98 protein-coding genes and 1 tRNA gene (2 of these 99 running past the window's edge) are annotated in these 115,343 nt (G+C 65.1%); 33 read left to right on the forward strand and 66 right to left on the reverse strand.

From position 1 onward, the window contains the following. Positions 1-248: the 5' end (the start) of a nucleoid-associated protein YejK gene (gene yejK, locus G7007_RS03810; protein ID WP_181099096.1), read on the reverse strand. The gene continues 760 nt to the left of window position 1, outside the view; 248 of the gene's 1,008 nt are visible here — the first part of the coding sequence; its start codon is at positions 246-248; its stop codon lies beyond the left edge, outside the window. Between the two features lie 379 nt (positions 249-627). On the opposite strand from yejK, the gene G7007_RS03815 reads away from it, so the two are divergent. Further along, on the forward strand, positions 628-909 hold the full coding sequence (locus tag G7007_RS03815) for an HU family DNA-binding protein (RefSeq protein ID WP_060394826.1): 282 nt from the start codon (positions 628-630) through the stop codon (positions 907-909). Positions 910-960: 51 nt separating this feature from the next. Here G7007_RS03815 and rlmF read toward each other — a convergent pair whose 3' ends face one another. The 5 genes from rlmF to G7007_RS03840 form a co-directional block, all read right to left on the reverse strand. Further along, positions 961-1,917 carry a 23S rRNA (adenine(1618)-N(6))-methyltransferase RlmF gene (gene rlmF / locus G7007_RS03820; RefSeq protein WP_181099097.1) on the reverse strand — a complete coding sequence of 319 codons (957 nt, stop codon included), beginning with the start codon at positions 1,915-1,917 and terminating at the stop codon, positions 961-963. Positions 1,918-2,018: 101 nt separating this feature from the next. Continuing rightward, on the reverse strand, positions 2,019-4,865 hold the full coding sequence (locus G7007_RS03825) for a valine--tRNA ligase (RefSeq protein WP_181099098.1): 2,847 nt from the start codon (positions 4,863-4,865) through the stop codon (positions 2,019-2,021). Between the two features lie 289 nt (positions 4,866-5,154). After that, the gene (locus G7007_RS03830; RefSeq protein WP_181099099.1) at positions 5,155-5,526 is read right to left on the reverse strand and encodes a DNA polymerase III subunit chi; all 372 of its coding nucleotides are present in this window, start codon (positions 5,524-5,526) and stop codon (positions 5,155-5,157) included. Between the two features lie 5 nt (positions 5,527-5,531). Beyond that, positions 5,532-5,960 (reverse strand): DNA polymerase III subunit chi, encoded by a 429-nt coding sequence (locus G7007_RS03835; protein WP_181099100.1) that lies wholly within the window; start codon positions 5,958-5,960, stop codon positions 5,532-5,534. Between the two features lie 46 nt (positions 5,961-6,006). Continuing rightward, positions 6,007-7,500 (reverse strand): leucyl aminopeptidase, encoded by a 1,494-nt coding sequence (locus G7007_RS03840; protein ID WP_181099101.1) that lies wholly within the window; start codon positions 7,498-7,500, stop codon positions 6,007-6,009. Positions 7,501-7,786: 286 nt separating this feature from the next. On the opposite strand from G7007_RS03840, the gene lptF reads away from it, so the two are divergent. Further along, positions 7,787-8,899: an LPS export ABC transporter permease LptF gene (lptF, locus tag G7007_RS03845; protein WP_181099102.1), complete on the forward strand. Its 1,113-nt coding sequence runs from the start codon at positions 7,787-7,789 to the stop codon at positions 8,897-8,899. Then, positions 8,896-9,957: an LPS export ABC transporter permease LptG gene (lptG, locus tag G7007_RS03850; RefSeq protein ID WP_181099103.1), complete on the forward strand. Its 1,062-nt coding sequence runs from the start codon at positions 8,896-8,898 to the stop codon at positions 9,955-9,957. The genes lptF and lptG overlap by 4 nt, the downstream gene beginning before the upstream one ends. Positions 9,958-10,232: 275 nt before the next feature. On the opposite strand, the gene G7007_RS03855 is transcribed toward lptG, so the two are convergent. The 14 genes from G7007_RS03855 to G7007_RS03920 form a co-directional block, all read right to left on the reverse strand. After that, positions 10,233-10,721, reverse strand: coding sequence for an RDD family protein (locus G7007_RS03855; RefSeq protein WP_181099104.1), 489 nt, complete (start codon positions 10,719-10,721; stop codon positions 10,233-10,235). Positions 10,722-10,803: 82 nt separating this feature from the next. Then, entirely contained in the window at positions 10,804-11,016 is a 213-nt protein-coding gene (locus G7007_RS03860) for a cold-shock protein (RefSeq protein ID WP_145185302.1), read from the reverse strand. Positions 11,017-11,340: 324 nt separating this feature from the next. Further along, positions 11,341-12,465, reverse strand: a complete 1,125-nt coding sequence (gene gcvT, locus G7007_RS03865) for a glycine cleavage system aminomethyltransferase GcvT (RefSeq protein WP_181099105.1) — start codon at positions 12,463-12,465, stop codon at positions 11,341-11,343. A gap of 9 nt (positions 12,466-12,474) precedes the next feature. Further along, positions 12,475-15,330 carry an aminomethyl-transferring glycine dehydrogenase gene (gcvP, locus tag G7007_RS03870; protein ID WP_181099106.1) on the reverse strand — a complete coding sequence of 952 codons (2,856 nt, stop codon included), beginning with the start codon at positions 15,328-15,330 and terminating at the stop codon, positions 12,475-12,477. Between the two features lie 401 nt (positions 15,331-15,731). Further along, on the reverse strand, positions 15,732-17,240 hold the full coding sequence (locus tag G7007_RS03875; RefSeq protein WP_181099107.1) for a sigma-54-dependent transcriptional regulator: 1,509 nt from the start codon (positions 17,238-17,240) through the stop codon (positions 15,732-15,734). A 211-nt stretch (positions 17,241-17,451) separates the two neighbouring features. Then, positions 17,452-17,811, reverse strand: a complete 360-nt coding sequence (locus G7007_RS03880; protein WP_181099108.1) for a DUF5064 family protein — start codon at positions 17,809-17,811, stop codon at positions 17,452-17,454. 75 nt (positions 17,812-17,886) lie between these two features. After that, positions 17,887-18,324, reverse strand: coding sequence for a YbaN family protein (locus G7007_RS03885; protein ID WP_181099313.1), 438 nt, complete (start codon positions 18,322-18,324; stop codon positions 17,887-17,889). 50 nt (positions 18,325-18,374) lie between these two features. Beyond that, positions 18,375-18,983, reverse strand: a complete 609-nt coding sequence (locus tag G7007_RS03890; protein WP_181099109.1) for a biliverdin-producing heme oxygenase — start codon at positions 18,981-18,983, stop codon at positions 18,375-18,377. 97 nt (positions 18,984-19,080) lie between these two features. Further along, positions 19,081-21,681, reverse strand: a complete 2,601-nt coding sequence (locus G7007_RS03895) for a TonB-dependent receptor (protein WP_181099110.1) — start codon at positions 21,679-21,681, stop codon at positions 19,081-19,083. Positions 21,682-21,922: 241 nt separating this feature from the next. Continuing rightward, positions 21,923-22,432, reverse strand: a complete 510-nt coding sequence (locus G7007_RS03900) for an RNA polymerase sigma factor (protein ID WP_181099111.1) — start codon at positions 22,430-22,432, stop codon at positions 21,923-21,925. Between the two features lie 386 nt (positions 22,433-22,818). After that, positions 22,819-22,892: transfer RNA gene (locus tag G7007_RS03905), tRNA-Gly, on the reverse strand. 133 nt (positions 22,893-23,025) lie between these two features. After that, the gene (locus G7007_RS03910; RefSeq protein WP_181099112.1) at positions 23,026-23,718 is read right to left on the reverse strand and encodes a pseudouridine synthase; all 693 of its coding nucleotides are present in this window, start codon (positions 23,716-23,718) and stop codon (positions 23,026-23,028) included. Positions 23,719-23,747: 29 nt separating this feature from the next. Beyond that, a complete protein-coding gene (locus tag G7007_RS03915) occupies positions 23,748-23,963 on the reverse strand; it encodes a cysteine-rich CWC family protein (protein ID WP_181099113.1) in 216 nt (71 codons plus the stop codon). A 7-nt stretch (positions 23,964-23,970) separates the two neighbouring features. Next, a complete protein-coding gene (locus G7007_RS03920; protein ID WP_181099114.1) occupies positions 23,971-25,452 on the reverse strand; it encodes a sensor domain-containing diguanylate cyclase in 1,482 nt (493 codons plus the stop codon). A gap of 210 nt (positions 25,453-25,662) precedes the next feature. Between G7007_RS03920 and G7007_RS03925 the strand changes: the two genes are divergently transcribed. Beyond that, positions 25,663-26,091, forward strand: a complete 429-nt coding sequence (locus G7007_RS03925) for a hypothetical protein (RefSeq protein ID WP_181099115.1) — start codon at positions 25,663-25,665, stop codon at positions 26,089-26,091. Here the strand turns inward: G7007_RS03925 and G7007_RS03930 are convergent, their stop codons facing one another. Next, the gene (locus G7007_RS03930; RefSeq protein ID WP_181099116.1) at positions 26,092-27,198 is read right to left on the reverse strand and encodes an enoyl-CoA hydratase/isomerase family protein; all 1,107 of its coding nucleotides are present in this window, start codon (positions 27,196-27,198) and stop codon (positions 26,092-26,094) included. A gap of 127 nt (positions 27,199-27,325) precedes the next feature. Here G7007_RS03930 and ung point away from each other — a divergent pair, with 127 nt between their 5' ends. Together ung and G7007_RS03940 are read left to right on the forward strand one after the other, a co-directional pair. Continuing rightward, entirely contained in the window at positions 27,326-28,024 is a 699-nt protein-coding gene (ung, locus tag G7007_RS03935) for a uracil-DNA glycosylase (RefSeq protein ID WP_181099117.1), read from the forward strand. Between the two features lie 462 nt (positions 28,025-28,486). Next, complete coding sequence (locus tag G7007_RS03940) at positions 28,487-29,818, forward strand: IS110 family transposase (RefSeq protein ID WP_181099118.1); 1,332 nt, start codon at positions 28,487-28,489, stop codon at positions 29,816-29,818. A gap of 244 nt (positions 29,819-30,062) precedes the next feature. Here the strand turns inward: G7007_RS03940 and G7007_RS03945 are convergent, their stop codons facing one another. The 5 genes from G7007_RS03945 to G7007_RS03965 all read right to left on the reverse strand — a co-directional run bounded on the left by G7007_RS03945 (position 30,063) and on the right by G7007_RS03965 (position 35,462). After that, positions 30,063-31,097 carry an AbrB family transcriptional regulator gene (locus tag G7007_RS03945; protein ID WP_181099119.1) on the reverse strand — a complete coding sequence of 345 codons (1,035 nt, stop codon included), beginning with the start codon at positions 31,095-31,097 and terminating at the stop codon, positions 30,063-30,065. Beyond that, the gene (locus G7007_RS03950; RefSeq protein WP_181099120.1) at positions 31,090-32,604 is read right to left on the reverse strand and encodes a tripartite tricarboxylate transporter permease; all 1,515 of its coding nucleotides are present in this window, start codon (positions 32,602-32,604) and stop codon (positions 31,090-31,092) included. Before G7007_RS03950 ends, G7007_RS03945 begins: the two co-directional genes overlap by 8 nt. 3 nt (positions 32,605-32,607) lie before the next feature. After that, positions 32,608-33,066: a tripartite tricarboxylate transporter TctB family protein gene (locus G7007_RS03955; RefSeq protein ID WP_181099121.1), complete on the reverse strand. Its 459-nt coding sequence runs from the start codon at positions 33,064-33,066 to the stop codon at positions 32,608-32,610. Between the two features lie 93 nt (positions 33,067-33,159). Then, positions 33,160-34,140, reverse strand: a complete 981-nt coding sequence (locus tag G7007_RS03960) for a Bug family tripartite tricarboxylate transporter substrate binding protein (protein ID WP_181099122.1) — start codon at positions 34,138-34,140, stop codon at positions 33,160-33,162. Positions 34,141-34,172: 32 nt separating this feature from the next. Next, positions 34,173-35,462, reverse strand: a complete 1,290-nt coding sequence (locus tag G7007_RS03965; protein ID WP_181099123.1) for an OprD family porin — start codon at positions 35,460-35,462, stop codon at positions 34,173-34,175. 198 nt (positions 35,463-35,660) lie between these two features. Between G7007_RS03965 and G7007_RS03970 the strand changes: the two genes are divergently transcribed. Both G7007_RS03970 and G7007_RS03975 read left to right on the forward strand, forming a co-directional pair. Beyond that, positions 35,661-36,332: a response regulator gene (locus G7007_RS03970; protein WP_181099124.1), complete on the forward strand. Its 672-nt coding sequence runs from the start codon at positions 35,661-35,663 to the stop codon at positions 36,330-36,332. After that, the gene (locus G7007_RS03975; protein WP_181099125.1) at positions 36,325-37,704 is read left to right on the forward strand and encodes a sensor histidine kinase; all 1,380 of its coding nucleotides are present in this window, start codon (positions 36,325-36,327) and stop codon (positions 37,702-37,704) included. The genes G7007_RS03970 and G7007_RS03975 overlap by 8 nt, the downstream gene beginning before the upstream one ends. A gap of 3 nt (positions 37,705-37,707) precedes the next feature. Here the strand turns inward: G7007_RS03975 and G7007_RS03980 are convergent, their stop codons facing one another. Next, a complete protein-coding gene (locus G7007_RS03980) occupies positions 37,708-38,514 on the reverse strand; it encodes an HDOD domain-containing protein (protein ID WP_181099126.1) in 807 nt (268 codons plus the stop codon). Positions 38,515-38,566: 52 nt separating this feature from the next. Continuing rightward, entirely contained in the window at positions 38,567-39,511 is a 945-nt protein-coding gene (gene ygfZ, locus G7007_RS03985) for a CAF17-like 4Fe-4S cluster assembly/insertion protein YgfZ (protein ID WP_181099127.1), read from the reverse strand. Positions 39,512-39,689: 178 nt separating this feature from the next. Between ygfZ and G7007_RS03990 the strand changes: the two genes are divergently transcribed. Further along, on the forward strand, positions 39,690-39,944 hold the full coding sequence (locus G7007_RS03990) for an FAD assembly factor SdhE (RefSeq protein ID WP_181092585.1): 255 nt from the start codon (positions 39,690-39,692) through the stop codon (positions 39,942-39,944). After that, positions 39,928-40,380, forward strand: coding sequence for a protein YgfX (locus tag G7007_RS03995; RefSeq protein ID WP_181099128.1), 453 nt, complete (start codon positions 39,928-39,930; stop codon positions 40,378-40,380). The genes G7007_RS03990 and G7007_RS03995 overlap by 17 nt, the downstream gene beginning before the upstream one ends. Here the strand turns inward: G7007_RS03995 and nadB are convergent. Then, positions 40,349-41,965 carry an L-aspartate oxidase gene (gene nadB, locus G7007_RS04000; protein ID WP_181099129.1) on the reverse strand — a complete coding sequence of 539 codons (1,617 nt, stop codon included), beginning with the start codon at positions 41,963-41,965 and terminating at the stop codon, positions 40,349-40,351. The genes G7007_RS03995 and nadB overlap by 32 nt on opposite strands. 428 nt (positions 41,966-42,393) lie before the next feature. Here nadB and rpoE point away from each other — a divergent pair, with 428 nt between their 5' ends. From rpoE to pdxJ, 10 genes are all read left to right on the forward strand, one after another. Beyond that, positions 42,394-42,975 carry an RNA polymerase sigma factor RpoE gene (rpoE, locus tag G7007_RS04005; protein WP_060394795.1) on the forward strand — a complete coding sequence of 194 codons (582 nt, stop codon included), beginning with the start codon at positions 42,394-42,396 and terminating at the stop codon, positions 42,973-42,975. Positions 42,976-43,006: 31 nt separating this feature from the next. After that, on the forward strand, positions 43,007-43,597 hold the full coding sequence (locus G7007_RS04010; protein WP_181099130.1) for a sigma-E factor negative regulatory protein: 591 nt from the start codon (positions 43,007-43,009) through the stop codon (positions 43,595-43,597). 12 nt (positions 43,598-43,609) lie between these two features. Then, entirely contained in the window at positions 43,610-44,572 is a 963-nt protein-coding gene (locus tag G7007_RS04015) for a MucB/RseB C-terminal domain-containing protein (protein ID WP_181099131.1), read from the forward strand. A gap of 187 nt (positions 44,573-44,759) precedes the next feature. Continuing rightward, complete coding sequence (locus G7007_RS04020; protein ID WP_258198449.1) at positions 44,760-46,160, forward strand: DegQ family serine endoprotease; 1,401 nt, start codon at positions 44,760-44,762, stop codon at positions 46,158-46,160. 308 nt (positions 46,161-46,468) lie between these two features. After that, positions 46,469-48,268 carry a translation elongation factor 4 gene (gene lepA, locus G7007_RS04025; protein ID WP_181099133.1) on the forward strand — a complete coding sequence of 600 codons (1,800 nt, stop codon included), beginning with the start codon at positions 46,469-46,471 and terminating at the stop codon, positions 48,266-48,268. Between the two features lie 5 nt (positions 48,269-48,273). Further along, on the forward strand, positions 48,274-49,128 hold the full coding sequence (gene lepB / locus G7007_RS04030) for a signal peptidase I (RefSeq protein ID WP_181099134.1): 855 nt from the start codon (positions 48,274-48,276) through the stop codon (positions 49,126-49,128). 207 nt (positions 49,129-49,335) lie between these two features. Continuing rightward, on the forward strand, positions 49,336-50,025 hold the full coding sequence (gene rnc, locus G7007_RS04035) for a ribonuclease III (RefSeq protein ID WP_181099135.1): 690 nt from the start codon (positions 49,336-49,338) through the stop codon (positions 50,023-50,025). Continuing rightward, entirely contained in the window at positions 50,018-50,920 is a 903-nt protein-coding gene (era, locus tag G7007_RS04040; protein ID WP_181099136.1) for a GTPase Era, read from the forward strand. Before rnc ends, era begins: the two co-directional genes overlap by 8 nt. A gap of 51 nt (positions 50,921-50,971) precedes the next feature. Next, positions 50,972-51,655: a DNA repair protein RecO gene (recO, locus tag G7007_RS04045; RefSeq protein ID WP_181099137.1), complete on the forward strand. Its 684-nt coding sequence runs from the start codon at positions 50,972-50,974 to the stop codon at positions 51,653-51,655. A 43-nt stretch (positions 51,656-51,698) separates the two neighbouring features. Further along, positions 51,699-52,439, forward strand: coding sequence for a pyridoxine 5'-phosphate synthase (pdxJ, locus tag G7007_RS04050; protein ID WP_181099138.1), 741 nt, complete (start codon positions 51,699-51,701; stop codon positions 52,437-52,439). 16 nt (positions 52,440-52,455) lie between these two features. On the opposite strand, the gene cmoB is transcribed toward pdxJ, so the two are convergent. The 5 genes from cmoB to G7007_RS04075 form a co-directional block, all read right to left on the reverse strand. Next, positions 52,456-53,412: a tRNA 5-methoxyuridine(34)/uridine 5-oxyacetic acid(34) synthase CmoB gene (gene cmoB / locus G7007_RS04055; RefSeq protein WP_181099139.1), complete on the reverse strand. Its 957-nt coding sequence runs from the start codon at positions 53,410-53,412 to the stop codon at positions 52,456-52,458. Beyond that, positions 53,409-54,152 carry a carboxy-S-adenosyl-L-methionine synthase CmoA gene (gene cmoA / locus G7007_RS04060; RefSeq protein ID WP_181099140.1) on the reverse strand — a complete coding sequence of 248 codons (744 nt, stop codon included), beginning with the start codon at positions 54,150-54,152 and terminating at the stop codon, positions 53,409-53,411. The genes cmoB and cmoA overlap by 4 nt, the downstream gene beginning before the upstream one ends. 158 nt (positions 54,153-54,310) lie before the next feature. After that, positions 54,311-56,731 carry an endopeptidase La gene (gene lon / locus G7007_RS04065; RefSeq protein ID WP_181099141.1) on the reverse strand — a complete coding sequence of 807 codons (2,421 nt, stop codon included), beginning with the start codon at positions 56,729-56,731 and terminating at the stop codon, positions 54,311-54,313. A 356-nt stretch (positions 56,732-57,087) separates the two neighbouring features. Further along, positions 57,088-59,493 (reverse strand): glucose/quinate/shikimate family membrane-bound PQQ-dependent dehydrogenase, encoded by a 2,406-nt coding sequence (locus G7007_RS04070; protein WP_181099142.1) that lies wholly within the window; start codon positions 59,491-59,493, stop codon positions 57,088-57,090. 210 nt (positions 59,494-59,703) lie between these two features. Next, the gene (locus tag G7007_RS04075; RefSeq protein WP_181099144.1) at positions 59,704-61,710 is read right to left on the reverse strand and encodes a TonB-dependent receptor; all 2,007 of its coding nucleotides are present in this window, start codon (positions 61,708-61,710) and stop codon (positions 59,704-59,706) included. A gap of 184 nt (positions 61,711-61,894) precedes the next feature. Here G7007_RS04075 and G7007_RS04080 point away from each other — a divergent pair, with 184 nt between their 5' ends. Next, positions 61,895-62,116, forward strand: a complete 222-nt coding sequence (locus G7007_RS04080) for a VF530 family protein (protein WP_181099146.1) — start codon at positions 61,895-61,897, stop codon at positions 62,114-62,116. Then, positions 62,116-62,766, forward strand: coding sequence for a Pr6Pr family membrane protein (locus G7007_RS04085; protein WP_181099148.1), 651 nt, complete (start codon positions 62,116-62,118; stop codon positions 62,764-62,766). Before G7007_RS04080 ends, G7007_RS04085 begins: the two co-directional genes overlap by 1 nt. Before the next feature lie 12 nt (positions 62,767-62,778). On the opposite strand, the gene G7007_RS04090 is transcribed toward G7007_RS04085, so the two are convergent. After that, on the reverse strand, positions 62,779-65,901 hold the full coding sequence (locus G7007_RS04090) for a transglycosylase domain-containing protein (RefSeq protein WP_181099149.1): 3,123 nt from the start codon (positions 65,899-65,901) through the stop codon (positions 62,779-62,781). Between the two features lie 250 nt (positions 65,902-66,151). Between G7007_RS04090 and G7007_RS04095 the strand changes: the two genes are divergently transcribed. Further along, entirely contained in the window at positions 66,152-66,421 is a 270-nt protein-coding gene (locus G7007_RS04095; RefSeq protein ID WP_181099156.1) for a type B 50S ribosomal protein L31, read from the forward strand. A 57-nt stretch (positions 66,422-66,478) separates the two neighbouring features. Here the strand turns inward: G7007_RS04095 and G7007_RS04100 are convergent, their stop codons facing one another. Then, positions 66,479-70,771: a DEAD/DEAH box helicase gene (locus G7007_RS04100; RefSeq protein WP_181099157.1), complete on the reverse strand. Its 4,293-nt coding sequence runs from the start codon at positions 70,769-70,771 to the stop codon at positions 66,479-66,481. A 154-nt stretch (positions 70,772-70,925) separates the two neighbouring features. On the opposite strand from G7007_RS04100, the gene G7007_RS04105 reads away from it, so the two are divergent. Next, a complete protein-coding gene (locus G7007_RS04105; protein ID WP_181099158.1) occupies positions 70,926-71,351 on the forward strand; it encodes an NUDIX hydrolase in 426 nt (141 codons plus the stop codon). Here the strand turns inward: G7007_RS04105 and metR are convergent. The 13 genes from metR to G7007_RS04170 form a co-directional block, all read right to left on the reverse strand. Next, a complete protein-coding gene (metR, locus tag G7007_RS04110; RefSeq protein ID WP_181099159.1) occupies positions 71,335-72,252 on the reverse strand; it encodes a transcriptional regulator MetR in 918 nt (305 codons plus the stop codon). The two genes, G7007_RS04105 and metR, sit on opposite strands and share 17 nt — an antisense overlap. Before the next feature lie 122 nt (positions 72,253-72,374). Next, positions 72,375-77,756, reverse strand: a complete 5,382-nt coding sequence (locus tag G7007_RS04115; protein WP_181099160.1) for a hypothetical protein — start codon at positions 77,754-77,756, stop codon at positions 72,375-72,377. Between the two features lie 129 nt (positions 77,757-77,885). Then, the gene (locus G7007_RS04120) at positions 77,886-78,212 is read right to left on the reverse strand and encodes a GlpM family protein (RefSeq protein ID WP_181099315.1); all 327 of its coding nucleotides are present in this window, start codon (positions 78,210-78,212) and stop codon (positions 77,886-77,888) included. A 35-nt stretch (positions 78,213-78,247) separates the two neighbouring features. Beyond that, on the reverse strand, positions 78,248-79,573 hold the full coding sequence (locus G7007_RS04125) for a sigma-54-dependent transcriptional regulator (RefSeq protein WP_181099162.1): 1,326 nt from the start codon (positions 79,571-79,573) through the stop codon (positions 78,248-78,250). Beyond that, the gene (locus tag G7007_RS04130; protein ID WP_181099164.1) at positions 79,570-81,483 is read right to left on the reverse strand and encodes a sensor histidine kinase; all 1,914 of its coding nucleotides are present in this window, start codon (positions 81,481-81,483) and stop codon (positions 79,570-79,572) included. Before G7007_RS04130 ends, G7007_RS04125 begins: the two co-directional genes overlap by 4 nt. Positions 81,484-81,547: 64 nt before the next feature. After that, the gene (locus G7007_RS04135) at positions 81,548-82,282 is read right to left on the reverse strand and encodes an amino acid ABC transporter ATP-binding protein (protein ID WP_181092559.1); all 735 of its coding nucleotides are present in this window, start codon (positions 82,280-82,282) and stop codon (positions 81,548-81,550) included. Next, positions 82,279-82,950 carry an amino acid ABC transporter permease gene (locus tag G7007_RS04140; protein WP_181099166.1) on the reverse strand — a complete coding sequence of 224 codons (672 nt, stop codon included), beginning with the start codon at positions 82,948-82,950 and terminating at the stop codon, positions 82,279-82,281. Before G7007_RS04140 ends, G7007_RS04135 begins: the two co-directional genes overlap by 4 nt. After that, on the reverse strand, positions 82,951-83,697 hold the full coding sequence (locus G7007_RS04145) for an amino acid ABC transporter permease (protein WP_181099168.1): 747 nt from the start codon (positions 83,695-83,697) through the stop codon (positions 82,951-82,953). It lies immediately after the preceding gene. 142 nt (positions 83,698-83,839) lie between these two features. Beyond that, positions 83,840-84,760: a glutamate/aspartate ABC transporter substrate-binding protein gene (locus tag G7007_RS04150; protein WP_181099170.1), complete on the reverse strand. Its 921-nt coding sequence runs from the start codon at positions 84,758-84,760 to the stop codon at positions 83,840-83,842. A gap of 334 nt (positions 84,761-85,094) precedes the next feature. After that, positions 85,095-86,621 (reverse strand): glycerol-3-phosphate dehydrogenase, encoded by a 1,527-nt coding sequence (glpD, locus tag G7007_RS04155; protein WP_181099172.1) that lies wholly within the window; start codon positions 86,619-86,621, stop codon positions 85,095-85,097. Between the two features lie 633 nt (positions 86,622-87,254). Beyond that, complete coding sequence (locus tag G7007_RS04160; protein WP_181099174.1) at positions 87,255-88,010, reverse strand: DeoR family transcriptional regulator; 756 nt, start codon at positions 88,008-88,010, stop codon at positions 87,255-87,257. Positions 88,011-88,301: 291 nt separating this feature from the next. Beyond that, the gene (gene glpK / locus G7007_RS04165; protein ID WP_181099176.1) at positions 88,302-89,792 is read right to left on the reverse strand and encodes a glycerol kinase GlpK; all 1,491 of its coding nucleotides are present in this window, start codon (positions 89,790-89,792) and stop codon (positions 88,302-88,304) included. A gap of 60 nt (positions 89,793-89,852) precedes the next feature. Next, the gene (locus tag G7007_RS04170; protein ID WP_181099178.1) at positions 89,853-90,695 is read right to left on the reverse strand and encodes an MIP/aquaporin family protein; all 843 of its coding nucleotides are present in this window, start codon (positions 90,693-90,695) and stop codon (positions 89,853-89,855) included. Between the two features lie 303 nt (positions 90,696-90,998). On the opposite strand from G7007_RS04170, the gene ybaK reads away from it, so the two are divergent. After that, complete coding sequence (gene ybaK / locus G7007_RS04175) at positions 90,999-91,469, forward strand: Cys-tRNA(Pro) deacylase (protein WP_181099188.1); 471 nt, start codon at positions 90,999-91,001, stop codon at positions 91,467-91,469. Positions 91,470-91,505: 36 nt separating this feature from the next. On the opposite strand, the gene G7007_RS04180 is transcribed toward ybaK, so the two are convergent. Continuing rightward, entirely contained in the window at positions 91,506-92,609 is a 1,104-nt protein-coding gene (locus G7007_RS04180) for an ABC transporter ATP-binding protein (protein ID WP_181099190.1), read from the reverse strand. Then, on the reverse strand, positions 92,606-93,526 hold the full coding sequence (gene argF, locus G7007_RS04185) for an ornithine carbamoyltransferase (RefSeq protein ID WP_181099192.1): 921 nt from the start codon (positions 93,524-93,526) through the stop codon (positions 92,606-92,608). Before argF ends, G7007_RS04180 begins: the two co-directional genes overlap by 4 nt. A 408-nt stretch (positions 93,527-93,934) precedes the next feature. On the opposite strand from argF, the gene grxD reads away from it, so the two are divergent. Continuing rightward, on the forward strand, positions 93,935-94,270 hold the full coding sequence (gene grxD, locus G7007_RS04190) for a Grx4 family monothiol glutaredoxin (protein ID WP_181092548.1): 336 nt from the start codon (positions 93,935-93,937) through the stop codon (positions 94,268-94,270). Positions 94,271-94,330: 60 nt separating this feature from the next. On the opposite strand, the gene bfr is transcribed toward grxD, so the two are convergent. Together bfr and G7007_RS04200 are read right to left on the reverse strand one after the other, a co-directional pair. Beyond that, positions 94,331-94,804 (reverse strand): bacterioferritin, encoded by a 474-nt coding sequence (gene bfr / locus G7007_RS04195; protein ID WP_181099194.1) that lies wholly within the window; start codon positions 94,802-94,804, stop codon positions 94,331-94,333. A 197-nt stretch (positions 94,805-95,001) separates the two neighbouring features. Next, positions 95,002-95,223: a bacterioferritin-associated ferredoxin gene (locus tag G7007_RS04200; protein WP_181099196.1), complete on the reverse strand. Its 222-nt coding sequence runs from the start codon at positions 95,221-95,223 to the stop codon at positions 95,002-95,004. Between the two features lie 209 nt (positions 95,224-95,432). On the opposite strand from G7007_RS04200, the gene G7007_RS04205 reads away from it, so the two are divergent. After that, positions 95,433-96,035, forward strand: coding sequence for a peroxiredoxin (locus tag G7007_RS04205; protein ID WP_181099198.1), 603 nt, complete (start codon positions 95,433-95,435; stop codon positions 96,033-96,035). Positions 96,036-96,144: 109 nt separating this feature from the next. On the opposite strand, the gene rnt is transcribed toward G7007_RS04205, so the two are convergent. Together rnt and pyrC are read right to left on the reverse strand one after the other, a co-directional pair. Continuing rightward, a complete protein-coding gene (gene rnt, locus G7007_RS04210; RefSeq protein WP_181099200.1) occupies positions 96,145-96,816 on the reverse strand; it encodes a ribonuclease T in 672 nt (223 codons plus the stop codon). Then, complete coding sequence (gene pyrC / locus G7007_RS04215; protein ID WP_181099202.1) at positions 96,813-97,859, reverse strand: dihydroorotase; 1,047 nt, start codon at positions 97,857-97,859, stop codon at positions 96,813-96,815. Before pyrC ends, rnt begins: the two co-directional genes overlap by 4 nt. Before the next feature lie 130 nt (positions 97,860-97,989). On the opposite strand from pyrC, the gene G7007_RS04220 reads away from it, so the two are divergent. Together G7007_RS04220 and G7007_RS04225 are read left to right on the forward strand one after the other, a co-directional pair. Next, on the forward strand, positions 97,990-98,991 hold the full coding sequence (locus G7007_RS04220; protein WP_181099204.1) for a flagellar protein MotY: 1,002 nt from the start codon (positions 97,990-97,992) through the stop codon (positions 98,989-98,991). A gap of 129 nt (positions 98,992-99,120) precedes the next feature. Beyond that, a complete protein-coding gene (locus G7007_RS04225; protein ID WP_181099206.1) occupies positions 99,121-100,338 on the forward strand; it encodes an argininosuccinate synthase in 1,218 nt (405 codons plus the stop codon). A 114-nt stretch (positions 100,339-100,452) separates the two neighbouring features. Here the strand turns inward: G7007_RS04225 and G7007_RS04230 are convergent, their stop codons facing one another. Beyond that, positions 100,453-100,917: a hypothetical protein gene (locus G7007_RS04230; RefSeq protein ID WP_258198445.1), complete on the reverse strand. Its 465-nt coding sequence runs from the start codon at positions 100,915-100,917 to the stop codon at positions 100,453-100,455. A gap of 386 nt (positions 100,918-101,303) precedes the next feature. Here G7007_RS04230 and G7007_RS04235 point away from each other — a divergent pair, with 386 nt between their 5' ends. Then, a complete protein-coding gene (locus G7007_RS04235; RefSeq protein ID WP_181099208.1) occupies positions 101,304-101,930 on the forward strand; it encodes a response regulator transcription factor in 627 nt (208 codons plus the stop codon). Positions 101,931-101,960: 30 nt separating this feature from the next. On the opposite strand, the gene G7007_RS04240 is transcribed toward G7007_RS04235, so the two are convergent. The 3 genes from G7007_RS04240 to metG form a co-directional block, all read right to left on the reverse strand. Beyond that, positions 101,961-102,140: a PA3496 family putative envelope integrity protein gene (locus G7007_RS04240; protein ID WP_181099210.1), complete on the reverse strand. Its 180-nt coding sequence runs from the start codon at positions 102,138-102,140 to the stop codon at positions 101,961-101,963. Between the two features lie 101 nt (positions 102,141-102,241). After that, a complete protein-coding gene (nth, locus tag G7007_RS04245) occupies positions 102,242-102,880 on the reverse strand; it encodes an endonuclease III (RefSeq protein WP_181099212.1) in 639 nt (212 codons plus the stop codon). 127 nt (positions 102,881-103,007) lie between these two features. Then, positions 103,008-105,056 carry a methionine--tRNA ligase gene (metG, locus tag G7007_RS04250; RefSeq protein ID WP_181099222.1) on the reverse strand — a complete coding sequence of 683 codons (2,049 nt, stop codon included), beginning with the start codon at positions 105,054-105,056 and terminating at the stop codon, positions 103,008-103,010. 158 nt (positions 105,057-105,214) lie between these two features. Between metG and apbC the strand changes: the two genes are divergently transcribed. Beyond that, positions 105,215-106,309, forward strand: a complete 1,095-nt coding sequence (apbC, locus tag G7007_RS04255) for an iron-sulfur cluster carrier protein ApbC (protein ID WP_181099224.1) — start codon at positions 105,215-105,217, stop codon at positions 106,307-106,309. 103 nt (positions 106,310-106,412) lie between these two features. Here the strand turns inward: apbC and G7007_RS04260 are convergent, their stop codons facing one another. After that, positions 106,413-106,622: a cold-shock protein gene (locus G7007_RS04260; RefSeq protein ID WP_016488765.1), complete on the reverse strand. Its 210-nt coding sequence runs from the start codon at positions 106,620-106,622 to the stop codon at positions 106,413-106,415. 324 nt (positions 106,623-106,946) lie between these two features. Between G7007_RS04260 and dcd the strand changes: the two genes are divergently transcribed. Both dcd and G7007_RS04270 read left to right on the forward strand, forming a co-directional pair. Then, positions 106,947-107,513 carry a dCTP deaminase gene (dcd, locus tag G7007_RS04265; protein ID WP_060394744.1) on the forward strand — a complete coding sequence of 189 codons (567 nt, stop codon included), beginning with the start codon at positions 106,947-106,949 and terminating at the stop codon, positions 107,511-107,513. Between the two features lie 99 nt (positions 107,514-107,612). Further along, entirely contained in the window at positions 107,613-107,834 is a 222-nt protein-coding gene (locus G7007_RS04270; RefSeq protein WP_181099226.1) for a hypothetical protein, read from the forward strand. 1 nt (position 107,835) lies between these two features. On the opposite strand, the gene pdeM is transcribed toward G7007_RS04270, so the two are convergent. The 6 genes from pdeM to G7007_RS04300 form a co-directional block, all read right to left on the reverse strand. Beyond that, positions 107,836-108,492 (reverse strand): ligase-associated DNA damage response endonuclease PdeM, encoded by a 657-nt coding sequence (pdeM, locus tag G7007_RS04275; RefSeq protein ID WP_181099228.1) that lies wholly within the window; start codon positions 108,490-108,492, stop codon positions 107,836-107,838. Next, entirely contained in the window at positions 108,489-110,942 is a 2,454-nt protein-coding gene (locus G7007_RS04280; protein ID WP_181099230.1) for a ligase-associated DNA damage response DEXH box helicase, read from the reverse strand. The genes pdeM and G7007_RS04280 overlap by 4 nt, the downstream gene beginning before the upstream one ends. A gap of 64 nt (positions 110,943-111,006) precedes the next feature. Continuing rightward, the gene (locus G7007_RS04285) at positions 111,007-112,122 is read right to left on the reverse strand and encodes a M14 family metallopeptidase (RefSeq protein ID WP_181099232.1); all 1,116 of its coding nucleotides are present in this window, start codon (positions 112,120-112,122) and stop codon (positions 111,007-111,009) included. A 93-nt stretch (positions 112,123-112,215) separates the two neighbouring features. Next, positions 112,216-113,874 carry an ATP-dependent DNA ligase gene (locus G7007_RS04290; RefSeq protein WP_181099234.1) on the reverse strand — a complete coding sequence of 553 codons (1,659 nt, stop codon included), beginning with the start codon at positions 113,872-113,874 and terminating at the stop codon, positions 112,216-112,218. Further along, the gene (locus G7007_RS04295; protein ID WP_181099236.1) at positions 113,871-114,890 is read right to left on the reverse strand and encodes a ligase-associated DNA damage response exonuclease; all 1,020 of its coding nucleotides are present in this window, start codon (positions 114,888-114,890) and stop codon (positions 113,871-113,873) included. The genes G7007_RS04290 and G7007_RS04295 overlap by 4 nt, the downstream gene beginning before the upstream one ends. A 148-nt stretch (positions 114,891-115,038) precedes the next feature. Next, a protein-coding gene (locus G7007_RS04300) for a penicillin acylase family protein (protein ID WP_181099238.1) crosses the window boundary here: on the reverse strand, positions 115,039-115,343 show its 3' end. The gene runs 2,137 nt beyond the window's last position; the window shows 305 of its 2,442 coding nt (coding positions 2,138-2,442); the start codon falls outside the window, past its right edge; its stop codon occupies positions 115,039-115,041.

Raw genomic sequence — 115,343 nt, forward strand, 5'->3', positions numbered from 1 at the left:
AAGGCGGTGAAGTCCTGCTGCCCCTCCAGGTACTGTTTTAGCCAGCCGCTGAAGGGGTAGGCACCGGACTCGCCATGAAACAGCCCCCACGCCTTGCCTTGCTTGGCGTTGTAGCTGTCGTTCAGGTCGGCCAGCAGGTGTTCGATGGCGTCGGACTCGGTCAGCTCCGAATCGCGTGCATGCAGCACGGCCGGACTGCCGTCGGGCTTCTTGTCGATCAGGTGGACGATGCAGTGACGAATGGGCATGGAAATCTCGACTGGGTTGAGCGCGGCAAAGGGCCCAGTTTACCGCACCCTGCGCCGGTCTCGGCAGGGCGATGGTCGGGCACTGGGGAGTTGCTCGTTTTTTGTACGAATGGCTGGTTTTTTCCCCGCAAACCCCCGAAAAACCTGCACAAAAGCGCGGCGCCTGCGGATATTTATGCGCTGCTGTGGTAGCTTTGCCCGGTCTTGCGTCCTTCGGGTAGCGCATTGCTGGCAGCGTGCTCGCATGAGGTCGAACCAAACGCGGGTTTGCGTATCTACATACGCGAACGACGCGGTACGCCGGGGCCTGAGGGGCCTGGCTCGATGACCCATGTAGAACGTTGCATAACCTCTGAATTGATAGGGAAGGAACACCACCATGGCATTGACCAAAGACCAACTGATTGCCGACATCGCCGAAGCGATCGATGCGCCGAAGAACACCGCGCGCAACGCTCTGGAGCAACTGGGCCAGATCGTCGCTGATCAGCTGGAAAACGGCGCCGAGATCACCCTGCCTGGCATCGGCAAGCTGAAAGTTTCCGAGCGTCCTGCCCGTACCGGCCGCAACCCTTCGACTGGCGCTGCCATCGAAATCGCTGCCAAGAAAGTCGTCAAGTTCGTGCCGGCCAAAGGCCTGACCGACGCCGTCAACAAGTAATTGTCGAGGCGTGACTGAAAGCCGCGTCGGGTGAACCCCGGCGCGGCTTTTTCATGCCTGGGATTTGCCGGTGCGGCCCGCCTGCCAGGCGCGGCGTCCAGCCTCGTCCTGGAAGCTCCAGGCCACCACGCGACTCTGCTTCTGCCCCTGCCCCATCTCGATGACCCGCCGTGCCGCCACGCCGGCCTTGTTCAGCGCTGCCTCGAGGCCGGGCAGGTTGCTGGCCTTGGACACCAGGCTGGAGAACCACAGCACCTGCTGGCCCACCGACACGCTTTCGCCGATCAGCTGGGTGACGAAACGTATCTCGCCTCCCTCGCACCACAGCTCGTTGTTCTGCCCGCCGAAATTCAGGACCGGCAGGACGCGCTTGGGGTCCTGTTTGCCGAGGTTCTTCCACTTGCGCTGGCTGCCACGCGTCGCTTCTTCCCGTGACGCATGGAAGGGCGGATTGCACAGGGTCAGGTCCAGGCGCTCCTCGGGCTTGAGCAGCCCCTGCAGGATGTGGCGGCGTTCGGTCTGCTGGCGCAGCTCGATGAACCTGCCCAGCCCGTTGGCCTGGACGATGGTTCCGGCGGCAGCCAGCGCGACCGGGTCGATGTCCGAACCGATGAAGCGCCAGCGGTAGTCGGCGTTGCCGAGCAGGGGGTAGATGCAGTTGGCGCCGACCCCGACGTCCAGGACGCGAACCTGCGCGCCACGCGGGATGTCACCGCCGTTGTCCTCGGCGAGCAGGTCGGCCAGCACATGCACGTAGTCGGCGCGACCGGGAATCGGCGGGCAAAGGTAGTCGGCCGGAATGTCCCAGTGCTCGATGCCGTACTGGGCCTTGAGCAGCGCACGGTTGAAGACCCGCACCGCCTCGGGGTTGGCGAAGTCGATGCTCGGGTTGCCGTACGGGTTGACCAGGGTGAAGCGGGACAGGTCCGGGTGCGCGGCGATGAGGCGGGGGAAGTCGTATCGGCCGGTGTGGCGGTTGCGCGGGTGAAGGGTCGGTTTCTGAGTCAAGGGAGGATCCTGAGGAAGCGTGGCCTGCCGGAGGCGGAGCGGAGACGACGAAGGGGCTGCCAGGCAGCCCCTCCAGTCAGACCAGGTCGCGTGTCGTCACCTTACAAGGCCGCGATCCGGGCGTGCTGTTCGGTGAAGTTCGCCAGCGCCTGCTCGGCTTCTGCCAGCTTGGCGCGCTCCTTGTCGATCACCGCCGGTGGCGCCTTGTCGACGAAGGCCGCGTTGGACAGCTTGCCGCCGACGCGCTGCACTTCGCCTTGCAGGCGCTGGATTTCCTTGTTCAGGCGCGCCAGTTCGGCGTCCTTGTCGATCAGCCCGGCCATCGGTACCAGCACCTGCAGGTCGCCGACCAGGGCCGTGGCCGACAGCGGCGCCTCGTCCTGTTCGCCCAGCACCGTGAAGGATTCGACCTTGGCCAGCTTCTTGAGCAGGGCTTCGTTCTCTTGCAGGCGACGCTGGTCGTCGGCACTGGCGTTCTTGAGGAACAGCGGCAGCGGCTTGCCGGGGCCGATGTTCATCTCGGCGCGGATGTTGCGCAGGCCGACCATCAGTTCCTTGAGCCACTCGATGTCGCCTTCGGCGGCGCTGTCGATGCGGCGCTCGTTGGCCACCGGCCACGGTTGCAGCATCAGGGTCTTGCCCTGCACGCCGGCCAGCGGCGCGATACGCTGCCAGATCTCTTCGGTGATGAACGGCATGAACGGGTGCGCCAGGCGCAATGCCACTTCCAGGACTCGCACCAGGGTGCGACGCGTGCCTCGGGCACGTTCGACCGGGGCGTGCTCGTCCCACAGCACAGGCTTGGACAGCTCCAGATACCAGTCGCAGTATTGGTTCCAGATGAACTCGTAGAGCGCCTGACTGGCCAGGTCGAAGCGGAACTGCTCGAGCTGGCGCGTGACTTCGGCTTCGGTGCGCTGCAGCTGCGAGATGATCCAGCGATCGGCCAGCGACAGCTCGACCGGCTCGCCGTTCTGGCCGCAGTCCTCGCCCTTGTCCAGCACGTAGCGAGCGGCGTTCCAGATCTTGTTGCAGAAGTTGCGGTAGCCTTCGACGCGGCCCATGTCGAACTTGATGTCACGACCGGTCGAGGCCAGCGAGCAGAAGGTGAAGCGCAGGGCGTCGGTGCCGTAGCTGGCGATGCCCTCGGGGAACTCGGCCTTGGTCTGCTTGGCGATCTTGTCGGCCAGCTTGGGCTGCATCAGGCCGCTGGTGCGCTTCTCGAGCAGCGCGTCGAGGGTGATGCCGTCGACGATGTCCAGCGGGTCCAGGACGTTGCCCTTGGACTTGGACATCTTCTGGCCCTGACCGTCGCGCACCAGGCCGTGGACGTACACGGTCTTGAACGGTACCTGCGGGGTGCCGTCCTCGTTCTTCACCAGGTGCAGGGTCAGCATGATCATGCGCGCGACCCAGAAGAAGATGATGTCGAAGCCGGTCACCAGCACGTCGGTGGAGTGGAATTTCTTCAGGAACTCGGTCTGCTCGGGCCAGCCGAGCGTGGAGAAGGTCCACAGCCCGGAGCTGAACCAGGTGTCGAGCACGTCGTCGTCCTGACGCAGCGCGACATCATCGCCCAGGCCGTGACGCGTGCGGACGTCCTGCTCGCTGCGGCCGACATAGACCTGGCCGGCCTCGTCGTACCAGGCCGGGATGCGATGACCCCACCACAGCTGGCGGCTGATGCACCAGTCCTGGATGTCGCGCATCCAGGAGAAGTACATGTTCTCGTACTGCTTGGGCACGAACTGGATCTGCCCGTTCTCGACGGCGGCGATGGCCGGCTCGGCCAGGGGCTTGGTCGACACGTACCACTGGTCGGTCAGCCACGGCTCGATGACGGTGCCGGAACGGTCGCCCTTGGGCACCTTCAGGGCATGGTCGTCGATGCTGACCAACAGGCCGGCGGCGTCGAGGTCGGCGACGATCTGCTTGCGCGCGGCGAAGCGGTCCAGACCGGCGTACTGGGCCGGCAGGGTGGTGTCGAAGGCCTCGTTGAGCGAGCCGTCGAGGTTGAACGCCTGGGCATTGGCCAGCACCCTGGCGTTCTTGTCGAAGATGTTCAGCAGCGGCAGGGCGTGGCGCTTGCCGACTTCGTAGTCGTTGAAGTCGTGGGCCGGGGTGATCTTGACGCAGCCGGTCCCGAACTCAGGGTCGCAGTAGTCGTCGGCGATGATCGGAATGCGGCGACCGACCAGCGGCAGTTCGACGAACTGGCCGATCAGGGCCTTGTAGCGCTCGTCGTTGGGGTTGACCGCGACGGCGGCATCGCCCAGCAGGGTTTCCGGACGCGTGGTGGCGACCACCAGGTGATCCTGGCCCTCGGCCGTGGTGGCGCCGTCGGCCAACGGGTAGCGCAGGTTCCACAGGTGGCCCTTCTCGTCGTGGTTTTCCACTTCGAGGTCGGAGATGGCGGTGTGCAGCTTGGTGTCCCAGTTGACCAGACGCTTGCCGCGGTAGATCAGGCCGTCCTCGTGCAGGCGCACGAAGGCTTCCTTGACCGCTTCGGACAGGCCGTCGTCCATGGTGAAGCGCTCACGGCTCCAGTCCACCGAGGAGCCCAGGCGGCGGATCTGCCGGCTGATGTTGCCACCGGATTCGGCTTTCCACTCCCAGATCTTGTCCAGGAACTGCTCGCGCCCCAGGTCATGACGGTTCTGGCCCTTGGCCTCGAGCTGGCGCTCGACCAGCATCTGGGTCGCGATCCCGGCGTGGTCGGTGCCCGGCTGCCACAGCGTGTCGCGGCCCTGCATGCGGCGGAAACGGATCAGGGCGTCCATGATCGCGTTGTTGAAGCCGTGACCCATGTGCAGGCTGCCGGTGACGTTCGGCGGCGGGATCATGATGGTGTACGGCTCACCTGCACCTTGTGGGGCGAAGTAGTTTTCCGACTCCCAGGTGTTGTACCAGGAAGTTTCGATGGCGTGCGGCTGGTAGGTCTTATCCATGCGCGGCGGGACCCTATGGCATTTGTCCGGGAAAAGCCGGGCAGTATAGCGGAGGGGGGTGGGGCAGGCCACAGGCGGTGGGGGCGAGCTGCAAGCGACAAGCTACAAGCTACAAGCGACAAGCTACAAGCGACAAGCGACAAGCGACAAGCGACAAGCTACAAGCTGACGGTAGTGCGGTATGTCAGGTGTTGACCGGACGTGAAGGCGGTGCTGATGCTCTGGCTTGCGGCTTGCGGCTTGCGGCTTGCGGCTTGCGGCTTGCGGCTTGCGGCTTGCGGCTCACGGCTCACTCCGACCGTTTGAGCAGGCGCTCCAGGCGCGCATCGAGACGGCGCTTGATTTCGGTTTCGATGTGCGGGGTGAAGTCGTTGATCACGTCCTGCATGATCTGCCGGGCCGCGGCACGCAGGTCGGCGTCCAGGTGCAGCAGGATGTCCTGACGACGGGCCTGGGCCGTGTCGGCGGCAGGCGGGGCGCTGACCGGGACGAGGTCGGTGACGGCGGATTCATCGACCACGGCAAGGGGCGCAGGCACGGCGTGCTCGACGGTCTCGGTCAGCAGCGGCGGCTGGAGGTCATGGTCGCCGAGCAACTGGCGAATCGATTCCAGGTCGTCCAGCAGGTGCGTGGAGCGGGGCAGGTGCGCAGGCTTGTCCATCGGCGTCAGAGTCGTTGTAGGCGGTGGTTGTGCAGAGCATAGCCCTGTTCACGGTAGAAACGGAACCGTTCTCGCGCCGCCTGGCGACTGCCCGGCTCTTCGACGACGATCTCGGCGATGCGCTCGAACTGGCCGACGAAGGCCGGGACCTCGGCGCCCAGGTTGATCAGCAGACCACCGCGCGGCCCGACCTCGGCACCGAGGCCCAGCACCACCGGACCGTCGGCGTTCTCCTCGGCCTGGTCGTGGGGCACGAACGCCTCGCCCTTGAACTGCCAGAGCTGCTCATCCAGGGCATCACGCTGCTCGGCGTCCTGGCAGTGCAGGTACACCGGGTGGCCGAGCCGCCAGGCTTTCTCGCAGAGCTTGCAGGCGAACGCCAGCCGCGCCGACAAGGCGGAGGTGGGCAGCACGTAGAAATCGACTTGGCTCATGGGAACAGGGCAGGCCGACACCGGGTGAGGGTGTCGGCGTTCGGCCTCAGGCCTCGATGCGGTCGAGCAGGTACTGGGTCAGCAGGGGCACGGGACGGCCGCTGGCGCCCTTGTCCTTGCCACCACTGATCCAGGCGGTCCCGGCGATGTCCAGGTGCGCCCAGGCGTAGGTCTTGGCAAAGCGCGACAGGAAGCAGCCCGCGGTGATGGAGCCGGCCTTGGGGCCGCCGATGTTGGCGATGTCGGCGAACGGGCTGTCCAGCTGCTCCTGGTACTCGTCGAACAGCGGCAGTTGCCAGGCGCGGTCGTCGGCGCGCTTGCCGGCGGACAGCAACTGCTCGACCAGCGCATCGTCGTTGCCCATCAGGCCCGATACATGGCTGCCCAGCGCCACGATGCAGGCACCCGTCAGCGTGGCGATGTCGATTACCGCACGAGGCTTGAAGCGCTCGGCGTAGGTCAGGGTGTCGCACAGCACCAGGCGGCCTTCGGCGTCGGTGTTGAGGATTTCGACGGTCTGGCCGCTCATGGTGGTGACGATGTCGCCCGGGCGGGTGGCGCCGCCGCTGGGCATGTTTTCGGCGCAGGCCAGCAGGCACACCAGGTTGATCGGCAGCTCCAGCTCCAGGACCGCACGCAGGGTACCGAAGACGCTGGCAGCACCGCCCATGTCGTACTTCATCTCGTCCATGCCGGCGCCTGGCTTGAGGCTGATGCCGCCGGTGTCGAAGGTGATGCCCTTGCCCACCAGCACGAACGGCTGCTCGGACTTCTTCGCGCCCTGGTAGTTGAGCACGATCAGGCGTGGTGGCTGGTCGCTGCCCTGGCCGACGGCGTAGAAGGCGCCCATGCCCAGGTCCTTGATCTTCTTCTCGTCGAGGATCTCGACCTTGAGCTTCTTGTGGGCCTTGCCCAGGTCCTTGGCCTGTTCGGCGAGGAAGCTGGGGTGGCAGATGTTCGGCGGCAGGTTGCCCAGGTCGCGGGTGTACGCCATGCCACCGGCGATGGCGCGAGCGTGACGCACGGCACGCTCGGCCTCGGCCACGGCCACCTCGTCGACCAGCAGGGCGAGCTTCTTCAGGGCGCGTGGCTCGGCCTTGGTGAGCTTGAAGCGGTCGAACACGTACTCGCTGTCGAGCAGGGTCTCGGCCAGCAGGCGGTATTTGCCGTAGTGACCTTCGCGGCCCTCGACACGCAGGTCGTCGAAGGCCAGGGTCGCGTCGCTGCCGGCCAGGTGCTTCAGGGCACCGGCCACGGCCGTGACCAGCTTGCGCCAGGCGCGATCGCCGAGCGCCTCTTCCTTGCCATGCCCGACCAGCAGCACGCGCTCGGCCTTGACCCCGGACAGGCCTTGCAGCAGCAGGGTCTGGCCCGGCTTGCCGGCCAGGTCGCCACGGGCCAGCACGCGGCCGAGCTCGCCACCACTGGCCACGTCGATGGCCTGGGCGCTACGGCCCAGGACCTGGCCTTCGCCGATCGCCAGGACCAGGGTGGCGGTTTTCACCGATGCAGCCGCTGCGCTCTTTACAACCAGTTCCATGTCAGGATCCCCGAATGTTCGATCTGTGGGCGGCGTGTTCGCGCCTGCCCGGCGGAGCTGGCCGCGCGAACGCAGGCCAGTCGAAAAGCTGCCAGTTTGAGCCTGCGGCGGGCGCGCTGACAACCCCGGCATGACAGGTCGCGCGTCGTGCAGTGACAGGCGCGGTCAATCACAGGATAATGCGCGCACTTCACGAGGCGGCCCGCCGCTGGCGAACCGGCCTTGGTAGCCGCTGTCTGTACCCATTGTCCGGCTGTTCGTCCCTGACAACCCAGGAGTGTCTGGTTTGATCGTCTTCCGTTATCTCTCCCGCGAGGTCCTGGTGACCTTGAGCGCCGTCAGCGCCGTGCTGCTGGTGATCATCATGAGCGGGCGCTTCATCAAGTACTTGGCCCAGGCGGCCCAGGGCGCGCTCGATCCTGGCGTGCTGTTCCTGATCATGGGCTTCCGTCTGCCCGGCTTCCTGCAACTGATCCTGCCGCTGGGGCTGTTTCTCGGCATCCTGCTGGCTTATGGGCGGTTGTACCTGGAAAGCGAGATGACTGTGCTCTCGGCCACCGGCATGAGTCAGCAGCGCCTGCTGGCACTGACCCTGGCGCCGGCGGCGCTGATCGCCGTGCTGGTGGCCTGGCTGAGCCTGAGCCTGGCGCCGGTCGGCGTGGCGCAGGTGCAGAAGATCATCAGTCAGCAGGACGCGCTGACCGAGTTCGACACCCTGGTGCCGGGCCGCTTCCAGACCTTGCGCGACGGCACGCGGGTGACCTACACCGAGGAGCTGTCCGATGACCGCGCAAACCTCGGTGGCGTGTTCATTTCCGAAAAACGCCTGAATCAGGACAAGACCAAGGAGCGGGGCCCGTCGGTGCTGGTCGCCGAGCGGGGTCACCAGGAAGTGCGTCCCGACGGCAATCGCTACCTGATCCTGGAGAACGGCTACCGGTACGACGGTAACCCGGGCGAGGCCGACTACCGCGCCATCCAGTACGACACCTATGGCGTGCTGCTGCCCAAGCCGGAAGTCAGCGAGGAAGTCACCGAGCGCGAAGCGATCCCGACGATGCAACTGCTCGGTCAGGACGGGCTGCGCGAGCGGGCCGAGCTGCAGTGGCGCCTGTCGTTGCCGATCCTGGTATTCATCGTGACCCTGATGGCCGTGCCGCTGTCGCGGGTCAATCCACGTCAAGGCCGCTTCCTCAAGCTGCTGCCGGCGATTCTTCTGTACATGGCCTACCTGACGATGTTGATTTCCGTGCGTGGCGCCCTGGAGAAGGGCAAGCTGCCCATCGGCCTGGGCATGTGGTGGGTCCATGGCATATTCCTGCTGATCGGCCTGGCGCTGCTGTACTGGGAGCCGCTCAAGCTCAAGCGTGCCGCCCGCCGTGCGGGGGTGGCCCAATGACCAAGCTGGATCGCTACATCGGCTCCAGCGTGCTGCTGGCCATCCTGGCGGTGCTGGGCATCATCCTTGGCCTGGCCTCGCTGTTCGCCTTCATCGACGAGATGGGCGACCTGAGCGACACCTACACGCTGTGGGAGGCCGGCTGGTACGTGCTGCTGACCGCGCCACGGCGGTTGTACGACATGCTGCCGATGGCCGCGCTGATCGGCTGCCTGATCGGCCTGGGCACGCTGGCCAGCAGCAGCGAACTGACCATCATGCGCGCCGCGGGCGTGTCGATCGGGCGGATCGTCTGGGCGGTCATGAAGCCGATGCTGGTGCTGATGCTGGCCGGTCTGCTGATCGGCGAGTACGTGGCGCCAGCCACCGAGAACGCCGCACAGGCCCGGCGCTCGCTGGCCCAGGGCGCGGGCGAATCGCAAAGCTCCAAGCACGGCATGTGGCACCGTCAGGGTGAGGAGTTCGTGCACATCAACTCGGTCCAGCCCAACGGGCTGTTGCTGGGCGTGACGCGTTACCGCTTCGATGACCAGCGCAAGATTCTCAGCGCCAGTTTCGCGCGCCGTGCCACCTACGCGACCGATCACTGGAGGCTCAACGAGGTCAGCACGACCTGGTTCCGCGGCGATCACACCGAAGTGGTCAAAGCCGACGAAGAGCGCTGGGACGTGTCGGTCACGCCCGAGCTGCTCAACACCGTGATCCTGGCGCCGGAGTCGCTGTCCATCACCGGGCTGTGGGACTACATCCACTACCTCGGCGACCAGGGCTTGAACAACGCACGCTACTGGCTGGCGTTCTGGACCAAGATCCTGCAGCCGGCGGTGACGGCAGCCCTAGTACTGATGGCGATCTCGTTCATCTTCGGGCCGCTGCGCTCGGTGACGCTGGGGCAGCGGGTGTTCACCGGCGTGCTGGTGGGCTTCGTGTTCCGCATCGCCCAGGACCTGCTCGGCCCGTCGAGCCAGGTGTTCGGCTTCCCACCCTTGCTGGCCGTGCTGTTGCCGGCCGGTATCTGCGCCCTGGCCGGGGTGTGGCTGTTGCGTCGGGCGGGCTAAGCGGCGGCATCCGGCAAGCAGCCTCTACGGCCGCTTGCCGGGCCGTGCAGCCCTGCACGACCTATCGCGGGCAAGCCCGCTCCCACAGGTACGGGGTTTCAGGGCAGTTCTGCCTGATGTTCGGGATCGCAAGGTCTACAAGCACCGCATTGCGCGGGGACGTTGCCCCAGGCAAGCGCAGCCCTCCTGTGGGAGCGGGCTTGCCCGCGATAGGGCCCTCGAAGGTAACCTGAACCCTCGATGTCCAGCAGGCAAATCGATTCTCCCGATGAGCTTCACGCCTGGCGCTTGGGCAACCGCACCAGTCGGCTGCCAGAACACAGGTCGTGCCAGCCGCGCCGCTGTCCATCGCGCAGTGCCCAGACGAACCCAAGCCCAAGACACCCCCACGAAAAGATCGCGACCACAAAGCGTACCGCAGCCTGGCCCAGGCTGAGCGCACCGCCTCCCTGGTTCTCCACCCGCACCCGCCATACCTGCATGCCCAAGGTCTGTCCTTCTCGCGTCCAGAACAGCGCGAAGAACCCGAACAGCACGCCCAGCAACACGAGCCTCAGCCACGGATCGCCATCCAGGGCTCCGCTTTCGCTCAGCACCCGCAAACGCGCGTCCCCTATGATCGCCAGGCGCGCCAGCGTATAGAGGCCTGTGGTCACCATCAGCAGGGCGAGGCACAACAGGCTGTCGTAAAGCAGGGCCGCCAGGCGTACGCCGAGCCCCGCAGGCGGGAAATCGCCGGAAGGTCGCAGGGGCGGGCAGGCCATGGCGGATACTCTCGTGGGGGAAGGATTCGTGAAGACGAAAAAAACCCCCGCCCAGGGCGAGGGTTCTTTCGACGCGTCGCGATTACTCGGCGACTTGGACTTTGTCGGCCTGCATGCCTTTCTGGCCCTGCACGGCTTCGAAGGTGACCTTCTGGCCTTCTTTCAGGCTCTTGAAGCCGTTACCTTCGATGGCACGGAAGTGCACGAACAGGTCTGCACCGGATTCTGGGGTGATGAAGCCGTAACCTTTCTCGTCGTTGAACCACTTGACGGTACCGTTCTGACGGTTAGCCATTGTCTTATTTCCTATGAAACTTGAATGAGATGACAGTTGCTTTCATGCAGGGATGAAAGTGCACTGGGCCGGGTTGCGGAAAGTAGGACGACGAACGGGTTGTAGCAGGCTATGGCTACTGGCCCAGGTCACGAACTGTTGCGACCCACGCAAACACAGTGATTCGACTCTACGCCAACTTCGGCGGCAAATACAAGCCCTCTCCAACCCCCTTTCGCCGACCTCTCGACAGGAGCCCAACGCCGCGTGGCGTCTGGGCTGAAGACCTGCCGAGCAGACAGGCGGCAGGTTCGAAAACGAACATGCCGCATTGCCCTGTCGGCTTTATCGGCCTCGGTAGTAACGCGTCTCCACGAAGGGCAGGGCGCTCGGTATCACCGGTATGTGCTTACCACGCACGACGGCGAACAAGCGCCGCGTGTCGAGTGGCGCCTGTGTGTCGAGATAGGCCATGGCCACCGGCGCACTGCGCGTCGGGCCATACCCACCACTGCACACCGTGCCGACCACGTGCCCCTGGCCGTCGACGATCTCGGCACCTTCGCGCACGGGGGTGCGCTCCTGGACCAACAGCCCCGTCCGTTTGCGTTCGACGCCTTGCGTACACTGCGCAAGCACGCGCTCGGCCCCAGGAAAGCCACCGGCGCGCGCGCCACCCGTACGACGGGCCTTGGAAATCGCCCAGCCCAGCCCCGCCTCCAGAGGCGTGGTGCCGACACTCATGTCATGCCCGTACAGGCACAGGCCGGCCTCCAGACGCAACGAGTCGCGCGCACCCAGGCCGATGGCCTCGACCTGCGGATAGGTCAGCAGGCGCCGAGCGAGCGCTTCGGCCACGGGAGTGGGGACCGAGATCTCGAAGCCGTCCTCACCGGTGTAGCCCGAACGGCTGACGATGCAGTTCTCCCCCAGCAGGCGCACTTCACGGACCTGCATGAAGGTCATCGAGGCCACCTCGGGTGCCAGGTCTTGCAGGACCTGCACGGCGGCCGGCCCTTGCAGGGCCAGCAGCGCGCGCTCTTCGAACAGCGCATGGATGTCGCACTGCCCCTCCAGGTGGCGGCGCAGGTGCGCCAGGTCCTGATCCTTGCAGGCGGCGTTGACCACCAGCAGCAACCGGTCCGGGCTCAGCCTGGCCACCATCAGGTCGTCGAGGATGCCACCGTTCGAATCGGTGAACAGCGCGTAGCGTTGCATCCCCTCCGGCAGGTCGATGAGGTCCACCGGCACCAGGGCCTCCAGCGCCGCGGCGGCCTGCTCGCCCACCAGCAGGATCTGCCCCATGTGCGAAACGTCGAACAGCCCGGCCTGCGCCCGGGTATGCAGGTGCTCCTTGAGCACGCCCAGCGGATACTGCACCGGCATCTCGTAGCCGGCGAACGGCACCAGGCGTGCGCCCAGCTCGAGGTGCAAGGCGTGCAGCGGGGTCTTGCGTAATGTGTCGCTCATGCGGATTCCTCAGGCGTCCTGATAGTGTTCGACCGACGGGCAGGCGCACACCAGGTTGCGATCGCCGAAGACGTTGTCGACCCGGCCCACCGGCGGCCAGTACTTGTCCTGCACCAGGCTCGGCACGGGGTACACGGCCTGCTCGCGTCCGTAGCCATGCGGCCAGTCACCCACCAGTTCGGCGGCCGTGTGCGGGGCGTTTTTCAAAGGGTTGTCCTCACGGTCCGCCTGACCGGTCTCGATGGCGCGGATTTCCTCGCGGATGCGGATCATCGCTTCGCAGAAGCGCTCCAGCTCGTGCAGCGATTCGCTTTCGGTGGGCTCGATCATCAGGGTGCCCGCCACCGGGAACGACATGGTCGGGGCATGGAAGCCGAAGTCGATCAGGCGCTTGGCCACATCGTCCACCGTGATGCCGCTGGTCTCTTTCAGAGGTCGCAGGTCGAGGATGCACTCGTGCGCCACCAGCCCATTGCTGCCAGCGTACAGCACCGGGTAATGCGCCTCCAGGCGGCGGGCGATGTAGTTGGCGTTGAGGATGGCGACCTGCGACGCACGCTTCAGGCCGCTGCCGCCCATCATGCGGATGTACATCCAGGTGATCGGCAGGATGCTGGCACTGCCGAACGGTGCGGCGCAGACCACGCCGTCGGCATTGCCCAGGCGCGCATGCCCGGGCAGGAACGGCGCCAGGTGCGCCTTGACGCCGATCGGCCCGACACCTGGCCCACCGCCCCCGTGGGGAATGCAGAAGGTCTTGTGCAGGTTGAGGTGGGAGACGTCGCCGCCGAACTGGCCTGGTGCGCATAGCCCGACCATCGCGTTCATGTTGGCGCCGTCGATGTACACCTGGCCGCCCTGGGCATGGATGATGGCGCAGATGTCCTTGATCGCCTCCTCGAACACGCCGTGGGTGGACGGGTAGGTGATCATCAGCGCGGCCAGGTTCGCGCCATGCTGTTCGGCCTTGGCCCGCAAGTCGGCCAGGTCGACGTTGCCCCGCGCATCGCAGGCGGTCACCACCACGCGCATGCCGGCCATGTGCGCGGTGGCCGGGTTGGTGCCGTGGGCCGAGGACGGGATCAGGCAGACGTCGCGGTGCGCCTCGCCCCGGCTGCGGTGGTAGGCGCGAATCGCCAGCAGGCCGGCATATTCGCCTTGCGAGCCGGCGTTGGGCTGCAACGAGACGGCGTCGTAGCCGGTCGCGGCGCAGAGCATGGCCTCGAGTTCGTCGGTGAGCTGACGGTACCCCTGGCTCTGCTCGGCGGGCACGAACGGGTGCACGTTGGCGAACGCCGGCCAGGTGACCGGGATCATCTCGCTGGCGGCATTGAGCTTCATGGTGCAGGAGCCCAGCGGGATCATGCTGCGGTCCAGGGCCAGGTCCTTGTCGGCCAGGCGCCGCAGGTAGCGCATCAGTTCGGTTTCGCTGTGGTGACGGTTGAACACCGGGTGCCGCAGGAAGGCCGATTGGCGCAGCAGGGACGTCGGCAGCGGGGAGAGGGTCGCCTCGGCCAGGGCCTCGAAATCCGGACACGGTTGTTGCTCGGCGAACAAGGCCCAGAGCGCCTCGACGTCGGCGGGCGTGGTGGTTTCATCCAGCGACAGGCCCAGGTGCTGCGCATCGATCGCGCGCAGGTTGATCCGCTGCGACCGGGCGCGCTCGTGCACCTGCATCGTGGCGCCGCCGGTGGCCAGGGTCAGGGTGTCGAACCACGCTTGGGTCACGACCTTCACGCCCAGCTGGCGCAGCCCGGCCGCCAGGATGCTGGTCAGCGTGTGCGTGCGCTGGGCGATGCGCGTCAGGCCGACCGGACCGTGGTACACCGCGTACATGCTGGCGATGTTGGCCAGCAGGACCTGCGCCGTGCAGATGTTGCTGGTGGCCTTCTCACGCCGGATGTGCTGCTCGCGGGTCTGCATGGCCAGGCGCAGCGCCGGTGCGCCGAAGCGGTCGACCGACACGCCGACCAGGCGCCCGGGCATGTCGCGCTTGAACGCGTCGCGGGTGGCGAAATAGGCCGCATGGGGGCCGCCGAACCCCAGGGGCACGCCGAAGCGCTGTGCCGTGCCGATGGCCACGTCGGCACCGAATTCGCCCGGTGGCGTCAGCAGGGTCAGGGCCAGCAGGTCGGCGGCGATCACCACCAAGGTGTTGGCCTGGTGCAGACGCTCTACCAGGGCGCGATGATCGACCACATCGCCCTGGCTGGCCGGGTATTGCAGCAAGGCGCCGAAGAACGTGGTGTCGGTCGGCCAGGCCTGCTCGTCGCCCACCACGATCTCGATGCCCAGCGGTGCGGCACGGGTGCGCAGCACGTCCATGGTCTGCGGGTGGCAATGGCAGGAGACGAAGAACGCATCGCTGGCCTTGTTCTTCGACAGACGCTTGCAGAAGGTCATGGCCTCGGCCGCCGCCGTGGCTTCGTCGAGCAGCGAGGCGTTGGCGATGGGCAGACCGGTGAGGTCGCTGATCAGCGTCTGGAAGTTGAGCAATGCCTCCAGACGGCCTTGGGAAATCTCGGGCTGATAGGGTGTGTAGGCGGTGTACCAGGCCGGGTTTTCCAGCAGATTGCGCAGGATCGGCGCAGGCGTATGGCAGTTGTGGTAACCCTGGCCGATGAAACTCCTGAACAGTTGGTTGCGCTCGGCGATGGCCTTGAGTGCGGCCAGGGCATGGGCTTCGCTTTGCCCATCGCCTGCGGGCAGCACGCTGCTGCCCTTGATGCTCGCCGGAATGACGGCGTCGGTCAGTGCGTCGAGCGAGTCGAAGCCCAGGGTCTGGAGCATGACCTGCTCGTCGTCGTGGTCAGGGCCGATGTGACGGCTGACGAATTCGTTGGCGGTGCCAAGTGTATGGGACATGGTGCAGTTAACCTCGACCTGTGGTGATCGTTCGGTGAAGCGCACGGCGCCCGAAGGAGCCCACGGGTCAGGAGGGCGGTGCGTCGTGCTGCTTTGACGAGCTCGACGCTCTGCGTAGCAATAACGCGGCCAACCTGTGGAGACCCTTCAGTACATCGAGCCATAACCCGGTATCGACCTGAAAGAATGGGTGTGTTTTCTCCTTCCTCACGGTGCAGGCGCGATAGAAGGCTTGGACCAAGCGCTTGAGTACGGGTACACCTGCGTTGTCTGTAGCGAAATCGTTCCAGTCTCACGGAGGTGCGTCTTGGCTATCCTGGGTACCATCTGGATCTAAGGCTGGAATGCTTGCTTCTATGCGTATGTAACGATATCGCTACGTCGTATCGATATCGTTCCGATCAGCTCAGGTTGCGGATGCCGTACTTGCGCAGACGATGGGCAATTGCCGTGTGCGATGTCTCCAGGCGAGTCGCCAACAGACGTGTTGAAGGGAAGCTGACATAGAGTTTTTGCAGCAGGTCGCGCTCGAAGGCCTCCACGGCCTGCTCGAGGCTGACTATTTCGCTGTCCTGTCTGCCGCCCACCGAGGTGCCGGCGATATCGAGATCGTCGATCCCTACCCAGGGACCCTCACAGATGGCGGCGGCACGAAAGATCACGTTCTGCAACTGGCGCACGTTGCCCGGCCAGGGATTGGCCGCCAGTGCCGCATGGGTGGCCGTGGCCAGGCGACAGGCCGGGCGCTGGATCTGGGCGCAAGCCTGCTGCATGAACATGTGCGCCAGCAGCAGGATGTCCTGGCCGCGCTCGCGCAGGGGCGGTACCTGAAGGTTCAGCACGTTCAAGCGATAGAACAGGTCTTCGCGAAAGCTGCCTTGGGCGACCATGGCTTCCAGGTCACGGTGGGTCGCACTGATGATGCGCACATCGACCTTGATCTCGCGGTCACCCCCCACCCGGCGAAACGTGCCGTCGCTGAGAAAGCGCAGCAGCTTGGCCTGCAGGTAGGGCGACATCTCGCCGATTTCATCGAGAAACACCGTGCCGTGGTTGGCCAGCTCCATCAACCCCGGCTTGCCGCCGCGCTGGGCGCCGGTGAAGGCGCCGGGTGCGTAGCCGAACAGCTCGCTTTCGGCGAGGCTTTCCGGCAGCGCCGCGCAGTTGAGTGCCAGGAAAGGCCCGTTGCGTCGACTGCTGGCGGCATGGCAACCACGGGCCACCAGCTCTTTGCCGGTCCCCGTCTCGCCTTGCACCAGCAAGGGCGCCTCCAGCCCGGCCACCCGCAGTGCCCGTGCCTTGAGGGTCCGGATGGCGGGCGATTCGCCCAGCAAGGCGTCGAACCCCTCGGCATGACCATGGTGCAGGGCCGACAGCCGCTCGCCCATGCGCTGCGGCGGATACAGCGTCAGCAGACCGCCGGCGTCGGTGATCGGCGTAGCGTCGAGCAGCAGGCTCTGGCCATCGAGCTGCACCTCGCGCATCGGCAGGCGAAAGTTGTTGTCCAGCAGCGCTTGGTGCAAGGCCGGGTCGCCGAACAGCTCGCCGATCGAGCGCCCGGCCGATTCGCGTCCGCACAGCGCGATGAACGCCGGGTTGGCGAGCAGCACCTGGCCGGCGCGATCGACTGCCAGCACCGGGTCGCTCATGGCCGCCAACAAGGCATCGAGCTGCAGATGGCGGCGTTGTCCTGGCAGGATGTCGACCACTTCCACGGCCTGCACGCCGTTCACCTCGAACAGGGCGTCGTGCAACTCTTCGAGTACCGACGGGCTCAGGGTCGGGGCGTCGATGTAGACGTTGGGCGGAACCATCTCCACGGCATCGAGGTTGAGGTGGCGTGCACCGAGCAAGGCCAGGACTTCCTGGGTGATGCCGACGCGGTCGATGAAGCTGACATGGATGCGCATGGAGGAGGGCCGCAGGGTAGAAGCGCGCAGTATGCCTGGGGACTGGCGACGGTGCGAAAGAATCGGCGGGTGGCAGGCAAAGGCGACAGATCCGCTGGCGATTCACGCTGGCGAACGGCCAGGTTGCCGAACGCATGGGGGTTGGCAGGCCTCGTCGAGGTCGGCCCGGTGGCTGCCGTGGAAGGGCCGTGCCACCTCTCCGGTCTTCGCGCTACACCAGATGCTCCGGCTTGACCGGGTCGCCCGAATGCACGTCCAGCTGGGCACGCACGTCTTCGAACATCGCATCGTAGCAAGCGTGTGCCGAAACGATGCCGGCATCGCTGGGCAGCCCATGACGGTGCGCGATGCGGGTGGCGTGGCGGGCGAAGTCGAACGCCTGGTCCTTGGGCAGGAAGAACGTCTCGTCCAGGGCCGTGCCCTGGACCGTGCCGTGCAAGCGGAACTGCATGCCCTGACCCTCCCGTGGATCCTGGGCGACCTCGTAGTCCAGGCTCAGCTCGTAGCTGTGATCGTCCTTGTTCAACGCATGACGCTCGATGTGCAGGTGACCAGGTACGAAACGGGCCATGTCGATCTCCTCAGGGCTGGGGTGGCGAAGGGTGTGCCCTTCTGGCAGGCAGTGCATGACAGCTTGCCGCACAGGTCAACCCCCTTGCGACTTGCGGTCCTCCGAAGGGCTCGCCGGGGACGGCGACAGGACGACCCGTTCAGGCCGCGACCAGATCCACAGGTTGCCCAGCGCCATGCCGCCGATGGCCAGGAACACCGGCCAGCGATGCTCGAGCCAGACCAGCATCACGACCGCGCAGACGAGCATGCTCACGGTGGCGCTGACCTTGGCCCGACGCTGGATGACCTTGCCGTTGCGCCAGTTGTGCAGGATCGGCCCGAACACCCGGTGCGTTTCCAACCAGGCGCTGAGCCTGGGCGAGCTGCGCGTCGCTGCCCAGGCCGCGAGCAGGATGAACTCGGTGGTCGGCAGCCCGGGGATGACGATCGCGATCAGGCCGATCCCCAGGCTGGTGTAGGCCAGGAGCGCGTAGAGCAGGCGGGACAGCTTGGATCGGGCGGGCTGGGTCATGGTCTCGCGCAACGGTGGTTCGACCGCCAGCAGCGGCGGTCGAGTACGGGTCAGGCGCATGCCGTCTCGTTCGCGTAGGCATGCTGGAGCAGAACGGTGAAGCGTTCGAAGGCTGCGACCGCGCCGTGGTCGGCAGCGACGTCCTGTTCGGCGCTCAAGGTTACCGCATCGAGCGCCCGAACGAAGCGTTTCCAGCCATCGGCGCGGCCGCCTTCGGGTTCGCTCAGGTGGCGTGCCCCGAAGTGCGCCGACAAGCCCAGGGCTTCGGCGCGCTTGATCAGGAACGCAGCGCCCAGTTTGGAGCCTTCCGAGACGAAGATCCAGCCCAGTGCGCTACCCAGGTCGAGCGCGGTCGGCGCACCTGCGACGGCCGCCGGAAGGGGCAGACCCAGATCGACCAGATCCAGGCGCGCCTCCTCGGCGCGGCAGCGTTGCGGCAAGTCGGGAAACAACGCCACCAGACGTGGATCGCCATACAGCGGTCGCAGCTCTGACTGGAACAGGTACTGAGCGGCGACGAAGCGAGCGAAACGCGCTCGGTCGTCGAACGGCGCGTGGCTTTTGACCAACGCGTCCAGAACGCTGTGCGGGGCGTGGGTGACGTGGTTCAGGCGCTGCGAGCGCAGGAGGGGGCGTTCAACGGATGAGGTTTGGGTCATGGCAGCCTCTCGAGGCGAAGTGAAGAGCACTCAATAAAGACGAACCAGAGCGTTCGCATACGTAACGATCGCTCTGGTCCACGGTCATGTCGCTTGGTCAGATGTCCCACACCAGGTTGATGGCGACGTTACGCCCTGGTGCCGTCAGGCGATCCAGATTGGCGGGTTGGGTCACGGCCGCTTCGCTCTGGCCATTGCTGCCCACCGAGGCGTACTTGCGCACGTCTTCCCATTGGCGATACTGCTTGTCCGTCAGGTTGTACAAGCCTGCATTGAGCGTCAGGTCGTCGGTGAGCTTGTAGAAGCCCGTGAGGTCGAGTACGCCATAACCTGCGGTCCTGAAGCCGGTGCTACTGCCATCGGGCGCGTAGAACTGCGTGTCGTCCACACGGCTCTTGCGTTTCACCAGGGTCCAGCTCAACTGCGCGCCATGCCTGGCCCGTTCATAGCCCAGACCCAGAACACCGGTCAGCGGCGCGACGCTGTTCAGCGGCTGACCGGTATCGTCGTTGCGGCCATGCTGGTAGGCCACCGACGCCAGCGAGTAGAGCCCGTCGAAGCCACCGAAGCGGTCGAGGTTCAGGCGGCCTTTGAGCTCGGCCCCCTGGATGGTGGCACGCTTGATGTTGTTGGCCTGGAAGGTGGTCTCCAGGTTGGCCGACTGCACGCCGTTCTCGTCGATGAAGTCGCGGTACCGGTTATAGAAGGCCGCCACGGAGAACTCCCCGGTGTCGTAGTGGCCACGCACGCCTGTCTCCAGGCCTTTGCTGGTTTCTGGTCTCAGGCCAGGGTTTGGCTGGACCACGTAACCATCGCCGATGTTTTCGAAACGCCCGTACAGCGATTTGGCCATGGGCGTGCGGAAACCCTCGGCATACTGGGCATACCAGGTGTTCTGCTCATCGAGTGCATAGGTCAGGCCCAGCTTGGGCGACAGGCGGTGCCAGGTCTTGGACGAGTCGTCGACACGGCTCGGCATCCCGTTGCTGCCTTGCAGCGAGCGCAGGTAGGCGTCGGTCATCTTCGGTTCGAGGTGCGTGTAGTCGTAGCGCAGCCCAGGCAGGAAGGTCCAGTCGTTCCAGCGAATCTCGTCCTGCACGAACAGGCTGTAGGTGTCGTAAGTCGGGTCCGGGAAGTCGCTGACCTGCGGCTGCGCGCTGTCCGGCCGGTCGGCGCCTACACGGGGGCGCTTCGACCCGACGGCCAGGCAGGTCGCCGTGCCGCTGCGCGAACCGGTAATCCGCTCGTGACGCCAGGTTGCGCCATAGGTCACCTGGTGCTGCGTCGCGGCCAGGTCGAAGGCCTTGTCCAGCTGCATGTCATAGACCCACTGACGATTCTTGTACGTGGTGTGCCGCGTACGCAGTACCCGATAGCTGAACGGGAAGTAGTCTTCTTCGGTGGACTGGTCGGTCTTGGCCAGCTGGTAATTCAGGCTCCATTTGACCTGGTCGGCCATGGGTGTATCGAGGCCGAACTGGTTGTCGATGCCGACGCGCTCACGGGTGATGGTGTCGTTGCCGAGCCGACTACGGTACAGGCCCAACGGACGGCCATCGTTGAACGGGCCACCTACGGCGCTGAGCTGGTTCTGGTCGCGATCGTCCTTGTAGCGCTCGTAGGTCAGCCCCAGACGCGCATCCTCGTCCAGGTGCCAGCCCAGCTTGGCGAGCACGTTGGTGGTACGCACGTCCTGGGGGTTGGCCTGCGTGCGTGCCACGCCGGTTCCACCATGCCGCCCATAGGACTCGGTCTCGTGGCCGTTGCGCTGGCTCAGGTGCAGCAGGCCTTCGACATCGCCCTGACGGCCGGCCACGGTGGCCGAGGTCAGCCAGCTGTCATCGGCCGAGCTGTAGCCGGTCTTGAGGCGCGCGCCGACGTCTTGGCCTGGCTTGATGATGTCGTCGGGATCGAGGGTGAAATAGCTGACCGCGCCGCCGATTGCGTTGCTGCCATAGAGCACCGAAGCCGGCCCGCGCAGGATCTCGACACGCTTGATGATCTCCGGGTCGACGTAGTTGCGTTGGGTTTGCGCGTAAGGCCCGTAGAAGAAACCGTCGGGAACCGTCACGCCATCGATTTGCGTGAGGATCCGCTCACCGTCGATGCCACGGATGTTGTAGCCGTTCAGACCGCTGCGCTGGCCGACACCGCCGACGATGACGCCTGGCTCATGGCGCACCAGTTGCTTGATGTCGTTGACGTTCTGCCGGTCCAGCTGCTCGCGGGTCTGCACGCTGACCGTGCTCGGTACCGAGGCGACGTCCTGTGGCGTGCGCGTGGCGCTGACGGTCAGCTGTTGCAAAGCGATGACGGAGTCGGCCTGTTCGCGCTCGAGCACCACATGGCCGTGGCTGAGCGGCCGGAAGCGCAGCCCGGTGCCTTGCAGCAGGCGCTGCAACGTCTGCTCGGCCGGCAAGGTGCCGTGTACGCCTGGCGACGACACGTCGGCCACCAGTGCCGTCGGATAATCGACCTGCCAGCCTGTGACCTGCATGAAAGCCTCGAGCGCCGAGACCAGAGGGCGTTGATCGAGGGTGAACGCAGTCGGGTCGGCGGAGGACGGGCTTGCCTGGGCGCGCGGCTCGGCCATGACGGCGGGGCCGTAGAGACCACTGGTCAGCATCGCCAGTGTCAACAAGGACAGCTGGCTCAGGCGGCGTGGAGTCGTGGAGGGGTGAAGTGGACCTGTGAACATCGAGGCGCTCCCTGTCGCGCGAATCGTTAGAGGCAGTGACCGATCCCGTGAATGAATGGAAATCAGTTGCATTGGCTATAACAAGACGCATGAGCCTGTGGAATCGCGTAAAAAAACCGTCGAAGCCCCGACCCATGCGTATCGCGGTCGGCAAGGTGTGCCAACAGGATGAAGCGATCACCCGCAGGGCGCCTGCTCGGATCGGTGGGGGCGGCCTCGCCATGGCCACTGTCTCCAACACCTACCGCCAGCGCCCGGCGACCTCCTGGCAGAGGCCTTTGATCAGCTTCAGCTCCTTCTGCACGGTGCTGGGCGAGACCTGCAAGCGCGCAGCGATCTCCAGGTAGCTGGCGCCTTGGAGGCGGCTGAGTGTGAAGATGCGCCGCTGACGCGGGGTCAGCGTCAGGCGCGTGCCCAGGCGTCGCAGCAGCTGCTCGGCATGGGCGGCCTCCTCACAGGTGCCGATCGGTGCGGGCACGTTGTGCAACACCCGTTCGGGCACGTCGTCGAGCAGCGTACGCCTCTGCAGCCTGCGCGCCCGCAGATGATCCAGCGCCAGGTTGCGTGCCACCTGGAACACGAAGGGTTCCAGGTGCTCGACAGGGCGTTCGCGCAGGGCCCGGGCCACGCGCAGGTAGGTCTCCTGAAGCAGGTCCTCGGCGGTGCTGGGGCTGTCGACCAGGCGCTGCAGGGTGCGCAGCAGGGGCGTGCGGTGGGTGAGGAAGAAGGCATTGAAGCGGGACTGAATCACGGGGGATGACCTGGACCGATGATCAGTTAATGATAATTATTGTCATCAAAACGTCGGTCAAGCGATGCGCCAAGGGCATCGTGTATCCATATGTGATGCAAAGATGACCGCTGCACGGTTCATGCACCTTGCGCCGGTCATGAAGCGGACGCGTAAAGAATTGCGTCAGTGCGATGTCGGGCTGTGCAGCAAGGCTCTTGAAAACGGCCTACGTGATGAAATCCTTTAACGAGGACTCAAAAACGCTAAGAATCAGGCAGCTGTGTTCTAAAACGCTAACGATGTCGCCAAAGGCCGATGGAATCGAATCAGGTGAAACCGTTCGTCTTCGCCGGCTTGGGAAGCTCGACGGACGTTTTCGGTGTTTTTCGGAGGGAGGGGAGATATGGAGCGGGTAGAGGGAATCGAACCCTCAACTAAAGCTTGGGAAGCTTTCGTTTTGCCACTAAACTATACCCGCGTGTCGAGCGATCCGCCGCGTCTTGCCTTATGCCGCCTGGTTATGACCAGCACCCGCTTCGGAGCTGAACGTTTTACCAGAACCTGTGCTTGATGAGAAGCCTGGGACTCAAAAAAACTGAAATCACCGCGTTTCAGACCAGCGCGATCTCCGCTGCAGTCAAGGCCCGGTACTCCCCCGGCGCCAGCCGTTCATCCAGCACGATACCCCCCATCCGCTCCCGGTGCAGCCCGATCACCTTGTTGTCGAAGTAGCCGAACATCCGTTTCACCTGATGATAACGCCCCTCGACGATGCTCAGCCGGGCCAGGCGCGGGCCCAGCACGACCAGCTCGGCGGGGAGGGTGGTGAGGTCCTCGAAGGCGAAGTAGATGCCTTGGCGGAACTGCGCTGCATACTGTGCGGTGATCTCGTCCTGCGTCTCGACCCGGTACACCTTCGGCAGCTTGGTGACCGGTTGGGTCAGGCGGCGTGACCACTGCCCGTCGTTGGTCAGGATCATCAGCCCGGTGGTGTTGTAGTCGAGCCGACCGGCGATGTGCAGGCCATGGCCCACGTCGGCTGGCAGCAGGTCGATCACGGTACGGTGATCCGGGTCGGTGGTGGCGCTGACGCAGCCTGCCGGCTTGTGCAGCATCCAGTACCGCGCCGGCTCGCCGGCCTGTACCACGCGCGCATCGACTTCGATCCGGTCGAAGACGCTGACGTCATGGCGGGGATCGTCGACCGCGTGGCCGTTGACGCGCACGCGACGCTGGGCCAGCGACAGGCGCACCTGCTGGCGGTTGAAGCACGGCAGGTTGCCGAGGAAACGGTCCAGGCGCATGGATCAGTCCGATCGCGGAAAAGAAAGGGTCAAGCCGCTGGCGCGTCGTCCACCACCGGATCGAGGCCTTGTGCACAGCGTGGACACAGGCAGGCACGGTCGCGCAGGTCGGCGGCGATGGCCTGAAGCGCAGCCGGGTCGATCTTCACGTTGAAGCACCAACAGGCCTGCGTGGCGTTGGCCGGGTTGGCCAGGGCGCAATCGTTGAGGCTTGCGCAGGCAGGGCAGCGTCGGGTGTCGGTCATGGTCGGGTCAGGGGTCGCTCGGTTCGGCGCAGACCCGGTTGCGTCCGCGCTGCTTGGCATGATAGAGCGCGTCGTCGGCGCGGCTGATCAGGCTGTGCAGGGTATCGTCGGGCCGCCGGTAACTCAAGCCGATGCTGGTGGTCAGGCGCAACGGATGGTCGGTGAAGGCGAAGGCCAGCTGTTCGGTGCGACGGCGGATCTTCTCGGCCACCTCGTACGCCCGCGCCGGCTCGACGTCGCGCAGCAGCACGATGAACTCCTCACCGCCCCAGCGGCACAGGATGTCCGTCTGCCGCAGACTGCTGCGCAGCACCAGGGCGAACTCGCGCAGCACTTCATCACCGGCCAGGTGGCCATGGGTGTCGTTGAGCGCCTTGAAGTGGTCCAGGTCGATCAGCAGGGCGACCAGGGGCTCGTGCTCGCGCTGGGCATCGTCCAGGGCCTGACCTGCCGTGCGGTCGAAGCTGCGACGGTTCGGCAGGCCGGTGAGGCTGTCCAGGCCGGCCAGCGCTTCGGTGTCGTGCTGGTGGCGCTTGAGCATGGCATGCAGCAGCGAAAGCACTACCAGGGTGATCATGGCGCAGATCGCCAGGTTGAGGTACAGCGACTGGCGAATGCGGTCCAGGGCTCCGTTCTCGCGCTTGTCGACCATCAGGTACCAGTCCAGCTCAGGGATCAGGCGCACGTTCACGAAGTGGCGCTGGCCGGCCGCATCGCGGTATTCGTGGCTGCCTTCATCGGGAATGGGCCGGTCGGCCAGCAGCGTTTTCCAGGGCGGTTGCCTGTCCAGCGCCTGGCCGGCGCGCAGGCCATGGGGGCCGCCCTCGGAACCGGTCAACAGCACGCGCCCTTGCGCATCGGTGAAGAACACCGAATGTTGATAGCGTTGCTGGTACTCATCGATCAGCTCGACCACTGCGTCGACGCTCAGGCCGACACCGGCGGCACCGATGAAGCGCTGCTGGTAATCGAGCACGCGGTAGTTGACGAACACCGTGAGCGCATCCCCGTTGGCCATGTCCAGGTCGACGTTGATCTCGTAGGGCGTCTTGGCGTTCTTGAGCCTGAAATACCAGGCATCGCGCCAGGCCGTGGGCGAGACCTGCTTGAGCACACCCTTGGCCTGGTAGTAGCGCTGGCTGCGGTCGGAGACGAAAAAGGCCGTGCAGGTCGCCTGTTCGCTGACGATCTCTTCCAGGTAACGGGTGATGCTCTGCGGCTCCTGTTCGCCCTCGAGAATCCAGTCGCGCAGAAAGGTATCGCGCGCCATCATCTTGGCGACCAGGATGGGATGCACCAGGTCCTTCTGGATCTCGGCGTATACCCGCTCCGAGGTCAGCGGCAGCTCGGTGTTCAGCAGGTTGTCGCGCAGCGCACTGCGTGAGGCGAAATAGCTCAGGAAGGAGGTCGCGAGAAAGCCACAGGCCAGCAAGAGCAAGAGCGTGAAGATCAGCGAGCGTTGCGAAAGCAGAACGGAACGTGACGGCATGATCTTCCTGTGATGTGTGCCTGTGGCGCCAGTTTAGAGCGATCGTGGCGAAATGAGTCGAATATGTGAGTGGTGTAAAGCTTTGTTTCAATTCATTGCAGAAAGGGCACTGCACGCCTGTTCATCAGTCTGATTCAGGGTCGATCCCCGTGTGGCGATCGCGCCTGCCAGCGTCGCTGGCCGGAATCCTCAGCGGTCCGGGAGGCCGCCATGTACAGACGACTGCTGCTGATTGCCTGGTTGGGGCTGTTGACCACGGCATGTACACCCTACGTCGGTTCCTATACTACCCAGTACTACAGCACCGACCGCCCTGTCTATCCGACCTATTATCAGGTGGAACGCTATCAGGTGGTGACGCCCTCTGGGTATTACGCGGTGCCACCCAGGCCGTACCACCGGCATGCCGGCCCACCGCGCTTTGTGCCCTACCCGCCGCCCGGCCTGAACCCGCACTGGCGAGACCGCGACGTGCAGGACCGGCGGTTCATCGGGCAGCGACACCGGCACGACTACGGTCGTGACCGGGATCGTCGCCTGTACGACCGCCGCTACCAGGAGCAGCGGCGTGCGTTCGATCAGCGTGGCGTGCCGGGCGCGCATTCCCCAGGGTGGGGGCCACGCGGCTGGCAGCGCTGATCAGACCAGATCTTCCAGCGGGTGAGGGGCCTGTCGGTCCTCCTGGAAATGCGCCGCCACCACGGCGTCCGGCACACGGGCGATGTCGGGCCAGTGCCAGCGCGGGGCGTTGTCCTTCTCCAGCAAGCGTGCACGAACGCCTTCGCTGAATTCGGGGTAGCGGCAACAGTTCAGGCTCAAGGTGTATTCCATGCGCAACGCCTGGGCGAGCGATTGATGACGTGCGCGCCTGAGCTGCTCCCAGACCAGGCGCGCCGTCAGCGGACAGCCTTCGTGCAGCCGCTGACCAGCAGCCGCCAGCAGGGGGTCGGCGTCGTGGCGCAATGCCGACACGGCCTGCCAGGCCGCGACGGGGTCGGCGACGTCCAGCAGCGCATCGATCCGCGCCCGGCGCGGTAGCCACTGGGCCTCGGGCAGCGCATCGACCGCGCACCGCTGCTCGGCCTTGAGCAGGCTGTTGAGCTGCAGGTCGACGTGCTCGTCCCAGTCGAGCTGCAGTAGCTCGTCGATCAGCGCGTCCTGCTGCGCGTCGTTGAGGAAGCGATCGGCCAGGCCCAGGTCCAGGGCATCGCGGGCGTTGATCGGTGCGCCCGTCAGGCCGAGGAACAGGCCCAGACGGCCGGGCAGACGGCTCAGGTACCAGCTGGCACCGACGTCCGGATAAAGGCCGATGCTGATCTCGGGCATCGCCAGCTGGCTGCTGGGCGTGACGATCCGGATGGACGCCCCTTGCAGCAGGCCCATGCCACCGCCGAGCACGTGCCCGTGACCCCAGCAGAGCACGGGCTTGGGATAGGTGTGCAGGCGGTGGTCGAGCCGGTACTCGGTGGCGAAGAACCGTGCAGCCAACGGTGGCGCGCTGCCGGGCTGCTCACGGCAGGCCTGGACCAGGCTGCGCACGTCGCCCCCGGCGCAGAACGCCTTCGGGCCATTGCCGCGCAGCAGCACGCAGGCCACCTTCGGATCCTCGGCCCAGGCCCGCAGATGCTCGTCGAGCGTTTCGATCATCGGCAGGTTCAAGGCATTGAGCGACCTGGGCGCGTCGAGCGTCGCAATACCAATGCGGGCGCCATAGGCGCCGGTATGCACTTCACACTGAATGGACATGGTGTTCCCTCTTCAAGACCGCCTCCAGTATGGCTGGTCGGAGCGAACGCGCCTGGCCGTGGTCGGACTGATTGACAAGGCACGATGGCTTTCCTACCGTCGCGCCACCTTGCCAACGGATGAACCTATGACCGACGACGATCGCATCAAGCTCGAACCCAGCTGGAAAGCCGCGCTGCGTGCCGAGTTCGACCAGCCCTACATGCATCAGTTGCGTGAGTTCCTGCGCCACGAGTATGCCGCAGGCAAGCAGATCTACCCACCGGGGCCGCTGATCTTCAACGCGCTCAACTCCACGCCGCTGGACCAGGTCAAGGTGGTCATTCTCGGGCAGGACCCTTACCACGGCCCCAACCAGGCGCATGGGCTGTGCTTCTCGGTCCAGCCAGGCGTGCCGACGCCGCCGTCGCTGGTCAACATCTTCAAGGAACTGCACCGCGACCTGAACCTGCCGATCCCGAACCACGGCTACCTGCAGAGCTGGGCGGACCAGGGCGTGTTGCTGCTCAACACCACCATGACGGTCGAGCGCGGCAACGCGGCGTCCCATGCCAAGAAAGGCTGGGAGTACTTCACCGACCGGATCATCCAGGTGGTCAGCGAGCAGTGCGAGCACGTGGTGTTCCTGCTGTGGGGCGCGCATGCGCAGAGCAAGCAGAAGCTGATCGACGGCACCAAGCACCTGATCCTCAAGTCGGTGCACCCCTCGCCGCTGTCGGCCTACCGCGGGTTCATCGGCTGTGGGCATTTCAGCCGGACCAACGCCTTCCTCGAGCAGCGGGGCATGAAGCCGATCGATTGGTCGTTGCCGGAAACGGTGGGTTAAGAAGGCAGGGCCTGCGCTGATGGGTCGGCAGGCGGTTTCTCTACAGTCAGGAGGTGCCGCCGCCAATCGCGGGCAAGCCCGCTCCCACAAGCTGCTTGCGCAGCCATGCCTACACCGGCGGCTGGAGAGGTCTGGGTGGGAGTCCGCCCGCCGCCAAGCGCCGCGCTGTCGCGCAGCAAACTGGGCCATGCATGGTTGATCTTCCGCGGTGATAAGCAGGGCGAAAAGCAAAAGGCGGCTGACCCGTAGGGGCAGCCGCCTTTTGCTTTGCTACGATCTTGAGTGCGCGGGACAGAGGCCGTAGACCGCATTGGTGTGTCAGCACCCGCGTGGGAGAGTGGCCCGCACGGCATCGGCGTGGAGTCCCTGTCGGCACCACCGCAAGGTGGTGACCACGTATGAGAGAGTGAACCCCTTTCGCCGCCGTGTGCCCCGCGCCCCTCTATCCTGCGAGGAATTCCTATGGCGCGCAAGCAAGCCAAGCAACGTTTTGAGCTCGTTCATCCGCACTGTGCAGGCATCGACATCGGTAGCCGTGAGCACTGGGTTGCCGCCAGTGTCGATCACGCGCCCTGTGTTCGCAGTTTTGCAACGTTCACGCATGACCTCCATCAGCTTGCAGACTGGCTCGCTGAGCTGAAAATCGAAGTCGTTGCCATGGAGGCAACCGGCGTTTACTGGATCCCGCTTTTCGAGTTGCTCGACGCGCGTGGCTTCAAGGTTTACCTGGTCAACTCGCGAGCAACGCGACAGATCTCTGGGCGCAAGTCGGATGTGCTCGACTGTCAGTGGATCTGGCAGCTGATGAGCCACGGTCTGTTGCGGGGAGCCTTCCGCCCCTCGGATGCGATTTGTTCCATCCGGGCGCTGGTTCGTCAGCGAGCGAACAAAGTTCGCGACCAAGCTCAGACATTGAACCGAATCCAGAAAGCGCTTGTTCAGATGAACATCCAGTTGGCCAACGTCATCAGTGACATTTCAGGCGTCACGGGGATGCGGATCCTGCGAGCTATCATCGCCGGCGAGCGCGATCCACAAAAGCTGGCCGGAATGATTGATCGTCGAATAAAAGCCCCTCAGGAAACCGTTGCGCGCAGCCTGCACGGCAACTGGCGTCTGGAGCATCTTCATATGCTTGAGCAGGAAGTGGAAGCTTACGATTTTCTGGAGCAGCAGATTGCTGGAAATGACAAGGCCATTGCATGTGCCTTGGAGCAACTGCCGGTGCGAGAAGATGCGCCCAAGCCCTCACGCAAGGCACTGCGTAGCCCACACCGCTCCACGGCCGATCAAGCTGCCTTGCATCAGGCACTGTGGAGGATGATGGGCGTAGATCTGACGGCTATCCCCACCATCGGTGTCGATACAGCCTTGGTGCTTGCCAGCGAAATCGGGCCGGATCTGGGCCGGTTTGCAAGTTCACAGCACTTTTGCTCCTGGCTAGGCCTGGCACCCCCTACTCGAATCTCCGGAGGCCGGCAGTTGTCGGGAGTCGGCCCGAAAGTACTCAACCGCGCGGCACAAGCACTGAAGCAGGCCGCATCCAATGCCCGAAATGACAAGAGCTTCATCGGTGCCAGCCACCGTGCTCGTCTATCACGGATGGATACCAGTTGCGCCATCAAGGCAACGGCCCACCAGCTTGCGCGGCTGATCTACGCAATGTTGACCAAGGGTCAGCCGTATGTTGAGCAGAGGATCGAGGCATTTGAAGAGCGAAGTAGGGACAGGCAGCTTCGAGCCTTGCTGCGCAAGGCCCGGAAGCTGGGGCTGGAACTGAGCAAAGTCGCTTGATTTTTTTGCTTATGAAACAAGGGTTTATTTTATGTTTGATGAGAGCTGGCTTGCCAGCGATAGGGCCCTGTCAGGCGCCGCCTGCGTCGCGGGTAAGCCCACACATCAGTCCATGCGGTCAGGCATGTGCCAAGTAGAAGAAGACAGTTGCTCCCACAACCCCTAGCCGCGATGCTGCAGGCTGTTGGTCCCCTGTGGGAGCGGGCTTGCCCGCGATACGGTCGTCCAGACGCCGTAGGAGGGCTCAGGCACCCCCACGTCTGGCCCAGCGCCGAAACAACGGCTCGGCCAGAAACAGCACGAACAGCAGCCGCATCACCTGCATCGCCGTCACCAGGGGCACGGACAGCTGCAGGGTCTCGGCCGTCAGGCTCATCTCGGCGATCCCGCCTGGCATCATGCCCAGCGTGAGCGAACGAACGTCCAGGTGCGTCAGGTAGCTGAGCGCCCAGGCGGCCGCACCGGCGATCGACATGCTCAATGCGGTGGCCAGCAGGGTGCGCCCGAGAAACGCCGGGGCCCGACGGAAGAACGCGCGGTTGAAGTGACAGGCCAGGCCGCTGCCGATCAACCACTGGCCGATCTGGCTGCCACCGTCCGGCAGGCCGATGCGCAGGTCGGCGGCCAGGCTGACGCTGGCGGCCACCAGCAGCGGCCCGAACAGCCAGGGGTTGGGTTGACGCAGGCGTTGCCAGAGCCAGGCCGCCAGCAAGCCAAGGGGGCCGACTAGCGCCAGCCAGCCCCAGCTTACCTGACCGGCATGGGCCACGGGCACGCCGTCACCCAGCAGAAACTTGAACAGCGCAGGCACGCACAGCACCACCGCCAGCACCCGCAGACTCTGCGCCGCGGCCACCTGGCCGAGCGCAGCGCCATTGCGGGCACCGAGGTTGACCATCTCGCCCGAGCCGCCCGGCATGCTGGCGAAGAACGCCGTGGCCGGGTCTTCGCCGCCGCGCCTGAGCAGCCAGACGCCGACCACGCTCGAGACCGTGACCAGCAGCGCGCCGAACAGAATCAGGAGGAAGTGGCTGGCGACCTGCTCGATCACCTCGGGGGTGAAGTGCAGGCCGATGCCGATGCCGATGAGCCACTGGCCGCACTTGCGGCCGTTGGGGATCTCCGGCAACTGCCAGGGGGTCAGGCAGCGCACCAGGATGATCGCCAGCAACGAGCCGACCATCCAGGGCAGTGGCCAGCCGATCTGGCTGGCGAGCAGGCCACCGGCCAGACCGACCAGACCGGTGGCCCAGTACAGCGGGAGGGTGCGATCAGGCACCGGCCGCCGCCTGGCGCTGACGGGCACGGCGACGCCAGATGCGCAGCAGGGGCAAGGCCAGCATGCACAGGGTCAGCACCCACACCCCCAGGCTGATCGGGCTCGACCACAGGATGCCCAGCTCGCCGTTGGAGATCGACAGCGCGCGACGCAGGTTCTGCTCCATCAGCCCACCCAGGATGAAGCCGAGCAGGATCGGCGACAGCGGGAAGTCCAGCTTGCGCAGGATGTAGCCCATGATGCCGATGCCGACCATCAGGAACAGGTCGAAGGTGGTGGCGTGCACGGCGTATACGCCGATCCCGGTGATGATCGCGATCACCGGCACCAGGGCCCAGTTCGGCACGGCGAGGATGCGGGTGAAGATGCGGATCATCGGGATGTTCAGGATCACCAGCATGATGTTGGCGATGAACAGCGAGGCGATCAGGCCCCAGACGATGTCCGGCTGCTGCTCGAACAGCATCGGGCCTGGGGTGATGTTGTACAGCGTCAGGGCGCCGATCATTACGGCGGTGGTCCCCGAACCCGGTACGCCGAGCGTCAGCATCGGCACTAGGGCGCCACAGCACGAGGCACCGATGGCGGTTTCCGGCGCGGCCAGGCCACGGGCGTCGCCCTTGCCGAACGTGCCGCTCTCACCGGCCATGCGCTTCTCGGTCATGTAGGCCACGGCACTGGCCAGCGTCGCGCCAGCGCCCGGCAGCACGCCCATGACGAAACCGAGCAGGCCGCAGCGGATGTTGACCGCGAACACCGAGGCCGCTTCCTTGACGTTGAACAGCATGCGCCCGGTGGCCTGGACCGCCTGGTGGCCGTGGTGGGTCTTCTCCAGCAGCAACAGGATCTCGCTGATCGAGAACAGGCCCAGCACCATCACGACGAACTGGATGCCGTCGGCCAGGTGCACGCTGTCACCGGTGAAGCGGTAGACGCCGCTATTGGCATCGATGCCGACGGCCGACAGGAACAGGCCGATCAGGGCCGCAATGAAGGTCTTCAGCGGCTTGTCGCCCGCCATGCCGCCCAGCGCGACGATGGCGAACACCATCAGCACGAAGTACTCGGCCGGTCCGAAGGCGATCGCCCACTTGGCCAGCAACGGCGCGAACAGCACCATGCCGCAGGTGGCGATGAAGGCGCCGATGAACGAACTCCAGGCCGACAGCGACAGGGCCACACCCGCCAGGCCTTTGCGGGCCATGGGGTAGCCGTCCAGGGTGGTCATCACCGTCGAGGCTTCGCCGGGGATGTTGAGCAGGATCGAGCTGATGCGTCCGCCGTACTCGCAGCCCAGGTATACCGCCGCCAGCAGGATCAGCGCCGATTCCGGCGGCAGGCCCAGGGCAAAGGCGATCGGGATCAGCAGGGCGACGCCGTTGATCGGCCCCAGGCCCGGCAGCAGGCCGACGACCGTGCCGATGAGGGTGCCGGACAGGGCAGTGACCAGGTTGTACGGGGTCAGCGCGACGCCGAAGCCCTGGCCGAGATAACTCAAGGTATCCATGTGTCAGTTCTCCAGCACGTCGAGCAGGCCCAGGGGCAGCGGTACATCCATCACGCGGTCGAACAGCCAGTACAGGAACAGGCTCATGCCGATCACCACCACGGCGCTGTGCAACCAGCGCCCTCCGTAGAGGCGCGCCATGGGCAGGCCGGTGAGAATGGCGCTGAGGATGAAGCCCAGCGGTTCGAAGGTCGCGGCGAAGATGAGCAGCAGGCCCACGCAGCAGGCGATCTTGATCAGGGTTTCACGGTCCAGCGGCGGCTCGTCGTCCTTGTGGACGATCGGCGTCGGACGAATGGCCAGGTACAACAGGCCCAGGCCCATCAGCCCGAGCATGAGCAGCGGGTAGGCGCGGGGCCCGACGGGCTCGTAGGAAAAGGCGGCCTGGTAGGGCCAGGCCATCACCGCCAGCGCGGCGCACACCGCCAGCAGCACCAGCGCGAAGAGGCGTTGCAGGATCATGGGAAAATCCTCGAAAAGGATGAGGCTGACGGCGTGCCCCGCGCGCCTGCGTTCGCACGCGAACCGAGGCAGGGCCACGCCGCTCCGGGGCGGTTACTGGATCAGGCCGAATTCCCGGGCCAATGCCTTGTAGTCGGCGACCTGCTTCTTCACGTAGCCATCGAGTTCTTCGCCGGTCATGGCGAAGGGGAACAGCTCGCGCTGGTCACGCAGCTTGGCGAAGTCTTCCGAAGCCAGCAGCGTGTCGAACGAGGCCTTCCACCAGGCGTAGTCCTCGTCGCTGACCTTCGGCCCGAGGTAGAAGCCGCGCACCACCGGCCAGACGATGTCGTAGCCCTGCTCCTTGGCGGTGGGGATGTCCTTCATCTCGGGCTCGTCCAGGCGATTTTCCGAGAACACGGCCAGGATGCGCATGTTGCCGCTCTGGATGTGCGGCATGGAGTCGGAGATGTCGGTCGAGCCGACCTGGATGTGCCCGCCCAGCAGCGCGGTGGCGATTTCACCGCCGCCTTCGAGCGCCACGTAGCGCAGGTCGCGCGGGTTGATCCCGGCGGCCTTGGCGATCAGCGCGGTCTGCATCCAGTCCTGGCTGCCCACGGTGCCGCCCGAGCCGATCACCACCTTGCTCGGGTCCTTCTTCAGGGCCGCGACCAGGTCGTCCAAAGTCTTGTAGGGCGAGTCGTTCTTGACCGCGATGGCGCCGTAGCTGGTGCCGACGGCGGCCAGCCACTTCACCGCGTTCTCGTCGAAACGGCCGAACTTGCCCTGGGCCAGGTTCAGCAGCGAGCCGCTGGACCAGGCCACCAGGGTGCCGGCATCGCCCGGCCGCTGGGCGACCACCGCGTTGTAGGCCACCGCCCCGACGCCGCCGGGCATGTAGGTCACGCGCATGGGCTTGCTGAGGATCTTCTCGTTGACCAGCGCGCTCTGCACCAGCTTGCAGGTCAGATCGAAACCACCGCCCGGCGAGGCCGGGGCGATGCATTCGGGGCGCTTGGGTTCGGCGGCCAGCGCCTGGCCGGCCAGCAGCAGGCAGCCGGTGGCGAGGACGAGACGGCGTAGGGTTGGGGTCATGGTCGGTCTCCGTGAGCGTTGTTGTTGTCGGATTACCACAGGGCCACGCTGTAACTCACCAGCACGCGCATCTCATCGGCGTCACGGGCGAAGTTCGAGCGGAAGCTGGCATTGCGCAGGCGCACGGCGACGTTCTTCAACGGCCCGTTCTGCACCACGTACTTGAGTTCGGTGTCACGTTCCCACTCGCGGCCTTCGCCACCGGCGGCGCGGCTGACGTTGTCACCGCTCAGGTAGCGGGTCATGAAGGTCAGGCCGGGAATGCCGAGCTTGCCCAGGTCATAGTCGTAGCGCAGCTGCCAGGAGCGCTCGTCGGCGTTGGCGAAGTCGTTGATCTGGACGAAGTTGACCAGGTAGGGGTCGGCGCCGTCGAGGTAGGGGAAGGCGCTGTCGCCGGACAGCTGCTGGTAGGCGCCGCTGAACTTGTGGCCGTTCAGGCCATAGCTGACCAGACCGTTGAAGGTGGTGTTGTCGATGCGCCCGGCACGGGCCTGGCCCTGCTCGTCGCTGGTCGACAGGCGCAGGTCGGCACCCAGGATGCCCGACCCCAGCGGCTGGTTGATCACCAGGCCGAGGAAATGCTGGCGGTAGACCTCGTCCAGCTGGGCGAAGTGGTAGCTGCCGCTGATGCGGTCGGTGAACGCATAGTCGAAGCCGGCCAGGTCGAAATGTTCGCCGGCCACGGTCGCGCCGAAACGGTTGTTCTTGTTGTTGATCGCGATGTCTTCACGGTTGGTGTTGTCGCGGTCCTTGGCTTTCTCCAGGCGGCCGCCGATGAGCGTGAAGCGTTCCAGGTCCTCGGAACTGACCAGGGCGCCTTCGAACGTCTGCGGCAGGATGCGCCCGTCGTTGGGCTGCACGGTCGGCAGGTCCGGGATCAGCGTACCGACCTTGAGCTCGGTTTTGGAGATGCGCACCTTGCCGGTCAGGCCCAGCTTGGAGTACTCGTCCGCGGCACGTCCGTCGTCATGGGTCGGCAACAGGCCGGTACCGGTGCGGTCCGGGCTGGAGTCGAGCTTGACCCCCAGCATGCCGAGCGCGTCCACGCCGAAGCCGACCGTGCCGTCGGTGTAGCCGGACTGGACGTTGAGCATGAACCCCTGGGCCCATTCGTCGCGCTTGGACTGCTGACGGCTGGTGCCATCGCGAAAGTCACGATTGAAGTACATGTTGCGGGTTTCGAGGGTCGCCTTGCTGTCCTCGAAAAAGGCAGCCTGACTCACGGGCGCTACGCTGGCGAACGCCAGGGCACAGGTGATGGCCGAGGGACGGGCGGAACAGGATCGGTGTGGCGCACGCGCCGAGGGCTGCGGTGGCAGCATATCGATGACTCCATTTCTTGTTCTTATTGGACGCACAGTCGAGGTGCAGAACCGGCATCTTTGCTGTGCCGTGGTGCGATGCTAGGAAATGAACCTTTCACCAAGCTTTCAATTTGAAAGGATTGTTACAAGGGGCTTCACGACCGCGCCGGCAGGGTACACTCCGCGCCATCCACCGATTGGCGAGGGGAGACAACGATGCGTGTGCTGCTGGTCGAAGACCACCTGCAACTGGCTGAAAGCGTGGCCCAGGCCCTCAAGAGCACGGGACTGACGGTCGATGTGCTGCACGACGGCGTTGCCGCGGACCTGGCCCTGGCCAGCGAGGATTATGCGGTGGCGGTATTGGACGTCGGCCTGCCGCGCATGGACGGTTTCGAGGTGCTGGCGCGCCTGCGTGGGCGGGGACGCAACCTGCCGGTGCTGATGCTCACCGCGCGTAGCGACGTCAAGGATCGGGTCCATGGGCTCAACCTGGGCGCCGATGACTACCTGGCCAAGCCCTTCGAGCTGAGCGAGCTGGAGGCGCGGGTCAAGGCGCTGCTGCGGCGCAGCGTACTCGGCGGCGAGCGTCAGCAGCGCTGCGGCCCCCTGGTCTACGACCTCGATACCCGCCGTTTCAGTCTGGGCGAGGAGACCCTGGCCCTGACCTCGCGCGAGCAGAGCGTGCTCGAAGCGCTGATCGCCCGGCCAGGTCGGGTGATGAGCAAGGAGCAGCTGGCCGCCCAGGTCTTCGGCCTGGACCAGGAGGCCAGCCCCGACGCCATCGAGATCTACGTCCACCGCCTGCGCAAGAAGCTCGACGGCCAGCCGGTGGCCATCGTCACCTTCCGCGGCCTGGGTTATCTGCTCGAGCACCGCGATGCGTGACACCGGCAGCCTGCGTGGGCGCTTGCTGTGGAACCTGGCGCTGCTGCTGGTGGTGCTGATGACCGCCAGCGGCCTGAGTGCCTACTGGAACGGGCGCGAGGCGGCCGATACCGCCTATGACCGGACCCTGCTGGCCTCGGCGCGGACCATCGCCGCCGGCCTGTCCCAGCGTGACGGCACGCTCAGCGCCGACGTGCCCTACGTGGCCCTGGACACCTTCGCCTACGACAGCGCCGGGCGGATCTACTACCAGGTGCTGGACATCCACCAGCGGCTGATCTCGGGTTACGAGCACCTGCCCGCGCCGCCCGCCGATACCCCGCGCACCGACGACTACCCCGCCCTGGCACGGTTCTACAACGCCCGGTACCTGGGCGAGAACGTCCGTGTGGTCAGCCTGCTCAAGGCTGTCAGCGAGCCGAACATGAATGGCATGGCGGAGATCCGCGTGGCCGAGACCGAGGAGGCGCGCGTCAGCATGGCCCGCAGCCTGATGGCCGATACGTTGCTGCGCCTGGGGATGCTGGCGTTGGGCGCGCTGCTGATGGTCTGGTTCGCGGTGAGCGCGGCCTTGCGCCCGCTGGAACGTCTGCGCACGGCGGTCGAGGAGCGCCAGCCGGACGACCTGCGGGCCCTGCCGGTGGTGCAGGTGCAGCGCGAACTGGAGCCGCTCGTGCGTGCGCTGGATCACTTCACCGAACGGCTGCGGGGCCAGTTCCAGCGCCAGGCGCAGTTCATCGCCGAGGCGGCCCATGAACTGCGCACGCCCCTGGCGGTGCTCAAGGCACGGGTCGAGCTGGGCCTGCGCGCCGAGGACCCGGAGATCTGGCGGCAGACGCTGGAATCGGCCGTGCAGGGCACCGATCGCCTGACCCACCTGGCCAACCAGCTGCTCTCGCTGGCGCGGGTGGAGAACGGTGCCCGGGCGATCGCCGAGGGCGGTGCCCAGCGCCTGGATCTCAGTCAGCTGACCCGTGAACTGGGCATGGCCATGGCACCGCTGGCCCACGCCCGTGGTATCTCCTTGGCCCTGGAGGCGCAGGCCCCGGTCTGGCTCAAGGGCGAACCGACCCTGCTCAACGAGTTGCTCAGCAACCTGGTGGACAACGCCCTGGCCCACACGCCTTCCGGCGGCGACGTGGTGCTTCGGGTGCTGGCGCCAGCGGTGCTCGAGGTCGAGGACGATGGACCGGGTATCCCGGAAAGCGAACGCGAACGCGTTTTCGAGCGTTTCTACCGGCGCGGCCCGCAGGGCACCGGGCTGGGCCTGGCGATCGTGGGCGAGATCTGCCGCGCGCACCTGGCGCAGATCACCCTGCACGACGGCGAGAACGGCGGGCTGAAGGTGCGCGTCAGCTTCATCGCCGACTGACCTTCAGCGCAGCAGGCCGCGTGCGTGCAGCAGCTCGGCCGCCTCCAGCCGGGTGCCGGCCGGCAGGCTCAGGTGACGGTAGGCGGGCAGGGTGTCGAGCGCGCGTCCCGGCTCGCCCTGGCTCACGTGCCGGGCCAGTTGCACGATGTCGATGTAGTCGATGCGTGCGGTGTGGCGATCCAGGTCCTGGATCTGTCCCGGCAATCGCACCAGCTGCTCGGGAAACTCCCAGGCACTGAGGATCTTGTCGCCCAGCGCCGGCTGGATCTGTTCGATGACATGATCCAGGCAGACCGGGTCGGAGAGCAGTTCGTTGTGTTCCTGGGCATGGATCAGGATCGGCAGGGCGCCGATCTGGTGTACCAGCCCGCCCAGCGCGGCCTGATCCGGCGTGAGCCGGGTGTAGCGGCGGCACAGCTCGTAGCTGATACCGGCCACTTCCAGGCTGCTGGTCCAGATCGCCCGCAGCTTCTGTTCCACCGCCGGCTCGCGGGCATGGAAGATCTGTTCGATGACCAGGCCGATCGCCAGGTTGCAGCTGTAGTTGACGCCCAGGCGCGTGATGGCCGTGTGCAGGTCGGTGACCTCCACGGTCGCCCGCAGCAGCGGGCTGTTGACCACCTTGATCAGGCGCGCCGCCAGCGCAGCGTCGCGCCCGATGACCTTGCTCAGCGCCGCGACGCTGATCTCGCTGTCCTCGGCGGCTTCACGGATGCTCAGCGCCACTTCGGGCAGGGTCGGCAGCACCAGGTCGTCATTCTCGATGGCGACCACCAGTTGCGCCTTGACCGTCTCAGCCAATGTATTCATCAAAAGCTACCGCAAAAGAAGGCTGCCCCGCTCGACACACGGGGCAGGCAGGTCAACGCTGGATCTCTCGGTCGCGATCCAGTTCGTACGGCAGGCTCGCCAGGGTCAGGCGCGGCCCTTCGGGGCTGCCCAGGTGCAGTTGCCCGGACTCGATGGCGTCCGCGGCCACCACCGCCAGCAGCTCGCAGCCGCCCTCGCCCGTGGGCGCGGCCAGCACTACCTCGCCGACCGAGGATCCATGCACCGGGGAGAACACGCCGGTGCCCGGCGCAGGCGCCTGACCGTCGTCCAGCAGCAGACGATACTGGCGACGCTTGAGCTTGCCCAGGTACTGCATGCGCGCGACGATCTCCTGGCCGGTGTAGCAGCCCTTCTTGAAGCTCACGCCACCGACGGCCTGCAGGTTGATCATCTGCGGGATGAACAGTTCGCGGGTCTGGGCCATGACCTGGCCCAGGCCGGCACGGACCTGACCGAGCAGCCAGCGATCCAGCGGCGCTTCGGGCAGGGCTTCACGCAGCCGCGCCAGCACGGCGTCGTGCTGCTCGGCCGGCACCCACAGCTCGGCGCGCTGCGGCGAGACGTTGATGGCGATCAAGCCCTCGTGCGTGCAGAGCCCGCCCGCGTCCTCCGGTAGCACCAGGCCCAATGCCGCGAGCAGTGACTCGCCCTGCTGCAGGCCGTAACGCACCCAGTGGGCGCTGGCATCGCTCAGGGTGGCCTTGGAAAACACGGCGTATTTCTTCAGGTCCGCCAGTTGCGGCGCCAGCAGTTCCTGGGTCATGGCCAACAGGAAGCCCGTGTCGTATGGCACGATGCGGAAGCTCGACTGCATGCGGCCCTTGGGCGTGCAGCGGGCACCGAGGCTGGAGTGCGCAGGGTCGAGGTACGTGAGGTTGCAGGTCAGTTGTCCCTGAAGGAACTTGCCGGCATCGGAGCCGAGGACGGCAAGAATGCCTTCGTGGCTGAGGGGGCAGTAGAACGCGGAGTCGGCCATGGGTCATCGCAGTTGGTAAAGTCTGCAGTCATGATAGAGGGCCACGGGCAAAATAGGTAGGTGCTCGGCCTGGCCGGACGGCAAGGGTGCCGAAGCGCCTGACAGGCGCGTGCGACCAATGCCGCGTGTCGCGGGTCGGACGGGCCTGTATACTGGCCGGCCATTCGAGGAGGGTCCCATGGTCGAACAAACTGAACTCAACCGCCTGTTCTGGCACAGCCGCCGTGGCATGCTCGAGCTGGACGTGCTGCTGGTGCCCTTTACCCAGGAGGTCTATGCCACCCTGAGCGAAGAGGACCGTGCCCTGTACCGTCGTCTGTTGAGCTGCGAGGACCAGGACATGTTCGGCTGGTTCATGGAACGCAACGAGTCCGAAGACCCGGAGCTGCAGCGCATGGTCCGCATCATCCTGGACCGTGTCCAGCCCAAGTGAACGCTTCGAGTGCCACTGGCAAGGCTCACGCCTGCTGCTGGTGGCCTACCTGCTCGGTCAGGTCCTGGCCCTGGGGACGCTCACCCTGACCGCCCTGCCGGGCTGGCTGGTCGTGGTGGCGCTGCTCGCCTGCCTGGGGCATGCGCTCTGGGCCTTGCCACGACGGATCCTGCTCACCCATCCCCACGCCGTCACCGGCGTGCGCCACGACCCCAGCGGCTGGCGCTTGTACACGCGCGCACGCGGTTGGCAGCCGGTGCGCCTGTGCCGTGACAGCGTGGCGCTGCCACGTCTGGTGGTGCTGCGCTACGTGCCCCAGGGCGCACGCCTGGGGCGCAGCCAGTGCATCCCCTTCGATGCGCTGCCCCCGGACGCGCACCGTCGCCTGCGGGTGCGGCTGACCTTCAGTCGACGGCGTTGGGCGGCTGCAGAATAGTGTCGAACGCTTCGGGTAGCAGGGTCGGGTAGTCGAGCGTGTAGTGCAGCCCCCGAGACTCGCGCCGCGCCATGGCCGAGCGGATCATCAGCTCGGCCACTTGCGCCAGGTTGCGCAGCTCGATGAGGTCGCGGCTGACCTTGTAGTTGCTGTAGAACTCGTCGATCTCGTCGAGCAGCAGGCGCACCCGGTGCTCGGCGCGCTGCAGGCGCTTGCTGGTGCGCACGATCCCCACGTAGTCCCACATGAACCGCCGCAGCTCGTCCCAGTTGTGCGCGATGATCACGTCCTCGTCCGAATCGGTCACCTGACTGGCGTCCCAGCAGGGCAGGGCGCGAGGGTGTTCGACCTGGTCCAGGCGAGTCTGGATGTCCAGCGCGGCCGAGCGACCATAGACGAAACACTCCAGCAGCGAGTTGCTGGCCATGCGGTTGGCGCCGTGCAGGCCGGTGCAGCTGGTCTCGCCGATCGCGTACAGGTTCGGCACGTCGGTCAGGCCGTGTTCATCCACCAGCACGCCGCCACAGGTGTAGTGGGCCGCCGGCACCACGGGGATGGGCTGGCGGGTGATGTCGATGCCGAAGGCCAGGCAGCGTTCGTAGACCGTGGGGAAGTGGCGCTTGATGAACGCGGCGGACTTGTGGGTGATGTCCAGGTATACGCAGTCTATCCCTAAGCGTTTCATCTCATGGTCGATGGCGCGGGCGACGATGTCGCGGGGGGCGAGCTCTTCACGGGCATCGAAACGCGGCATGAACCGCTCACCGTCGGGCAGGCGCAGCAGCGCACCCTCGCCGCGCAACGCTTCGGTGATCAGGAAGCTCTTGGCCTGGGGGTGATACAGGCAGGTGGGGTGGAACTGGTTGAATTCCAGGTTCGCCACCCGGCAGCCGGCCCGCCAGGCCATGGCGATGCCATCGCCACAGGCGCCGTCGGGGTTGCTGGTGTAGAGGTAGACCTTGGCCGCGCCGCCGGTGGCGAGCACGGTGAAGCGCGCGGCGAAGGTGTCGACTTCGCCCGTCGCGCGGTCGAGCACATAGGCGCCCAGGCAGCGCTCGCCATCCAGACCCAGGCGCTGCTCGGTGATCAGGTCGACCGCGACCCGCTGTTCGAGCAACTCGATGTTCGGCCGCTGACGAGCCTGTTCCAGCAGGGTGGCGAAGATCGCCGCGCCGGTGGCGTCGGCGGCATGGATGATGCGCCGATGACTGTGTCCGCCCTCGCGGGTGAGGTGGAACTGGAAGCCGCGGTCGGCGCGTTCGGTGTCGGCGTCCCGGGTGAAGGGCACCCCTTGCTCGATCAGCCATTCGATGGCCTCGCGGCTGTGCTCGACCGTGAAGCGCACGGCGGCCTCGTTGCACAGGCCGCCGCCGGCATCGAGGGTGTCCTCGACATGGGACTGGACCGTGTCGGCGTCATCCAGCACGGCCGCGACGCCGCCCTGGGCCCAGAACGTGGAGCCATTGGCCAGGTCGCCCTTGCTCAGCACCGCGATGCGCAGGTGCGGGGGAAGGTTCAGGGCCAGACTAAGGCCGGCGGCACCGCTGCCGATAACCAGAACATCGTGTTGAAGGTGTTGGCTCATGTCAGGGCACTAGTATTCTTTGGGAGGGGCGCGGCACAATAGTCACGCGCAGGTGGCATTGTGAAACCATCGTGAATCCAGACCGGCTGTCTTTATAGCAGCCACGCCCGCCCGATTTCCATGGGCGCCGTCGGGAAGGCCAATCTTTCCGGGAACTTTCTGCACGGGAAGCCTCTCCATAGAAGGCTGCCCACACGTCATGATTGCCGCGGCGACACAAGCGAAGCGTCCAACCCGGGCAGCTTGTGTATCGAAACCAGACTATCGACGTGGCAGGCCGTGAGCGCGCTGCGTCTTCCATGCGAGCCGTCAGAGGTCGCAGGAAACTTGCTTGAAGGGGGAGAACTTTTGCGCGAAGCCCGAGTCTATGGTTGCAAGCCTGAGCGATGGCCGTTGCAACGCTCCTTCAAGATCACTGAGGAGTGTTCATGCTAACCCAGGAAGAGGATCAGCAGCTTGTCGAGCGCGTACAGCGGGGCGACAGGCGAGCATTTGATCTGTTGGTGCTCAAGTATCAGCACAAGATTCTCGGGTTGATCGTGCGGTTCGTGCACGATACCCACGAAGCCCAGGACGTGGCTCAGGAAGCCTTCATCAAGGCGTACCGAGCGCTTGGCAACTTCCGCGGCGACAGCGCGTTCTACACGTGGCTGTACCGCATCGCCATCAACACGGCGAAGAACTACCTGGTGTCCCGCGGTCGGCGGCCACCAGACAGCGATGTCAACTCCGAGGATGCGGAGTTCTACGACGGCGATCATGGTCTCAAGGATCTTGAGTCCCCTGAGCGTTCGTTGTTGCGGGATGAGATCGAAGGCACCGTCCATCGGACCATCCAGCAATTGCCCGAAGATTTGCGCACGGCCCTGACGCTGCGCGAGTTCGACGGTCTGAGTTACGAGGACATTGCCAGCGTCATGCAATGTCCGGTGGGTACCGTGCGTTCCAGGATTTTCCGCGCTCGGGAGGCCATCGATAAAGCCTTGCAACCCTTGTTGCATGAAACCTGAGACAGCGGCTACAGCCGAGAGAGGAACCGCCATGAGTCGTGAAGCTTTGCAGGAATCGCTGTCCGCGGTGATGGACAACGAAGCGGACGAACTGGAACTGCGTCGTGTGCTCAACGCCACGAACGACGCCGAAGCCCGTGCCACGTGGGTACGCTACCAGGTCGCACGTGCAGCGATGCACAAAGAACTGCTGCTGCCAAAGCTGGACATCGCCTCGGCGGTCTCCGCAGCCTTGGCCGAAGAAGAGGCGCCTGCGCCTGCCAAGCGCGGTGCATGGCGTGGTCTGGGCCGTCTGGCCGTGGCAGCGTCGGTCACCTTCGCCGTGCTGGCCGGTGTGCGCCTGTACAACCAGGATGACATCGCAGGCAACCAGCTGGCTGCGCAGCAGCCTGTCCAGCAGGGCGTGGTTGCACCACAGGCCCAGGGTCCGGCCGTTCTGGCAGGCTACACCGAAGGTGCCGAGCAGACCGCAGCGCCGGTTACCAATGGCGTCATGCAGAATCCAGGCAATTGGGACAAGCGCCTGCCAGGCTATCTGCGCCAGCATGCCCAGGACTCTGCCCTGAAAGGCAATGACGGCGCACTGCCTTATGCCCGTGCCGCCAGCATGGACAACCACTGATCAAGGACGTTCATGCGCGCGCTACCACTGTGGCCGCTGGTCTTCAGCGGCTTGATGGCGGCGCCTGCACTGGCAGCCAGTTCTTCGCCGGAGGCGAATGACTGGCTGAGCAGGCTGGCCCACGCCGAGCAAGGACAGAGTTACCAAGGTTCCTTCGTTTACGAGCGCAACGGCAGCTTCTCTTCCCACGAGATCTGGCGTCGGGTCCAGGCGGGGAAGGTCAGCGAACGTCTGTCGCAGCTCGATGACGCTCCCCAGGAAATCGTTCGTGTCAACGGCAAGGTCCAATGCGTCAGTGGCGCGCTGGGCAACGATGCCCTGACACCGGCCAGCCAGACCGCGCCCATCCTCGACCCCCTCAAGCTGATGAGCTGGTACGACCTCACGGTCACCGGACGCTCGCGCGTGGCCGGTCGTGACGCCGTGGTGATCAGTCTGGCACCCCGCGATACCCATCGTTACGGCTTCGAGTATCATCTCGATCGCAAGACCGGGTTGCTGCTGCGTTCGCTGATGACCAACGACAAGGGGCAATTGCTGGAACGCTTCCAGATGAACCGCCTGGACACGACACCGCCGACCGACGCCCAGTTGCGTCCAGGTGCAGACTGCCGCGCCGTCAAGCCTGTCCCGGCGGCGGGCGTCGATGAGGCCCCTGCCTGGCGTGCCGACTGGTTGCCGCCTGGATTCGAATTGACCGACAGCAGCGTACGTCGTGACCCTCGACGCAACAGCCAGGTTGAAAGCCTGTTGTACGACGATGGCCTGGCGCGCTTCTCCGTGTTCCTCGAGAAGGTCGACGACACGCAGGTCAAGGACATGCGCCTGGCCGTAGGGCCGACCGTGGCCGTTTCCAGGCAGCTGAACACGGCCGAAGGCGCGTTCATGATCACGGTGGTCGGCGAGGTGCCGCTGGGCACGGCCGAGCGCGTGGCGCTGTCCATGCGGCCGCAGGTACGCGCCGAGCGCCCGTGAGCCGGGGCCTTCGGGTCACGGCTTGAAACGAAATTAACGTTTTGTCATTTGCAAAAAGCGCGCGGATTTCTTATAGGTCAGGCTCTTCGACGCCTGACCTCTCCTGCGTTGCAGAGGCCTCATTGCCAACTACGCTCGTTTTGACGGGAGCCGTATGTCACTACCTCGTTTCAAATCCTACCTCTCGATGTTCGCCGCCGTGTTCATGCTCGGCCAACTGGCGGTCGCCCAGGCGCAGGAAGCCTTGCCTGACTTCACCACCTTGGTCGAGCAGGCCTCGCCTGCCGTGGTGAACATCAGTACCAAGCAGAAGCTGCCCGCCAGGCGCATTGCCCAAGGGCAGATGCCCGACCTGGAAGGGTTGCCGCCGATGTTCCGCGAATTCTTCGAGCGCGGCCTGCCCCAGCAGCCACGTTCGCCCCGCGGTGACCGCCAGCGCGAGGCCCAGTCGCTGGGCTCGGGCTTTATCATTTCCAGCGACGGCTACGTGCTGACCAACAACCACGTGATCGCCGACGCCGACGAGATCATCGTGCGCCTGTCCGACCGTAGCGAGCTGCAGGCCAAGCTGGTCGGTACCGACCCGCGCACCGACGTGGCCTTGCTGAAGGTCGAGGGCAAGAACCTGCCGACCGTCAAGCTGGGCGACTCCGAGAAACTCAAGGTGGGTGAGTGGGTGCTGGCCATCGGTTCGCCGTTCGGCTTCGATCACTCGGTGACCAAGGGCATCGTCAGCGCCAAGGGACGTACCCTGCCGAACGACACCTATGTGCCGTTCATCCAGACCGACGTGGCCATCAACCCTGGCAACTCCGGTGGTCCGCTGTTCAACATGAATGGTGAGGTGGTCGGCATCAACTCGCAGATCTTCACCCGTTCCGGCGGCTTCATGGGCCTGTCCTTCGCCATCCCGATCGACGTCGCGCTGGATGTGTCCAACCAGCTGAAGAAGGACGGCAAGGTCAGCCGCGGCTGGCTGGGCGTGGTCATCCAGGAGGTCAACAAGGACCTGGCCGAATCCTTCGGCCTCGAGCGTCCGGCAGGCGCCCTGGTGGCCCAGGTGCTCGAAGACGGCCCGGCGGCCAAGAGCGGCCTGCAGGTCGGCGACGTGATCCTCAGCATGAACGGCCAGCCGATCGTCATGTCTGCCGATCTGCCACACCTGGTCGGTAGCCTGAAGGACGGCGCCACCGCCAAGTTGGAGATCATCCGCAACGGCAAGCGCCAGAACCTCGACGTGACCGTCGGCGCGCTGCCTGAAGACGATGCCGATATCGGTACCGGCGGTCAGGCGGGCGCCGAGCGCAGCAGCAATCGCCTGGGCGTGTCCGTGGCCGAGTTGAGCGCCGAACAGAAGAAGTCGCTGGAGCTCAAGGGCGGCGTGGTCATCAAGGACGTGCAGGACGGCCCGGCTGCCTTGATCGGTCTGCGTCCGGGTGACGTCATCAGTCATCTGAACAACCAGGCGATCACCTCGACCAAGCAGTTCACCGAAATCGCCAAGGACCTGCCGAAGAACCGCTCCGTGTCGATGCGCGTGCTGCGTCAGGGCCGCGCCAGCTTCATCACCTTCAAGCTGGCGGAGTAACAGCAGCGGCAAGACGTGAGCTGCAAGCGGCAAGTCACAGCAGGGCCAGTGTGGGGATTCGTTCCGCACACTGGCCTTGTGTTTAGCGGGGCCGAAGCTTTCCAGGGGCAGCTATCACGATGTCTGCACCTTTAGGGGGCTTCCCAGCTCCACCGTGCAGCTTGCAGCTTGCAGCTTGCAGCTTGCAGCTTGCAGCTTGCCGCTCGCCCCTTGCCACTCACCCAGGTAGCCGACCCCCCCTCTTTCCAGTACAATTCCCGGCTATTTTCCGCGGGCGTCCGGCTCGCAGCCTTATCGAGTGTTGACCCGTGAGTGATTTGAGTCATATCCGCAATTTCTCCATCATCGCCCACATCGACCATGGCAAGTCGACGCTGGCCGACCGGTTCATCCAACTGTGCGGCGGCCTGACGGCGCGCGAGATGGAAGCCCAGGTACTTGATTCGATGGACCTGGAGCGCGAGCGCGGGATCACCATCAAGGCCCACAGCGTGACGCTGCATTACAAGGCGCGCGACGGCAAGACCTACCAGCTGAACTTCATCGACACCCCAGGCCACGTCGACTTCACCTACGAGGTCAGCCGTTCGCTGGCGGCTTGTGAAGGCGCCTTGCTGGTGGTCGATGCGGGGCAAGGTGTCGAGGCCCAGTCCGTGGCCAACTGCTACACCGCCATCGAGCAGGGCCTGGAAGTCATGCCCGTGCTGAACAAGATGGACCTGCCCCAGGCCGATCCGGACCGCGTCAAGGACGAGATCGAGAAGATCATCGGCATCGACGCCACTGACGCGGTCGCCTGCAGCGCCAAGAGCGGCATGGGCGTGGACGAGGTGCTCGAGCGCCTGGTGCAGACCATCCCGGCGCCGGAAGGCGAGATCGAAGCGCCTCTGCAAGCGCTGATCATCGACTCCTGGTTCGACAACTACCTGGGCGTGGTCTCGCTGGTGCGCGTGCGCCAGGGCCGGGTCAAGAAGGGCGACAAGATCCTGGTCAAGTCCACCGGCAAGGTGCACCTGGTCGACAGCGTCGGCGTCTTCAACCCCAAGCACACCCAGATGCCTGACCTGAAGGCCGGTGAAGTCGGCTTCATCATCGCCAGCATCAAGGACATCCATGGCGCACCGGTGGGCGATACCCTGACCCTGTCCTCGACGCCGGAAGTCGAAGTGCTCTCGGGCTTCAAGAAGATCCAGCCCCAGGTCTACGCCGGCCTGTTCCCGGTCAGCTCCGACGACTTCGAGGACTTCCGCGACGCCCTGCAGAAGCTGACCCTGAACGACTCGTCGCTGCAGTACCTGCCGGAAAGCTCCGATGCCCTGGGCTTCGGCTTCCGTTGTGGCTTCCTCGGCATGCTGCACATGGAGATCATCCAGGAGCGCCTGGAGCGCGAGTACGACCTGGACCTGATCACCACGGCGCCAAGCGTGATCTTCGAGGTCAAGCTCAAGACCGGTGAAACCCTCTACGTCGACAACCCGTCCAAGCTTCCGGACGTATCCTCGGTCGAAGATTTCCGTGAGCCGATCGTCTCGGCCACCATCCTTGTGCCTCAGGAGCACCTGGGCAACGTCATTACCCTGTGCATCGAGAAGCGTGGCGTCCAGCGCGACATGCAGTTCCTGGGCGCACAGGTGCAGGTACGCTACGACCTGCCGATGAACGAGGTGGTGCTGGACTTCTTCGATCGCCTGAAGTCCACCAGCCGTGGCTATGCATCGCTGGACTACCATTTCGACCGCTACCAGTCGGCCAATCTGGTCAAGCTGGACGTGCTGATCAACGGTGACAAGGTCGATGCCCTGGCACTGATCGTGCACCGGGACAATGCGCACTACAAAGGGCGTGCCCTGACCGAGAAGATGAAAGAGCTGATTCCTCGGCAGATGTTCGACGTCGCGATCCAGGCTGCCATCGGTGGTCAGATCGTGGCCCGGACGACCGTCAAGGCCCTCAGGAAAAACGTTCTGGCCAAATGCTACGGTGGCGACGTGAGCCGTAAGCGTAAGCTGCTCGAGAAGCAGAAGGCCGGTAAGAAACGCATGAAGCAGGTGGGCAACGTGGAGATTCCACAAGAAGCCTTCCTCGCCGTGCTCAAGTTGGATAGCTAGGTCCTATGTCGCTAAATTTTCCGCTGTTGCTCGTCATCGCCGTTGCCGTCTGTGGTGCGTTGGCCCTGATCGACCTGGTGCTGCTCGCACCGCGTCGGCGGGCAGCCATCGCCAACTACCAGAACAGTGTCAGCCAGCCAGACATGGCCGTGGTCGAGCGACTGGACAAGGAGCCGTTGCTGGTCGAGTACGGCAAGTCGTTCTTCCCGGTGCTGTTCATCGTGCTGGTGCTGCGTTCGTTCCTGGTCGAGCCGTTCCAGATCCCGTCAGGGTCGATGAAGCCGACCCTGGAAGTGGGCGATTTCATTCTGGTGAACAAGTTCTCCTATGGCATTCGCCTGCCGGTGCTCGACAAGAAGATCATCGAAGTGGGCAACCCCCAGCGCGGTGACGTGATGGTCTTCCGTTACCCGAGCGACCCGAACGTCAACTACATCAAGCGTGTGGTGGGCGTGCCCGGCGACACGGTGCGTTACACCGCCGACAAGCGCCTGTACGTCAATGACCAGCCGATCGCCGAGCAATTGATCGGTGCCGAGCCTGGCACCCTGGGCAGCGCCCAGCGGTACAAGGAGCAACTGGGCGCTGCGGAGCACCTGATCCGCAAGGAAATGCGACGTAGCCGTGTCATGCCGGACCAGCAATGGACCGTGCCGGCCGGCCACTACTTCATGATGGGCGACAACCGCGACAACTCCAACGACAGCCGCTTCTGGGACGATCCCAACATCCCGCAGCCGCTGCACGGCATGGTGCCCGACCGCAACATCGTCGGCAAAGCATTCGCCGTGTGGATGAGCTGGCCCGAGCCCAAGCTCAGCCACTTGCCCACGCTGTCACGGGTCGGCCTGATCCGGTAATACCCAATCGGCGCTGTCGCAAGACGGCGCCGAATGCATTTATGGCATAGGCTGTGTCCAAGACGGTCGAATGCACCGGCCACGCCCGAACGGGCGCACAGCCAAACAGTCTTTCCAGGATGTTGATTTGAACACTGTGTTGAACATGACGGCGCTCCTTCGTGAGACGCCGAACAAAAAGAGCGGCCTCGTCCGTCAGGTGGCGGCATGAGCGCGCCACTGAGTCGTCTCGAGCGCAAGCTGGGTTACACCTTCAAGGACCAGGACCAGATGGTGCTGGCCCTGACCCATCGTAGCTTCGCCGGCCGCAACAACGAGCGCCTGGAGTTCCTGGGCGATGCGATCCTCAACTTCGTGGCCGGCGAGGCGCTGTTCGAGCGCTTCCCGCAGGCGCGCGAAGGCCAGCTGTCGCGGCTGCGCGCACGCCTGGTCAAGGGCGAGACCCTGGCGCGGCTGGCCCGTGGCTTCGACCTGGGCGAGTACCTGCGCCTGGGCTCGGGCGAGCTCAAGAGCGGCGGTTTCCGCCGTGAGTCGATCCTGGCCGATGCCCTGGAAGCGCTGATCGGCGCGATCTACCTGGATGCCGGCATGGACGCGGCGCGCGAGCGCATCCTGGCTTGGCTGGTCGACGAATTCGAGGGCCTGACCCTGGTCGACACCAACAAGGACCCCAAGACCCGCTTGCAGGAATTCCTGCAGTCGCGTGGCTGCGAGCTGCCCCGCTACGAAGTGGTGGACATCCAGGGCGAACCCCACTGCCGCACCTTCCTCGTCGAATGCGAAGTGGTGCTGCTCAACAACAAGAGCCGTGGCCAGGGCGTGAGCCGGCGCATCGCTGAACAGGTCGCCGCGGCGTCCGCACTGATCGCCCTGGGCGTGGAGAATGGCAATGACTGAGAACACTTCGACCCGCTGCGGCTACGTGGCTATCGTGGGCCGCCCGAACGTGGGCAAGTCGACCTTGCTCAACCACATTCTCGGGCAGAAGCTGGCGATCACCTCGCGCAAGCCGCAGACCACCCGGCACAACATGCTCGGGATCAAGACCGAAGGCGACGTGCAGGCCATCTACGTCGACACCCCTGGCATGCATAAGGCCAACGACAAGGCCCTGAACCGCTACATGAACCGCAACGCCTCGGCGGCCCTGAAGGACGTCGACGTGGTGATCTTCGTGGTCGACCGCGCACGCTGGACCGACGAGGACCAGCTGGTGCTCGAGCGCGTCCAGTACGTCGAGGGGCCGGTGATCCTTGCGGTCAACAAGACCGACCGCCTGGACGAGAAGGCCGAGCTGATTCCGCACCTGCAATGGTTGCAGACCCAGCTGCCGTCGGCCGAGATCGTGCCGATCTCCGCCCAGCAGGGCCACAACCTCGAGGCGCTCGAGGGGCTGATCGCCAAGCACCTGCCGGAGAACGAGCACTTCTTCCCGGAAGACCAGATCACCGACCGCAGCAGCCGCTTCCTGGCTGCCGAACTGGTGCGCGAGAAGATCATGCGCCAGCTCGGGGCCGAGCTGCCGTACCAGATCACCGTCGAGATCGAAGAATTCAAGCAGCAGGGCCATGTTCTGCACATCCATGCGCTGATCCTGGTCGAGCGTGACGGGCAGAAGAAGATCATCATCGGCGACAAGGGCGAGCGCATCAAGCGCATCGGCTCCGATGCCCGCAAGGACATGGAAACCCTGTTCGACGCCAAGGTCATGCTCAACCTCTGGGTCAAGGTCAAGGGCGGCTGGTCCGACGACGAGCGTGCCCTGCGCTCGCTCGGCTACGGCGATCTGTAACACCCCCTGGCCTGCCTTCCGGCAGGCCGCTCCCTCCAGGAACGATGCCTGATGCAGCAAGCTGTCGGACAACCGGCCTACGTGCTGCACAGCCGGGCCTATCGTGAAGCCAGTGCCCTGGTGGACTTCTTCACGCCGCAAGGTTGCGTACGCGGCGTGCTGCGCCGCGCGCGAGGCAAGAGCGGCAGCGTCATGCGGCCTTTCGCGCTGCTCGAGGTCGAGCTGCGCGGGCGTGGCGAACTCAAGACCGTCGGGCGGCTGGAGGGTGTCGGCAACGCGCCCTGGCTGCACGGTGATGCCCTGTTCAGCGGGCTTTACCTCAACGAACTGCTGGTACGCCTGCTGGCGCCCGAGGTGCCGCACCCGGTGCTGTTCGAGCACTACGGGCTGACCTTGCAGGCGCTGGCCCAGGGGCGAGCGCTGGAACCGTTGCTGCGGGCCTTCGAATGGCGTCTGCTGGACGAGTTGGGCTATGCCTTCTCGTTGAGCCAGGATGTCCAGGGCGAGGTGATCGAGCCCGGTGCGCTGTATCGGCTGCAGGTCGATGCCGGCCTCGAGCGGGTGGAGCTGGCCCAGCCCGGTCTGTTCGCCGGTGCCGATCTGCTGGCCCTGGCCGACGCCGATTGGGAGGCGCCTGGCAGTCTGCTGGCCGCCAAGCGCCTGATGCGCCAGGCCCTGGCCGTGCATCTGGGCGCCAAGCCGCTGGTCAGCCGCGAACTGTTTCGCAAGCGCTGAGCACGTCGTATGCTGTGGGGCTCAACTTTCAGGAGCGCCCTTCGTGACTCACAGCAACCGCATCCTTCTTGGCGTCAACATCGACCACGTCGCGACCCTGCGTCAGGCGCGGGGCACGCGCTACCCCGACCCGGTCAAGGCCGCGCTGGACGCCGAAGAGGCGGGCGCCGACGGCATCACCGTGCACCTGCGTGAAGACCGTCGGCACATCCAGGATCGCGACGTGCTGCTGCTCAAGGACGTCCTGCAGACGCGCATGAACTTCGAGATGGGGGTCACCGAGGAGATGATCGCCTTCGCCGAGCGCATTCGCCCGGCGCATGTCTGCCTGGTCCCCGAAACCCGTCAGGAACTGACCACCGAGGGTGGGCTGGATGTGGCTGGCCAGGAAGCGCGTATCCAGGCTGCCGTCGAGCGTCTGGCGCGAACCGGCGCCGAGGTCTCGTTGTTCATCGACGCCGATGCCCGGCAGATCGAAGCGGCCCGTCGCGTGGGCGCGCCGGCGATCGAGTTGCACACCGGGCGGTATGCCGACGCACAGACCCCGACCGAGGTGGCGGCCGAACTCGAGCGCATCGCCCAGGGTGTGGCCAAGGGCGTGGAGCAGGGCTTGATCGTCAATGCCGGGCACGGCCTGCATTACCACAACGTCGAGGCCGTGGCGGCGATCCGTGGCATCAACGAGCTGAACATCGGGCATGCCCTGGTGGCCCATGCTCTGTTCGTCGGCTTCAAGGCGGCCGTGGCCGAGATGAAGGCCCTGATCGTCGCGGCGGCACGTTAACGGCGCCGGGCGCGCGTCACTTGCGCGCCACCATCACCGCACGGCGTGGCGCTGGCAGGCCTTCGACCGTGCGGGTCGGGTCGTTCGGGTCGAGGAAGTCGCTGAGCGACTGGTAACGCATCCAGGGCGTGCTGCGCTGCTCCTCGACCGGGGTGACGCTGACGTCCACGCAGCGCACGTCACTGAACCCGGCCCGGCGCATCAGGCGTGCCAGCGCCGGCACCGACGGTAGGAACCAGACGTTGCGCATCTGCGCGTAGCGGTCTTCCGGCACCAGCATCTGCTGTTCGTCGCCTTCGATGACCAGAGTTTCCAGCACCAGCTCACCGCCTTTGACCAGGCAGTCCCTCAGCGCCAGCAGATGCTCGATGGGCGAGCGGCGGTGATAGAACACGCCCATGGAGAACACGGTGTCGAAGCCTTCCAGTTGCGCGGGCAGTTCTTCGAGCGCGAAGGGCAGGTGCCAGGCAGGATGGTGCGGCAGGTAGCGCTGGACGGCCTGGAACTGGCAGAAGAACAGCCAGTTGGGGTCGATGCCGACGACCAGGTCGGCGCCTGCGCCGAGCATGCGCCACTGGTAGTAGCCGTTACCACAACCGACGTCCAGTACGCGTTTGCCGACCAGGTCCAGGTGTGGCGCCACGCGCGACCATTTCCAGTCCGAGCGCCACTCGGTGTCCACGTGCACCCCGAACAGGTCGAACGGCCCCTTGCGCCAGGGCGACAGGCCCATCAATGCAGCCTGCACCTGCTGGCGGGTGGCCTCGTCGCAGGCAGCGTCCAGGCGCACGCCGTCGATCAGGTCGACGGCGCTCGGGTGCAGGTCGGGGAGGGCATCGACAGCGGCCTGCCAGCGCGCCAGGTCACCGTGACCTTTCTGCAGTTTGGCCTCTAGCTGGGCGGGCAGGGTGGTAGCCCAGTGGGCCAGGGGTGTCGAAGCGAGGCGTTGGATCAGCGGCGAGAGATCGATCATGGCAAGGCAATCAGGGAGGCGAAGTTGAGGCACTGGAACCAGGGCACGACGTGGGAGAAGCCCGCCGCCAGCAGGCGCTCGCGGTGGATCTCGAGGCTGTCCGGTTTCATCACGTGTTCGATGGCGCTGCGCTTCTGGGCGATTTCCAGATCGCTGTAGCCATTGGCGCGCTTGAAGTCCAGGTGCAGGTCGCCGAGCAGCGCCTGGGTCTGGGCGTCTTCGAAGCGCAGCTTCTCGGACAGGATCAGCGCCCCGCCGGGCAGCAGGGCCTGACGGATGCGGCTCAGCAGGGCCAGACGCTCGTCGGGGGCGATGAACTGCAAGGTGAAGTTCATCGCTACCACCGACGCCGGCTCCAGCGGCAGGGCCAGGATGTCGGCCTCCAGCACCTGGACCGGCAGCAGCTCCTGGAACATCGAGTCCTGCGCTGTCAGGTACTGGCGGCAGCGTTCGACCATGGCGGCCGAATTGTCCACGGCCACCACCCGGCAACCCTCGACACGGACGTGCCGGCGCAATGCCTGGGTGACCGCGCCGAGGGATGCACCCAGGTCGTACAGCGCCGTGCCCGGCTGGGCGAAACGCGCGGCGACCACGCCGAGGTTTTCCACGATGGTCGGGTAGCCAGGCACGGAGCGCTTGATCATGTCCGGGAACACCCGCACCACGTCCTCGTTGAACACGAAGTCGGGCACTTGCTCCAAGGGTTGGGCAAAGAGGCGATCGGGGTCTTGGCTCACGGCGGTTCCAGAGTGAATCGGGAAAAGGGCGGCATTCTAGCCGAAGCGCCCTTGCCGTGCATCGGTTGGGGGGAGCTTGGAGCCACAAGCTTCAAGCCTCAAGCTGAACGGTGTCGGCTTGTAGCTTGTAGCTTGTAGCTTGTAGCTCGCAGCTTCACTCAGGCAAACAACACTTTGGCCACATCACCGTAGCGCTTGGCGAAATGCACGGTCAGGCCTTCGCGCAGGTAATCCGGCAGCTCTTCGAAATCCCCGCGGTTGGCGTCCGGCAGGATCAGCTCGAAGAGCTTCTGCCGACGGGCCGCGATGACCTTCTCGCGCACGCCGCCGATCGGCAGTACCTGCCCGGTCAGGGTCAGTTCGCCGGTCATGGCCACGCCGCGCTTGGGCGCCTGGTCACGGGCCAGCGACAACAGCGCGCTGGCCATGGTGATGCCCGCGCTCGGGCCGTCCTTGGGCGTCGCGCCTTCCGGTACGTGCAGGTGAATGAACGCCTCGTCGAAGAACGCCGGATCGCCGCCGAACTGCGTGAGGTTCGAGCTGACATAGCTGTAGGCGATTTCGGCCGACTCCTTCATCACGTCGCCGAGCTTGCCGGTCAACTTGAAGCCGCGGTTGAGGGTGTGCACCCGGTTGGCTTCGATCGGCAGGGTAGCCCCGCCCATGCTGGTCCAGGCCAGGCCGGTGATCACGCCCTTGCCTTCCAGCACCTGCTCGCTGCGGAACACCGGGATGCCGAGCGCGGCTTCCAGGTCCTTCGGACCGATCTTCAGCTTGGCCTTGGGGTCTTCCAGCAGTTTGAGCACGGCCTTGCGCACCAGCTTGCCCAGCTGCTTCTCGAGCTGGCGCACGCCGGCCTCGCGGGCATAGCCGTCGATCACCAGGCGCAAGGCACTGTCGCTGATGCTCAGGCTGGACTTGGCGACGCCGGCCTTGGCCAGTTGCTTGGGCCACAGGTGACGCTTGGCGATGGCCAGCTTCTCTTCGGTGATGTAGCCGGACAGGCGTATCACTTCCATGCGGTCGAGCAGCGGACCGGGGATCGAGTCGAGGGTGTTGGCCGTGCAGACGAACAGCACCTTGGACAGGTCCAGGCGCAGGTCCAGGTAATGGTCGAGAAAGTCGACGTTCTGCTCCGGATCGAGGGTCTCGAGCAGGGCCGAGGCTGGGTCGCCCTGGTAGCTCTGGCCCATCTTGTCGATCTCGTCGAGCATGATGACCGGGTTCATCACTTCGACGTCCTTCAGCGCCTGCACCAGCTTGCCCGGCTGGGCACCGATGTAGGTACGCCGGTGCCCCTTGATCTCGGCCTCGTCGCGCATGCCGCCGACGCTGAACCGGTAGAACGGTCGGCCCAGGGACTCGGCGATGGACTTGCCGATGCTGGTCTTGCCCACGCCCGGCGGGCCGACCAGTAGCACGATGGAGCCGCTGATCTCGCCTTTCCAGGCGCCGACGGCGAGGAACTCGAGGATGCGGTCCTTGATGTCGTTCAGCCCGGCATGGTGCTGGTCGAGCACCTTGCGCGCGTGCTTGAGGTCCAGCTTGTCCTTGCCGTACACCCCCCACGGCAACGCGGTGGCCCAGTCCAGGTAGTTGCGGGTGACGGCGTACTCCGGCGAGCCGGTCTCGAGAATGGCGAGCTTGCCCATCTCTTCGTCGATGCGCTTCTGCGCGGCCGGCGGCAGGGTCTTGCCTTCCAGGCGCTGCTCGAACTGCTCGAGGTCGGCGCTGCGGTCGTCCTTGGTCAGGCCCAGCTCCTGCTGGATGACCTTGAGCTGCTCCTTGAGGAAGAACTGGCGCTGGTGCTCGCCGATCTGCCGGTTGACCTCGGCGGAGATCTCGTTCTGCAGGTGCGCGACCTCGACCTCCTTGCGCAGCATCGGCAGGACTTTCTCCATGCGCTTGAGCATCGGCACGCAGTCGAGCACTTCCTGCAGTTGCAGGCCGGTGGCCGAGGTCAGGGCGGCGGCGAAGTCGGTCAGCGGGGAAGGGTCGTTGGGGCTGAAGCGGTTGAGGTAGTTCTTCAGCTCTTCGCTGTAGAGCGGGTTGAGCGGCAGCAGCTCCTTGATCGCGTTGATCAGGGCCATGCCGTAGGCCTTGATCTCGTCGGTCGGCTCGGACAACTGGCGTGGGTATTCGACCTCCACCAGATAGGGCGGACGGTGGTGCTTGAGCCAGGTGCGGATGCGCACGCGGGTCAGGCCCTGGGCGACGAACTGCAGCTTGCCGTTCTCGCGGCTGGCGTGGTGCACCTTGACCAGGGTGCCGTACTCGGGGAGCGCGGAGGTGTCGAAGTGGCGATGATCTTCCGGCGGCGTGTCCATGAAGAACAATGCCAGCGAGTGGTGCGGCGTCTTGGCGACCAGGTCGAGCGTTTCGGCCCAGGGCTCTTCGTTGACGATGACCGGCAGCACTTGCGCGGGGAAGAACGGACGATTGTGGATCGGAATCACATAGACCTTGTCCGGCAACTGCTGGCCGGGCAGGGCCAGGTGCTGCCCCGAGACGTCCTGGGCATCAATGTGTTCGACTTCGTGTTCTTCGGGATGATCCGGGTAGTCCTGCTGGTCGCTCATGGGGCACCTGCGTGAATGGCTATGGTGCTTAGATGGGGGGATCGGGGGTGGGTTTCAAGTTTCGCCACGTCGGGAGGTGAATGACCGTCAGCCTGTGGTCTGCACTTTTCCTCGGCGTCGGCGCAGGCCTCATCGCTGGCAAGCCAGCTCCCACAGGCAGGGCCGACAATGCACGCTCGGAACGCGAATCGGCTTGGGGTTAGGGCGTTTTCAGAAGAAGACTTGGCCCGGGGTGGGAGCTGGCTTGCCAGCGATGGAGGTCATCCAGTCGACGAGGCGGGTGCAAGCGTGCACCCGACTCCCGAACGGCGCGCGATCGTGCGAAGAGCGAGCCGTGCGGCCCGCCCTCGAAGGTTTCAGCGCAGCTTGTAGGCGATGATATAGTCGCCCATGCGCGTACCCAGCGATCCGTGGCCGCCGGCGGTGATCAGCACGTACTGCGCGCCGTCCTTGCCGGTGTAGGTCATCGGGGTGGCCTGGCCGCCTGCTGGCAGACGGCCTTTCCACAGCTCTTTGCCGTTGTTCACGTCATAGGCGCGCAGGTACTGGTCCAGCGTGCCGCTGAGGAACGCCACGCCACCGGCGGTGACGATCGAGCCGCCCATGCTCGGCACGCCGACCGGCAGTCCGATCGGCACCGGGGTGCTGTCACGGGTGGTGCCGTTCTTGTGCTTCCAGACCACTTTGTGGGTGAACAGGTCGATGGCGGCCACATAGCCCCAGGCCGGTGCCTGGCAGGGCAGGCCGAACGGCGACAGGAACGGGTGCATGATCACCGCATACGGTGCGCCGGTGTTGGGCTGCACGCCGCTGGTCTCGCTTTCGCGATGGCTACCGGCTTCGACCTTGTCACGTGGCACCATCTTGGAGACGAAGGCCATGTAGTTCGGCGAGGTGAACAGCAGCTGGCGCACCGGATCGACCGACACACCGCCCCAGTTGAACACCCCAACGTTGCCTGGGTAGACCAGCGAGCCCTGCTCGGACGGCGGGGTGTACTGGCCTTCGTAGCGCAGCTGGCGGAACTGGATCCGGCACAACATCTGGTCGAACGGGGTGGCACCCCACATCGCGCGTTCGTTCAGCTCAGGGCCCAGCAGGTTCAGGTCTGAACGGGCCTGGGTCGGTGCGGTGTGATCACCCTCGACAGCGCCTTGCGGCACGGGGATCTCGCGAATCGGCACGATCGGCGTACCGTCGCGGCGGTCGAGCACATACAGGCTGCCCTGCTTGGTCGGTGCGATGATCGCCGGCTTGATGCCGTCGTCGGTCTTCAGGTGCACCAGCGTCGGCTGGCTGCCCACGTCCATGTCCCACAGGTCGTGGTGCGTGAACTGGTAGTTCCAGCGAACTTTGCCGTCGGCCAGGTTCAGCGCGACGATGCCGGCGCTGAAGCGCTCGGCGCCCGGGGTACGGTCGCCGCCCCACTGGTCGGGCATCTGATTGCCCAGGGGCAGGTAGACCATGCCCAGGGTCTCGTCGACGCTGGCCAAGGACCACATGTTCGCCGAGTTGCGGCTGTAGGTCTGGCCGGCGGGCAGCGGGCTGGTGTCGTCCGGGTTGTTGCTGTCCCAGTTCCAGACCAAGTGGCCGTCGTGCACGTCATAGGCACGAATCACGCCCGATGGCTCGTCGGTCGACTCGTTGTCGGTGACGTGGCCGCCGATGATCACCAGGTTACGGGTGATGGCAACCGGCGAGGTGGAGTAGTACCCACCCGGGGTGAACGGACCGATGCCTTGCTTGAGGTCGACCACGCCCTGGTTGGCGAAGCCTTCGCAGACCTTGCCGGTGTCGGCGTTGAGGGCGATCAGACGCGCGTCGGCGGTCGGCAGGTACAGGCGGCGAGGACAGGCACGTGCGACGTCCTGACCTGCGGCAGAGATCTGCGGGGCCGGGCTGCCATCACGGCTGACGTAGTTGTTCTCGTCGTAGTAGGAGACGCCACGGCAGGTCATGTGGGCGAAGCCCTTGAAGCCGACCGGGCTCTTGAGGTGCGGGTCGTAGCGCCAGAGTTCCTTGCCGGTGTCCGGGTCCAGCGCCAGCACCTGGCTATGCGCGGTGCAGGCATACAGCTTGCCGTTGACCTTCAGCGGGGTGTTCTCGTTGGTGATCTCCACCGGATCGTCGTCACGCGGCATGTCGCCGGTGCGGATGCGCCAGGCTTCTTCCAGGCGGGACACGTTCTGCGGCGTGATCTGGCGCAGTGGCGAGTAGCGATCGCCATGTTCGGTCCGGCCATAGGCCTGCCAGTCGCCCTCGGGCATCGACGGCGCGGCGCTGGCCATCTCGCTGGTGTCGCGGCCCAGCTCGCCCTGGATCTCGCCAGGGTGGGTGAACTGGCTACCGATTGCCGATGCACCGGAGGCGATGACCGCCACGCTGAGCACGGCCACGTTGGCCTTGGCCGAGGAGCCGACCAGTGGGCGACGTGCCCACGGCAGCAACAGCAGCACGCCGAACACGAACCAGAGCGACAGGCGCGGCACCAGTTGCCACCAGTCCAGGCCCACTTCCCACAGCGCCCAGACGGTACTGGCCAGCAGGAACACGCCATACAGGCCCAGGCCGAGACGGCGGCGGGCCAACAGCAGGATGCCCGAGAGCGCCAGACCGGCGCCCCCCAGCAGGTAATACAGCGACCCGTCCAGCTGGACGAGGGTCAGGCCGCCCGCCACCAGGGCCAGGCCCATCAGTAGCAGCAGCACGCCTAGCAGGCGCGGTAGCCATAGGGTTTCAGGTTTGGCACTCGCAGTGCTCATCGTCGATTGTCTCCATCGGCCCGGGGGTGGGCATGACGTTGAAAGGAATGGGTGAAACGAAAGGTGGGCAAGCCTACAGCCTGTTTCGTTTCTGGCAACCAATTTAAACAAATTGTTCCTTGTCATGACGCTAGCAGCGGATGTAAGGAAGGGCCAGTCGAGGGGAGAAGGACGCCGGAATGTCAGGTATTCCGGCGCAGGGGAAAGGCGTCAGAACGAGGTGCGCAGACCGACCTCGACGCTGCGGCCGGGGGCCGGCGCGATGTCACGCAGGATCGAGCTGGCGTAGCGTACGGTCTGGTCGGTGAGGTTCTCACCCCGCACGAAGGCCAGCCACTGACTCTGGCCGACCTCGAACCGGTACCCGAGGCTGGCGCCGAGCGTGGTGTAGCCGTCGGTCGAGGTGTCGTTGGCCGGCGTGCGATGCTGGGCGGCGGCATGCTGCACGTCGACCCGCGCCTGCCAGCGGTCCAGCGACCAGAGCAGGCCGCTGTTCACGCGAAGCGGCGCGATGCGTGGCAGCGGCTCGTCGGTGTCGAGGTTCTGCGCGCGCGTATAGTCGCCGGAGAGTTCCAGGGCGAAGCGGCCGTAGCGGTTTTCCAGCAACTGCCAGCGATCCTGCGCCTCGACACCATAGAAGCGCGCACGCACGCCTTCATACGCATATTCAGGCAGGTCTTCATCGTCCTCCCCCTCGCGCAGGTTGCCCGTGCCGATCAGCCCGATGTAGTTGCCAAAGTGGCTGTAGAAAACGCCCACACTGCCCACATGGGTGCCATTGTCGAAGCGCAGCGCCAGGTCGGCCGAGACGGCGCGCTCCTTGCCCAGGTCGGCATCGCCGAGTTCATAGGCGCCGGTGGCCACGTGCGCACCGTTGGCGTACAGCTCGTAGAAGGTCGGTGCGCGCTCGGTGTAGGCCAGGTTGGCGGCCAGCGACCAGACCGGGTCGAGCTGATAGACCGCGCCCGAGGACAGGCTGCCCGTGGTGAAGCGGCTGGCCGTGTCGAGCGCGGCGAAGGTGTCGTTGCCTTGGGCGTCCGGGTCGACCCGTGTGTGTTCCAGGCGCGCGCCGAGGCTCAGGTCCAGGCGTTCGGTCGCTTTCCACTGTTCGAGCAGAAAGAGCGCGGCGGTGTCGGTGTCGGTATGCGGCACGAAGGCTTCTTCGCCCAGCGCGGAGAACTCGCTGCGTGCGACCTGCGCGCCGATCACGCCTTCCACCGGACCGAACGGTCGGTGCCGTGCCTCGACACGGGCCTCGTAGCCCTTGTTCTTGAAGGTGGTGTTGACCTCACCGTCTTCGATCTCGCGGTGCTGGTAGTCGGTGTAGCCGGCATCGAACTTGACCGAGCTGAACACGCCTTCGAGGTCGCGGAGTTCCGAGGCGAAGGCGTAGTGGTCCTGTTCCATGTCCAGGCGCACACCGGGCTCGGCTACCGAGCCGTAGTTGCCGTCGTAGCGACTGTAGGACAGCCCGGCGTAGCCATGGTCCCAGTGGTAGGCCCCGCCGACGGCCCCGCCGTCCTGCCGCCCATCGCTGTTGTCCAGCCGGTGCCGACTGCCGGGGACTTCGTCGGTGCGCACGTGGGCGCTGCGGGCATGGCCGGGAATGCGCAGGTCATCGAACTGACGGCTGTTGGCATCGATGTGCAACGCGAAGGTGCCATCCCCAGCTTCCAGTTTGCCCGCGCGGCTGCGGGTCGTGCCGGCGCCGCCGTAGCGCAGTTCGCCCGAGCCCTGGATGCCCTCGATGGGGGCGTCGGGAATGCGATTGTCGAAGGTGTTGATCACGCCGCCGATGGCGCTGCCGCCATACAGCAAGGCCGCCGGCCCGCGTACCACCTCGATGCGCTCGACCGTGTTCGGGTCCAGCGGCACGGCATGGTCGTAGGACAGCGACGAGGCGTCCAGGGCGCCCACGCCGTTGCGCAAGAGGCGAATGCGGTCGCCGTCGAGGCCGCGAATGACCGGACGACTGGCGCCAGGCCCGAACCAGGTGGAGGCAATGCCGGGCTGGCGGTTGAGCGTTTCGCCGAGGCTGCCATGCTGCTGTCGGGTCAAGTCCTCACCGTCGAGCACGGTACTGGGGCTTGCCAGTGGGTGATTGCCCAAGGGGTTGGCCGTGATGACCTGAGGAGCGAGTTCGATCGCCTGGGCGGACAACGACATCATGCACAGTGCAGCGGCAAGGGGCGACAGGCGCAAAGGGGAAGCGGACATGGAAGGGAGCAATCCTGGAAAAGTGAACGTTCCGTTACACTATAACATCCTATTTGTAAGAATTAGTTACATTGTTACAGGCCCGCGTTCTCGAACGTGCTTTCTCCGACGTGTCCATGCCGCACTGCCTCACGTGTGCATCGACTGGTGTATCGTGGCGTGCTTTGACTCATTGGAGACACGCATGGGCACCGCTCAGCACGCTGCACTGCACGGCAAGACCCTGGCACAGATCCTGACCACGCTGGTCGAGCACTACCAGTGGGAGGGCCTGGCTCAACGCATCGATGTTCGGTGCTTCAAGAGCGACCCCAGCCTGAAGTCGAGCCTGACGTTCCTGCGCAAGACGCCGTGGGCACGGGAAAAGGTCGAGCAGTTGTACGTCGACCTGTGCACGGCACGCTGATGCCCCGACACCCCTGGCTGACACTCGGCGCCTGGCTGGGCTGGTTCGGCCTGGTGGTGCAGGTGTACCTGGTGTTGCTGGCGCGCTGGGAGCAGCAGGCCAGCCTGGTGGGTGGGCTGATCAGCGTGTTCAGCTATTTCACCGTGCTCACCAACACCCTCGTCGCCACGACGTTGAGCCATGCCGCGTTCGGTCGCCCAGGCCCTGCGCGTCGCTTCTTCCTGTCACCGGGCGTCAGCACCTGCATCGCGGCGAGCATCGTGCTGGTGGCGCTGACCTACAGCCTGCTGCTGCGCCAGCTCTGGACGCCCACGGGATGGCAGTGGGTGGCTGACGAACTGCTGCACGACATCCTGCCGGTGCTGTTCGTCCTGTACTGGTGGCGCGTCGTGCCCAAGGGGACGTTGCGGCCCTGGCACCTGGTCGCAGGGTGCCTGTATCCGGCGATCTACTTTCTGTTCGTGCTGTGGCGCGGGCACGAAATCGGCGTCTATCCCTACCCGTTCGTCGACGTCGCGACACTCGGCTACCCCCGGGTGATGCTCAACGCCAGCGCCGTGCTCGCCAGTTTTCTGGGCATCGGCACGCTCCTGCTGTGGCTCGATCGTCGGCTGGGCGCGCGTCGTTCGGCAGCACCCGGCCTCGACTAGAAGCGCGCCCGTCTAGCGCGCCGCCACGGCCGGCGCAGCGCACTGGGTCGCCTCGCCTGGCTCCAGGTACGGCATCAGGATCGGCGCCATGCCCTTGAGGACCTGTACCGGCAAGGCCGAGGTGAAGGTGAAGGTCTCCGCTGCACGGCCCGGCACGAAGGCGGTCAGGGTGCCGAAGTGGTGATCGCCGAGGAAGAACACGAACGTGGCGGTCCGGTTCAGCGAGCGTGAGCCGATCAGCCGGCCACCGGCACCGAAGCTCTCGATGCGGTTGTCGCCGGTGCCGGTCTTGCCGCCCATCACCAGCGCCGAGCCGTCCTGCAGCTTGAAGCTGCCCGAGACCCGGCGTGCGGTCCCGGCATCCACCACCTGAGACAGCGCGTCGCGCAAGGCATGCGCCACTTCAACCGGCAGGATGCGGCGACCACGGTCCGGGTCGCTGACCAGCTGCGTCTCGTAGGGCGTGTTGGCAGCGAAGTGCAGGGTGTCGATGCGCAGGGTCGGTAGGCGCACGCCCTCGTTCTGGATGATCCCGATCAGCTCCGACAGTGCAGCGGGGCGGTCACCCGAACTGCCGATGGCGGTGGCCAGCGACGGCACCAGGTGGTCGAAGGGATAGCCGACCCGCTTCCAGCGCTGGTGGATGTCGAGGAAGGCTTCGATCTCGACCATGGTACGGATGCGGCTGTCCCGAGCGCCCTGGTGACGGCTCTTGAACAGCCAGCCATAGACCTCCTGACGCTCGAAGCGACTGGCGTTGATCGCCTCGCGTTGCGACGCGCCCGGGTTCTTCAGCAGGTAGCCCAGCAGCCACAGGTCCAGTGGGTGCACCTTGGCGATGTAGCCTTGATCGGGCAGGTCGTACTTGCCGGGTCCATAGTTGTCATAAAGCGTGACCAGGCGGTCGTCGGTCAGCTTGGCCAGGGCGGCGCGATTGTCTTGGCTGTGCGTGCGCACGAAGGCGTCGAACGTCGCCTGGCGCGCCTCGGGGAACAAGTAGCGGTGCACGGCCGCGAGCCGCTGTGGCGTCACGCGCATGCCGTCCAGGAACGTGTCCAGGCGTTGCTGCGAGGTCTTGCGCTGGTACTTCTTCCAGAACCGCATCAGGTAGTGCGTGCCTTCGCGGTCGGCGAAGCGCGCCAGGTACTCCTGGCGGCGCGGGTCGCTGTCGTCTTTGAGCAGCGGCTCGCGGTTGTAGGGCTGTTGATAGGTCACATAACGCACCACATCGCGCATCAGGCGAATGAACGGCAGGTTGATCGACTCGCGCAGGGCCTCCTTGAGCGTCGGGTTGCGGCCGTTGTCCTGGGAACGGAAGTTGTTGAAGCGGTGCAGGCCGCCGCCGGTGAAGAAGGCTTCCCCTGGGCTTGCCGAATACCTGCGTTCCAGGGCGGCGTCGAGCATGGCGGCCAGGTTCTGGTCCTTCTGATTGCGGATCAGCCAGTCGAGCGACCAGCGGCTGAGCGCGTCCAGATCGGCCACCGGGACCTTGCGCAGTTCGGCCACCGGCTTGCCGGCATGGGCATCGTGCAGCTCGGCGATGATTTCCAGGTAGGTGGTCATGACCCGCAGCTTGGCGGTGGAGCCGAGCTCCAGCTTGCTACCTTCGTTGATGTCGAACGGCTGGTCGGTGCTGTCGGTCTGCACCCGTACGCGCGACCCGTCGGCAGTGCGCTCGAACAGCGTGAAGCTGTAGCGCACCTGGTCGGTGGTGCGCGAGGTGAGCAGACGATGCCCGATCAGCCCGACCCGTTCGGCGAAGGCCGGATCGGCCAGGTCGCGCAGGTACTGGCTGACCTGCCATTGCAGGTCGGCCTTCAAGGTGCTGGTGGCCGACAGGTCGAGGCGATCGAGGTCGTACAACGGGCGGTCCAGCATGCCCGCCAGACGGTTGCGCGCCAGGCTGATGCCCTTGTTGGTGACGATCGGCTGGATCGTCGGCTGCGCGACCCAGTCGCGGTACACGGCCTTGCTGGCCAGCGCGGCGTCGGCCAGGGGCCGATCGATGAGGGCGCTGCCGGCCAGCAGGCGGATGTGGGCATCGGCCAGTTCGGCCAGCTCCACGCGTCCTTTGGAGAGGTAGTACGACGGTCGGCGCTGCGCGATCATCAGCGACAGCACCTGGCGCAGCGCAAGGCCTCGTGCCGCCAGGCTGTCGGCATCCTGGGCGGTGGACGACAAGGTCGCGTTGACCTGCTCGAAGTCGGCGCCGTACCAGACCCGCAGCCCTTCAGCCATGCCATGCACCTCGCCATGCCCCGGCACCGCGGACAGGGGGACGCTGTTGAGGTAGTCGCGCACGATGCGCTGGCGTGCTTCGGTGGTGTCCGGGCCGTCCTGGTAGGCGCGTACGCTGGCCGAGAACATCTGCCGGAGTTTTTCCATGCCCGAGGCGGTCAGGCCATCGGGCGAGTGACGGTACTTCTCGAGCTGCGTCGCCAGGGTGCTGCCGCCTGCCGACTGCCCAGGCAGGGCCAGGTACTTGGCCACCTGGGAATAGGCCGCCTTGGCGAAGCGAGGCCAGTCCACGGCCGGGTTGCTGCGCGGATCGCTCGGGTCCAGCAGGTCGCGGTTCTCGATGAACAGCAGGCTCTTGACCATCAGCGGTGGAATGGCCGCGTAATCGGGGTACACGTGCTGGGGGTAGGTGTACTGATACAGCGTGTCGCCGCGGCAGTCGGTGATGGACAGCCCAGCCTGGCTCTTCTCTCGGTAGGGTACGAACAGACCGTGATCGACATAGCGCATCAGCGCCGGCGAAAAACGCACCTGCTGGCTGATCAGGTAGTCGCGCTTGAGCAGCCGCGGCAGGAACTCGCCCAGGGCACTGTAGCCCAGGCGCTTGTCGAACGGCCCCTCTCCGGGATAGACGATGGCCTCGCTGGGGCCCGGTTGCAGCGTGTAGGTCAGGGTCGAAGCCAGGCGGCTGAACGCGCGCGATTGCAGCTTCGAGGTCTGGACCTCGTCATGCACGGCCAGGCCTACGATCACCAGCCCTGCGCCCATCACCAGCACGAACGACCACAGCCATACCCGGCGTCGACGACGCGGCGGTGCCGGAGGCGGGGAGGCCGCGTCAGGACGTGCCTCGCCGGTATCCGCCCTGGTTGGTTCCGATTGCCACAACACACCCATAGTCGTTCGCTCAACCCGTCTTGTTTTCGCCTGCCTGTCTGAAGCGTAGACGGTGGGGGAGTTCGATGAAAATTTTGTGAAAAGCCAGAAGTGTCCCTGGATGCCCATGCTAGAGGCCTCGTTCGGGTACCCGTTTGCTGACAGAACGGCGATGAAGCGCTGAGCGCGTGCGTTGAAAACGAAGAGCGCTGGAACGATAGGGATGCATTGTGTATGTTATATAGTATCAATACTCAGCAAGGTGAGCCCCATGAAACCTGATATCCATCCTGCGTACCGCTCGGTCCTGTTCCACGACACCGCGGCCGACGTGTTCTTCGTCATCGGCTCGACCATGGACACCGACCGGACCCAACAGCACACCGACGGTGTGACGTACCCCTATGTCGCGCTCGACGTCTCCAGCGCCTCGCACCCGGTCTACACCGGCAAGCAGCGTCAGACCCAGGCCGAGGGCCGTGTGGCCGGGTTCAACAAGCGTTTTGCGGGGTTCTCCAGCACGACCTCGACCGCCAGTTGAAGGCGTCTATCGAAGACAGAAGGCGCATGCCAAGGAGGGTGACGTGGGTGACCGGCGTCAGTCGAACCAGGACACCGGCTTGAGCAGACGTTCCTGCCAGCACCGCTGTGTGTCGGGATCGGCGTCCACCAGCGCCCGGTAGCGGTTGTTCACCCGGACTGCCACCGGCAGTCCATCGCGGTACAGCAATCGATTGCTGCCCACGGCCGGCACCTTGGCACCGGGCAACACGCTGCCTATCAGGTTGAGCGGATCGCTGGCGCTCACGACGATCAGACGACCGTCCAGCGCGCGCTGACGCACCTGGCGCAGGGCCGCCAGCGCCTCGGGCAGGGCGAACTGCTCGCCGGCCAGGTCGTCGATGAAGCGTCCGCCGCGAATCTCGCCACGGGCCTCCAGGCGGTGATAGCAGCGCAGCAGCTCGCGCCAGGGTGGCAGTGCCTCGCTCTCGCGCGCCAACAGCCGCCAGCACACCACGCCATAGCGCCGTAACAATGTCCAGGCGATGTGCTCGACCTGGGCTGATGAATGGCGCTCGCTGTCTGTCACGTCCATCAACGTCCAGCGGCCTGCCTGGTCCAGGCTGCTCGACCAGGGCGCCAACCCGCGACCCCGGTGGCGGGACGTGCGCTTGGACGCCGGTATGATCAGGCCGCGCAGGCCGATGAAGCTGTCCGCGTTCGCCAGGCCGCTGCCGACCAGGGCTTGCAGCGCGGTCTCCAGTTCACTAGGCAGCAACCGGGCGTACCGGAGCAGTTCATCGAAACGCAGCGGACCCTGGGCCTGCAACACGCTGTGTACCTTCTGCGCACGTGCGCCCAGCCGATCCAAGGCCGGCGCCTGCCCAAGACGTTGCCAGAGCGTCAGCGCCGGACGTGGCACCAGCAGCAGCGGCGTGCTGGGCACCAGGCTGGCGGCGGTCTGGGTCGCCAGCCGGCACCAGGCCCAGCGGCCCTCCTGACAGGCCTGATCGAGCCTGTGCGTGGCATAGGCGCCGACCCGCATCGGCAACAGCTCCGTTTCCCAGGCCGCTGCGGCACAGGGAAATCCCTCGAGTCGGCCGAGCGCCTGGTCGACGGCCTGTGGCCCGCGCAGTCGCGTGTCGTCGCTCAGATGCTGCCAGTCGAGCAAAAAGCGCAGGTAATCCTGCACGCCGACCGGCTCGATCTCGCGGCGCAGGCGTTTGATCGTGTCGCGATGAATGCGTCCCAGCAGGTGCCGCTCGCACCACTGGCGCGCTGGCGTGCCGGGTGTGAATGTGCCGTGCAGCACATGCCCTTCGGCCTCCAGCTGCGCCAGGGCGTGTTCGGTGGCTGCGACCGACAGCCCCAGCGGCGCGCGCAATTGCTCCAGCGTCACAGGGCCGAGGCCGCCGAGCCGCGCACGTAGCAAGTCGGACACCGCACTGGCATGCGTCGGCGGAGGATCGAAGCCAGGCAGCGGCGAGAGGGGCGGTTGTGTGTCGGCCTGGGGATACACGGCCTGGCCCAGGCGCAGGCGTTCACGGGCGAACCACAGACGCAGACCGTCGGCGTGCAGGCAGACGACGCGCCCAGCCTGGACCAGCGTGTCGAGCAGCGGGCCCCAGTCAGGCGACCCCAGCGCTTCCTGTTCGGTGATCGCGCCCAGCGTCATCAAGGCATCGTGCAACTCGTCGGCCGTGCGCGGGCTGGGCCAGGCCTGTGCACGCACCGCCTGGATGGCTGCGGGATCCAGCAGACCCAGGGTGTCGACCGAAGCAGGTGCTTGCCAGCGACGGCTCGAGAGCGCCTGGGCGCGCCGTTCCGCCACTGGCGCGTTGTCGACCAGCGCATAGGGCCTGGCGTCGAGCCTGGCCAGGGCGAGCGGCGAGGGCGTTGCCAGGTCGAGGTCGATCAGGCGCAGTTCGGCCCGCTCGATGCGCCGTAGCCGGGCCAGCCAGCCCGTGCTGTCCAGGGCCTCGTGCAGGCAGTCGTCCAGCGTCTGCCGGACCAGCGGGTGGTCCGGCAACGGGCGCTCGGCGGAGGGCGCCAGGGGCTCGGCCAGGTCAGGGAACACGGCCTCGACCAGCGCCTGGCTTTTCAGGCGCTGGACCTGAGGCGCGACCTTGCGGCCGGCGATCATCCGCGGCAGCGCCATGGCCACCGCCGCGTTCCAGCGCCAGCGCACGTCGAACAGCGGCGCGTCGAGTACCGCCTGGACCAGGACCGACTCGGCCGTGGCACTGGGCAGGCACTGCCAGAGGTCGGCCAGCGCGAGGTGCGCCGCGGCGGGCAGCGCGAAGACCAGTGCGTCCTCGCCGGCAGCCACGTGCAGGTCGATGTCGAAAAGGCGTCCGAGGCGTGCCCGCAACGCCAGCCCCCACGCCCGGTTGACGCGGCTGCCGAAGGGCGCATGCAGGATCATCTGGGGGTCGCCCACGGCGTCGATAAAGCGTTCCAGCACCAGGGTGTCCTGGGACGGCAGCCCACCCAGGACGGCCCAGGCGCGCCCCAGGTAGTCGAACACCTGCGTGGCGGCGTCCGTTTCGAGTTGATAATGCTCGCGCAGCCAGGCCAAGGCCTGGTCCCGATCACCTGCGCAGTCCGTCAACTGCCGGTCGAGCGCTGCCTGGACCCGTGCCACGGCCGCCGACAGCTCGGTGCTGCGTCCGGGTGTCTCGCCGATCCAGAACGGAATGGTCGGCGGCAGGCCGTGGGCGTCCTCGACCCGCACCCGACCCGGCTCGACCCGCAGGATGCGGTACGACGCATTGCCCAGCTGGACGATGTCGCCCGCGGTGCTCTCCACCGCGAACTCTTCGTTGACGCTGCCGATGTTCAAGGCCTGGGGTTCGAGGACCACGGCATAGTCGGCGCTGTCCGGCAGGGTGCCGCCACTGGTGAGCGCCGCCAATTGGCTGCCACGACGGCCGCGCAACTCGCCGCTGACGGCATCGCGCTGCACGTAGGCACCCCGCACGCCCTGGGGCGAGACGTGGCCTTCGGCGAGCATGCGCAGCACGGCCTGGTAATCCTCCTCTTCGAGTGCGGCATAGGGCTCGGCGCGACGCAGGCAAGCGAGCAGGGCAGGCTCGGTCCAGGCCTGGTTGCTGACCTCGGCGACGATCTGCTGCGCCAGGACGTCCAGCGGCGCCTGGGGGATGTGCAGGACGTCCAGCTCGCCGCGCCGCACGCAGTCGAGCAGGGCCACGCACTCGACCAGGTCGTCCCGTGACGTGACGAACAGCCGCCCCTTCGACGTGCCATCGACCTGGTGCCCGGCACGCCCGACCCGTTGCAGGAAGGCCGCGATCGAGCCGGGCGAGGCGATCTGGCAGACCAGGTCGACGTCGCCGATGTCGATGCCCAGTTCCAGCGAGGCGGTGGCCACCAGCATCTGCAGGTCGCCACGCTTGAGGCGCTGTTCGACCTCCAGCCGGTGGGTCCTGGCCAGGCTGCCGTGGTGCGCCGCGACCTGCGTCACCCCCAGGCGTTCGCCCAGGTGCCGCGCCAGGCGCTCGGCGAGGCGTCGCGTGTTGACGAACACCAGGGTAGTGCTGTGCTGGCGCGCCAGTTCGGCCAGTCGGTCGTAGACCAGCCCCCAGTCTTCACTGGACAGCACTGCCCCCAGCGGCACCGGCGGCAGCTCCAACGCCAGATCGCGTGGCCGTGCATGGCCGATGTCGACGATGGCGCAGGCGCGCGCGTGGCCGACCAGCAGGCGCGCCACCCGCTCGACCGGGCGCTGGGTCGCCGACAGGCCGATCCGCCGCAAGGGCCGGTCGCACAACGCCTCGAGCCGCTCCAGGGTCAACGCCAGATGACACCCCCGCTTGTTACCGGCCACCGCATGGATCTCGTCGACGATCACCGTGTGCACGTCGGCCAGACCGGCGCGGCCGGAGGCAGAGCCCAGCAGCACGTACAAGGATTCCGGCGTGGTCACCAGGATGTGCGGCGCCTTGCGGCGCATGGCCGCTCGCACGTGCTGGGGCGTATCGCCCGTGCGCACGGCGGTGGTGATGCGAGGCGCCGCCAGGCCTTGCGCTTCCAGCACCCGGGCGATGCCTTCCAGTGGGCGTTGCAGGTTCAGCTGGATATCGTTGGACAAGGCCTTGAGCGGCGAGACATAGACCACCTGAGTGCGGTCAGGCAGCCCGTCCTCGGCTGCCAGCCCCTGGCGCACCAGCTCGTCGAGCACCGCGAGGAATGCGCTCAAGGTCTTGCCGGAACCGGTCGGCGCCGCCAGCAGGACGGACTGCCCCTCTTGGATCAGCGGCCAGGTGCGCGCCTGCGCAATCGTGACGCGCCCGAATTGCTGGGTGAACCAGGTCGCGACCGCGGGGTGGAAGCCAGCGAGCGCCGACGGTGCCTGTGTGAAAAGAGTCATCGAGCGGTTATGCGCGACCCTGGCCGCGCTGGCAAGCGGTATTTAGACAGGACCTCTGCGGTCAGTCTGACGACGCGGGCAAGCGTGACACCGGACGGGCGGATGCGCGGCGTTGGCCTTACACTGAGCGGCCCTGATGGAAGGAACCTCCTTGATGATCACCGTTTCACCCCCCCTCATTCGCATTGCAGCAGCCGTGTTGATCGATCCTGACGGACGAACCTTGCTGGTCCGCAAGCGCGGCACCCAGGCGTTCATGCAGCCAGGCGGCAAGATCGATGAAGGCGAGTCGGCACGCATGGCGCTGGTGCGTGAGCTGCACGAAGAGCTGGGCCTGCAGGTACACGCAGAGGCCCCTGTGTACCTGGGCAGGTTCCAGGCAGCGGCGGCCAACGAGCCTGGTTGTCAGGTGCAGGCCGAGCTGTTTCGTGTCGATACCGCCGAGAGGCCCCAGGCCGCTGCGGAGATCGAGGCCCTGGCCTGGGTACGCGCCGACGAGACGCCCGACCTGGTGCTGGCGCCCCTGACGCGCGAGGTGATCCTGCCTCTGTACCGCGGGTTACTCAGCGCACCGCACTGACCCCATCGAGGGTGGCGAACGAGATGTCCTTGGCCGTCAGCAGGAAGTCGCGCATGTAGGGCGCATCGAGCATGTCGGTGCGCACGGCGGCGTACAAGGTGGCGAACAGGCCTTTCTCGCCCAGGCGCTTTGCTTTCACGTAGCCACGGGCACTGTACTCGTGCAGGGCCCAGTGCGGCATGCCGCAGACGCCCCGACCGCTGGCCACCAGCTGCATCATCATCACCGTCAGCTCCGAGGTGCGGATCGCGGCAGGCTCGATGTCCGCCGGCTCGAGAAAACGCGTGAAGATGTCCAGTCGATCACGTTCGACCGGGTAGGTGATCAAGGTCTGGTCGAGCAGGTCCGAGGGCACGATGTAGGGCTTGCCGGCAAGCGCGTGCTGGTTGGCCACTGCCAGCATGGCCTCGTAGGTGAACAGGGGCACGTAGGTGATCCCGGACAGGTCCAGCGGATCGGAGGTGACGACCAGGTCCAGGTCGCCCCGTGCCAGGGCCGGCAGCGGCGCGAAGGCGAAGCCCGAGGCCAGGTCGAGTTCGACTTCCGGCCAGGCATCGCGAAACTGGTCGATGGTCGGCATCAGCCACTGGAAGCAGCTGTGGCATTCGATCGCCATGTGCAGGCGCCCGGCGGTACCGCCGGCCAAGCGCGCGATGTCGCGCTCGGCGCCGCGCAACAGCGGCAGGGTGGCATCGGCCAGCTGCAACAGACGCAGGCCGGCGCTGGTGAAGCGAATGGGCTTGGTCTTGCGCACGAACAGCTGCATGCCCAGGCGCTCTTCGAGTTCCTTGAACTGATGCGACAGGGCCGATTGGGTCAGGTGCAGGCGTTCGGCCGCCTCGACGAGGCTGTCGGCCTCGCGCAGGGCATGAAGGGTTTTCAGGTGACGGATTTCCAGCACGACGACTCTCGCAGCAACGCTTGAACAAAAGCAGGAAGCGCATGAGTGTGTCTCATGCTGGCGTGCCTGTCATGCAAAGGATGCTGAAAAAGGGCGGAGCCGCTGGGCTCCGCCCGTCGTCTTCAGAGAGGAGCGAAGAGTCGATTGGCCACCTGCGGGCTGATCGTGCCACGCCACAGATCGGGCTGCTCATGGCTCAGGTACCGGTCGACCGCTCGCTTCAGGTGCGCTGCCGTGAACGACGTGAAGGGGGCATCGGGCGTGCGGTAGTGGAAATGCGCATACCACAGCACGGGCTGGCCCTCGCTCGTCGAGTCGATGATCGCGTATTCCTGCAGGTAGTCCTGAGCGCCCAGTGCCTGACGATCCCCCATGCGTCGGATCGAAGCTTCGTTTTGCTCCATCAGGTATGCCAGGTGGCCGGTATCCGGCCTTTCGGTACGCTTGGTCTGAGCGATCCGCAGGGCTCTGCCTTCTTCGCGCAAGGCCTGTGCCTGGTTCGTCAGGCGCGGCAGTTCGTTCGCTTCAGGGTGCAGTCGCCGCAGGTGCCGGGCGCAGCGTTCCAAGTCCTCGGCCTTGATGTGCATCATGTGTTCGAGGTCGACGGCCAGCATGCCGTGGCGCTGATACTGCTGGACCTTCGCACGGTAGGGCGTCAGTCCCCCCAGCAGCTCGCTGGCGATGTGCTGCACGTCGCGCAGCTCGCGCGCACGGCTTGAGGCGGACACCTGTGGCTGCCAACGGTCGCCCTGGGCGCGCAGGAAACGCTTGAGGACCAGGCCATCGTCGCCTCGCATGACCATCTGTTCCGGGCCGTGTGCGGTGGCTGCGACGAAATCGCCAACGTGCAGCCGGTTCTCGGTGTCGAGGAACAGCCGAGGGCTGCTCGCCGGGCCGCCGCGACCAGCGGACAACGCGGGCAGCCGGCGCAACTTGCGCTCGATCAGGGTGAGCAGGGTGTCCAGGTTGTCATGGAGTTGCTGAAGATGACTCGCGTCGAACAGCGCCGGCATGCTGGCCTCGGTGGACTGCAGCTGCCGCTTGTAACGCGCGAACGTCTCGCGGGCCTGGTGATGGATCTGCCGCCGTTGAGCGACGCTGGCGCCCACGTCTCGAAGGTCGAGCAACGTGCTGCGTACGCTCAGCACGTCGGATTCCAGTTCCTGCAGGTTCTCGAGCAAGAACTCCGCGACCACCGATACGGTGGTGTAGCGTTGCGACGCTATCATCAGGTGTTGAGTCTGATAGAAGGCCTTGAACTCACTGCTGAGGGCCGCCCGGGTGGTTTCGACGCTCTGGCGCAGGGCCGTGGACCGTTCGGCCAGCGGGTACCAGGTTTCGATGTCGTCCAGGGTCTTGAACAGCCGTTCACGGTGCCCCAATTGGGCAAGCGCGAGCTTGCGCGCCTCACGCAATAGAGGCGCCTGGTCGACCAGGCCGTGGATTTCGTTCAACCTGAGCTGGACCAGCATGCTGCTGGTGAGGCTCTGCCGACTCAAGGTGACATGGAGCTGGATCTGATTGAGCAGGCGATCGCAGATGACGCGGGCCACCTGGGCTTTTTGCTGCAACGGTACGCGGCGATTGCGCCCGGCGCTGAGGCGCAGATAGTCGTCCCATGAGCGATACAGCTGCTTCGCCAGGCGCAGATCGGCCTGGGTGACTTCGATCAACGCAGGCACCTGGGCCACCTGATCGGCTGGCGACGCCTCGTTGAACGGCATGAACAACTGATTGCTGTGCGCCAAGGACCGTTGCAACTGCGCTTCTTCGTTGTAGCACTGGGTTTGCAGCATCCGCTGACGGCGGTAATGTCGATCGACGAGGAAGCGGGGCAGCCGATCGCGAATCGCGGCAGGCCAATAGGGCTCCAGCTGATCGGCCACACGTCCGAGCGTCTGGCCGCCTCCGGCACCGCCCCCATACAGGTGCACGCCATACAGCGAAAAATGCGTGTCCCATCGGCCCCGTTCGTCAAGCGCCACGGCACGCTGCCAGTGATGCCCAGGCGTGCCTTTGAGTCGCCAGGTATGGGCGGCGGCATCCCAGGTCACTTCGAAAGGTCGCCCCTCGACCAGGATGAAATCACCCTCGGCATGCCGATAGATGCCCGTGTAGCGGCCCTCCGTCCCCACCTTGACGCCCTGCAGCGACAAAGGACGCGCGTACGCATACCCGTCGAGCGTGGAACGTCCCCGCTGCCTGGAAGGCTCGGTTCGCCAGCCCGTACCGATGCCCGCGTGCAGCTGCCGCAGTTGACGTTGGCGCGACGCCTGGCGGATGAGGCTGACATTGATGGCGACACCGCTCACCAGATCCAGAACCACGTCGATCAGGGCCAGCAAGGCATTGTTGACTTCGTTGACACCCTGCGCCATCTCGCCTTCGATGAACGCTTCGGCGGCGCGGGCGGAGGCATGTGCAAAGTCGTAGGCCGCGATCGCACTGCCTATGAACGGCATGACGCTCAGCGCCATTTTGAGGTAGTCGAAGATCATGCCGCTCTGGCGGGTGAAGCTTTCCAGCCACAGATCGTCGTTCGAGCGCGAACTGGCCCGGTGCGCGGCGATGACTTTGCCCAACTGGGCTTCGAGCAGCAGCGCTGGCAGCGATAGGTGGGCAGGCCACGCAGTACCGATGCCGATGATGCCGTCGAATCCTCGGAGGCGAGCCTGTTGCAGGCGTGAGCGGTGTGCACGCGGGTCTCCCTGCAAGGCGCGTGACGCCAGGTAGGTGACGTCGCTTTCCGACACGATCGACTGGTACAACGCCCAGCGCGCGCTTTCCAGGTCGTTGTACTGGCTCAATGGCAGATGGGGGTGTTCGGGCTGACACAGTAGGGTAACGCCACTGATCCGATCTTCGATGAACGTCACACCGGACAAGGTCGTGGCCCTGTCGTCGGTGTCAGGACCTCCAGTGGTGAGCAGAGCCGGCAGCAAGCGGATGTCATGACCCGTGGCCTGGCCATCCGCTTGAGTGCGGGCGTTCAAGGCCGCCTTGAGCAGGTCATGGCCGACGCCATCCAGGGTGCCTCGCCCTTGCAGCAGTATCCCCTGGATCTCGAGCATCAGGCGCAATGGACGTGTCAGGCACGCCCGACGCCATTGCATGGCGCAGGTGTTTTCCTGCAGACCCCGGTAGGTGTTGAGGATCACGTTCTCGTAAGCGTGCGCCAGGTCCAGCTCCCGCGCGAGTGCCTGTAGAGAGGTGAAGGTGAGGCCTGCGTCGAGCGCCTGGCGCAAGCCCAAATCCTGAGTGTCGATCTGGACGCTCAGGAAGCGCAACCGCAGCAGCATGGCGTCGTCGACATTGTTCAGCAGCAGGTCCTCGAGCGCGAGGCTCACGCGCGCTGCGCTGGGCACCAGCCTTTGCTTGACGGGCACGCCAGGTGCGCCACTGCCTGCGATCGGATCGTCCTGCCACGTCGTGCTGACCGGCACATCGATCGTCACGGGACGACCGTCGTAGGCTGGAAAGTCCTGCCGCAAGCGCTGTGCGACCCGCGCGCGGCAATAGACGGCGCGCACGGGCAGGTCGCGCACCACCAGGGCATGGGCTTGCTGGGACGCGAGCACGTAGGCCTCGACGACCGTATTCAGGGCCATACGCGATTCGAGCGAGAGCCTGGTGAGCCACGCCGGCACCGCACGCGCGATGTCGAGGGCACGCTGCTGCTGTTCGAGCAGGTGCAAGGCCGCGTCTCGTGCGGCATGCCGTGGAACCTGAAGCCGCTGGGCCATGCACTCGTGCAGTTCGGGTAGCGCCTGCGCGACGGCAGCCAGGCCCCCTTCGTCCTGGATCTGCTGGCGCAACTGCTGTCCATGGGCTATCACGCCTCGAAGAAGCGCTTCGAACACCGTGCCGGATACCGGCACGTAGGCCAGCGACTGTCCATGTTCGGGGTGGATGCCCAGGCAGTGCTCGAGCTCGGCGTGATCGCGGCAGCGCAGCAGCCCACCGTGCTCACCCAGCCAGTAGAACAACAGGTCGCCCATCGTTGCCACACCGTCGGAGGCCGTACGGGTGATGACGATGGCATCGCTCAACGTGTGTGCCTGCACCACGTCGTTTCCCTCCGGGGGCGGCGCTTGCAGGAGCACAGGGTGACTCAGTCGCAAGGCGTGGGATGAGGCCTGCGGATCGGCCGCTGTAGCAACTGTTTCCAGGCACCTCACGTCAAGGTCATCGAGTTCGCCCATCAGCCGCTTGAGCCGCGCATGGGCGAGCAGGCCCTGACGGTGCGCCTCGATCAGCGCGGCGCTGAAGACGAGCGGCGCGGCATCGGAATGCCAATGGGGCGAATGCAGATGGGCCTCGATCTCCGGCAAGGCCGCCTGTTGCGCCGCGACCAGCGCGGCCTGGCAGTCCGCCAACGCCTCAGGATCCTGCTCGACTGCCCGCGAGACGCGCTCCAGCTGTTGACTGATCTGGGCCGTTCTTTCCTGAGGCGGTACATCGAGTTGCAAACCGCCCAGATCGAACAGCGAGGGCAGCGGGTCTGCTGCCATCGGTTGCTGATCCTCGGCCGAAGGCATGGCCAGCAAGGGCGTGCCGTGCCATTCGGTGCTGAGCCGCTGCGCAGCCTCCAGCGCCCGGGGGGCGTCGCGCCAGAGATCGTCGCCCGGTGCTTGCTCGAGCGTGGCGGCCAGGCGTTGGAACAGCAGGTCATGCCAGAGGGTGAACCCGGCCTTGACGTGCTCCAGACGTTGCAAGGGCACCGCTGCGTCAGGGTGGCCGGTCAGCTCGAGCCAGAGCGCGGCATCCGTCGCGTGCACGGTGATGGCGGGGAAGCGGTCGGGCCGGTACAGCAGCGTGGCGCCCTCGGCCTCCAGGCTGAAGACCAAGGCACCTGGGCTGGCGAAGGTGCTTCGGACGACCACCGGCCGGTCGCCGGCCAGGGTGGAGGGCGTCTGGGCCAGAGCGGCCTCGACCAGCGCCGAGGCCACTGCATCGTCGGACAGCCGAGGCTGACTGGCTTGCAGCGAGGCCAGGACATGCTGTTGGTAAAGCGCCTGCGCATGTGCGCTTCGCGTCGACGCGGTGTCGGGTTGGCACGCGTTCCAGTAACGGTACCAGGCCTTGACCAGCGCCCCATGCAGGTCCAGCGCCGGCAGCTGGCTCAACAGCTGTTCGACCGTCGTGCCGGCCACTGTTCGACCGTCTCTGCCGTGGACAAGGCGGACGCCGTCAGGCAGAGAGGTGACCGAGAGCGGATGCTGGTGGGCAAAGACACACAGGTGAGCCAGGCTGACGAAATTCGTCGTGCCTTCGTGTGTGAACGCCAGGCCCGTGGCCTGGGCGTCGAGCGCCAGCTGCTGCATTATCCGTTCGCCGACCACGCGGGACAGCGTGGGAGCGCCCTTGATCAGCTCATGGAAAGGCGTAGCGAGCTCGATCAGGCGTGCATGGGCCGTCGAGGCCTTGTTCGAGGTCGGCGGGGCGGGTCTCAGGTGCGTTGGACGCAGGGTAGGCGTCGGTTCGGTCGTCGTCAGTTCGCTCATGTCATCAATCCGATCAGGTGACTGAATAGGGCCTGGGGATTGAAAGAAAGCGGGGATGACCGAAGGCGGTAGATAGAGCTGGTGGCCAGGGCGCCAGGACGAAAGGCCAGCGCGCCCGGTCGAACGGTCTCAGTGCAATCGAACCCAGGCCGTCACCAGCACCGCGGCGGCAAGCAGCCAGGCGAGCGCCGCAGTGGCGAGTGCGGCCTCCAGGCGCAGCCGGTCGACCAGGAGGTACAACGCTGCCAGGTAGACGAAATACGGCAGGATCGACCACATGCCGAACACGATGGTGGTCTTCAGGTCGGCCAGCGAACGCCCTTTGCCGACGATGTAGTGGGCGATCAGCGCGAACGTCGGAAACAGCGGCACCAGGCCGGCGATGTAGTAGTTGCGGGTTTTCGACAGGATGGCCAGCAGCACCACCACGCCGGCGCCGATGGCGGCTTTGAAGATCAGGTCCATGTCTTGGAGTCCGTGCGAGTGATCGATCAGCCGAGGCCGTATTTCTTGACCTTGTCGAACAAGGTGGTCTTGGCCATGCCCAGTTCCTGGCTGGCCTGGCTCAGGTTGCCGCCACTGCGCTGCAAGGCATCGCTCAGCAAGTGCCGCTCGAAGGCCTCGACCGCCTCGGCGAAGCCCAGGGTCTGGCCGGTACTGGCGTCGTGCTTCTTGAACGCCGGGAGCCCCAGCGCGTGGCGTTCGGCGACGTTGCGTAGCTCCCGCACGTTGCCGGGCCAATCATGGCCCATGAGCCGCGACAGCGTCTGGCTGTCGATCTCCGGGGTCGGGCGGTCGAAACGCAGGGCCGCCTGCTCGAGAAAATGCTCGAACAGCTGGAGGATGTCTTCGCGTCGTTCGCGTAGCGCAGGCAGTTCCAGCGACACCACGTTCAAGCGGTAATACAGGTCGCTGCGAAACTCGCCGCGCTGGCCCAGTTCGGCCAGGTCGGCCTTGGTCGCCGCGATCACCCGGCAGTCCACGGCGATGCTCTGGTTCGAACCCAGCCGCTCCAGGGTACGTTCCTGCAGGACACGCAGCAGCTTGATCTGCAGGTTGATCGGCATGCTCTCCACTTCGTCGAGGAACAGCGTGCCGCCGTTGGCATGCTCGATCTTGCCGATGCGACGCTTGCCGGCGCCGGTGAAGGCGTTGGCCTCATGGCCGAAGATCTCGCTCTCGAAGAGGTTTTCCGGCAGGCCGCCGCAATTGAGCGCCACGAACGGCCGGTCGTGGCGACGGCTGAAGTCATGCAGGCAGCGAGCGACCAGTTCCTTGCCGGTGCCGGTCTCACCTTCGATGAGCACGTTGGCCGAGGTGTCGCCGACATTGGCGATCAGCTCGCGCAGTTGCTGCATCGCTGGCGAACGCCCGATGATGCGTGATTCCAACGAACCCTGGCTGGCCAACTGGCGTCTGAGGGTGGTCACCTCGCGGGACAGGCTGCGCTGCTCCAGCGCACGGCGTACCACATCGACCAGCCGTTCGGGCGAGAAGGGCTTTTCCATGAAGTCATAGGCGCCGCTGCGCATGGCCCCGACCGCCATGCTGATGTCGCCGTGGCCGGTGATCAGCACGACTGGCAGGCTGCGATCACGGGCCTTGAGCTGCTTGAGCAGTTCGAGGCCGTCGATGCCGGGCAGGCGGATGTCGCTGACCACGATGCCAGCGAAGTTGTCGTCGATGCGCTCGAGCGCCTGCTCGGCACTGCCGACCCCTTCGCTGACGATGTCCTCCAGCGCCAAGGCTTGTTGGCAACCCAGCAGCACGTGGGGATCGTCTTCGACGATCAAAACGGTAAGAGACTCGGGGTTCATGGTGCGCTACCGGTTCCTTGAGGTGTGGCCAAGGGCAGCATGAGCACGAAGGCCGTACCGCCATGGGTGGGATGCTCGACGCTGAGCGTGCCCTTCGCGGCGGCGGCCAGGCTGGCCGACAGGGTCAGGCCCAGGCCTAGGCCATGCTCGCCCGGCTTGGTGGTGAAGAAGGGTTCGAACAGATGCTTGCGGGTCTCGTCGTCGATGCCATGGCCGTTGTCACGGACGAGCAGGCGATGGCGGCCTTCGTCGAACGTGCCCTCCAGCCACAATTCGGGCGTGGGCTGGTGAGCCATGGCGTCCAGGGCATTGCCGATGAGGTTGGTCAGGATCTGCTCGAGCCGGGTCTGGTCGATGGCCAGGCGCGCGTCGTCGACCCCCAGGTGCACCTGCAGCCCGCACGCGGCGATACGCGGCGCCAGCACTTGCAGCACCGCTTCGATCGCCTTGTTCAGCGAGGCTTGGCCACTGTCGTCGCTGCGCCGGGCGAACGAGCGCAGGCTGGCGGTGATGCGCCCCATGCGGTCGATCAGGTCGTTCATGGTCAGCAGGTTGGCGCTGGCGGTGTCCATGGCGCCGCGTTCCAGGAAGCGCACGGTGTTGCCGGACAGGGTGCGCAAGGCGGCCAGCGGCTGGTTCAGTTCATGGGCGATGCTGGTGGACATCTGCCCGATGGCGGCCAGTTTGCCGGCCTGCACCAGTTCGTCCTGGGCCTGGCGCAGTGTTTGTTCGGCCTGACGGCGCTCACGGATCTGACCCTTGAGCCGCTCGTTGCTGGCGCGCAGGTCGGCCGTGCGTTCGGCGATGCGTCGCTCCAGGTGACTGTTGGCCTGCTCCAGCGCCTCGCGGGCCGCCAGGCGCGTGGCCAGCACCTTGCGCCGCTCGTTCCAGGCGATCAGTACGATGGTCAGCAAGGCGAAGAAGAACCCGGCCAGCACGCCCTGGATCATCGCCTCGCGCTTGAGCTCGTGCAGCGGCGTGAGCAAGGTCAGGCGCCAGGGCGTGTCGGCCAGGCGGCGTGTCTGGGCCAGGTAGGTCACGGCACGGCGCTGCGCGTCTTCGCCCTCGGTCTGTTCGAGGGCCGGGAAGGTCAGCAGCTCGGTCCCATCGCCCAGCACCTCACGGTCCAGGGGCTGCAGTTCGTTGATCGGCCACCAGTAGTATTGCAGGCTGCGCGCCAGGCGTTCCTTGACCTCCGGCGTCAATGGCCAGACCGACTTGAGGCGCCGCGCCGGATCGCTGGACAGGATGATCACGCCATTCTCGTCGCTGACGAAAGCCTCCAGGCGCGCGCGCTGCCAGCGTTCCTCCAGGGTGTCCAGGCCGACCTTGATCACCGCCACGCCCTTGATCCGGCCGTGCTCCTCCAACCCATGGGCCAGGTAGTAGCCGGGGTCGCCGGTGGTGCTGCCGATGCCATAGAAGCGCCCTGGCCGGCCGCGCACCGCATCCTGGAAGTAGGCACGAAACGACAGGTCTTCGCCCAGGAACGAGTTGGCATCGCGCCAATTGCTGGTGGCCTGGACGCGCCCGCTGGTGTCGAGGATGAAGATGGCCTTGCTGCGGCTGCGCCGGTTCAGGCCTTCGAGGTAGTCGTTGACGGCCTGGCGTCCCTCACCCTCCGAGCTTTCGAGCAGGGTCGACACACTGTCTTCCAGCTCCAGCAAGCTGGGCAGGTAGGTGTACTTGCTGATCTCGCTTTCGACGGTACGGGCGTGCAATTCGAGCTGGCGTTCGCCGTTTTCGCTCAGGCTGCGGATGCCGCTGCGCTCGCTCAGCATGAACGCCACGCAGCCCAGGCCGACCATCAGCAGGACGATCAGGGGCGGCAGCAGCATTTGGCGGATCAGACGGGATTTCACGGCAAAGGCAGGCGTATCGGACAAGGGCAGGGCGGGGTCGCATTTCATCACAGTGCCCTCGCCGTCACCAGCGCCCATTGCCCGTCCAGGCGAACAATGGGCGCCTTCAGCCTCAGTGTTGCAGGATCTTGCTGAGGAATTGCTGAGTACGTTCGTGGCGTGCGCTCGGGTTGCCGAAGAAATCTTCCTTCTGGCAGTCCTCGATGATGCTGCCCTTGTCCATGAAGATCACCCGATTGGCGACCTTGCGCGCGAAGCCCATTTCGTGGGTCACGCACATCATGGTCATGCCCTCGTGGGCCAGTTCGACCATGACGTCCAGCACTTCGTTGACCATTTCCGGGTCCAGCGCCGAGGTCGGTTCGTCGAACAGCATCACGATCGGGTCCATGGACAGGGCGCGGGCGATCGCCACACGCTGTTGCTGGCCGCCGGACAATTGCCCAGGATGCTTCTTGGCGTGCGCGCTCAGGCCCACACGATCGAGCAGGGCCAGGCCCTTCTTGTTGGCCTCCGCCTCGCTGCGGCCGAGCACCTTGCGCTGGGCGATGGTGAGGTTTTCGGTGATCGACAGGTGCGGGAACAGCTCGAAGTGCTGGAACACCATGCCGACCCGGGAGCGCAGCTTGGGCAGGTTGGTCTTCGGGTCGGCGATGGAGGTGCCATCGACGACGATGTCACCCTTCTGGAAGGGTTCCAGCGCGTTGACGCACTTGATCAGGGTCGACTTGCCCGAACCGGACGGCCCGCAGACCACCACGACTTCGCCTTTCTTCACCTCGGTGCTGCAATCGGTCAGCACCTGGAAGTCGCCGTACCATTTGTTGACGTTCTTGATGGAAATCATACGGTGATCCTTTTTTGCAGGCGCTTGACCAGCCAGGAAGCGGAGAAACTGATGATGAAGTACACGACACCGGCGAAGATCAGGAACTCGTGGGAGCGTCCGATGATGTCCCCGTTGGCGCGCGACGCGTTGAGGAAGTCGACCAGGCCCACGGTATAGACCAGCGAGGTGTCCTGGAACAGGATGATGCTCTGCTGCAGCAGCAGCGGGGTCATCTTGCGGAAGGCCTGAGGCAGGATGATCAGGCGCATGGTCTGGCCATAGGTCATGCCCAGCGCCTGGGCGGCGCCCATCTGGCCTTTGGCGATGGATTGCACGCCGGCGCGCACGATTTCGCAGAAGTAGGCCGCCTCGAACATCATGAAGGCGACCACGCACGAGGTGAAGGCGCCGATCGGGGTATCCTCGCCGGTGATCCAGCGCAGCACGAAGGGCACCGCCAGGTAGAACCAGGTGATCACCAGCAGCAGGGGAATCGAGCGGAAGTAGTTGACGTAGGCGCCCGCCACCCTCGACATCAGCTTGTTCGACGACAGTCGCATCAGAGCCAGCAGGGTACCCAGCACGATACCGCCGATCACGCCCATGATCATGAGCTCCAGGGTCAGCAGCATGCCGTCCCAGAGCGCCGGCAGGGCCGGTATGATTTCACTGAAATCCAGTTCCATTTACTTGCCTCCCACGGAGATCAGGCCAGGCACCGCGACTTTCTTCTCGATCAGGCGCATGAGCAACATCAGGCCCATGTTCAGGGTGAAGTAGATCAGCGTGGCGAGGGTGAAGGCTTCGAACAGGTTGGCGGAGAACTCGGCGGTCTGCTTGGTCTGTGCCAGCAGCTCCATCAGGCCGATCAGCGAGGCCACCGACGAGTTCTTGAACACGTTCAGGAACTCCGAGGTGAGCGGCGGAATGATGATCCGGTAGGCCTGGGGCAGCAATACGGTGGTGTAGATCTGCGAAGTCCGAAAGCCCATGGCCCGTGCGGCGGATTCCTGGCCGCGCGGCAATGCCTGGATGCCAGTACGGACCTGCTCGCAGACGCGCGCGGCGGTGAACAGGCCCAGGCAGATGATCACGCTGATCAGGGCCGAGGTCGTCGGGTTCAGGTCCTGCTTGAACCATTCCTGCAGGCCTTCGGGCAACAAGTCCGGTACCAGGAAGTACCAGAGGAACAGCTGCACCAGCAGTGGCACGTTGCGGAACAGCTCCACGTAGGCAGTGGCGATTCCCGATACCAGCCGGTTTTGCACGGTGCGCATCACGCCCAGGATCGAGCCGAGCAGCAATGCGATGATCCATGCGCAGATGGCGATGGCGATGGTCCAGCCCAGACCGGTGACGTACCAGTCCAGATAGATCTCGCTGCCCACGCCGGTGGACTTGAAGAACACGCCCCAGTCCCAGTTGTAATTCATCGGGATTTCCCCTCGAACGGTCGTTTCACGGACAACTTCCAGCACCCAGAGGCGCAGGCGCCCCTGGATGAAAGGTTAGACACTTATGGGCGGCCCGTCGGATGACGCCTTGCCCAGGGTGGGCGACGGGCCGCGGGTCAGGTCAGGACTGCTTCTCGTCCGCAGCCTTGTCGGTCGGCTCGGCGATCAGTTTCTTGAGCTCGTCGCTCATCGGGAATTGCAGGTTCAGGCCCTTTGGCGGGATCGGCTGCTGGAACCACTTCTCGTAGCTCTTGTTGACTTCACCCGACTTGAAGTAGCCGACGATGGCGTCGTCCACCGCTTTCTTGAACGGCTCGTCGCCCTTGCGCACCATGCAGCCATAGATTTCATAGGACTGCGGCGTACCGGTGATGACCCAGTCCGACGGCTTGCGCGCCTTGGCCATTTCACCGGCCAGCAGGGCGTCGTCCATCATGAAGGCGACGGCACGGCCGCTTTCGAGCATGTTGAACGACTCGCCATGGTCCTTGGCGGAGATCACGTTCATGCCCATCTGCTTGTCGGCGTTCATCGCCTTGAGCAGACGCTCGGAGGTCGTGCCGGCGGTGGTCACCACGTTCTTGCCCTTCAGGTCCTCGAAGTCCTTGTAGGCGGGCTGCCCGTCCTTGGCCTTGGTCAGCAGACGAGTACCGACTTCGAAGATGCCGACCGAGAAGCCGACCTGCTGCTGGCGCTCGACGTTATTGGTGGTGGAACCGCACTCCAGGTCGACGGTGCCGTTCTGCACCAATGGGATACGGGTCTGCGAAGTGACGAGGTTGTAGCGCACCTTCAGGTCAGGTGCATCGAGCTGCTTCTTGAGGGCCTCGACGACGGCCAGCTGGATGTCGTGGGAGTAGCCGACGGGCTCTGGCTTGCCGGCCAGGTAGGAGAAGGGGATGGAGGAGTCGCGGTGCCCCAGGGTGATGGTGCCCGAGTCCTTGATCTTCTTCAGGGTGCCGGTGAGCTCATCGGCCATGACCGGGGAAGCGATCAGGGAAGCGGCAATGGCGGCACCCAGCAAATGACGAACGATACGCATCAATAATTCCTCGACGTTGTTTTTCTTATGAAGCCGTTGGCGGATTTTTCGTTCAACGAACGCCGGCCAGTGGCGTTGCGTTCGGATAAACAGTGTAGAGCATGAGTCGTGCCAATCCACTGTGCCTGGCACAAGGTCTTGGAAACAAGAGGGATTAATCCAATGGATAGAGGGCAAAAAGCCACTCTTCGTCCGGCTGGCCGAACAGACGCAAAATGCCCGTTCGGGAAACCGAACGGGCATTGGTCAGGTGCGCATCGTCGCCTCAAGACAGTGGGTCAAAGGCTACACGCCTGCACCGTCAAGGTGCGCCTTGCCCCACCTCTGTCACCCTTCAGGCCGCCTGTTGCTTGCGCGTGCGCGCCAGATAATCACGCAAGGCCTGCTGTTCGGACTCCGTGAGGAACAGGCCCAGTTTGGTGCGCCGCCACAGGATGTCATCTGCCTCCAGGGCCCATTCTTCGCGGCACAGGTAGTCCACTTCGCGGGTGTAAAGGCCGGCACCGAGCGGTCGCCCCATGTCCTGAAGCCCTTGTGCGTCGTCCAGCAGGCGCCAGGCACGGCTGCCATAGGTGACGGCCCAACGCTGTGCGGTCTCGCTCGGCAGCCAGGTATGGCGTGCCACCAACGCTTCGGCCAGTTGCGCCGGCGTCTGCATGTCCTCGCCACCCGGCAGGGGCGAGGTGGCGGTCCAGCTGCCGCGCATCTGGCTGAAGAACGGCTTGAGCTCGGCCATCGCCGACTCGGCCAGCTTGCGGTAGGTGGTGAGCTTGCCGCCAAACACCGACAGCAAGGGTGCCTGACCTGCCGAGGCGGACAATGCCAAGGTGTAGTCGCGGGTCACGGCCGATGGATTGTCGGACTCGTCGTTGCACAGGGGGCGTACGCCCGAATAGGTGTGCAGGATATCGTCCTGGCTGAGCTGGCGATTGAAATGGGCGTTGACCACCTTGAGGATATAGTCGGTTTCCTCATCGGTGATGCGCACCTTGGCCGGGTCGCCGGTGTATTCACGGTCGGTGGTCCCGATCAGGGTGAAGCGATCCAGGTACGGGATGGCGAAGACGATGCGCTGGTCTTCGTTCTGCAGGATATGGGCATGTTCGCCTTCGTACAGGCGTGGCACGATCAAGTGACTGCCCTGGATCAGGCGGATGCCATAGGGCGCCTCGAGACGCAGGTCGTCCTTGATGAAGCTCGAGACCCAAGGGCCACCGGCATTGACCAGCGCGCGCGCGCGCAGCGACTGCCGGGTCCCGTCGGCCTGCTGGAGCTCCACGTGCCACACGTCGTCCACGCGCTGGGCACTCAGGCAGCGGGTACGGGTGCGGATGTCGGCACCCTGTTCACGCGCGCTCATGGCATTGAGAGCGACCAGGCGAGCGTCGTCCACCCAGCAGTCGGCGTATTCGAAACCATGGGTGATGGCGGGTTTGAGCGCACTGTCCGCACCGAATCGCAGGCTGCGCGAGGCACCCAGGCGCTTGCGCTTGCCCAGGTGATCGTAGAGGAACAGACCGGCACGAATCATCCAGGCCGGGCGCAGATGCGGGCGGTGAGGCAAGACGAAGCGCATCGGCTTGACGATGTGCGGTGCCTTGGCCAGCAGGACTTCACGTTCGGCCAGTGCTTCGCGCACCAGGCGGAATTCGTAGTGCTCCAGGTAGCGCAGCCCGCCGTGGATCAGCTTGCTGCTGGCCGACGAGGTATGGCTGGCCAGGTCATCCTTTTCGCACAGGAAGACCTTGAGGCCACGGCCGGCGGCATCGGCAGCGATGCCCACGCCATTGATCCCGCCTCCGATCACGGCCAGATCGTAGCAGTCGTCGAGCGTTGTCTGGGAAGAAGCGGGATGGGACACGGCACGGCCTCCTGATGATCGTTCGCATCGAATGCGAACATCAATGTTCGTTTGCGAAAATACTAGCGCAATAACGGTGGCTTCACCAGGGTGATTGCCATAGAAAAAATCGATGGGGGTGACGGTTCGAACATTTGCGAACATCGTAGGCGGAGAAGATGCCGTGCTCTTTCTCGGGCTAAGCAGTCGTGGATGGCCTGGCAGGCAGGTATCATTGATTTCATGGGCCCAAAGGGCCAGGCCTTTCAACGTCTTTGCCTAACACAATGTGAACCGCATTGCTGATCTGGCAGAGCGGTTCACCCTCTGTGTGGGAGCGGGCTTGCCCGCGATGCAGGCGGTGATGGCCCGGACGCTGTCGCGGGCAAGCCCGCTCCCACAGGAGGGCTGCGCTTGCCTGTATCATGCCGGTGAAGCTATGGGCGCAAAAAATGATCCTATCCTGGGGCTTTTTCCAAAGACGTTGAAAGGCCTGGCCCGCAGGGCCCACAAAATCCGCCCATGCTGTATCAGGCATCTCTGCGCTGGGACTGTCCCCACATTTCCTTCCAAGGCGCCGGACCGACTCGACTGCGGCACTGCAGAACCTGCACGTTCAGCGCGCCATGCGTCTGCGCACCCTACCGCCTGTCCTCACACCACCTCGAGACGCACCTTGTGCTGGCCGAGCAGCTCGGCCAGGGCGGGCGAGGGGGTGCGATCGGTCACCAGGCAGTCGACCAGGCTGATCGAGCCCAGTCTGACCATGGCGTTGCGTCCGAACTTGCTCGAGTCGGCGGCCAGGATTACCTGGCGAGCGTTGCCGATGATCGACTGCGACACGCGCACTTCTTGATAGTCGAAATCGAGCAGGCTACCGTCCTCGTCGATGCCGCTGATCCCGACCACGGCAAAATCCACCTTGAACTGGTCGATGAAATCGACACTCGCCTGGCCAACGACCCCGCCATCGCGGCGTACCTTGCCCCCTGCCACCAGTACGTCGAAATCGTCCTTGGCACTGAGGATCGAGGCCACGTGCAGGTTGTTGGTGATGACCTTCAGTTGGGCGTGATTGAGCAGGGCCCGGGCGATGAACTCCGTGGTGGTGCCGATGTTGATGAACAGCGACGCGTGATCGGGGATCTGTCGGGCCACGGCGTCGGCGATCCGCTGCTTCTCGTCACGCATCTGATCGGCACGCATGGCATAGGCGGTGTTTTCGATGCTCGAATCGTAGGCGGCGCCCCCATGGTAACGACGCAACAGGTTGGCTTCGGCCAGTTGGTTGATGTCGCGGCGAATGGTTTGCGGGGTCATGACGAACAGCTGCGCCATCTCCTCGATGCTGACGTAGCCGCGTTCGCGTACCAGCTCGAGGATCTGTTGTTGTCGGGGGGGCAGGTTCATGGGCTTCCTTCAAGCGGCCAGCAAAAGCCCAGACGGTACAAGCTGGGGGGTTGAGCTGCAAGCTACGAGCTACAGCTGCAAGCTGGGCGGTGTGGCTGGTCCATGGCTTGAGGCTGATGGGTGGTGTGACTGATGGGGGAGGATCACCGGGTGCTGGCAGTCCGGTGCATCGGCAGGGGCCGCAAGGCGGCCCCAGAACTCGAGTCGTCGATGCAAAAGGTGAACCTTGAAAGAAAGGGATCACCCAACGCAGCTTGCAGCTTGCAGCTTGCAGCTTGCAGCTTGCCGCCTTCAGGCCTCCCAGTCGCGGGTACGTTCGATGGCCTTCTTCCAGCCGTCGTACAGCTTTTCTTTCTCGGCCTCTTCCAGGCGTGGGGTGAACTCGCGTTCGATCACGGCCTTGCCACGCAGCTCGTCCAGGCCACTCCAGAAGCCGCAGGCCAGGCCTGCCAGGTAGGCGGCGCCCAAGGCGGTGGTCTCGCGCATCTGCGGGCGCTCGACGCAGGTGCCGAGGATATCGGCCTGGAACTGCATGAGGAAGTTGTTGGCCACGGCGCCGCCGTCCACGCGCAGTTCGCTGAGGCGTTGGCCGCAGTCCTGCTGCATGGCGTCGAGCACGTCGCGAGTCTGGTAGGCGATGGACTCCAAGGCCGCGCGGATGATGTGATCGACCTTCACGCCGCGGGTCAGGCCAAACAGCGCACCACGTGCGTAGGGGTCCCAGTAGGGCGCGCCCAGGCCGGTGAAGGCCGGGACCAGGTAGACACCGTTGCTGTCCTTGACCTTGCTGGCGAAATATTCGGTGTCGAGCGCGTCGTTGACGATCTTCAGCTCGTCACGCAGCCATTGCACGGTCGAGCCGCCGTTGAACACCGCGCCTTCCAGCGCATAGGCCACCTCGCCGCGCGGGCCGCAGGCGATGGTGGTCAGCAGGCCATGGGACGAGCTCACCGGCTCGCTGCCGGTGTTCATCAGCAGGAAGCAGCCGGTGCCGTAGGTGTTCTTGGCCTGGCCGGGTTCCACGCACATCTGCCCGAACAGGGCCGACTGCTGATCACCGGCGATACCGGCGATGGCGATGCCGCTCTTGGTATGGCCGTAGACCTCCGAGGAACTGCGAACCTCTGGCAGCAGGCTCGCCGGAATGCCGAGCAGGTCCAGCATCTTCGCGTCCCAGGTCAGGGTATGGATGTTGAACATCAAGGTGCGCGAGGCGTTGGTGTAGTCGGTGACGTGGATCTTGCCGCCGGAGAATTTCCAGATCAGCCAGGTATCGACGGTACCGAACATCAGTTCGCCGCGTTCGGCACGCTCACGCACGCCTTCCACGTTGTCCAGAATCCACTTGAGCTTGGTGCCGGAGAAGTAGGGGTCGATGACCAGGCCGGTGGTCTGGCGGATGTAGTCCTCGTGCCCGTCGAGCTTGAGCTGCTCGCAGATGCCGGTGCTGCGGCGGCATTGCCAGACGATGGCGTTGTACACCGGGCGGCCGGTTTCCCGGTCCCAGACCACGGTGGTCTCACGCTGGTTGGTGATCCCCAGCGCCGCGACCTGCGCATGGCTGATGTTGGCCTGGGCCAGCGCTTCGACCATGGTGGCGCTCTGGGTGGCGAAGATCTCCATCGGATCGTGCTCGACCCAGCCCGCCTGTGGGTAGTGCTGGGCGAACTCGCGCTGGGAGGTGCAGACCACGTTGGCGTCACGGTCGAAAATGATGGCTCGCGAACTGGTCGTGCCCTGGTCCAGGGCGATGATGTACTGTTTGTCGAGGCTGTCTGTCATGTCGGTGACCTTGCAAAATAGGGAGGGGCGGCTGGGCTGGGCGGAGCTCGCAGCCGACGCTCAGGAAACGGGGGTGTCCACGCGGGCCGCATCGGCCTGCACAGGGTCGAGGGCCACGCTCGGCAAGTGGCGTGCAATCATGCCACGGTAGGCGGCGGCCCCCAGGCAGGCACCGAGAATCGGCGCGACGATCGGTATCAGGAAATAGGGAATGTCGCGGCCGCCGGTCAGGCTCACCTCGCCCCAGCCTGCCAGGAACGTCATCAGCTTGGGGCCGAAGTCCCGTGCCGGGTTCATGGCGAAGCCGGTCAGTGGCCCCATGGCGCTGCCGATCACCGCGATCAGCAGGCCGATCAGCAGGGGCGCCATCGGCCCGCGGCGCAGCCCGTTGTTGTCATCGGTCAGGGCCATGATCACCCCCATCAGGATGGCCGTGATGACCACCTCGACCAGGAAGGCCTGACCCACGCCCAAGGCGGCGTTGGGGTAGGTGGAGAACACCGACGCCAGTTCGAGGCTTTCCACGCTGCCGCGTACCAGGCCGTGGTTTTGTTCGAATTCGAAAAACAGGTTGCTGTACAAGGTGTACACCAGCGCAGCCGAACAGAAGGCGCCCAGCACCTGCGCGACGATGTAGAACGGTACCTTGCGCCGCTCGAAACCGGCGAACAGCCACAGCGCGATGCTGACGGCCGGGTTCAGGTGGGCGCCGGAAATGCCGGCGGTCAGGTAGATGCCCATGCTCACGCCGATGCCCCAGACGATGCTGATTTCCCAGAGTCCGAAGCCGGCACCGGCGACTTTCATGGCGGCCACGCAGCCGGTGCCGAAGAAGATGAGCAGGGCAGTACCGAGAAACTCGGCCAGGCACTGAGCCCGTAGGGTAGGAGCGGTGTTCGTCATGTATGACCTCGTTCTTGTTGTTGTGAGGCGCGGCTGCGCTCGACAGCAAGGCCCCGCTTCGATCCGCACTGAAGCTGGGCGTTTGAATCAAGATGCACCCTGATGAGGCAGGGTTTCTTCAGAAACGAAAAAATATAGACAAGAAATACTAATGTCAAAGGTCGAAACCGAACGGTCAGCCATTTAGTGACTGGTCACCTGAAGGTCGTCCTGCTTCAAGGCGTGGAGAAGGCGTGCCTGATCTGGCCCAGGTCAGGGTTTTGGCCTACAGTGGCCATTGATCGCCCACCCTTGGAACTGCCCATGACTCCAGCCTTGGCCCTGCTCAAGAAGGCACGCGTCGAGCACCGCGTGCACAGCTATGCACATGATCCGAAAGCCGCCTCGTATGGGCTGGAGGCTGCCGAAAAGCTCGGCCTGGACGCACGTCAGGTGTTCAAGACCCTGCTGGCCAGCACCGAGAAGGGCGAGCTGCTGGTGGCCGTGGTGCCGGTGACGGGCACCTTGGACCTCAAGGGCCTGGCCCAGGCGGCTGAAGCGAAGAAATGCGAGATGGCCGACCCGGCCGTCGCGCAGCGTTCGACAGGCTATCTGGTCGGCGGGATCAGCCCCTTGGGCCAGAAGAAACGCTTGCGTACGTTCATCGATGCGTCTGCGCAGGGCCTGGCGACCGTGCATGTGAGTGCCGGACGGCGCGGTCTCGAAGTCGAACTCACCGCCGATGCCTTGTCGGCGATGACCCAGGCCACGTTCGCCGATATCGGGCGAGGGTGAAGAAAGGCAGCCAGGGCGCTGCCTGCTTCGAGCCGGTCAGTGCGGCGTGCTGTGGCGCCGAACGCGGGCATTGGACAGTTGCGCGGCGACGCTGCCTTGCGCCGGGAACACCACCAGGTGATCCGCCTTGACGGCCACGCCCACCGCTTCGCCGACCTGGTGGTCGACATGGCTGGGGAAGATCGCCTCGAGTTGGCTGCCGGTGGCCAGCTCGAGGCGATACAGGGTCGAGGCCCCTTGAAAGCTCTTGCCGACGATGCGCGGGCGCAGGGGGCTGTTCGGCGAGTGGACGATGTCGTCCGGCCGCAGCAGTACGTCCACCGCACTGCCAGGCGCCATGCTGTAGGCCCGGTTGCCGCGCAGCTCGCCCAGCTCGGTGCTGACCGATTCATGGCTGGTCAGCTGGCCGCGAATGAAGTAGCCCTGGCCGATGAAACTGGCCACGAACGGTGTCTGAGGCTCGTGATAGAGGTTGTAGGGCGTATCCCACTGTTCCAGGCGACCGGCCTTGAAGACGCCGACATGATCGCTCACCGCGAACGCTTCTTCCTGATCGTGGGTCACCAGGATGGCACTGGTGCCTCGGTGCTTGAGAATGTCGCGCACTTCATGGCTGAGGCGGCGACGCAGCTCGACGTCGAGGTTGGAGAACGGCTCGTCCAGCAAGAGCAACTGGGGCTCTGGCGCCAGGGCCCGTGCCAGGGCGACACGCTGCTGCTGCCCTCCCGAGAGTTCGTGTGGGTAGCGTCCACCCAGGCCGTCGAGCTTGACCAGTTCGAGCATCTCGTCGATCACGCTGCGCTGTCGTGGGTGCTTGCCGATGCCGAAGGCGATGTTCTGTGCCACGGTCAGGTGCGGGAACAGCGCATAGTCCTGGAACACCATGCCGATGCGACGCTTCTCGGGCGCCAGTGTGAAATCGGCCCGGGAAATGACCTCGTCCGCCAGGCGAATCTCACCGGCATGCACCGGCTCGAACCCGGCGATGGCGCGCAGGGTGGTGGTCTTGCCGCAGCCTGACGACCCCAGCAGGCAACCGATGTCGCCCGCGTTGAGGTGCAGGTTGAGGTTCTGGACGACACGCTGGTCGCCGTAGCCGCAGGCGAGATCGCGCAACGACAGCAGTAAGGAAGGGCTCATGCGTGGTGATATGCCGGTTCTACCAGGAATTCGAGAAGCGCCTTCTGTGCATGCAAGCGGTTTTCGGCCTGGGCCCAGGCGACCGAACGCGGGTCGTCGAGCAGGTCCAGGCTGATTTCCTCGCCCCGGTGGGCAGGCAGGCAATGCATGAACAGGGCATCGGGTGCCGCCAGGTCGAGCAGTGCCGCGTTGACCTGGTAAGGCGCGAAGTGCGCCAGGCGCCGTGCAGTTTCCTCCTCCTGGCCCATGGAAGTCCAGACATCGGTGCTCACCAGGTGTGCGCCGAGCACGGCTTCACGGGGGTCGCGCAGAACCTGCACGCGCTCGCCCGCCTCGGCCAGGAAGCGCGGATCAGGCTCGTAGCCTTCGGGGCAGGCAATGCGCAGTTGGAAGTCGAACTGCCGGGCCGCCTCCACGTAGCTGTTGCACATGTTGTTGCCATCGCCGATCCAGGCCACGGTCTTGCCCTGGATGGAACCGCGATGCTCGACGAACGTCTGCATGTCGGCCAGCAACTGGCAGGGGTGCAGGTCGTCGGACAGGCCGTTGATGACCGGCACGCGGGAGTGGGCAGCGAATTCGGTGAGCGTGGCATGGGCGAAGGTCCGGATCATCACGGCGTCGAGCATGCTCGACATGACGATGGCGCTGTCGGCGATCGGCTCGCCCCGGCCCAGCTGCGTATCGCGCGGCGAAAGGAAGATGGCCTGGCCACCGAGCTGGATCATGCCGGCTTCGAACGAGACCCGTGTGCGCGTGGACGACTTCTCGAAGATCATGCCCAGTACACGGTTCTTCAACGGTTCGAACACGACGCCGCGCTGACGCAGGTCCTTCAGCTCGATGCCGCGACGAATCACGCCGAGCAGTTCGTCAGCGGTGAGATCCATCAGGGAGAGGAAGTGCCTAGCGTTCATGAGTGACTACCTTATCTGCAACGAAGGCAGGTCAGTTCCGGCGTTTTCGAACGGCAACGGGTGTGACCTGCGGCGTATGCCGCACCAAGCGACGAGAATGGGAAGGGCGCAATACTATAATTAAATGTCGCCTGAAACCAAGAGGGTGTGACGCAAGGCTGTCACAAGGCGTTTCCGGCCGGAGGCTCGCGTGACGTTCAGGAACGCTCCGTTTGTACACGGTCTCTGGCGGGCTTGGCAAACGCCTGTCGCACACGACGCGATGAGTGCCGTCCCGCGGCCTGGCCTCTTCCGCTTCCGGCCCTGAAAAAGGGCAGGCATGCCAGTCGACCGGACAAGTCGCCCGGCTTTCCGTTACACTGCGCTACCGTGCCGGCGATGTGTCGGAAAGTTAAGCCGAGGTGCTCCATGGATATCATCGAAACAATCAAAGAGCAGATTGCCAACAATACCGTTCTGCTGTACATGAAAGGCTCGCCGAACGCGCCGCAGTGTGGGTTTTCCGCTCGCGCGTCGCAGGCGGTGATGGGATGTGGCGAGAAGTTCGCCTACGTCGATATCCTGCAGAATCCTGAAATCCGCGCCAACCTGCCCAAGTACGCCAACTGGCCGACGTTCCCCCAGCTGTGGGTCGGCGGCGAACTGGTCGGCGGTAGCGACATCCTGCTGGAAATGTACGAGAAGGGTGAGCTGCAGACCTTGATCAAGGACGCGGCGGCCAAAGCCAAGGCCTCCGAAGCCTGATGCACCGACGCGTCGCCCCCTGGGCGGCGCGTCGAGGGCGAGCATGACGCCGTGGAGGGCTTACTCTTCGCCCATCTGCGACTGCATGTAGTTCTCGATACTGATCTTGTCGATCAGCCCCAGTTGAGTTTCCAGCCAGTCGATCTGTTCTTCCTTGCCTTCGAGAATGTCTTCGAGCTGATCCCGGCTACCGAAATCGCCTGCCGTCTCGCAGTGGGCAATGGCGGCCTTGAGGTCGAGCAAGCCTTTCTGTTCGACACGCAGATCGCACTCGATCATCTCGCGGGTATGCTCGCCGATCAGCAGCTTGCCCAGGTCCTGCACGTTGGGAATGCCTTCGAGAAACAGGATGCGCTTGATCAGGGTGTCGGCGTATTTCATCGCATGGATCGAGGCTTTGTATTCGTGCTTGCCAATCGCATGCAGGCCCCAGTCTTCATACATGCGCGCATGCAGGAAGTATTGGTTGATCGCGACCAGCTCGTTTCCGAGAATTTTGTTGAGGTGCTGGATGACGCTGATGTCGCCTTTCATGTCGGGTGCCTGCCATTCAATAAGTGCAATGCGCGAAGTGTGCGACGGTGCCGAGCAGGTGTCAAACTTAAGTAATTGAATACACTATGAAAATCAATAAGAATACGAATGTTTCAAAACTGCGTCTGACGACTAACTGTTTGAATTGAAGGCATAAAAAAACCAGGCCAGGGCCTGGTTCTCTGAAAATCGGCGTTTCACGCAGCGGTAAATTCCACCGGGTAGGGCAAGGCGGCCTGTTGGCCGACCTGCAGATCGGCGAGGGTATCACGGACCACCTCCTTGGCCAGGCACGCGCACTTGCCGCACTGGGTACCCACGTTCGTGGCGGCCCGGACCTCCTTGTAGCTGCAGCATCCTTCATAGATCGCGTCGCGGATCTGTCCGTCGGTGACACCTACACAAAGACACACGTACATAGTCGGCCCATCGTCAGTGGCGGCTGGATGGTCAAGAGAGTAATGCTAATGAGAATGCTTGTCAAAACACGGAAGCACGGCGTTCGCGTGTCCTGACCGGCGGTCAGGGTCGGCCTGCCACGGGATGCCATGTATGATGGGCGCCCCTTGCGGACTGCGCAGCCTGCCTGCGCGGGCCGCGCATGACGCCTACCTGTCAGGAGATGAGAATGAGCGTACTCGTTGGTAAACAAGCCCCGGATTTCACCGTCGCTGCCGTGCTGGGCAATGGCGAGATCGTCGATAGCTTCAACCTGGCTTCGGCCATCAAGGGCAAGTACGGCCTGGTCTTCTTCTACCCGCTGGACTTCACCTTCGTCTGCCCGTCGGAGCTGATCGCCCTAGACAACCGTATGCCTGATTTCCAGGCGCGTGGCGTGGAAGTGATCGGCGTCTCCATCGACTCCCACTTCACCCACAATGCCTGGCGCAACACGCCGGTCGAGAAGGGCGGGATCGGCCAGGTCAGGTACACCCTGGCAGCTGACATCTCCCACGAGATCTGCAAGGCCTACGACGTCGAGTCCGAGGGCGGCGTGGCCTTCCGTGGCGCATTCCTGATCGACCAGAACGGCCTGGTGCGCTCGCAGCTCGTCAACGACCTGCCACTGGGCCGTAACATGGACGAGCTGCTGCGCCTGGTCGATGCCCTGCAGTTCCACGAAGAGCACGGTGAAGTCTGCCCTGCCAACTGGAAGAAAGGCGACAAGGGCATGACGGCCTCGCCTGAAGGCGTTGCGGCGTACCTGAGCGAGAACGCCGGCAAGCTGTAAGCGTCGGGCCAGTTCGTAATCGATCCGGTCGATGACGGCCAGCGGTGGCGAGCTGGCGTTCGAGGCCGTCCAGGTGCATGCCTGGACGGCCTTGCGCTGTCAGGGGCGTTCAGTCGTCGAAGTGACGCCAGCCGCCCATGTCCTTCCAGCGGTTGACGATGGCGCAGAACAGCTCGGCGGTCTTCTCCGTGTCGTAACGGGCCGAGTGGGCCTCGCGGCCATCGAAGTCGATGTCGGCGCTCTGGCACGCCCGCGCCAGCACCGTCTGACCGTAGGCCAGGCCGGCCAGGGTCGCCGTGTCGAAGCTGGAGAACGGGTGGAACGGGTTGCGCTTGAGGTCGCCTCGCGCCACGGCGGCGTTGAGGAAGCCCAGGTCGAAGCTGCTGTTGTGGCCGACCAGGATGGCGCGCTTGCAGCCGTTGGCCTTCAAGGCCTTGCGCACGCCGCGGAAGATGTCGGTCAGCGCGGTTTCCTCGCTGACGGCCATGCGCAGCGGATGATCGAGCTTGATGCCGGTGAACTCCAGGGCAGCCTGCTCGATGTTGGCGCCGGCGAACGGCTCGACCCGATGGAAGTAGGTGTGCTCCGGGAACAGGAAGCCCTTCTCGTCCATGCCGATGGTGACCGCGGCGATCTCCAGCAGGGCGTCGGTAGCGCTGTTGAAGCCACCCGTTTCGACGTCCACGACCACCGGCAGGTAACCGCGGAAACGTTCGGCCATGGGGTGGCGCAGGGTGGCCGATTGACCGTCCTGGTCGTCGTCGTACAGATCGTCGCTCACGCGTGGTCCTCCAGCAGGCGCCAGCGCAGCGTTTCGCCGGCGCGTAGCGGTATCACCGTCTGCTCGCCGAAAGGCAGGCTCTCGGGCGCGGTCCAGGCCTCGCGGACCAGGGTGATGGTGTCGGTGTTGGCCGGCAGGCCGTAGAACGCCGGGCCATGCAGGCTGGCGAAGCCTTCCAGCTTGTCCAGTGCGTTACGGCTTTCGAAAGCTTCGGCGTACAGTTCGATCGCCGCATAGGCGGTGTAGCAGCCTGCACAGCCGCAGGCCGATTCCTTGGCGTGACGCGCATGGGGCGCCGAATCGGTGCCCAGGAAGAACTTGCGGTTGCCGCGGGTGGCGGCGTCGAGCAATGCTTCCTGGTGCGTGTTGCGCTTGAGGATCGGCAGGCAGTAGAAGTGTGGACGGATACCGCCCACCAGCATGTGGTTGCGGTTGTACAGCAGGTGCTGCGCGGTGATGGTCGCACCGACGTTATCGGGCGCTTCGGTGACGAACTGCGCGGCATCGGCGGTGGTGATGTGCTCGAAGACCACCTTGAGGGTCGGGAAGCGTTCGACCACGCCGCGCAGGTGCTCGTCGATGAAACGCTTCTCACGGTCGAACACGTCGATCTCCGCGCGCGTCACCTCGCCGTGCACCAGCAGAGGCAGGCCGGCCTCGGCCAGTGCCTCCAGCGCCGGGAAAATGTTGTCGATGCGCGTGACGCCGGAATCGGAATTGGTGGTCGCGCCGGCCGGGTACAGCTTGGCGGCGTACACCAGGCCGCTGGCCTTGGCCTCGGCGATGTCCTGCGCGGTGGTCCGGTCGGTGAGGTACAGCACCATCAGCGGCTCGAAGCGGCTGCCGGTCGGTCGGGCCGCCAGGATGCGCTCACGGTAGGCGCTGGCCTCGGAAGCGGTGCGCACGGGCGGGACCAGGTTGGGCATGATGATGGCGCGGGCGAAGGTACGCGCCACGTCGCCGACGGTATGCGGCAACACCGCGCCATCGCGCAGGTGAATATGCCAGTCATCGGGACGCAGAAGGGTCAGGCGATCGGACATTGGGGATTCCAGGCGGGTCGAACTCAAGGCGCAATGCTACCGGAAAAGCCCTTCTCGGGCACGGGCTATCAAGTTTGCCGCGCAGCGACCGATACGCTGACGTGAGCCGTGATCATCCGTGGAGCCCGCCGTGCGCCAGCGTTACCTTGCCTTGTTCAGTATGTTTGCCAGCCTGCCGGCGATGGCGCTGACGTTCCAGACACGCATGGAGAACGTCGCCTGGAAGGTCGAGGGCGATGTCTTCGAGTGTCGGCTGGTCCAGCCCGTGGAGGGCTTCGGCAGCGGTGAATTCGTGCGCCGTGCAGGCGAGGCCGCGACGTTCCAGCTGCGCTCGTCCGCCAATGCCTTGGGGGCCGGGCCGGCGACCTTGCTGGCCGCTGCGGCGCCCTGGCAGCCAGGGCGTGCCGACATCGACCTGGGCAGCGTGCGCCTGGGGCGTACAGGCGTGCTGTTCAGTTCTTCCCAGGGGCAGGCCAGCCGCCTGATCAATGGTTTGCTCGACGGGCGCAGCGCGGTGGTGCGTAACCGCGCCGGGGAAGGCGGCCGGACGATGGACGTGCGGGTACTGCCCGTCAGCTTCGCCAAGGCCTACACGGACTACCAGGTGTGCGCCAGCCGTCTGCTGCCGATGAACTACGACCAGATCCGCCAGACCCAGGTCGGCTTCCCGGCCCGTGACGGCACGGACCTGGATGCCGCCGCCAAGGCACGCCTGGACGTGCTGCTCGATTACATGAAGGCCGATCCGACCGTCAACCGCATCGAGCTCGATGGCCATTCCGACAACAGTGGCAACCGCCTGACCAACCGCGAGCTGTCCCGACGGCGTGCCTTGGCCGTGGCGGACTACTTCAAGGCCCATGGTTTCACCGACGCACAGATCACCGTCCGCTTCCATGGCGAGCGCTACCCGCTGGTGCGCAACAACAATGCGTCCAACCGGGCCCGCAACCGGCGCGTCAGCATTCAGCTGGAGCGGGGTGCGGCGCTCGAATCACCCGCACCGGCCAGTGAGCCCGCCGCGCCGGCGGCTTCTGCCGCCAGCCAGGCACCGGCGGCGTCTGCACCGGCGGCGCCAGCCCCGACGACCTCGAACGTCGCGACGCCTGCGCCGACGCCCGCCAAGCCTTAAGCCAGGGAATAGGCCCCCTCGCTCACCGGCGCGTGTCGCTTGGCCGTCACAAGCTGTCGCCCCACTGTAAATCTCGTGCCAAGCCCGGTAGAATCGTGGGCTTTTCGCACAACCCCGTGGAGTGATGGCATGGCGGACGTAAAAAAGGTCGTACTGGCGTATTCCGGCGGCCTCGATACTTCGGTGATTCTCAAGTGGCTGCAAGACACCTATGACTGCGAAGTGGTGACCTTCACCGCCGACCTGGGTCAGGGCGAGGAAGTCGAGCCTGCACGCGCCAAGGCGCAGGCGATGGGTGTCAAGGAAATCTACATCGACGACCTGCGCGAAGAATTCGTGCGTGATTTCGTCTTCCCGATGTTCCGTGCCAACACCGTCTACGAGGGTGAGTACCTGCTCGGTACCTCCATCGCCCGTCCGCTGATCGCCAAGCGCCTGATCGAAATCGCCAACGAAACCGGCGCCGATGCCATTTCCCATGGTGCTACCGGCAAGGGCAACGATCAGGTCCGTTTCGAGCTGGGTGCCTATGCGCTCAAGCCCGGCGTCAAGGTCATCGCGCCGTGGCGCGAGTGGGACCTGCTGTCCCGCGAGAAGCTGATGGACTATGCCGAGAAGCACGGCATTCCGATCGAGCGTCACGGCAAGAAGAAGTCGCCTTACTCGATGGATGCCAACCTGCTGCACATCTCCTATGAGGGCGGGGTGCTGGAAGACACCTGGACCGAGCACGAAGAGGACATGTGGCGCTGGAGCGTCTCGCCCGAGAACGCGCCCGACCAGGCGACCTACCTCGAGCTGACCTACCGCAATGGCGACATCGTGGCCATCGACGGCGTCGAGATGAGCCCGGCCACCGTGCTGGCCGAGCTCAACCGCATCGGCGGCGCGAATGGCATCGGGCGCCTGGACATCGTCGAGAACCGCTACGTCGGCATGAAGTCGCGTGGCTGCTACGAAACCCCGGGCGGCAGCATCATGCTCAAGGCGCACCGCGCCATCGAGTCGATCACCCTGGACCGCGAAGTGGCTCATCTGAAAGACGAGCTGATGCCCAAGTACGCCAGCCTGATCTACACCGGCTACTGGTGGAGCCCGGAGCGCCTGATGCTCCAGCAGATGATCGATGCCTCTCAGGCCAGCGTCAATGGCGTGGTGCGCCTGAAGCTGTACAAGGGCAACATCGTGGTCGTGGGCCGCAAGTCCGACGATTCGCTGTTCGATGCCAACATCGCGACGTTCGAAGAGGACGGGGGTGCCTACAACCAGGCCGACGCCGCCGGCTTCATCAAACTCAATGCCCTGCGCATGCGCATCGCGGCCAACAAAGGTCGCTCCTTGCTCTGAAGGCGTCGATCCCGCCTTGTGCCTGACGGCGACGTCCAGGTACGGGGCGGGCCCTCCCGTCGGTCCGTTCTGGCCCGACGAACGCATCATGGCGCCTCCCGTTCTGCACTGGCGTCATGTCATCGGACCGGGTATCGCCTGTCGGGTCGACAGGGGCTCCACCGCCAGGCGCACGCAGGCGTGGTGCTCCATGTCGTAGATGATCCATTTGCAGTGCACGGCTGGCGTGGTGGTGACCACACGTACCACGTGCTGCTCGATCGCGTGCTTCGCCTGCGGTCCTGAAATCACCAAGGTTTGTGTATCGGCACTGGCGCTGGAGTCGTCATTCGGCGTGCGCGTGCGGGCTGGTGCGTCCGGCTTGGCGGGCTCGGCAGGCACATACAGCGACCTGTAGTTGAAGTTGAGCGTCAGGAAGAACAGCAGAGTCAGGAAAAAGGGAAAGCCTACCAGGAACCAGGTGTAGACGATCTGGCTGCGCTCGCTCAGAAAAGGCAATGACGCGAGTGCAGAGGCTTCGATGACGCCTGCGAAGATTGCGATCACGGTAAGCGGATTGATCGGTTGCATTTCATTCATGGCGAGCCGCCTGTCAGGACAGTGCACGTGGAGGTGTCACGGCCCACACGTTGCATCGGATGCGAGGTGCTTCTTCAGCAGGAAGTCTTGCTGAGGCGAACGATCTTGAGGGTGTGCAATTTCCCATCGATCCGATGTCTTTGTCTGCTCGTGAAGCCGACGTTCCCTACGCTGGGTTCTTCTATTGGTTTGGTAAGGTGGCATTCGAGATGCGTTTATCTTGAGCACCCTATATGAATCAGATTTTTTCTAGATGTAGGAAGTTTCGCTAGTTGATGTAAGTCTTATCTTTGCCATCGAATGAGCAGGGAGGCGACACGCAATTTCATGGCGGTCTCGGTTATTGTGGCGCTTCAAAACTAGAACAACGGAAAGTTGGATAACGCATGAATAAAGTGTTGATCGTAGATGACCATCCGGTCATCCGGCTGGCAGTGCGTATGTTGATGGAGCGGCATGGCTACGATGTGGTAGCGGAAACGGACAACGGCGTGGATGCATTGCAATTGGCGAAGGAGCACCGTCCTGACATCGTGATCCTGGACATCGGTATTCCCAAGCTCGATGGCCTCGAAGTCATCACGCGCCTTGCCATGTGCAACCCCAATACCCGGGTGCTGGTACTCACCTCTCAGGCGCCGGGGCACTTCTCGATGCGCTGCATGCAGGCGGGCGCTGCGGGCTACGTCTGCAAGCAACAGGAACTGACCGAGCTGCTCAGTGCCATCAAGGCGGTGCTCTCCGGTTATAGCTACTTCCCGAACCAGGCATTGCACAAGGCGCGCTGCGTACTCAATGGGGGGACCGAAACCGAGATGGTCGAGCGTCTGTCCGGTCGGGAGATGATGGTGCTGCAGCAACTGGCCAAGGGGCGTAGCAACAAAGAGATCGCCGACAGCATGTTCCTCAGCAACAAGACCGTCAGCACCTACAAGACCCGGTTGCTGCACAAGCTCAATGCCCGTTCGCTGGTCGACCTGATCGAGCTTGCCAATCGTCACGGCCTGACGTGACGGCCAGGCCATGGCCGGTTCAGGCACTCGCTAGAGGTCGTAATCGTATTCGGACAATTGGCGTTTCAACCGGCGCTCTTCCAGCAGGTTGTCGATGGTGCGACGCTTGCTCAGGTCGGCCTTGAGGCTTACCGGCGCCTGCTCTGTGTCGTCTTCAGCGCTGCTACCGAAATCATCGTCCAGAACGAGGTCTTCTTTTTCACTACCCATGTGTCACTCCAAGCCTAGAGCCATGGGCGACCTTATAACGGGATTCGTGAAACCCGTAAAAAAGATTTTTTCAATCGAAGCGAGTGGTTTTTCAAATCGACTCAATCGTCCGAGGTCTTGGCCTTGTATTCGCACAGGTCTTCGATACGGCAACTGCCACAGCGTGGCTTGCGCGCCTGACAGACGTACCGGCCATGCAGGATCAACCAATGGTGAGCGTCCAGCAGGTAATCGTGCGGCACGAATTTCAGCAGCTTGTGCTCGACCTCCAGAACGTTTTTCCCAGGCGCGATGTTCGTGCGGTTGCTGACGCGAAAGATATGCGTGTCCACCGCCATGGTCAGTTGCCTGAACGCGGTGTTGAGTACCACGTTGGCAGTCTTGCGTCCCACCCCTGGCAGCGCTTCCAGCGCTTCGCGCTCGTCGGGCACCTGACCGCCATGACGCTCGAGCAGCAGACGACAGGTCTCGATGACGTTGCGTGCCTTGGCGTTGTACAAGCCGATGGTCTTGATGTAATCGCTCAGGCCCTCGACGCCCAGCGCATGGATCGCTTCGGGCGTGTTGGCCACGGGAAACAGGCGTGCCGTGGCCTTGTTGACGCCGACATCGGTAGCCTGAGCAGACAGGATGACGGCGATCAGCAGCTCGAACGGCGTGGCATAGGCCAGCTCCGTCCTGGGTTCGGGATTGTCTTCGTGCAGCCGACGGAAGATTTCCAGGCGTTTGGCAGCATTCATACTCGTAAGGTCTCCAGGCGCCGACATCGGCCCGGGCCTGCGCTTCAGGTGCCTGAAACCACAGGCACCGGTCCGCCGCTGACGGGCCTCGTTGCTGAGCCGCTCCGGCGTACCGGAGCGCAAGCGATCACTTGATACGCTGGCCTGGCTTGGCGCCGCTGTCCGGGCTGAGCAGGTAGATCTCTTCGCCACCAGGGCCGGCCGCCATGACCATGCCTTCGGACACGCCGAAACGCATCTTGCGAGGCTTGAGGTTGGCGACCATCATCGTCAGGCGGCCTTCCAGTTGCGCAGGGTCAGGGTAAGCCGACTTGATGCCCGAGAACACGTTGCGTCGTTCATCACCGATATCGAGCGTCAGCCGCAGCAGCTTGTCGGCACCGTCCACGGCCTCGGCCTTGACGATGAGGGCCACGCGCAGGTCGACGGCCGCGAATGCGTCGAACTCGATCTGGTCGGCCAATGGCTCCTTGGTCAATTCGCCATTGCCGGCCGGCACCTGCGGCTCGCTCGCATTGGACGCGACCAGGTCCTGCTGGCTGGCCGTGACGATGGCCTCGATCTTGGCCGGTTCGATTCGACTCATCAACGGCTTGAAGGCTTCCAGGCGATGATTCTCCAGGCGCGTGGCATGATCCTCCCAGCGTAGCGGTGGCACGTTCAGGAACGTCTCGGCCTCGGCGGCCAGCAGTGGCAGCACCGGCTTGAGGAAGATCACCAGGCTGCGGAACAGATTGATGCCCTGCGCGCAGATGGCCTGGACCTCGTCCTGCTTGCCGTCCTGCTTGGCCAGCGACCAGGGCGCCTTGTCGGCGATCCAGGCATTGGCGCGGTCGGCCAGGGCCATGATCTCGCGCATGGCGCGGGCGAAGTCGCGTGCCTCGTAAGCCTCGGCAATGCCGGGGGCGGCGGCCAGGAAGGCGTCGGTCAGCGCAGGCTCGGCGTCACCCGCCACCAGCACGCCCTGGTTGCCCTTGTGGATGAAACCGGCGCAGCGGCTGGCGATGTTGACCACCTTGCCGACCAGGTCGGAATTGACCTTCTGCACGAAGTCCTCAAGGTTGAGGTCCAGATCGTCCACGCCACGGCCCAGCTTGGACGCGTAGTAGTAGCGCAGGTACTCCGGCGACAGGTGATCGAGGTAGGTGCGGGCCTTGATGAAGGTGCCGCGGGACTTCGACATCTTCGCGCCGTTGACCGTCAGGTAGCCGTGCACGTTGATCGCGGTCGGCTTGCGCAGACCGGCGCCTTCGAGCATGGCCGGCCAGAACAGGGCGTGGAAGTTGACGATGTCCTTGCCGATGAAGTGGTACAGCTCGGCGGTGGAATCCTTGTGCCAGAACGCATCGAAGTCCAGCTCGGGACGTCGTGCGCAGAGGTTCTTGAAGCTGGCCATGTAGCCGATCGGCGCATCCAGCCAGACGTAGAAATACTTGCCCGGCTCATCGGGGATCTCGAAGCCGAAGTACGGCGCGTCGCGCGAGATGTCCCATTCCTGCAGGCCTGCATCGAGCCATTCGGCGATCTTGTTGGCCACCGGCTCCTGCAGGGTGCCGCTGCGGGTCCAGCCTTGCAGCATGGTCTGGAAGTCCGGCAGCTTGAAGAAGAAATGCTTGGAATCACGCAGCACGGGCGTGGCGCCTGAGATGGCCGAGCGCGGGTCTTTCAGCTCGGTCGGCGAATAGGTCGCGCCGCATTTCTCGCAGTTGTCGCCGTACTGGTCTTCGGCCGCGCACTTGGGGCAGGTGCCCTTGATGAAGCGGTCGGCCAGGAACATGCCTTTTTCCGGGTCGAAGTACTGCGTGACCGCACGGCTGGCGATGTGCCCGGCGTCGCGCAGGCGTCGGTAGATCTCGGCGGACAGCGCGCGGTTCTCTTCGCTGTGGGTCGAGTGGAAGTTGTCGAAGTTCACCAGAAAGTCGGCGAAGTCGGCGCTGTGCTCGGCCTGCACCGCCGCGATCAACTGCTCGGGCGTGACGCCTTCCTTCTCGGCACGCAGCATGATGGCCGAGCCGTGCGCATCGTCCGCGCAGACGTAGACGCACTGGTGGCCGCGCAGCTTCTGGAAGCGAACCCACATGTCCGTCTGGATGTATTCCAGCATGTGGCCAAGGTGGATGGAGCCATTGGCATAGGGCAGGGCGCTGGTAACGAGAATCTGGCGTGGCTCGGACATGGTGGCTCGGCTACTTGTTTGACGGCGTGATGACGTGAAGATGATCGGCCACTATAAAGCGCCGGCGAAGATATTTCACCCCATTGGCGTAACTGTCGAGGGTTGACGGGTTAGCATAGGCACTCGTCCACCACGTCAGTTCCGCCACGGGAGATCCCATGAGTGCCGTCACACGCGCCGCCGTCGAAGCCGTCCTTCGCCAGTACACCGATCCTTACCTGAACCAGGACCCCGTCACGGCCGGGTGCGTCGAGCACATCGAGGTGCAGGGCGATCAGGTCGACGTGCGGTTGCGCATCGGCTATGCCGCCGGTCTGTTCGTGAACGGTTGGGCGCAGGTGCTGCGTACCGCGCTCGAAGGCCTCGACGGCGTCGAGGCTGCACGTGTGACCGTCGACAGCGTGATCGCGCCACACAAGGCCCAGGCGCAGGTGCCGGGCCTGGCCAACGTGAAGAACGTCATCGCCGTGGCGTCGGGCAAGGGCGGTGTCGGCAAGTCCACCACCGCCGCCAACCTGGCCCTGGCCTTGGCGCGCGAGGGTGCGCGGGTCGGTATCCTCGATGCGGACATCTACGGACCCAGTCAGGGCATCATGTTCGGCATCCCCGAAGGCACACGGCCGCAGATACGCGAACAGAAGTGGTTCGTGCCGATCAGGGCCCACGGCGTGGACGTCATGTCGATGGCATTCCTGACCGATGACAACACCCCGATGGTCTGGCGTGGGCCGATGGTCTCCGGTGCCTTGCTGCAGCTGGTCACGCAGACGGCCTGGGACGATCTGGACTACCTGGTGATCGACATGCCGCCAGGCACCGGCGACATCCAGCTGACCCTGGCGCAGAAAGTCCCGGTCGCCGGCTCGGTGATCGTCACCACGCCCCAGGACCTGGCGTTGCTGGATGCGCGCAAGGGCGTGGAGATGTTCCGCAAGGTCAACATTCCGGTCCTGGGGGTGGTCGAGAACATGGCCGTGCACGTGTGCTCGAACTGCGGGCATGCCGAGCACCTGTTCGGCGAGGGGGGCGGTGAAAAGCTCGCCGCTCGTTATGGCGTCGAACTGCTGGCCTCGTTGCCGCTGTCGATGACCATTCGCGAGCAGGCTGACAACGGCCAGCCTACGGTCGTCGCCGACCCTGACGGCCAGATCGCCCTGGTCTACCAAGAGCTGGCGCGGCAAGTCGGCGCGCGTATCGTCCTCGAAGAGGCGGCCTCGGCCGCGATGCCGAGCATCACCATCACCGACGCCTGAGCCAGGCGGGCACCGTCGACCCGACCGGTCGGCGATGCCTGCCTCTTTCGTACAGGCATGAAAAAACCCGCCATTGGCGGGTTTTTTCCAAAGCGAGATCGACTTAGGCGATCTGCACTTCTTCAGCCTGCATGCCTTTCTGGCCGCGGGTAGCGACGAAAGTAACAGCCTGGCCTTCTTTCAGGGTTTTGAAGCCGTCAGCCTGGATGGCCTTGAAGTGTACGAACAGGTCGTCACCCGACTGAGGGGTGATGAAGCCGTAGCCCTTCTCATCGTTGAACCACTTGACGGTACCGGATTGGCGATTGGACATGTGTCTGTCTCCTTGGACAAAGTTGATTTCGGCGCGGGAAACGCCCCGGCCGGGACTGAGTGCAAAGAGCAGGAAAATTCAGCGATGGGCCGATGGTAATCGTGCATCAAACAGAGATTCTCGGTGTCACGTGCAGCACAGTGGCGTCACCTTACCCCACTTTGCGCGGCCTGCCAATGGTCAATGCCCCCTTTGTTGGAATTCGGATCGATGGCAGCCGCACGTCACGGATGGCGCGGGATTGCGGCGGGAAACTTTGCCGCTGGCGCCCGGACCGGTAAGATGCGTCCAGGTTTTTCACATCGCACTTTCAGGACACCGGCCATGAGCATCAAATCGGACAAGTGGATTCGCCGCATGGCGCAGGAACACGGCATGATCGAACCGTTCGTCGAGCGCCAGGTGCGCGGCGAGCAGGACAGCCGGGTCATCTCCTTCGGCGTCTCGAGCTACGGCTACGACGTGCGCTGCGCCGACGAATTCAAGGTGTTCACCAACATCAATTCGGCGACCGTCGACCCGAAGAACTTCGACGCCGGCAGCTTCGTCGACATCAAGAGCGATGTCTGCATCATTCCGCCCAACTCCTTCGCCCTGGCCCGCACCGTCGAGTACTTCCGCATTCCGCGCAACGTGCTGACCATCTGCCTGGGCAAGAGCACCTACGCTCGCTGCGGCATCATCGTCAACGTGACGCCGCTCGAGCCGGAGTGGGAGGGCCACGTCACCCTGGAATTCTCCAACACCACCACCTTGCCGGCCAAGATCTACGCCAACGAGGGCGTGGCGCAGATGCTGTTCCTCGAATCGGACGAAGCTTGCGAAGTCTCGTACAAGGACCGCGGTGGCAAGTACCAGGGCCAGCGTGGTGTCACCCTGCCACGCACCTGAGCCGACGAAGCGCGGGAATTAGTTTGCCGATCGAGGCTCCAAACCAGTGAACAGTCCCGGCACTCATCAAGAGGGCCGGGCGCTCGCCAGGAGTCCCCTATGAAACTAGACCCCGTCATCAATGCAAAGCTGGCCGTGCTGCAGCCCAACCAGATCGGGCTGTTGGCATGGTCACTGCTGGCCCAGCCGCGTTCTCCTTTGCAGGCCGGCGGCATGCCCGGACAACCTGATCCCGATTTCCCTCAACCGACCGAGCCGGATACGGAGCCCGCAGGTGTACCGACCGTGCCTGACGAGCCTCCACCCGCGCCGCAGGCGTGAGTCACGGCACGGCCCAGACCCGCTCGCCGCCCGTCAGGTAGACCCTAGCGGCCCCGGTGGGCGTGACCTCCCAGCCGCCTGTGAACTCCCCGAAGGCCGGCAGCAGGCTAACCCCGTCCTCTACGACATAGCAGGGCAGGCGTAACCGTTGCCGACCACGTCCGCGCAACACGTAGACCGGATGCACGTGCCCTGCCAGTACGGCATGGGTCGGGTGCGGCTCGGGCTCATGGCGCAGGGCGAAGGGCCCCAGCAACCAGGGCTCGTCGACCACCTGCATGCCTAGGCTGGCAGGCGGATCGCCGGCATGCTGGTCGTGGTTGCCGCGGATCAGTACGATGTCCAAGGCAGGATGACGCGCGCGCCAGGCCTCCAGCCGTGCCATGACGGCAGGCGAGCGCGCCGTCTTGGCATGCAGGAAGTCGCCGAGCACGACCAGGCGTTCGCAGTCGTGCGCAGCCAGCAAGGCGTCCAGGCGCGACAGGTTCAACTCGGTGGTGCCGCGCGGCACTGGCTGGTGCAGAGCCCGGTAGCTGGCGGCCTTGCCCAGGTGCAGGTCGGCGATCAGCAGGGTTTTCTCCCGAGGCCAATACAGCGCCTTGTCCACCAGCAACCACAACGTTTCCCCTCGATGTTCGATGACGTGGTGCTCACTCACGGCCAAGGGCCTCCGGCGGCTTTTTCCAGATCGGCGACCATGCGCGCGATACGGTCGGCGAGCTTCTCGCTGGTCATGGTTTCGCGCAGGCCCTCGACGATCAGGGCAAAGGCCAAGGGGCCCGGACGCGCCAGCGCATGCACGTCCAGGCGCAACTGGTTGATACGCACCAGTTGGCGCTGCAGCCGTTCGATTTCAAGTTCCTCGCGCAGGACTTCGTCGCGGGCCTGCCCCAGCAGCAGGTTATCGGCATCGTGCTTGCGGAAGACTTCGTAGAACAGGCCACTGGAGGCTTGTATCTGTCGCATGCTCTTCTGCGCGGCCGGATAACCGCCGAACACCAGGCCGGAAATCCGGGCGATCTCGCGAAAGCGCCGTAGCGCCATTTCACCCGCGTTCAGGCTGTGCAGAACATCTTCCAGCAGCCCGTCTGCTTTCATTGCCGCCGGCAGCAGGTCGGCCCAGGCGACGTGGCTGGGGCTGAGCAGTTCGAAGCCGTAGTCGTTCACGGCGATGGAGATGCTCAGCGGCTGGGTCTGGCTGATCCGCCAGGCGATCAGGTTGGCCAGGCCAAGGTTCGCCATGCGCCCGGCGAACGGGTAGACGAACAGGTGCGAGCCTTGCCGCGAATCGAGGGTCTCGACCAGCAGCGTGTCGCGCGCGGGTAGAGCGGACCAGTGCGCCTGGATGTCCAGCAGCGGGCGTACCGCGCGCATTTCCGGCCCGGTAAAGCGCCCCCGGCTGGCCGTGTCCAGCTGATCCACCATGGCCTCGGCCAACTCGCTGGACAGCGGCAGCCGCGAACCGCTCCAGCGCGCCACCGCTGCCTTGCGCTGGGTGCTGCGGCGCACGTAGGCGGTCATGTTCTCGACCCGTACCAGCTCGAGAATGCGCCCGCCGAACACCAACGTGTCGCCAGGACGCAGCCGCGAGATGAAGCCTTCCTCGACGCTGCCCAGCGAGCGCCCACCGCTGCCCTTGCTCCAGAACTTGAGCTGCAACTGCGCTTCGCTGACGATGGTGCCGATGCCCATCCGATGCCGACGCGCCAGGCGTTGGCTGGCCACGCGCCAGACACCGTCGGGGTGAACCTCCACCCGTTGATAGTCGGGGTAGGCGCTCAGCGAATCGCCGCCATTGCGCACGAAGGCCAGCGCCCAGGCCCACTGACTGTCGCGCAGGTCCTTGAACGCCCAGGTGCTGCGCACCTCGGCCAGCAATTGGTCGGGAACGAAGCCACTGCCCAAGGCCATGCTCACCAGGTGCTGCACCAGCACATCCATGCACAGGCGTGGCGATTGCCGTGCCTCGATATGGCCGGCCGCGAGCGCCTGACGCACCGCAGCTGCCTCGACCAGCTCCATGCTATGGGTCGGCACCAAGGTAATGCGCGAGGCACGTCCCGGCGCATGGCCGGAACGCCCGGCCCGTTGCAGCAGCCGCGCCACGCCCTTGGGCGAACCGATCTGCAGTACCCGCTCCACGGGCAGGAAGTCCACGCCCAGATCGAGACTCGAGGTACAGATCACCGCCTTCAGCGCGCCTTCCTTCAGGCTGCGCTCGACCCAGTCGCGGGTCGCACGGGCCAGCGATGAATGGTGCAGCGCGATCAGGCCGACCCAGTCGGGGCGTGCATCGAGCAGCGCTTGGTACCAGAGTTCGGCCTGTGCACGAGTGTTGGTGAAGACCAGGCAGCTGACACTGGCCTCGATTTCGTCGCGGACCTGACCCAGCATCTTCAGGCCCATCTGACCGGCCCACGGAAAGCGCTCGAGGGCCGGTGGCAGCAGGCTGTCGACCTCGATGCGTTTGTCCTGGCGGCCCTTGACCAGCGCGCCGCCCTCGGGCAACAGCACGTCACGGGCGTGTTCGAGGTTGCCCAGCGTGGCCGACAGCCCCCAGGTCACCAGGTCTGGACGCCAGCGTCGTAGCCGAGCCAGCGCCAGTTGCAACTGCACGCCGCGCTTGCTGCCGAGCAATTCGTGCCACTCATCGACCACTACCATGCGCAAGGTCTTGAATTCTTCCTCGGCATGTTCGCGGGTGAGCAGCAGGGTCAGGCTCTCGGGGGTGGTGATCAGCACGCTGGGCAGGCGGCGGGCCTGACGCGCACGCTCGGCCGCGCCGGTGTCGCCGCTGCGCACGCCGACGCTCCAGTCCAGTTCCAGGTCGGCCAGGGGCGCTTGCAGGGCCTTGGCCGTGTCCGCCGCCAGGGCACGCATCGGGGTGATCCAGAGCACCTGGATCGGCGCCGGCTGACGGGCTTTGGGCACGCGAAACGCGCGCAGCGCGGCGAACCACACCGCATAGGTCTTGCCCGCGCCGGTGTTGGCATGCAACAGCCCGGACTCGCCTCGCGAGACGGCGGCCCAGACGCTGCGCTGGAAGGCAAAGGGCTTCCAGCCCTGGGCGCTGAACCATTGACTGGCGAGGTCGGAAGCTGGCGGCATGCGGCGGACCGTTCTGGAGGGTGTGCTCTACAGACCGCCGCTAGGCCCGGTTGGTTTTACTCGCTCAGGGCGCCAGCAAATAGCCTGAGCGGCAGACGCGCTCGCCAGCCACATGGGCGATGGCCATGCCGTGGGTCGCCAGGCGTCGACCGCTGCGCGCGTAGAGCAGCCCGGCCTGCTGGGTGGGCACGGGGGTGACGTGGTCGGTGAGCGGATCGATGACCTCGGCAACCACCTGGCCGGCCTCTAGGTACTGCCCTGGCTCGGCCTGGAAGACCAGCACGCCACCGTGTGGCGCCACCAGCAGCTCGACAGCTGCCAAGGGCGTCGCCGGATACAGCAGGGCCGGCGGGGGCGGCGCCTGACCCGCAATGGCGCCCCTGAACGTCAGGTAGTCGAGAATCGCCTGGCAGTCCCGTTCGGCCAGCCCATGACTGACATCGGCCTGTCCGCGCAACTCGAGGGTCACCGAGACGCTGCCCGCAGGCATCGGGAAGCGTCTGGCGAACCGTTGCTGGAGCTGCAGCCACAGCAGGCTGAAACACTCATCGAACGACTGACCGCCCGAGTCGGTGGCCAACAGGCTGGCCTGGGCGCCCAGGTAGCCGGCCAGGGGCTCGACCTGGGGCCAGGCGTCGGGCGTGGTGTAGAGGTGCTCGACCGCCTCGAAGTCGCAGTGCAGGTCGAGGATCAGGTCGGCGTCGCAGGCCAGGCGCTGCAAGATCAGGCGCTGGGCCTGCAAGGGCGTATGGGCCGGATGGGCCTGCAGGTTGCGGCGCAGATGATCGCGGATCAGCTCCTGGTTCAGCTCCGGGTCCTGGCCGAGCAGGCCTTCGACCTGATCGCCGATCGTGTCGGAGAGATCGACGAAATGACGGTTGAAGTTCTCGCCACTGTGCAGCTCGAAACGCCCCAGCGGCGCATCGAGCACGACCTGCTCCAGACCCGCCGGATTGGCCACCGGCACCAGCACGATTTCATGCAGCAGCCGGCCTTCGGCGTCGAGGGCGGCCAGCCGGCGCTTCAAGTGCCAGGCCACCAGCATGCCCGGCAGCTCGTCGGCGTGCAGCGAAGCCTGGATGTAGACCTTGCCGCCGGTGCGCGGGCCATAGTGGAAGCTGTGCAGTTGACGGACGCTGCCGGGCGTGGGCCCGAACAGGTCATGGATCACGTGTCGCATGGGACTCCTGGATCGGCGAGAGAAAAAGGCGCTGTCACAGGCCTATACAATCACAGGTCACGGGCGCGCGCAGCACATGATCGCCCCATCCGTTCAGGCCAGCAGGTCCTGCAGGGTCGCCAGGTCATCGGCCTCGTCCACCGGTTTGTCGTGACGCCAGCGCAGCATGCGTGGAAAGCGCACGGCGATACCGCTCTTGTGACGCTTGGACAGGGCGATGCCTTCGAACCCCAGTTCGAACACCAGGGTCGGCGTCACGCTGCGCACCGGCCCGAAGGTGTCGACGGTGGTCTTGCGCACGATGGCGTCGACCTGGCGCATCTCGGCATCGGTCAGGCCCGAATAGGCCTTGGCGAATGGCACCAAGGTGCGGTCCGGCGCGCCGGGCGGACCGTCCCAGACAGCAAAGGTGTAGTCGCTGTACAGGCTGGCGCGGCGCCCGTGGCCTCGTTGTGCGTAGATCAGCACGGCGTCCACGCTGAACGGGTCGATCTTCCACTTCCACCACAGGCCCATGTCCTTGGTGCGCCCGACGCCATACAACGCCTCGCGCTGTTTGAGCATCAGCCCTTCGACGCCCAGGGCCCGCGATTGCTCGCGCTGTTCGGCAAGATCGGCCCAGTCCTTGCCCGTGAGCAGCGGCGAGAGCAGCACCGGGGCCGAGGGGTGAGTCTCGACCAGGCGTTCGAGCTGGGCGCGCCGTGCATGCTGAGGGCGCGTGCGCCAATCTTCCCCTTCCCATTCGAGCAGGTCGTAGGCTTGCAGCACCACCGGGACATCGGCCAACAGTTTCTTGCCCAAGGTCTTGCGCCCCAGTCGCTGTTGCAGCAGGGCGAAAGGCTGAACCGTCGCTTCCTGCCCGGCGTCGGGCGCCTTCCAGACCAGGATCTCGCCATCGAGCACGACCCCGTCCGGCAGACTGTCGACCAGGCTGTGCAGCTCCGGGAAACGGTCGGTGACCAGCTCCTCGCCCCGTGACCAGATCCACAACTGCCCGTCGCGCCTGACCACCTGGGCACGAATGCCGTCCCACTTCCATTCCGCCTGCCAGTCGCCGGTCGGCCCGAGCAGCGCGTCGAACTGCTCGGTGGGCGCTTGCAGGGCATGGGCCAGGAAGAACGGGTAGGGCTGTCCACCGCGCTGGGCATGCTCATCGGCCGACTCCGGCGCGATCAGCGTCTGATAGCTGGCCGCCGTCGGCCGATGCGAGAGGTCGGTGTAGCCGACCAGACGCTGGGCGACGCGCTTGGCGTCCAGTCCGGCCAGTTGCGCGAGGGCGCGGGTGACCAGCAGCTTCGACACCCCGACCCGGAAGCTGCCGGTGATCAGCTTGAGGCAGAGCATCAGGCTGGGCCGGTCCAGGCGTGCCCACAGCGCGGGCAATTGCTCCTTGATCTGCTCGGGCGCCTGGCCGCGCAGGGGTAGCAGGTGCACCTCGACCCACTGTGCCAGATCCTCGTCACTGGTCTGCTCGGACGGGGGCAACAGCAGCGAAATGGCCTCGGCCAGGTCGCCCACCGACTGGTAGCTTTCCTCGAACAGCCAGTCGGGCAAGCCTGTCAGCTCGATGGTCAGTTCGCGCAACAGGCGTGTGGGCACCAACTGCCGGGGACGGCCGCCGGCCAGGAAGTACACGGCCCAGGCCGCTTCATGGGGCGCCGCCTCGGCAAAATAGTCCTGCAACGCACGCAGCTTGGCGTTGCTCGAGGTGGTGGCGTCCAAGCGCAGGTAGAGCTCGGCGAAGGCCTTCATGCCGATGCCTCCGCCGTGGCCTGGGCGTCGTCCTCATCGCCGTATTCGGTGACGAATGCCCGTGCGTCGAGCCCCAGTTCGTTGAGGTAACGCACCAGCACGCCGACCGAGCCGTGGGTGACCATCACCCGCTCCGCGCCGGTCTGCTCGATGGCCCACAGCAGCCCCGGCCAGTCGGCGTGGTCGGACAGCACGAAGCCCCGGTCCACGCCGCGCCGCCGACGGGTCCCGCGCAACAGCATCCAGCCACTGGCGAAGGCGTCACTGTAGTCGCCGAAGCGTTTCATCCAGCTGCTGCCCGAGGCCGAGGGCGGTGCCATGATCAAGGCCTCGCGCATCATCGGGTCATTGCGCGGTACGTCGCCGGCGTACACCGTCGGCGGCAAGGCCACGCCGGCCTCGCGGTACACCCGGTTGAGCGGTTCGACGGCGCCGTGCACCAGGATCGGGCCAATCCCGGCGTCGAGCCCGTGGAGGATGCGCTGGGCCTTGCCGAAGGCGTAGCTGAACAGCACGCTGGCCTTGCCCTGTTCGCGGTTGGTACGCCACCAGGCGTTGATCTCGGCGAACACCTCGGCCTGGGACGGCCAGCGGTAGATGGGCAACCCAAAGGTCGATTCGGTGATGAAGGTATGGCAGCGCACCGGTTCGAACGGGGTACAGGTACCGTCCGGCTCGACCTTGTAGTCGCCCGAGGCCACCCAGACTTCGCCCTGGTACTCCAGGCGTACCTGGGCCGAGCCCAGCACGTGTCCGGCCGGATGGAAGCTCAGCGTCACGCCGTGGTGGTCGAGGCGCTCTCCATAGGGCAGGGTCTGCAAGCGAATGTCCTCGCCCAGTCGACTGCGCAGCACGCCGGCGCCAGGCTCGGCGGTCAGGTAATGGGTGTTGCCGGGCCGCGAGTGATCGCCATGGCCATGGGTGATGACCGCGCGTTCCACCGGGCGCCACGGATCGATGTAGAAATCACCGGGCGGGCAGTACAGCCCTTCGGGGCGGGCGATGACGAGGTCCATGGGCAGGCCACTGGCAGGGGAGTTACAAAGTAGGAGTCACGCTCTGCCGGGGAGTTCGAGGGGATTGGGGTGGCCCGGTCGCGAGTGACCGGGCGCGTTGACAGCGGGTGGGGACACTGACCTGCGTCGGGCCCCGACCCGGTCGTGGCTAGCGCTCGGGGACCAGGCTCAGGCGCTGGGTGCCATACCCTTGGGTGAAGTGCTGCGGCTGCAGCGGCAGGGTGGTGAAGCGGCCTGCGAACCAGTCCTGGAGGTTGTCATTCGCGTGGGCGCTGGCCGGATGGCCGGACGGGGCGGTACTGGTCAGCACGCGCAGCGGCTCGGCCTGGCCGAAATCGACGATCAGGCGTGCCGACGGTGGCAACTGCGTGTCGAAATCGCGGCCCCAGGCGTAGGGCGTGAGCGCCAGGGTGCTGAAGTCGCCACCGGCAGCGCGCGAGGGGCGCGCCACGC

The organism is Pseudomonas entomophila (genome assembly GCF_013523125.1).
In the GTDB taxonomy this organism is placed as follows: domain Bacteria; phylum Pseudomonadota; class Gammaproteobacteria; order Pseudomonadales; family Pseudomonadaceae; genus Aquipseudomonas; species Aquipseudomonas entomophila_B.

Coding starts and splice junctions, on each gene's coding strand:
- G7007_RS03855 (WP_181099104.1), bottom strand. CDS start 10,721: ATGGCCTGCCCGCCCCTGCGACCTTCCGGCGATTTCCCGCCTGCGGGG.
- G7007_RS03835 (WP_181099100.1), bottom strand. CDS start 5,960: ATGAGCCAAGTCGATTTCTACGTGCTGCCCACCTCCGCCTTGTCGGCG.
- G7007_RS03830 (WP_181099099.1), bottom strand. CDS start 5,526: ATGGACAAGCCTGCGCACCTGCCCCGCTCCACGCACCTGCTGGACGAC.
- lepB (WP_181099134.1), top strand. CDS start 48,274: ATGTCGCTAAATTTTCCGCTGTTGCTCGTCATCGCCGTTGCCGTCTGT.
- grxD (WP_181092548.1), top strand. CDS start 93,935: ATGGATATCATCGAAACAATCAAAGAGCAGATTGCCAACAATACCGTT.
- argF (WP_181099192.1), bottom strand. CDS start 93,526: ATGAACGCTAGGCACTTCCTCTCCCTGATGGATCTCACCGCTGACGAA.
- G7007_RS03950 (WP_181099120.1), bottom strand. CDS start 32,604: ATGGATACCTTGAGTTATCTCGGCCAGGGCTTCGGCGTCGCGCTGACC.
- G7007_RS04100 (WP_181099157.1), bottom strand. CDS start 70,771: ATGACTCTTTTCACACAGGCACCGTCGGCGCTCGCTGGCTTCCACCCC.
- lon (WP_181099141.1), bottom strand. CDS start 56,731: ATGAGCGACCAGCAGGACTACCCGGATCATCCCGAAGAACACGAAGTC.
- G7007_RS04290 (WP_181099234.1), bottom strand. CDS start 113,874: ATGAAGGCCTTCGCCGAGCTCTACCTGCGCTTGGACGCCACCACCTCG.
- G7007_RS04270 (WP_181099226.1), top strand. CDS start 107,613: ATGAAACTAGACCCCGTCATCAATGCAAAGCTGGCCGTGCTGCAGCCC.
- G7007_RS04085 (WP_181099148.1), top strand. CDS start 62,116: ATGCCCCGACACCCCTGGCTGACACTCGGCGCCTGGCTGGGCTGGTTC.
- G7007_RS03910 (WP_181099112.1), bottom strand. CDS start 23,718: ATGCGCCTGGACCGTTTCCTCGGCAACCTGCCGTGCTTCAACCGCCAG.
- rpoE (WP_060394795.1), top strand. CDS start 42,394: ATGCTAACCCAGGAAGAGGATCAGCAGCTTGTCGAGCGCGTACAGCGG.
- G7007_RS03990 (WP_181092585.1), top strand. CDS start 39,690: ATGGTCGAACAAACTGAACTCAACCGCCTGTTCTGGCACAGCCGCCGT.
- rnc (WP_181099135.1), top strand. CDS start 49,336: ATGAGCGCGCCACTGAGTCGTCTCGAGCGCAAGCTGGGTTACACCTTC.
- ybaK (WP_181099188.1), top strand. CDS start 90,999: ATGACTCCAGCCTTGGCCCTGCTCAAGAAGGCACGCGTCGAGCACCGC.
- dcd (WP_060394744.1), top strand. CDS start 106,947: ATGAGCATCAAATCGGACAAGTGGATTCGCCGCATGGCGCAGGAACAC.
- G7007_RS04075 (WP_181099144.1), bottom strand. CDS start 61,710: ATGTCCGCTTCCCCTTTGCGCCTGTCGCCCCTTGCCGCTGCACTGTGC.
- G7007_RS04115 (WP_181099160.1), bottom strand. CDS start 77,756: ATGAGCGAACTGACGACGACCGAACCGACGCCTACCCTGCGTCCAACG.
- pyrC (WP_181099202.1), bottom strand. CDS start 97,859: ATGTCCGATCGCCTGACCCTTCTGCGTCCCGATGACTGGCATATTCAC.
- G7007_RS04090 (WP_181099149.1), bottom strand. CDS start 65,901: ATGGGTGTGTTGTGGCAATCGGAACCAACCAGGGCGGATACCGGCGAG.
- G7007_RS03915 (WP_181099113.1), bottom strand. CDS start 23,963: ATGACCGACACCCGACGCTGCCCTGCCTGCGCAAGCCTCAACGATTGC.
- G7007_RS04145 (WP_181099168.1), bottom strand. CDS start 83,697: ATGAATTACAACTGGGACTGGGGCGTGTTCTTCAAGTCCACCGGCGTG.
- G7007_RS04180 (WP_181099190.1), bottom strand. CDS start 92,609: ATGAGCCCTTCCTTACTGCTGTCGTTGCGCGATCTCGCCTGCGGCTAC.
- ung (WP_181099117.1), top strand. CDS start 27,326: ATGACCGACGACGATCGCATCAAGCTCGAACCCAGCTGGAAAGCCGCG.
- G7007_RS03880 (WP_181099108.1), bottom strand. CDS start 17,811: ATGGCCCGTTTCGTACCTGGTCACCTGCACATCGAGCGTCATGCGTTG.
- G7007_RS03955 (WP_181099121.1), bottom strand. CDS start 33,066: ATGATCCTGCAACGCCTCTTCGCGCTGGTGCTGCTGGCGGTGTGCGCC.
- G7007_RS04150 (WP_181099170.1), bottom strand. CDS start 84,760: ATGCGTATCGTTCGTCATTTGCTGGGTGCCGCCATTGCCGCTTCCCTG.
- glpK (WP_181099176.1), bottom strand. CDS start 89,792: ATGACAGACAGCCTCGACAAACAGTACATCATCGCCCTGGACCAGGGC.
- metG (WP_181099222.1), bottom strand. CDS start 105,056: ATGTCCGAGCCACGCCAGATTCTCGTTACCAGCGCCCTGCCCTATGCC.
- G7007_RS03875 (WP_181099107.1), bottom strand. CDS start 17,240: ATGCGCATCCATGTCAGCTTCATCGACCGCGTCGGCATCACCCAGGAA.
- G7007_RS03890 (WP_181099109.1), bottom strand. CDS start 18,983: ATGACCCAAACCTCATCCGTTGAACGCCCCCTCCTGCGCTCGCAGCGC.
- G7007_RS04285 (WP_181099232.1), bottom strand. CDS start 112,122: ATGCGACACGTGATCCATGACCTGTTCGGGCCCACGCCCGGCAGCGTC.
- lptG (WP_181099103.1), top strand. CDS start 8,896: ATGACCAAGCTGGATCGCTACATCGGCTCCAGCGTGCTGCTGGCCATC.
- bfr (WP_181099194.1), bottom strand. CDS start 94,804: ATGAAAGGCGACATCAGCGTCATCCAGCACCTCAACAAAATTCTCGGA.
- G7007_RS04010 (WP_181099130.1), top strand. CDS start 43,007: ATGAGTCGTGAAGCTTTGCAGGAATCGCTGTCCGCGGTGATGGACAAC.
- G7007_RS04020 (WP_258198449.1), top strand. CDS start 44,760: ATGTTCGCCGCCGTGTTCATGCTCGGCCAACTGGCGGTCGCCCAGGCG.
- G7007_RS04295 (WP_181099236.1), bottom strand. CDS start 114,890: ATGGACCTCGTCATCGCCCGCCCCGAAGGGCTGTACTGCCCGCCCGGT.
- G7007_RS04280 (WP_181099230.1), bottom strand. CDS start 110,942: ATGCCGCCAGCTTCCGACCTCGCCAGTCAATGGTTCAGCGCCCAGGGC.
- gcvP (WP_181099106.1), bottom strand. CDS start 15,330: ATGTCCCATACACTTGGCACCGCCAACGAATTCGTCAGCCGTCACATC.
- G7007_RS04225 (WP_181099206.1), top strand. CDS start 99,121: ATGGCGGACGTAAAAAAGGTCGTACTGGCGTATTCCGGCGGCCTCGAT.
- G7007_RS04235 (WP_181099208.1), top strand. CDS start 101,304: ATGAATAAAGTGTTGATCGTAGATGACCATCCGGTCATCCGGCTGGCA.
- apbC (WP_181099224.1), top strand. CDS start 105,215: ATGAGTGCCGTCACACGCGCCGCCGTCGAAGCCGTCCTTCGCCAGTAC.
- G7007_RS03825 (WP_181099098.1), bottom strand. CDS start 4,865: ATGGATAAGACCTACCAGCCGCACGCCATCGAAACTTCCTGGTACAAC.
- G7007_RS03960 (WP_181099122.1), bottom strand. CDS start 34,140: ATGACCCCAACCCTACGCCGTCTCGTCCTCGCCACCGGCTGCCTGCTG.
- nadB (WP_181099129.1), bottom strand. CDS start 41,965: ATGAGCCAACACCTTCAACACGATGTTCTGGTTATCGGCAGCGGTGCC.
- G7007_RS04095 (WP_181099156.1), top strand. CDS start 66,152: ATGAAACCTGATATCCATCCTGCGTACCGCTCGGTCCTGTTCCACGAC.
- G7007_RS03975 (WP_181099125.1), top strand. CDS start 36,325: ATGCGTGACACCGGCAGCCTGCGTGGGCGCTTGCTGTGGAACCTGGCG.
- G7007_RS03940 (WP_181099118.1), top strand. CDS start 28,487: ATGGCGCGCAAGCAAGCCAAGCAACGTTTTGAGCTCGTTCATCCGCAC.
- G7007_RS03920 (WP_181099114.1), bottom strand. CDS start 25,452: ATGCCGTCACGTTCCGTTCTGCTTTCGCAACGCTCGCTGATCTTCACG.
- era (WP_181099136.1), top strand. CDS start 50,018: ATGACTGAGAACACTTCGACCCGCTGCGGCTACGTGGCTATCGTGGGC.
- G7007_RS04135 (WP_181092559.1), bottom strand. CDS start 82,282: ATGATTTCCATCAAGAACGTCAACAAATGGTACGGCGACTTCCAGGTG.
- G7007_RS04170 (WP_181099178.1), bottom strand. CDS start 90,695: ATGACGAACACCGCTCCTACCCTACGGGCTCAGTGCCTGGCCGAGTTT.
- G7007_RS04125 (WP_181099162.1), bottom strand. CDS start 79,573: ATGAACCCCGAGTCTCTTACCGTTTTGATCGTCGAAGACGATCCCCAC.
- G7007_RS04205 (WP_181099198.1), top strand. CDS start 95,433: ATGAGCGTACTCGTTGGTAAACAAGCCCCGGATTTCACCGTCGCTGCC.
- G7007_RS04015 (WP_181099131.1), top strand. CDS start 43,610: ATGCGCGCGCTACCACTGTGGCCGCTGGTCTTCAGCGGCTTGATGGCG.
- G7007_RS04105 (WP_181099158.1), top strand. CDS start 70,926: ATGATCACCGTTTCACCCCCCCTCATTCGCATTGCAGCAGCCGTGTTG.
- G7007_RS03885 (WP_181099313.1), bottom strand. CDS start 18,324: ATGACCCAGCCCGCCCGATCCAAGCTGTCCCGCCTGCTCTACGCGCTC.
- G7007_RS03840 (WP_181099101.1), bottom strand. CDS start 7,500: ATGGAACTGGTTGTAAAGAGCGCAGCGGCTGCATCGGTGAAAACCGCC.
- G7007_RS04140 (WP_181099166.1), bottom strand. CDS start 82,950: ATGGAACTGGATTTCAGTGAAATCATACCGGCCCTGCCGGCGCTCTGG.
- G7007_RS03980 (WP_181099126.1), bottom strand. CDS start 38,514: ATGAATACATTGGCTGAGACGGTCAAGGCGCAACTGGTGGTCGCCATC.
- G7007_RS03925 (WP_181099115.1), top strand. CDS start 25,663: ATGTACAGACGACTGCTGCTGATTGCCTGGTTGGGGCTGTTGACCACG.
- gcvT (WP_181099105.1), bottom strand. CDS start 12,465: ATGAGCGACACATTACGCAAGACCCCGCTGCACGCCTTGCACCTCGAG.
- G7007_RS04230 (WP_258198445.1), bottom strand. CDS start 100,917: ATGAATGAAATGCAACCGATCAATCCGCTTACCGTGATCGCAATCTTC.
- G7007_RS04260 (WP_016488765.1), bottom strand. CDS start 106,622: ATGTCCAATCGCCAATCCGGTACCGTCAAGTGGTTCAACGATGAGAAG.
- G7007_RS03930 (WP_181099116.1), bottom strand. CDS start 27,198: ATGTCCATTCAGTGTGAAGTGCATACCGGCGCCTATGGCGCCCGCATT.
- G7007_RS03860 (WP_145185302.1), bottom strand. CDS start 11,016: ATGGCTAACCGTCAGAACGGTACCGTCAAGTGGTTCAACGACGAGAAA.
- G7007_RS03895 (WP_181099110.1), bottom strand. CDS start 21,681: ATGTTCACAGGTCCACTTCACCCCTCCACGACTCCACGCCGCCTGAGC.
- nth (WP_181099212.1), bottom strand. CDS start 102,880: ATGAATGCTGCCAAACGCCTGGAAATCTTCCGTCGGCTGCACGAAGAC.
- G7007_RS04130 (WP_181099164.1), bottom strand. CDS start 81,483: ATGAAATGCGACCCCGCCCTGCCCTTGTCCGATACGCCTGCCTTTGCC.
- G7007_RS03815 (WP_060394826.1), top strand. CDS start 628: ATGGCATTGACCAAAGACCAACTGATTGCCGACATCGCCGAAGCGATC.
- G7007_RS04200 (WP_181099196.1), bottom strand. CDS start 95,223: ATGTACGTGTGTCTTTGTGTAGGTGTCACCGACGGACAGATCCGCGAC.
- G7007_RS04160 (WP_181099174.1), bottom strand. CDS start 88,010: ATGAACCTGCCCCCCCGACAACAACAGATCCTCGAGCTGGTACGCGAA.
- G7007_RS03970 (WP_181099124.1), top strand. CDS start 35,661: ATGCGTGTGCTGCTGGTCGAAGACCACCTGCAACTGGCTGAAAGCGTG.
- G7007_RS04070 (WP_181099142.1), bottom strand. CDS start 59,493: ATGAGCACTGCGAGTGCCAAACCTGAAACCCTATGGCTACCGCGCCTG.
- recO (WP_181099137.1), top strand. CDS start 50,972: ATGCAGCAAGCTGTCGGACAACCGGCCTACGTGCTGCACAGCCGGGCC.
- G7007_RS04240 (WP_181099210.1), bottom strand. CDS start 102,140: ATGGGTAGTGAAAAAGAAGACCTCGTTCTGGACGATGATTTCGGTAGC.
- G7007_RS04080 (WP_181099146.1), top strand. CDS start 61,895: ATGGGCACCGCTCAGCACGCTGCACTGCACGGCAAGACCCTGGCACAG.
- cmoB (WP_181099139.1), bottom strand. CDS start 53,412: ATGATCGATCTCTCGCCGCTGATCCAACGCCTCGCTTCGACACCCCTG.
- G7007_RS03965 (WP_181099123.1), bottom strand. CDS start 35,462: ATGCTGCCACCGCAGCCCTCGGCGCGTGCGCCACACCGATCCTGTTCC.
- ygfZ (WP_181099127.1), bottom strand. CDS start 39,511: ATGGCCGACTCCGCGTTCTACTGCCCCCTCAGCCACGAAGGCATTCTT.